Origin of the sequence: Streptomyces sp. NPDC050564 (assembly GCF_044457265.1) — a bacterium.
Lineage (GTDB): Bacteria > Actinomycetota > Actinomycetes > Streptomycetales > Streptomycetaceae > Streptomyces.
This window is the reverse complement of record NZ_JBITGS010000025.1, coordinates 56092-171434: the sequence shown is the minus strand read 5'-3', so window position 1 is coordinate 171434 and position 115343 is coordinate 56092. Positions and strand designations below refer to the sequence as shown.

General features: G+C 70.4%; 88 protein-coding genes and 1 pseudogene (2 of these 89 only partly in view). 52 read left to right on the top strand and 37 right to left on the bottom strand.

Going from position 1 to position 115343, the window contains the following annotated elements:
* Positions 1-733, top strand: the final stretch of a protein-coding gene (locus ACIBK0_RS34075; protein ID WP_399088362.1) for a BTAD domain-containing putative transcriptional regulator. The gene continues 1118 nt to the left of window position 1, outside the view; the window shows 733 of its 1851 coding nt (coding positions 1119-1851); the start codon falls outside the window, past its left edge; the stop codon is at positions 731-733.
* Positions 734-833: 100 nt separating this feature from the next.
* Here ACIBK0_RS34075 and ACIBK0_RS34070 read toward each other — a convergent pair whose 3' ends face one another.
* The 3 genes from ACIBK0_RS34070 to ACIBK0_RS34060 all read right to left on the bottom strand — a co-directional run bounded on the left by ACIBK0_RS34070 (position 834) and on the right by ACIBK0_RS34060 (position 4879).
* Complete coding sequence (locus ACIBK0_RS34070; protein WP_399088360.1) at positions 834-992, bottom strand: hypothetical protein; 159 nt, start codon at positions 990-992, stop codon at positions 834-836.
* A 162-nt stretch (positions 993-1154) separates the two neighbouring features.
* A complete protein-coding gene (locus ACIBK0_RS34065; RefSeq protein ID WP_399088384.1) occupies positions 1155-4163 on the bottom strand; it encodes a BTAD domain-containing putative transcriptional regulator in 3009 nt (1002 codons plus the stop codon).
* A gap of 329 nt (positions 4164-4492) precedes the next feature.
* On the bottom strand, positions 4493-4879 hold the full coding sequence (locus ACIBK0_RS34060; protein ID WP_399088358.1) for a VOC family protein: 387 nt from the start codon (positions 4877-4879) through the stop codon (positions 4493-4495).
* 70 nt (positions 4880-4949) lie between these two features.
* Here ACIBK0_RS34060 and ACIBK0_RS34055 point away from each other — a divergent pair, with 70 nt between their 5' ends.
* Positions 4950-5492 carry a GNAT family N-acetyltransferase gene (locus ACIBK0_RS34055; RefSeq protein WP_399088356.1) on the top strand — a complete coding sequence of 181 codons (543 nt, stop codon included), beginning with the start codon at positions 4950-4952 and terminating at the stop codon, positions 5490-5492.
* A gap of 3 nt (positions 5493-5495) precedes the next feature.
* Here the strand turns inward: ACIBK0_RS34055 and ACIBK0_RS34050 are convergent, their stop codons facing one another.
* A complete protein-coding gene (locus tag ACIBK0_RS34050; protein ID WP_399088354.1) occupies positions 5496-6179 on the bottom strand; it encodes a glycerophosphodiester phosphodiesterase in 684 nt (227 codons plus the stop codon).
* Between the two features lie 297 nt (positions 6180-6476).
* Between ACIBK0_RS34050 and ACIBK0_RS34045 the strand changes: the two genes are divergently transcribed.
* The 6 genes from ACIBK0_RS34045 to ACIBK0_RS34020 all read left to right on the top strand — a co-directional run bounded on the left by ACIBK0_RS34045 (position 6477) and on the right by ACIBK0_RS34020 (position 12264).
* The gene (locus ACIBK0_RS34045) at positions 6477-7544 is read left to right on the top strand and encodes an alpha/beta hydrolase (RefSeq protein ID WP_399088352.1); all 1068 of its coding nucleotides are present in this window, start codon (positions 6477-6479) and stop codon (positions 7542-7544) included.
* An 81-nt stretch (positions 7545-7625) separates the two neighbouring features.
* The gene (locus ACIBK0_RS34040; protein ID WP_399088350.1) at positions 7626-9023 is read left to right on the top strand and encodes a DUF6421 family protein; all 1398 of its coding nucleotides are present in this window, start codon (positions 7626-7628) and stop codon (positions 9021-9023) included.
* 35 nt (positions 9024-9058) lie between these two features.
* Entirely contained in the window at positions 9059-9805 is a 747-nt protein-coding gene (locus tag ACIBK0_RS34035; protein WP_189184614.1) for an SDR family NAD(P)-dependent oxidoreductase, read from the top strand.
* Entirely contained in the window at positions 9802-10875 is a 1074-nt protein-coding gene (locus tag ACIBK0_RS34030) for a threonine aldolase family protein (protein WP_399088347.1), read from the top strand. The genes ACIBK0_RS34035 and ACIBK0_RS34030 overlap by 4 nt, the downstream gene beginning before the upstream one ends.
* Before the next feature lie 80 nt (positions 10876-10955).
* Positions 10956-11549 carry a transglutaminase domain-containing protein gene (locus ACIBK0_RS34025; protein ID WP_399088345.1) on the top strand — a complete coding sequence of 198 codons (594 nt, stop codon included), beginning with the start codon at positions 10956-10958 and terminating at the stop codon, positions 11547-11549.
* 22 nt (positions 11550-11571) lie between these two features.
* Positions 11572-12264: a B3/4 domain-containing protein gene (locus tag ACIBK0_RS34020; protein WP_399088343.1), complete on the top strand. Its 693-nt coding sequence runs from the start codon at positions 11572-11574 to the stop codon at positions 12262-12264.
* Between the two features lie 198 nt (positions 12265-12462).
* Here ACIBK0_RS34020 and ACIBK0_RS34015 read toward each other — a convergent pair whose 3' ends face one another.
* The gene (locus ACIBK0_RS34015; RefSeq protein ID WP_399088341.1) at positions 12463-13191 is read right to left on the bottom strand and encodes a lysophospholipid acyltransferase family protein; all 729 of its coding nucleotides are present in this window, start codon (positions 13189-13191) and stop codon (positions 12463-12465) included.
* A gap of 186 nt (positions 13192-13377) precedes the next feature.
* Positions 13378-13794 (bottom strand): DUF4395 domain-containing protein, encoded by a 417-nt coding sequence (locus tag ACIBK0_RS34010; RefSeq protein WP_399088339.1) that lies wholly within the window; start codon positions 13792-13794, stop codon positions 13378-13380.
* A 75-nt stretch (positions 13795-13869) separates the two neighbouring features.
* Between ACIBK0_RS34010 and ACIBK0_RS34005 the strand changes: the two genes are divergently transcribed.
* The 4 genes from ACIBK0_RS34005 to ACIBK0_RS33990 all read left to right on the top strand — a co-directional run bounded on the left by ACIBK0_RS34005 (position 13870) and on the right by ACIBK0_RS33990 (position 17198).
* A complete protein-coding gene (locus ACIBK0_RS34005) occupies positions 13870-14283 on the top strand; it encodes a TlpA family protein disulfide reductase (protein ID WP_399088382.1) in 414 nt (137 codons plus the stop codon).
* A gap of 207 nt (positions 14284-14490) precedes the next feature.
* Positions 14491-15000 carry a flavin reductase family protein gene (locus ACIBK0_RS34000; RefSeq protein WP_399088337.1) on the top strand — a complete coding sequence of 170 codons (510 nt, stop codon included), beginning with the start codon at positions 14491-14493 and terminating at the stop codon, positions 14998-15000.
* Between the two features lie 219 nt (positions 15001-15219).
* Positions 15220-16005: an electron transfer flavoprotein subunit beta/FixA family protein gene (locus ACIBK0_RS33995; RefSeq protein ID WP_189184091.1), complete on the top strand. Its 786-nt coding sequence runs from the start codon at positions 15220-15222 to the stop codon at positions 16003-16005.
* A 230-nt stretch (positions 16006-16235) separates the two neighbouring features.
* The gene (locus ACIBK0_RS33990; protein WP_189184090.1) at positions 16236-17198 is read left to right on the top strand and encodes an electron transfer flavoprotein subunit alpha/FixB family protein; all 963 of its coding nucleotides are present in this window, start codon (positions 16236-16238) and stop codon (positions 17196-17198) included.
* A gap of 53 nt (positions 17199-17251) precedes the next feature.
* Here the strand turns inward: ACIBK0_RS33990 and ACIBK0_RS33985 are convergent, their stop codons facing one another.
* Positions 17252-18145 (bottom strand): endonuclease/exonuclease/phosphatase family protein, encoded by an 894-nt coding sequence (locus ACIBK0_RS33985; protein ID WP_399088334.1) that lies wholly within the window; start codon positions 18143-18145, stop codon positions 17252-17254.
* A 195-nt stretch (positions 18146-18340) separates the two neighbouring features.
* On the opposite strand from ACIBK0_RS33985, the gene ACIBK0_RS33980 reads away from it, so the two are divergent.
* On the top strand, positions 18341-19645 hold the full coding sequence (locus tag ACIBK0_RS33980) for a DUF6986 family protein (protein WP_399088332.1): 1305 nt from the start codon (positions 18341-18343) through the stop codon (positions 19643-19645).
* 289 nt (positions 19646-19934) lie between these two features.
* On the opposite strand, the gene ACIBK0_RS33975 is transcribed toward ACIBK0_RS33980, so the two are convergent.
* On the bottom strand, positions 19935-20681 hold the full coding sequence (locus tag ACIBK0_RS33975; RefSeq protein ID WP_399088330.1) for a hypothetical protein: 747 nt from the start codon (positions 20679-20681) through the stop codon (positions 19935-19937).
* A gap of 3 nt (positions 20682-20684) precedes the next feature.
* Entirely contained in the window at positions 20685-21767 is a 1083-nt protein-coding gene (locus tag ACIBK0_RS33970) for a LacI family DNA-binding transcriptional regulator (RefSeq protein WP_399088328.1), read from the bottom strand.
* Between the two features lie 148 nt (positions 21768-21915).
* Between ACIBK0_RS33970 and ACIBK0_RS33965 the strand changes: the two genes are divergently transcribed.
* Positions 21916-22869 carry an ROK family protein gene (locus ACIBK0_RS33965; protein ID WP_399088326.1) on the top strand — a complete coding sequence of 318 codons (954 nt, stop codon included), beginning with the start codon at positions 21916-21918 and terminating at the stop codon, positions 22867-22869.
* Positions 22870-23381: 512 nt separating this feature from the next.
* Here ACIBK0_RS33965 and ACIBK0_RS33960 read toward each other — a convergent pair.
* Positions 23382-25403, bottom strand: coding sequence for an NPCBM/NEW2 domain-containing protein (locus ACIBK0_RS33960; protein ID WP_399088324.1), 2022 nt, complete (start codon positions 25401-25403; stop codon positions 23382-23384).
* A gap of 266 nt (positions 25404-25669) precedes the next feature.
* On the opposite strand from ACIBK0_RS33960, the gene ACIBK0_RS33955 reads away from it, so the two are divergent.
* From ACIBK0_RS33955 to ACIBK0_RS33945, 3 genes are read left to right on the top strand one after another with little or no spacing between them, the layout of a single operon-like run.
* Complete coding sequence (locus ACIBK0_RS33955) at positions 25670-26938, top strand: ABC transporter substrate-binding protein (protein WP_399088380.1); 1269 nt, start codon at positions 25670-25672, stop codon at positions 26936-26938.
* Positions 26939-26957: 19 nt separating this feature from the next.
* On the top strand, positions 26958-27872 hold the full coding sequence (locus tag ACIBK0_RS33950; RefSeq protein ID WP_399088322.1) for a carbohydrate ABC transporter permease: 915 nt from the start codon (positions 26958-26960) through the stop codon (positions 27870-27872).
* Entirely contained in the window at positions 27869-28801 is a 933-nt protein-coding gene (locus tag ACIBK0_RS33945) for a carbohydrate ABC transporter permease (RefSeq protein ID WP_399088320.1), read from the top strand. The genes ACIBK0_RS33950 and ACIBK0_RS33945 overlap by 4 nt, the downstream gene beginning before the upstream one ends.
* 972 nt (positions 28802-29773) lie before the next feature.
* Here ACIBK0_RS33945 and ACIBK0_RS33940 read toward each other — a convergent pair.
* Positions 29774-30172 carry an NUDIX hydrolase gene (locus ACIBK0_RS33940; protein WP_399088318.1) on the bottom strand — a complete coding sequence of 133 codons (399 nt, stop codon included), beginning with the start codon at positions 30170-30172 and terminating at the stop codon, positions 29774-29776.
* 273 nt (positions 30173-30445) lie between these two features.
* Between ACIBK0_RS33940 and ACIBK0_RS33935 the strand changes: the two genes are divergently transcribed.
* From ACIBK0_RS33935 to ACIBK0_RS33895, 9 genes are all read left to right on the top strand, one after another.
* Positions 30446-30640, top strand: a complete 195-nt coding sequence (locus ACIBK0_RS33935; protein ID WP_399088316.1) for a hypothetical protein — start codon at positions 30446-30448, stop codon at positions 30638-30640.
* Positions 30641-30774: 134 nt separating this feature from the next.
* The gene (locus ACIBK0_RS33930; RefSeq protein WP_399088314.1) at positions 30775-31815 is read left to right on the top strand and encodes an NUDIX domain-containing protein; all 1041 of its coding nucleotides are present in this window, start codon (positions 30775-30777) and stop codon (positions 31813-31815) included.
* A gap of 205 nt (positions 31816-32020) precedes the next feature.
* On the top strand, positions 32021-33685 hold the full coding sequence (locus tag ACIBK0_RS33925; RefSeq protein ID WP_399088312.1) for an ABC transporter family substrate-binding protein: 1665 nt from the start codon (positions 32021-32023) through the stop codon (positions 33683-33685).
* Entirely contained in the window at positions 33685-33825 is a 141-nt protein-coding gene (locus tag ACIBK0_RS33920) for a hypothetical protein (RefSeq protein ID WP_399088310.1), read from the top strand. Before ACIBK0_RS33925 ends, ACIBK0_RS33920 begins: the two co-directional genes overlap by 1 nt.
* Before the next feature lie 100 nt (positions 33826-33925).
* Positions 33926-34912, top strand: a complete 987-nt coding sequence (locus tag ACIBK0_RS33915; RefSeq protein WP_399088308.1) for an ABC transporter permease — start codon at positions 33926-33928, stop codon at positions 34910-34912.
* A complete protein-coding gene (locus ACIBK0_RS33910; RefSeq protein WP_399088306.1) occupies positions 34905-35825 on the top strand; it encodes an ABC transporter permease in 921 nt (306 codons plus the stop codon). Before ACIBK0_RS33915 ends, ACIBK0_RS33910 begins: the two co-directional genes overlap by 8 nt.
* Positions 35825-36802 carry an ABC transporter ATP-binding protein gene (locus ACIBK0_RS33905; RefSeq protein WP_399088304.1) on the top strand — a complete coding sequence of 326 codons (978 nt, stop codon included), beginning with the start codon at positions 35825-35827 and terminating at the stop codon, positions 36800-36802. Before ACIBK0_RS33910 ends, ACIBK0_RS33905 begins: the two co-directional genes overlap by 1 nt.
* Positions 36751-36924, top strand: coding sequence for a hypothetical protein (locus ACIBK0_RS33900; protein WP_399088302.1), 174 nt, complete (start codon positions 36751-36753; stop codon positions 36922-36924). Before ACIBK0_RS33905 ends, ACIBK0_RS33900 begins: the two co-directional genes overlap by 52 nt.
* Positions 36921-37979, top strand: a complete 1059-nt coding sequence (locus ACIBK0_RS33895; RefSeq protein ID WP_399088300.1) for an ABC transporter ATP-binding protein — start codon at positions 36921-36923, stop codon at positions 37977-37979. Before ACIBK0_RS33900 ends, ACIBK0_RS33895 begins: the two co-directional genes overlap by 4 nt.
* Here ACIBK0_RS33895 and ACIBK0_RS33890 read toward each other — a convergent pair.
* Together ACIBK0_RS33890 and ACIBK0_RS33885 are read right to left on the bottom strand one after the other, a co-directional pair.
* Complete coding sequence (locus tag ACIBK0_RS33890; RefSeq protein ID WP_399088298.1) at positions 37952-38998, bottom strand: protein kinase family protein; 1047 nt, start codon at positions 38996-38998, stop codon at positions 37952-37954. The genes ACIBK0_RS33895 and ACIBK0_RS33890 overlap by 28 nt on opposite strands.
* A gap of 31 nt (positions 38999-39029) precedes the next feature.
* The gene (locus ACIBK0_RS33885; protein WP_399088296.1) at positions 39030-40385 is read right to left on the bottom strand and encodes a dipeptidase; all 1356 of its coding nucleotides are present in this window, start codon (positions 40383-40385) and stop codon (positions 39030-39032) included.
* 184 nt (positions 40386-40569) lie between these two features.
* Here ACIBK0_RS33885 and ACIBK0_RS33880 point away from each other — a divergent pair, with 184 nt between their 5' ends.
* Positions 40570-41775: a geranylgeranyl reductase family protein gene (locus tag ACIBK0_RS33880; RefSeq protein WP_399088294.1), complete on the top strand. Its 1206-nt coding sequence runs from the start codon at positions 40570-40572 to the stop codon at positions 41773-41775.
* A gap of 25 nt (positions 41776-41800) precedes the next feature.
* On the opposite strand, the gene ACIBK0_RS33875 is transcribed toward ACIBK0_RS33880, so the two are convergent.
* The gene (locus ACIBK0_RS33875) at positions 41801-42250 is read right to left on the bottom strand and encodes a nitroreductase family deazaflavin-dependent oxidoreductase (protein WP_399088292.1); all 450 of its coding nucleotides are present in this window, start codon (positions 42248-42250) and stop codon (positions 41801-41803) included.
* Between the two features lie 166 nt (positions 42251-42416).
* Here ACIBK0_RS33875 and ACIBK0_RS33870 point away from each other — a divergent pair, with 166 nt between their 5' ends.
* The 3 genes from ACIBK0_RS33870 to ACIBK0_RS33860 all read left to right on the top strand — a co-directional run bounded on the left by ACIBK0_RS33870 (position 42417) and on the right by ACIBK0_RS33860 (position 45209).
* Entirely contained in the window at positions 42417-43181 is a 765-nt protein-coding gene (locus ACIBK0_RS33870) for a TetR/AcrR family transcriptional regulator (RefSeq protein ID WP_399088290.1), read from the top strand.
* Between the two features lie 127 nt (positions 43182-43308).
* The gene (locus ACIBK0_RS33865; RefSeq protein WP_399088288.1) at positions 43309-44547 is read left to right on the top strand and encodes a sensor histidine kinase; all 1239 of its coding nucleotides are present in this window, start codon (positions 43309-43311) and stop codon (positions 44545-44547) included.
* Entirely contained in the window at positions 44544-45209 is a 666-nt protein-coding gene (locus tag ACIBK0_RS33860; RefSeq protein ID WP_399088286.1) for a response regulator, read from the top strand. The genes ACIBK0_RS33865 and ACIBK0_RS33860 overlap by 4 nt, the downstream gene beginning before the upstream one ends.
* Here ACIBK0_RS33860 and ACIBK0_RS33855 read toward each other — a convergent pair.
* Both ACIBK0_RS33855 and ACIBK0_RS33850 read right to left on the bottom strand, forming a co-directional pair.
* Positions 45170-45460 carry a DUF6332 family protein gene (locus tag ACIBK0_RS33855; protein ID WP_399088284.1) on the bottom strand — a complete coding sequence of 97 codons (291 nt, stop codon included), beginning with the start codon at positions 45458-45460 and terminating at the stop codon, positions 45170-45172. The genes ACIBK0_RS33860 and ACIBK0_RS33855 overlap by 40 nt on opposite strands.
* Positions 45461-45558: 98 nt before the next feature.
* Positions 45559-47040, bottom strand: a complete 1482-nt coding sequence (locus ACIBK0_RS33850) for an MFS transporter (protein ID WP_399088282.1) — start codon at positions 47038-47040, stop codon at positions 45559-45561.
* Positions 47041-47124: 84 nt separating this feature from the next.
* Between ACIBK0_RS33850 and ACIBK0_RS33845 the strand changes: the two genes are divergently transcribed.
* Entirely contained in the window at positions 47125-47541 is a 417-nt protein-coding gene (locus tag ACIBK0_RS33845; protein WP_399088280.1) for a MarR family winged helix-turn-helix transcriptional regulator, read from the top strand.
* 76 nt (positions 47542-47617) lie between these two features.
* On the opposite strand, the gene ACIBK0_RS33840 is transcribed toward ACIBK0_RS33845, so the two are convergent.
* Both ACIBK0_RS33840 and ACIBK0_RS33835 read right to left on the bottom strand, forming a co-directional pair.
* Entirely contained in the window at positions 47618-48355 is a 738-nt protein-coding gene (locus ACIBK0_RS33840; RefSeq protein ID WP_399088278.1) for a maleylpyruvate isomerase family mycothiol-dependent enzyme, read from the bottom strand.
* Between the two features lie 99 nt (positions 48356-48454).
* Positions 48455-50584, bottom strand: coding sequence for an NPCBM/NEW2 domain-containing protein (locus tag ACIBK0_RS33835; protein WP_399088276.1), 2130 nt, complete (start codon positions 50582-50584; stop codon positions 48455-48457).
* 229 nt (positions 50585-50813) lie between these two features.
* On the opposite strand from ACIBK0_RS33835, the gene ACIBK0_RS33830 reads away from it, so the two are divergent.
* Positions 50814-52382: a cellulose binding domain-containing protein gene (locus ACIBK0_RS33830; RefSeq protein ID WP_399088274.1), complete on the top strand. Its 1569-nt coding sequence runs from the start codon at positions 50814-50816 to the stop codon at positions 52380-52382.
* Positions 52383-52482: 100 nt separating this feature from the next.
* Here ACIBK0_RS33830 and ACIBK0_RS33825 read toward each other — a convergent pair whose 3' ends face one another.
* From ACIBK0_RS33825 to ACIBK0_RS33805, 5 genes are all read right to left on the bottom strand, one after another.
* Entirely contained in the window at positions 52483-54543 is a 2061-nt protein-coding gene (locus ACIBK0_RS33825) for a ricin-type beta-trefoil lectin domain protein (protein ID WP_399088272.1), read from the bottom strand.
* The gene (locus ACIBK0_RS33820; protein WP_399088270.1) at positions 54540-56984 is read right to left on the bottom strand and encodes an RICIN domain-containing protein; all 2445 of its coding nucleotides are present in this window, start codon (positions 56982-56984) and stop codon (positions 54540-54542) included. Before ACIBK0_RS33820 ends, ACIBK0_RS33825 begins: the two co-directional genes overlap by 4 nt.
* Positions 56985-56989: 5 nt before the next feature.
* Positions 56990-58873, bottom strand: a complete 1884-nt coding sequence (locus tag ACIBK0_RS33815; RefSeq protein ID WP_399088268.1) for a glycoside hydrolase family 47 protein — start codon at positions 58871-58873, stop codon at positions 56990-56992.
* Between the two features lie 886 nt (positions 58874-59759).
* On the bottom strand, positions 59760-60923 hold the full coding sequence (locus ACIBK0_RS33810) for an MFS transporter (protein ID WP_399088266.1): 1164 nt from the start codon (positions 60921-60923) through the stop codon (positions 59760-59762).
* 528 nt (positions 60924-61451) lie between these two features.
* Entirely contained in the window at positions 61452-62414 is a 963-nt protein-coding gene (locus tag ACIBK0_RS33805; RefSeq protein WP_399088264.1) for a lipoprotein, read from the bottom strand.
* Positions 62415-62819: 405 nt separating this feature from the next.
* Here ACIBK0_RS33805 and ACIBK0_RS33800 point away from each other — a divergent pair, with 405 nt between their 5' ends.
* The 4 genes from ACIBK0_RS33800 to ACIBK0_RS33785 all read left to right on the top strand — a co-directional run bounded on the left by ACIBK0_RS33800 (position 62820) and on the right by ACIBK0_RS33785 (position 66622).
* Positions 62820-63293 (top strand): carboxymuconolactone decarboxylase family protein, encoded by a 474-nt coding sequence (locus ACIBK0_RS33800; protein WP_399088262.1) that lies wholly within the window; start codon positions 62820-62822, stop codon positions 63291-63293.
* 183 nt (positions 63294-63476) lie between these two features.
* On the top strand, positions 63477-63755 hold the full coding sequence (locus ACIBK0_RS33795) for an amidohydrolase family protein (RefSeq protein ID WP_399088260.1): 279 nt from the start codon (positions 63477-63479) through the stop codon (positions 63753-63755).
* Between the two features lie 138 nt (positions 63756-63893).
* Complete coding sequence (locus ACIBK0_RS33790; RefSeq protein WP_399088378.1) at positions 63894-65951, top strand: discoidin domain-containing protein; 2058 nt, start codon at positions 63894-63896, stop codon at positions 65949-65951.
* Positions 65952-65980: 29 nt separating this feature from the next.
* On the top strand, positions 65981-66622 hold the full coding sequence (locus ACIBK0_RS33785; protein WP_399088258.1) for a TetR/AcrR family transcriptional regulator: 642 nt from the start codon (positions 65981-65983) through the stop codon (positions 66620-66622).
* On the opposite strand, the gene ACIBK0_RS33780 is transcribed toward ACIBK0_RS33785, so the two are convergent.
* Both ACIBK0_RS33780 and ACIBK0_RS33775 read right to left on the bottom strand, forming a co-directional pair.
* A complete protein-coding gene (locus ACIBK0_RS33780; protein WP_399088256.1) occupies positions 66603-67079 on the bottom strand; it encodes an iron chaperone in 477 nt (158 codons plus the stop codon). The two genes, ACIBK0_RS33785 and ACIBK0_RS33780, sit on opposite strands and share 20 nt — an antisense overlap.
* A 154-nt stretch (positions 67080-67233) precedes the next feature.
* Complete coding sequence (locus ACIBK0_RS33775) at positions 67234-68094, bottom strand: aldo/keto reductase (protein ID WP_399088254.1); 861 nt, start codon at positions 68092-68094, stop codon at positions 67234-67236.
* Between the two features lie 401 nt (positions 68095-68495).
* On the opposite strand from ACIBK0_RS33775, the gene ACIBK0_RS33770 reads away from it, so the two are divergent.
* Entirely contained in the window at positions 68496-70499 is a 2004-nt protein-coding gene (locus ACIBK0_RS33770) for a DUF1996 domain-containing protein (RefSeq protein ID WP_399088251.1), read from the top strand.
* 117 nt (positions 70500-70616) lie between these two features.
* Here the strand turns inward: ACIBK0_RS33770 and ACIBK0_RS33765 are convergent, their stop codons facing one another.
* The 3 genes from ACIBK0_RS33765 to ACIBK0_RS33755 form a co-directional block, all read right to left on the bottom strand.
* On the bottom strand, positions 70617-71402 hold the full coding sequence (locus tag ACIBK0_RS33765) for a calcium-binding protein (RefSeq protein WP_399088249.1): 786 nt from the start codon (positions 71400-71402) through the stop codon (positions 70617-70619).
* Between the two features lie 154 nt (positions 71403-71556).
* Positions 71557-73029 carry a dihydrolipoyl dehydrogenase family protein gene (locus tag ACIBK0_RS33760; protein WP_399088247.1) on the bottom strand — a complete coding sequence of 491 codons (1473 nt, stop codon included), beginning with the start codon at positions 73027-73029 and terminating at the stop codon, positions 71557-71559.
* A 457-nt stretch (positions 73030-73486) separates the two neighbouring features.
* Positions 73487-73930, bottom strand: coding sequence for a VOC family protein (locus ACIBK0_RS33755; RefSeq protein ID WP_399088376.1), 444 nt, complete (start codon positions 73928-73930; stop codon positions 73487-73489).
* Between the two features lie 283 nt (positions 73931-74213).
* On the opposite strand from ACIBK0_RS33755, the gene ACIBK0_RS33750 reads away from it, so the two are divergent.
* Positions 74214-74666, top strand: a complete 453-nt coding sequence (locus tag ACIBK0_RS33750) for a phospholipase (RefSeq protein ID WP_399088245.1) — start codon at positions 74214-74216, stop codon at positions 74664-74666.
* A gap of 146 nt (positions 74667-74812) precedes the next feature.
* Here the strand turns inward: ACIBK0_RS33750 and ACIBK0_RS33745 are convergent, their stop codons facing one another.
* Complete coding sequence (locus ACIBK0_RS33745; protein WP_399088243.1) at positions 74813-76351, bottom strand: metallophosphoesterase; 1539 nt, start codon at positions 76349-76351, stop codon at positions 74813-74815.
* A gap of 332 nt (positions 76352-76683) precedes the next feature.
* Here ACIBK0_RS33745 and ACIBK0_RS33740 point away from each other — a divergent pair, with 332 nt between their 5' ends.
* Complete coding sequence (locus tag ACIBK0_RS33740) at positions 76684-77328, top strand: phosphoribosyltransferase (protein WP_399088241.1); 645 nt, start codon at positions 76684-76686, stop codon at positions 77326-77328.
* Between the two features lie 67 nt (positions 77329-77395).
* On the opposite strand, the gene ACIBK0_RS33735 is transcribed toward ACIBK0_RS33740, so the two are convergent.
* Complete coding sequence (locus ACIBK0_RS33735) at positions 77396-78532, bottom strand: CapA family protein (RefSeq protein WP_399088239.1); 1137 nt, start codon at positions 78530-78532, stop codon at positions 77396-77398.
* A gap of 146 nt (positions 78533-78678) precedes the next feature.
* Here ACIBK0_RS33735 and ACIBK0_RS33730 point away from each other — a divergent pair, with 146 nt between their 5' ends.
* The gene (locus tag ACIBK0_RS33730; RefSeq protein WP_399088237.1) at positions 78679-80091 is read left to right on the top strand and encodes an RtcB family protein; all 1413 of its coding nucleotides are present in this window, start codon (positions 78679-78681) and stop codon (positions 80089-80091) included.
* Between the two features lie 156 nt (positions 80092-80247).
* On the opposite strand, the gene ACIBK0_RS33725 is transcribed toward ACIBK0_RS33730, so the two are convergent.
* A complete protein-coding gene (locus tag ACIBK0_RS33725) occupies positions 80248-80703 on the bottom strand; it encodes an archease (protein WP_399088235.1) in 456 nt (151 codons plus the stop codon).
* Positions 80704-80904: 201 nt separating this feature from the next.
* Here ACIBK0_RS33725 and ACIBK0_RS33720 point away from each other — a divergent pair, with 201 nt between their 5' ends.
* Positions 80905-81549: a dienelactone hydrolase family protein gene (locus tag ACIBK0_RS33720; RefSeq protein WP_399088233.1), complete on the top strand. Its 645-nt coding sequence runs from the start codon at positions 80905-80907 to the stop codon at positions 81547-81549.
* 20 nt (positions 81550-81569) lie between these two features.
* Entirely contained in the window at positions 81570-83330 is a 1761-nt protein-coding gene (gene polX, locus ACIBK0_RS33715; protein ID WP_399088231.1) for a DNA polymerase/3'-5' exonuclease PolX, read from the top strand.
* 191 nt (positions 83331-83521) lie between these two features.
* Here the strand turns inward: polX and ACIBK0_RS33710 are convergent, their stop codons facing one another.
* The gene (locus ACIBK0_RS33710; RefSeq protein WP_399088229.1) at positions 83522-84061 is read right to left on the bottom strand and encodes a hypothetical protein; all 540 of its coding nucleotides are present in this window, start codon (positions 84059-84061) and stop codon (positions 83522-83524) included.
* Between the two features lie 687 nt (positions 84062-84748).
* Between ACIBK0_RS33710 and ACIBK0_RS33705 the strand changes: the two genes are divergently transcribed.
* From ACIBK0_RS33705 to ACIBK0_RS33685, 5 genes are all read left to right on the top strand, one after another.
* On the top strand, positions 84749-86473 hold the full coding sequence (locus ACIBK0_RS33705; protein ID WP_399088227.1) for a fatty acyl-AMP ligase: 1725 nt from the start codon (positions 84749-84751) through the stop codon (positions 86471-86473).
* A 225-nt stretch (positions 86474-86698) separates the two neighbouring features.
* On the top strand, positions 86699-101494 hold the full coding sequence (locus ACIBK0_RS33700; RefSeq protein WP_399088225.1) for an SDR family NAD(P)-dependent oxidoreductase: 14796 nt from the start codon (positions 86699-86701) through the stop codon (positions 101492-101494).
* A 63-nt stretch (positions 101495-101557) separates the two neighbouring features.
* Positions 101558-104437 (top strand): thioester reductase domain-containing protein, encoded by a 2880-nt coding sequence (locus tag ACIBK0_RS33695; protein WP_399088223.1) that lies wholly within the window; start codon positions 101558-101560, stop codon positions 104435-104437.
* Positions 104434-105573: an alpha/beta hydrolase gene (locus ACIBK0_RS33690; protein ID WP_399088221.1), complete on the top strand. Its 1140-nt coding sequence runs from the start codon at positions 104434-104436 to the stop codon at positions 105571-105573. Before ACIBK0_RS33695 ends, ACIBK0_RS33690 begins: the two co-directional genes overlap by 4 nt.
* A gap of 64 nt (positions 105574-105637) precedes the next feature.
* Entirely contained in the window at positions 105638-106417 is a 780-nt protein-coding gene (locus tag ACIBK0_RS33685) for an alpha/beta fold hydrolase (protein ID WP_399088219.1), read from the top strand.
* Positions 106418-106453: 36 nt separating this feature from the next.
* Here ACIBK0_RS33685 and ACIBK0_RS33680 read toward each other — a convergent pair whose 3' ends face one another.
* Together ACIBK0_RS33680 and ACIBK0_RS33675 are read right to left on the bottom strand one after the other, a co-directional pair.
* Entirely contained in the window at positions 106454-107683 is a 1230-nt protein-coding gene (locus tag ACIBK0_RS33680) for a PP2C family protein-serine/threonine phosphatase (RefSeq protein WP_399088216.1), read from the bottom strand.
* A gap of 324 nt (positions 107684-108007) precedes the next feature.
* Complete coding sequence (locus tag ACIBK0_RS33675; RefSeq protein ID WP_399088214.1) at positions 108008-108787, bottom strand: DeoR/GlpR family DNA-binding transcription regulator; 780 nt, start codon at positions 108785-108787, stop codon at positions 108008-108010.
* 122 nt (positions 108788-108909) lie between these two features.
* Here ACIBK0_RS33675 and ACIBK0_RS33670 point away from each other — a divergent pair, with 122 nt between their 5' ends.
* Entirely contained in the window at positions 108910-109800 is an 891-nt protein-coding gene (locus tag ACIBK0_RS33670; protein ID WP_399088212.1) for an SIS domain-containing protein, read from the top strand.
* Positions 109801-109833: 33 nt separating this feature from the next.
* Entirely contained in the window at positions 109834-110685 is an 852-nt protein-coding gene (locus ACIBK0_RS33665; RefSeq protein ID WP_399088210.1) for a ketose-bisphosphate aldolase, read from the top strand.
* 2 nt (positions 110686-110687) lie between these two features.
* Here the strand turns inward: ACIBK0_RS33665 and ACIBK0_RS33660 are convergent, their stop codons facing one another.
* Together ACIBK0_RS33660 and ACIBK0_RS33655 are read right to left on the bottom strand one after the other, a co-directional pair.
* Positions 110688-110969: a hypothetical protein gene (locus ACIBK0_RS33660; RefSeq protein WP_399088208.1), complete on the bottom strand. Its 282-nt coding sequence runs from the start codon at positions 110967-110969 to the stop codon at positions 110688-110690.
* Positions 110966-111499 (bottom strand): annotated as a pseudogene (locus ACIBK0_RS33655) (phytanoyl-CoA dioxygenase family protein); the annotation flags it as partial. The gene ACIBK0_RS33660 and the pseudogene ACIBK0_RS33655, both read right to left, overlap by 4 nt.
* Positions 111500-111522: 23 nt before the next feature.
* Between ACIBK0_RS33655 and ACIBK0_RS33650 the strand changes: the two are divergent.
* Complete coding sequence (locus ACIBK0_RS33650) at positions 111523-112296, top strand: helix-turn-helix domain-containing protein (RefSeq protein ID WP_399088206.1); 774 nt, start codon at positions 111523-111525, stop codon at positions 112294-112296.
* On the opposite strand, the gene ACIBK0_RS33645 is transcribed toward ACIBK0_RS33650, so the two are convergent.
* On the bottom strand, positions 112286-113416 hold the full coding sequence (locus tag ACIBK0_RS33645) for a methyltransferase (RefSeq protein ID WP_399088204.1): 1131 nt from the start codon (positions 113414-113416) through the stop codon (positions 112286-112288). The two genes, ACIBK0_RS33650 and ACIBK0_RS33645, sit on opposite strands and share 11 nt — an antisense overlap.
* A gap of 124 nt (positions 113417-113540) precedes the next feature.
* Between ACIBK0_RS33645 and ACIBK0_RS33640 the strand changes: the two genes are divergently transcribed.
* Both ACIBK0_RS33640 and ACIBK0_RS33635 read left to right on the top strand, forming a co-directional pair.
* Entirely contained in the window at positions 113541-114194 is a 654-nt protein-coding gene (locus tag ACIBK0_RS33640; protein WP_399088202.1) for an alpha-ketoglutarate-dependent dioxygenase AlkB family protein, read from the top strand.
* 74 nt (positions 114195-114268) lie between these two features.
* Positions 114269-115343, top strand: partial view of an ROK family protein gene (locus ACIBK0_RS33635; protein WP_399088200.1) — the 5' portion only. Its footprint extends 167 nt past the window's final position; the window shows 1075 of its 1242 coding nt (coding positions 1-1075); its start codon is at positions 114269-114271; the stop codon falls past the right edge of the window.

The following is a 115343-nucleotide window of genomic DNA, read 5'->3' as shown; positions in this document are numbered from 1 at the left end:
CGCCGACCTCGACGAACTGATCCGCCGCTACCGCACCCGCACGGCGGGCAGGCGGCTGCTCGTGGTCCTCGACGGCGCCGTCGACAGCCGCGAGCTGGACCTGCTGCTGCCGGGATCCGCCGCGGCCGCCGTCCTCATCACCGGACGGGCGAGGCTGACCCGGGTGGCCCAGGCGCGGACCACCGTTCTCACCCCGTTCGAGCGGGAGAACTCGTACGAGTTGCTGGCGGCCGGAGTCGGGCGCCGGCGGCTGCTCGCCGAGCCCGACGCCACGAACGAGGTGCTCGCCCACTGCGGAGGGCTGCCGCTCGCGGTGCGCATCGCGGGCAGCCGACTGGCCGCGCGCTCGCACTGGCCGGTCTCCTGGCTGGCGTCCCGGCTCGCCGACCCCGAGCAGCGGTTGCGCGAACTCTCCTACGGAGGGCTGGAGTTGCGTCGGGCGCTGCTCCCGTCGCTGCGGCAGCTGCCCAGACAGGCCGGGCGTACGCTCGTCCGCCTGGCGGGGATCGGCACGGAGCCGTTCCCCGCTCAGCGGGCTGCCCGGCATCTTGCCGAGCCCGAGTCCGCGGCGGAGGAGAGCCTGGAGCACCTGGTGGACGCGGCACTGCTCGACATCTGTGGCGTCGACCGCCTCGGCCGGCCGCTGTACCGCTTCCACGAACTGGTGCTTCTCTTCGCGGAATCCCTCGCGAGTGCACATCGCGAACGGGAGCGGTCCACCGCCGCGCACTGATGACAGCGTTGCCAACGGTTCGATATCCGGCCTGAATCGGGCCGACGCAGGTCCGGCTCCGCAGCTGCGGAGCCGGACCGGTCAGCCGACGGCGGGTATCTCAGTGCCAGTCCTCTTCGTCGGGGCCGACGACCGTCGTGCTGGCCGGGCCGGCTCCGGTGGAGGCGGTGGCCAGGGAACCTGCCGCGCCGAGCGCGCAGAGCGCGATGATCCAGACCATGACTATCTGCCTGGCCGTCGTGCTCCAGATGTTCTGCATTGCGACTCCCGAGTCTCTTGCCGTAGCGGGTGCGGGTGAGGGGAAAGCGCCCGGCGCCGCCCCCTTCGTTCGCAATCGAAACTAGAGACATGCGGCTTCGGGCCACTATCGATCCGCCTTCGTCCCGCACTCCGCCGTCGGCCGGACCTACCGCCGGTCCCCTCAGCGGCGTCGCCCCGAGGTCGCGGCCGCGGCCCGAGCCGTGCTCGCACGATCCGGTGACCCGCCCGCGGTGGACGTCTGCGCCGTCGGAAGCGCCGGAGCCCTGTCGGAGCCCAGCGCGTCGAGGGCACGGTCGACCCGCTCCAGCCAGTGCTTCACATCGATACGGGCGAAGCAGTCCCGCGCCTCGGTCAGATACCCCAGCGCGTGGGCACGGTGACCGCACTTCCCACAGGCCTCGCCCAGCACCAGCTTGATCTTCCCCTCCACCAGCGGATTGCTGACCTGGTTCGCCGCGTCGAGGGCCTGCGTCAACGTCACCCGGGCCTGCTCCGGGCGGCCCGCGCCGAGCCGTACCTCCCCGAGCGCCAGCAGTCCGTGCGCGAGACCCAGCATGTCGGCGTTGTCCTGCACGATCCGCACCATGCGCAGCAAGGCCTCCTCGGCCTGCGCGAAACGGCCCTGAGCCAACAGCACCCGACCCAGCCGATGGGTGGCGAGCGCGACACTGCGCGAGCCGCCGTCACCGATGGCCTCGGCGACCCGGACGGACTCCCGGCCCAGCTCGGCCGCGCGGTCGACATCACCGCGGTCCAGCTCGATCTGCGCCATGTTGTTGAGCACATGGGCCTCCGAGGAGAGGTCACCCACCTCGCGGAAGACCTCGAGTGCCTCGGTACTGCGGCGCATCGCTCTCGTCAGCTCGCCGCGCATCTCGTCGATCATCGCCATACTGCGCAGCACCAGCGCCCGCCCGTGCCGTTCCCCGGCCCGCGTGTGCAGCGCCAGCGCGGCGGCGAAGCACTCCTCGGCCTCCGGGAAGCGGCGCAGCCGCATCTCCAGCGCGCCCAGGATGTGCAGCATCGCGCCTTGCCCCCGGACGTTCCCGGCGGCCCGCGTCGCGGCGAGGGCGCGCTCCGCGCAGGCACGCCAGTCGTCGGTGTGGTCACGGGTCTCGAAGAGCACCACCGTGGACATGGTGAGATCCCAGGCCAGTTCGTCCAGGCCGAGCTCCGCCGCCTGCTCCACCACCGCGGACAGGGTGAGCCGCTCCGACTCCAGCCACTTGAGCGGCCGGGCCGCGAGATCGACGGCCACGTCGTCGGGCAGCGGGCGGCGCGCGGTGGTGCCGTGCAGGACGCTGAAGTCACCTCCGTAGAAACGCCGGTGGGCCAGTTCCGCCAGGGACAGCGCGCTGCGGAAGACCCGCTCGCGGGCGGTCCGCCGCTCCTGTTCGGGCTCCTCGTCGTGGGCGCGCTCGTGGGCGTACAGCCGCAACAGGTTCTGGAAGCGGTAGCGCGGCCGGCCCAGGGCGTCGGCGCCGGTCACGTCCAGGAACTGGGCGTCGACCAGCTGTTCCAGGAGCCGCTCCGCCGTCGCGGGATCCGCGTCGACGAGCGCGGCGCCCAGCCACGGCGCGAAGTCCGGTACCTCCAGGAGTCCGAGGAGCCGGTAGAGCCGGGCCGCCTCGTCGCTCAGGCACCGATAGCTCAGTGCGAAGCCCGCTCTGACCTGTGATTCGCCCTCGCTCAGCTCGTCCAGCCGACGGCGCTCGTCGCTGAGCAGCGAGACGAGCCGCGCCACCGTCCAGTGCGGCTTGGCGGCGAGTCGCGCTCCGGCGATCCTGAGGGCCAGCGGCAGCCGGTCGCACAGTTCCGCGACCCGGGCGACGGACGCGGGATCGTCGGCGACGCGCTGCTCACCGACGATGCGGCCGAGCAGCTCCACCGCCTCGGGCCCGGTCAGCCGGCCCAGCTGCACCCGGCACTGCGGCGGCCAGGCGACCAGCTCGGTGAGCTGCTCCCGGCTGGTGATCAGCACACCGCAACCCGGGCTGCTGGGCAACAGCGGCACGATGTGCGGGTACGAATGCACGTTGTCGAGCACCACGAGCACCCGCCGCTCGGCGAGGATGCTGCGATACAGCGAGGCCCGCTCCTCGAGACCGACCGGGATCCGGTCACCCGGTACGCCGAGCGAGCGCAGGAACCGGCCGAGGACTTCACCGACCGGGGCCGGTTCGTGATTCTCGTCGTAACCACGAAGGTCGGCGAAGAGGTGTCCGTCGGGGAAGTGCTCGGCGACGCGGTGCGCCCAGTGCACGGCCAGGCAGGTCTTGCCGAGTCCGCCGACCCCGGTGATGAGCCCGGCCGTCGGCCCGCGCACCTCGTCGGTGCGCTCCAACAGGGCGTCCAACAGTGCCATTTCCCGTACGCGGCCGGTGAACCCCGGTACGTCCGGCGGCAGTTCGAAGGGCCTGCTCACCAGATCCCGCGACTGTTCGTGCTCCGCGGCGGACGGCCCCCGCTCGCCCGCTGCCAAGGACACGTCGTCGTGCAGGATCGCGTCGTGCAATTCGCGTAGAGCCGGGCCCGGTTCGAGGCCGAGCTCATTGATGAACAGGCGGCGCCCGAGGCGGAACGTTTCCATGGCCTCGGCACGGCGGCCGGAACGGTACTGCGCGGTGATCAGATGGTGCCGGGTGCGCTCACGCATGGGGTGTGCGCGCACCGTGGCGTCGAGTTCCGGAATGATTCTCTGGTGATGGCCGAGTTCCAGCTCGACGGCGATCGCGTCGTCATACGTGTTGAGACGTAACTCCTCCAGACGCCGCGCCTCGTCCTCGACCGCCGCCCCGGTCACCCCCGCCAGCGCGGGACCGTGCCAGAGCCGCAGCGCCTCGGAGTAGTGCTGGGCGGCATCGGGCAGCCGCTTCTCCTGCACGGCACGCTCGGCGCTGGAGACGAGCACCGAGAATTCGAGGCTGTCCAGCAGATGTCCACTGGCGCGCAGCAGATATCCCGGATGGGCCGTGACGATGACTTCCTCGGCGATTCCAGCTTTCCTGAATGATTTGCGCAACGCGGCTATGCAAATCGATACCTGTGTACGTGCCGTGGCGGGCGGTTGGTCTCCCCAGACCGCGTCGACCAGCTTGTCGACCGATACGGTCCTCTCCGGATTCAGCAACAAGAGTGCCAAAATGGTCCGGTGGCGCGGCCCGCCCACCTTCACCTGTCCATCGTCCGCGAGCACGCTCAGCGGACCAAGAATCTTGAAGCGCAACGGCTTCTCCACTTGCCCTCCCCTGCTCCGAAGTCCCTGCCGGAGCTCGCGGGTGCCCCGTGACGGGCCATGGTTGATCCATTCTATGCACCACTGGATGTGGAATTGTTAATTCCAGCGGAAGGGCTGGATTTGGTTGTTTCTGAATACGCGTCAGTAAGGTTGATGTTGAGTTAAGGATTTTGTTTGCGGATCAATAATCCCGGCGAATGCCGATTCCTGAACAAGGCTCAGCTTTTCCTGAACAGAGTTCAATACTTTTGGCGGCGCCCTCAGGGGCGGTAGCGCAGGGGATGTTCCCGGGGGATCTCCACGATCACGATCTCGGTCCCGTCCGGGTCCGCGATCCACATCTCGATCAGCCCCCACGGCTCCTGCACCGGCGGTCGCAGTACCTCGACGCCGGCGGCCGTCAGCTCCTCGTGCGCCGCCGTCACGTCCACGACCTGGAGCCACAGCTTGAGCGCGGGGGAGGGCGGCGCCTCGGAGCGGCCCGCGACCTCCAGGAAGCCGCCGCCGAGGAAGTACACGGTCCCGCGCTCGGGGCCCGTGCCGAACTCGCGGTAGACGGCGAGGCCCAGCTGCTCGCCGTAGAAGGTCCGGGACCGCTCCGGGTCGGTGGGGCGCAGGAGGGTCCGGCTGCTCAGTACATGCACCATGCAGCCGGAGCCTAGGGGAGGGTTACGCTCTTCGGTGCCCGAGCCGCGCCACCGAACGGAGAAACGCTCCATGGACACCGCCGCTTCCACCGGACTGGCCTTCCGCGACGCCACCGACGCCGATGTGGACGCTCTGGTCGCGTTGATCGAGTCGGCGTACCGCGGAGACTCCAGCCGGACCGGCTGGACCACGGAGGCGGACATCCTCCAAGGGCAGCGGACCGACCCCGAAGGCGTACTGGCCGTCATCAAGTCGCCCGACAGCCGGCTGCTGACGGTGGAGCGGGACGGCGCGGTCGTCGCCTGCTGCCAGCTCGAGCACCGCGGCGACCACGCCTACTTCGGCATGTTCGCGGTCAGCCCGGCGCTGCAGGGTGAGGGTCTCGGCAAGGTGATCCTCGCGGAGGCGGAGCGGCATGCGCGGGATGCCTGGGGTGTCGTGGAGATGCACATGACCGTGATCTCCGTACGCGAGGACCTCATCGCCTGGTACGAGCGGCGCGGCTACCGCCGTACGGGAAAGATGACGCCCTTCCCGTACGGCGACGAGCGCTTCGGCATTCCGCAGCGCGACGACCTGCAGTTCGAGCTGCTGGTCAAGCCGCTGGCGTGACGTTCACGCGGTGAAGCGGCCGGTGCGCTTGATCTCGGGATAGTCGGTGGTCGCGCCGTCCAGCTCCAGGGCGCGCACCAGCCGCAGCTGGTCCTGGGTGTTCACCACCCAGCCGATGATCCGCAGGTCGGCCTTGCGGGCGGCCTCGACGATCTCCAGGGTCAGCCGGCGGATGTTGAGGCAGACGGTCTCGGCGCCGGCCTCCGTGGCGCGCTCCACGACATCGATGCCATAGCGGCTCGCGATGAGCGCGGTGCGGACGCCCGGCACGAGGCGGGCGATCTCCGCGATCGCCTCGTCGTGGAACGACGACACCTCGACCCGCCCGACCAGGTCCCGCCGGTGCATGACCTCGGACAGCGCCCTGGCCGCCGCAAGGTCCTTGATCTCGGCCTGCAGCGGCGTCCTGACGGCGTCCAGGACCTCCTCGAAGACGGGCACGCGCTCACCGTGTCCCGCGTCCAGCGCGCGCAGCTCGGCGAGCGTCTTCTCCGCGATCGGCCCCGAGCCGTCGGTCGTGCGGTCCACTTCGGCGTCGTGCATGACGACGAGAGCGCCGTCCTTGCTCAGATGCAGATCGAGTTCGATCAGGTCGAGGCCCGCATGCTGGGCGGCGATGAAGGAACGGAGGGTGTTTTCGGGTTCGACACCCATCACTCCGCGATGACCGATGGTGAGGAAGTTCAAGATTCGACTCGCTTCCGTCGACGGCGGCTCGGCTCGCGCGTGGAACCGACGGCGGCGCCCACGCGGCAAGGCCGCAGCCTAATGGCCCCGCTGTGTGATGTACCCGTTCGTACGCGGGGCAATGGCGGCGCCTGGCAGGGAAGATCCACGTCGGGCCGCCGGGACGGGTCACTCCGGGGTGGGCGAGTCCCGTGGCGGTTGACCGGCGGCCGCCGCCCTTGCCACTTGCGGGACTGACGGTTAGTCATGTCTCTGCCCCGGCAAGTGAGTTCCGACCACTGTGGAGAGGTGCCAAAGATGCCCAGCGAACCGGCGCCCGACGTCCTCGCCCTCATCGACGCCATCCGGGTCCACTTCCCGGATCTGGGGGGCACCGTCACCGACGCGGCCGAGGCCCGCCGCATCCTCGCCGCAGCGCCCGCGTGGCCCTTCGAGCCCCCGACCGTGGGCTCGGTCGAGAACCGGGAGATACCAGGGCCGAAGGGGGCGCCGGAGATCCCCGTGCGGATCTATCGGCCGCAGCCGCGGCCGCAGGCGATGCAGGAGGCGAATCCGCGGTGGACGTCGGAGCCGCAGCCGACGCCGGAGCGGCATTTGGATCCGGTCCGGCTACCCGCGCCGCGCCCCGCGGTCGTCTTCTTCCACGGCGGCGGATGGGTCATCGGCGGCCTGGACACCCACGACCCCATCGCGCGCGCCCTGTGCCGGGACGCCGGTGCGGTCGTCGTCTCGGTCGACTACCGGCTCGCGCCACAGGCCCGCTTCCCCGCGGCCGTCGACGACGCGTACGCCGCGCTGTGCTGGGCCGCGGAGCACGTCGGGGAACTGGGCGGGGCTCCGGGCGCGTTGGTGGTCGCGGGCGACAGCGCGGGCGGGAACCTGGCGGCCGTCGCCGCACTGATCGCCCGCGACCGGGGCGGACCGGAGCTCGCCCTCCAGGTGCTCATCTATCCCGCGACCGACGTACGGCCACGGGACGACACCTCCCGGTCGGACGGTGCGGGGTACTTCCTCACCCCGGCCCACGGCCGCTGGTTCGTCGAGCAGTACTTCGGGCCCGACGGCGACCGGTCGCACCCGCACGCCTCCCCTCTGCTGGCCGATCCGCACGGCCTGCCGCCGGCCCACATCGTCACCGCGGGCTTCGATCTCCTCCGCGCCGAAGGTCTTGCGTACGCGGCAAAACTGCGTAAGTCGGGCATATCGGTCACCGAAGATCATTATCCGGGCATGTTCCACGGATTCTTCGGCTTCCCCGAGCTTCTCGCGGATGCCCGCGCCGCCCAGCGACGCGTAGCGGAAGTAATCGCCTTCGCGGTGTCCGACAGGAAAAAGAGCGGTGAAGGCGGGGGGTGCACAGGATAATCTCCAGAGTCTCCACTTGCGGGAAGGAACCTCGGCTACATACGGTGTCCATACGCGAGGTTCTCCTGTGGAGGATGGGACATGACGGAAATTCTTGTGCAGATGGGTACGGAGGAGCGGGTTCCTCCCGTGGCCAGGGTGGTGGAGCACCCGGCATGGCCCGTGCTCAAGGATGCCGTGGAGGAGATCCGGCCCTGGCAGTCCAAGGACGGCTCCATCGACTTCCAGGCCGAAGGTGCCCCTGACGCGTCCGACGCCGATCTGGCCGTACGCCGTGCCATAGGCGCCATCGAGCAGCTCGCCGCGCTGCTGCCGCACGACGCGGACTATCACGAGGCGGTCGTGAAGGATCTGCGGCGCTGGGCCGACGGCGGCTTCCAGGTGCCCGACTTCCTCGACTCGCTGCTGGCCTTCCAGCCCGCCGCGCACCGCGAGGACGGTCTCCAGCACCTGGTCGTCTTCCCGATGTACACACAGAACGGCAACCTGAACCGCAACTTCGAAGCGGTCGTCCTGCGCATGGTGTGGCCGGACTGGCTGGCCGAACTGGAGCGCACGCGCTACGACAATCCGCTTTTCTGCGGCATCAGTTTCGAGGACTTCACCGCCGGCTACGACACGAATTCGGCCGTTCTCTTCCCCGAGACCATCGCCGTGCGCGAGGCACCCGAGCGCTTCTCCTGGGGCGGCATCTTCTGCGACCGCGAGGCCGCCCGGTTCCGCGCCGTCACCGACGCGGCCGTGGGCATCCTGGGCCTGGAGCTGCCCGAGGACATCGCCGCCATGGTCCACGACCAGGAGCGCTGCGAGCAGGCCTTCGTGCTGTGGGACATGGTCCACGACCGCACCCACAGCCGCGGCGACCTGCCGTTCGACCCGTTCATGATCAAGCAGCGCCAGCCCTTCTGGATGTACGGCCTGGAGGAGCTGCGCTGCGACCTCACCGCCTTCAAGGAGGCCGTGAAGCTGGAGGCCGACGGCTTCCCGCAGGGCCGTGACGTGCAGTACGCGGTGCTCTTCGACCGGATGTTCCGCTTTCCCGTCACCGGCGAGCGCGTCCGCAACTACGACGGCCTCGGCGGTCAGCTGCTCTTCGCGTACCTGCACAAGCACGACGTCGTCCGTTGGACCGACAACAAACTGCACATCGACTGGCAGCGCGCCCCGCAGGTCACCAACCAGCTCTGCGCCGAGATCGAGGACCTCTACCGGGCCGGCATCGACCGCCCCAAGCTCGTCCACTGGTTCAAGGCGTACGAGCTGGTCTCCACCTACCTCGCCCCGCACCCCGGCTCCCGCTGGGCCAAGGGTCCGGACGCTCTCGACCTGACCCAACCGCCGCGTAAGCTCGTGGACGACGTGCTTCCGGACGAGTTTCCGCTGAGCATGTTCTATGAGGCGCTCTCCAAGAAGCTGAAGAACGTGATCGCCTCCACCAAGGGCATCACCGCGGCGAGCGCCGAGCGGGCCGCCGCGTGAGCGCCCGCGTCCAGGACGCTCAGGAGGCGAAGAAGATGGGGAACGGAGCTCTCAGCGGTGCGGTGATCGCGGTGGCCGGCGCGGGTGGACCCGCCGGGCGCGCGACGCTGGCCCGGCTTGCCGACGCGGGTGCGATCGTCGTCGGCTCGGACAATGACCCCGAGCGGCTCGCGGAGGCCGTGGACGCGGCCCGCTACGGGCACGGCGGCGCCACCGTCGTCGGGGACACGGTCGACCTGCTCGACCTGGACTCGACCCGCGACTGGGCCACCCGCATCGAGAAGGACTTCGGCCGGGTCGACGGCCTGGTCCACCTCGTCGGTGGCTGGCGCGGCAGTGAGACGTTCACCAAGACCAGCCTCGACGACTGGGACTTCCTGGAGCTGCTGCTCATCCGCACGGTGCAGCACACCTCCCTCGCGTTCCACGAAGCGCTCCAGCGCAGCGACCGCGGCCGGTACCTCCTGATCAGCGCGGCGGGCGCGAGCAAGCCCACCGCGGGTAACGCCGCCTACGCCGCCGCCAAGGCCGCCGCCGAGGCGTGGACGCTGGCCATGGCCGACTTCTTCCGCAAGGCCGGGGGTGCCGAGGGGCCGACATCGGCGGCTGCGATCCTGGTGGTCAAGGCACTGGTGCACGACGCGATGCGCGCCGAGCGCCCGAACGCGAAGTTCGCGGGCTTCACGGACGTCAAGGATCTGGCCGAGGCCATCGCCGGCGTCTGGGAGAAGTCCGCCGCAGAAGTGAACGGAAACCGTCTGTGGCTCACCGAGACGCCGTGAACCCTCCCAAGACCGACGCCCGACGTCACCACGACCCGGCCGTCCGCGGTTTCGCCAGCGACAACTACGCGGGGGCCCACCCGGAGGTGCTGGCGGCCCTCGCGCTGGCCAACGGCGGCCATCAGGTCGCGTACGGCGAGGACGATTACACGGAGAACCTGCAGGGGATCATCCGCAGTCACTTCGGTGCCACCGCGGAGGCCTTCCCGGTCTTCAACGGCACCGGCGCGAACGTGGTCGCGCTCCAGGCGGTCACCGACCGCTGGGGCGCGGTGATCTGTGCGGAGAGCGCGCACATCAACGTCGACGAGGGCGGCGCCCCCGAGCGCATGGGCGGCCTCAAGCTGCTGACGGTGCCCACGCCCGACGGAAAGCTCACCCCCGAGCTGATCGACCGGCAGGCGTACGGCTGGGACGACGAGCACCGGGCGATGCCGCAGGTCGTCTCGATCACCCAGAGCACCGAGCTGGGCACCCTCTACACGCCCGACGAGATCCGCGCGATCTGCGACCGTGCCCACGCGCACGGCATGAAGGTGCACCTGGACGGGTCCCGGATATCCAACGCGGCCGCCTCTCTTGACGTCCCGATGCGGACGTTCACCAACGCGGTCGGCGTCGACATCCTGTCGCTGGGCGGGACGAAGAACGGCGCGCTGTTCGGCGAGGCCGTCGTCGTGCTCAACCAGGACGCCGTCAGCCATATGAAGCATCTGCGCAAGCTGTCGATGCAGCTCGCCTCCAAGATGCGCTTCGTCTCCGTACAGCTGGAGGCGCTGCTCTCCAAGGACCTGTGGCTGCGCAACGCCCGGCACTCGAACGAGATGGCCCAGCGGCTGGCCGAGGGCGTGCGCGCGGTGCACGGGGTGGAGATCCTCTACCCGGTCCAGGCCAACGCGGTCTTCGCGCGGCTGCCGCACGACGTGAGTGAGCGCCTGCAGAAGCGCTACCGCTTCTACTTCTGGGACGAGTCCGCGGGCGACGTCCGCTGGATGTGCTCCTTCGACACGACCGAGGACGATGTCGACGGGTTCGTGGCGGCTCTCAAGGAGGAGATGGCCCACCACTAGCCCGGGCAGGGATGCATAGATATACGGTCGGTCGAAAAGTCATTGACTGTCGGTCGGCCGTATTCCTATGCTCTGCGGGCATGGAGCTCATCCAGGAAACCTCTGACCTGTCCGCCTACTTGGCTGCCGACGAGGTCATTGACCATCACCATCCGGTCGTCCGTGAGGTGGCCGCACGCCTCGCCAAGGGTGTCGCCGACTCGTATGCCTATGCGCAGGCCGCGTACGAGTTCGCGCGTGACACCATTCCGCACTCACAGGACGTCGGTGACCTGCGCGTCACCTGGCGCGCCTCCGATGTCCTGGAGCGGCGTACCGGCATCTGTCACGCCAAGGCGCACGCCCTGGCCGCGCTGCTGCGGGCGGAGGACATCCCGACCGCCCTGTGCTACCAGTCGCTGCTGCACGACGACGGGAGCGGGCATGCCGTGCACGGCCTGGTGGCTGTCCGGTTCAACGGGGCCTGGCATCGGCAGGACTGCCGGGGGAACAAGCCCGGCGTCGACGCGCAGTTCTCGCTCGACGGCGAGCGGCTGGCCTGGATTCCCGACCGGGAGTCCAGTGAGGTGGACTACCCGGTACTGTACGCTGAACCTCATCCGGCCGTTCTGCGCGCCCTCAAGGAGGCCCCGGACCGGCCTTCCCTGGGGCGGACGCTTCCCACCGCACTCTGAGCCAAGGCAGACAAGGCAGACGATGAATCTCACGCTCACCGTGTCCGACGAGGTGCGGGCCCTGGCGCCCGGCTTCACCCACGTCGCCATCGAGGCGTACGGACTGGTCAACGGGCCCAGCACCGAGGGGACTTCGGCGCTGCTCGACGACGCGGCGCGCCGACTGGCCGTACGCCTGGAGGGTCGAGCTCCGCACGAGGACCCGCACATGGCGGCCTGGCGGGAGGTGTACACGGCGTTCGGCTCCAAGCCGTCGCGTACCCGCAACTCGGCGGAGGCGCTGGCCAAGCGCGCCCTCTCGGACGCCGGACTGCCTCGGATCAATGTCCTCGTGGACCTCTACAACGCGATCAGCGTCGCCCACCTGATCCCGGTCGGCGGTGAGGACACCGGCCACATCCAGGGCACGATGCGGCTCGTGCGCGCCACCGGAGACGAGGGCTTCGTGACCGTCGCGGGCGGCGAGGAGGCCGTCGAGCACCCCGACGCGGGCGAGGTGGTGTGGCGCGACGACGCGGGCGTGACCTGCCGACGCTGGAACTGGCGCCAGGGGCCGCGCACCCGGCTCACGGAGGAGTCCGTCTCGGCGATCTTCCTCCTGGAGAGCCTGGCGCCGATGCCGGTGGCCGACGTCGAGGCCGCCGGCGCCGAACTCGCCGAGCTGCTGGAGAAGTTCAGCCCCGGGGCGCAGATCACCGTGCACGCTCCCCAGTAGGCAGCCCGGGGATGCCTCGAGGACCCACGCGCCCACAGGGCGCGTGAACGAGGTCCACGCCCCGGAGCCGGCTCAGTGGCCTCCCGTCGCCCGGGAGCGACGATTCAGTGCGCGCCGCGCGCCATGGTCACCATGCCGGGCACTCGGCCGCCCAGGAGTGACGATTCAGCGCGCCCCGGCCGCGCCGGAGGTGACGATTCAGCGGGCCTCGGCCGCCTTCACCTCTTCGGGAGTCGGCGCCGTGCCGCCGAGGTGGGCGGGCATCCACCAGGTGTCGTCCGGACCCTTGGGCCGTACCGGATAGGCGCGCTGCGCGGCCTCCAGGAGCTCCTGGACGCGCTCGCGCAGACGCCGCGTGATGGCGCCCGCGTACTGGTCCTGCGGCGCTTCCACCGGCTCGCCGACCCGGATGGTGATCGGGGTGTGGCTGCGCTTGAAGTTGCGCGGGTGGCCCTTGGTCCACAGTCGCTGAGTGCCCCACAGGGCCATCGGGATCAGCGGGACGCCGGCCTCCTGGGCCATGCGCGCGGCACCCGACTTGAAGCTCTTCAGGGTGAAGGACTGCGAGATGGTCGCCTCGGGGAAGACGCCGACGATCTCGCCGGAGCGCAGCGAATCCAGTGCGTGCTGGTACGCCGTCTCACCCTGCTTGCGGTCCACGGGGATGTGCTTCATGCCCCGCATCAGCGGACCGGAGATCTTGTGCCGGAACACCGACTCCTTCGCCATGAAGCGCACCAGACGCTTCTGCGGCAGGGCGGCCAGACCATCGAAGATGAAGTCCAGATAGCTGATGTGATTGCTCACCAGCACGGCGCCGCCCGAGCGCGGAATGTTCTCCGATCCCTGGCAGTCGATCTTGAGGTCCCAGGCCTTGAACAACGTTTGGGCGAGACCGACGACGGGACGGTAGACAAGCTCTGCCATGGACGGGGTGGACCCTTCTCTCTGCCTGGGAAGGGGTCTCCCGGCGGGAAAGTTACGCAGCCGTAGGTTTACGGCATTGCGCAGATCGTGCCCGAAGAACGGACGAGGGGCCAGTCCTGGTGCCGCACAACGGCGAGATCCTCGTCACGTCCTTCACTTGATCCACCTCGGACTTTTAAGCCACCTTTACTCCGTACGTACCGTCAGGCGGCGTACGACCAGGTACAACTCGCATCCCAAGCAATACCCGAACGCCGCATTGAGGAAGGCCGCGGCGAGCGCGCAACCGGTCGCCGCGAGCGCCAGCCACTGCGGTCCCGCCGTGTAGCCGATGAGTCCCACCACCGCGAAGACGAGTCCGACCGCCTGCGCGAACTGCGGCGGTTCGGGCGCCTCGAACTCGGTCGGCGTCCCGAGGCCAGGGCGTACGACCTTGCGGAACAGCCAGCCGTACGGAGAGCGCGCCACCCCGCCCGCCGCGCCCAGCGCGAACGCCAGCACCTGCCAGGCCAGCAGCCAGGCGCTGCCGGTGATCAGCACGACCGCCAGTACGACGGCCGTCACGGCCGCGCCGAATCGCGGGCCCCTCACATCAATGTCCATGAATCAAGCATTCCGCACGGGTCGGGATCCGTGGAGTCGGGAATCTTTGCGGTCTCGTGAATGCTTGTGCAGACGATGACCGGACTTGTGGTGTGTGTGGTGGTACTCGCCTTGGCGAGCGCGTACGGAGTGCTGCATCAGCGGCGGAGCGGGAGGGTGAGAGTGCGCGGGCGCGACGGCGGAAAGCGGCTCGGCGCGGCGGAGTTGGGGGAGGGGCTCGGCGAACGGGCCACGCTCGTCCAGTTCTCCAGCGCCTTCTGTGCCCCCTGCCGGGCGACCCGCAGGGTCCTCGGCGAGGTGGCCGAGATGGTCCCGGGCGTGACCCACATCGAGATCGACGCCGAGGACCGTCTGGAACTCGTCCGCGCACTCGACATCTTGAAGACCCCGACCGTGCTGGTGCTCGACGCGGAGGGCCGGGTCGTACGGCGCGCCACCGGTCAGCCGCGCAAGGCGGATGTGATCGCCGCGTTGGGGGAGGCCGTATGAGGCCGTGGCGATCTTGGTGACGGATCTCCCAGATCCCGGGACGCACTTGACTGCGCCCACCACCTATCGTCAGCCTGACCGTATGCCCCCGGAACTCCTTCTCTTCGAGCGTGTCCACGTGGACCTGGCCCGCACCGCGAGTGCGCGGTGTCCGGGCTGTTGAGCAGCCACGGATCCGCTCGTCATTCCACCCAGAAGGACAACTCCATGACGGCCTCGCCCGACCTCGGCACTCCCCAGCTCGCCTCTCCGGACCTGCTGCGCTCCGTCTTCCGGCGGCACGCCGCCGGTGTCGCCGTGATCACGGCTCCCGGCGGCGGGGGCCCCGTCGGCTTCACCGCCACCTCACTCACCTCGGTCTCCGCCGAGCCCCCCGTCATCTCCTTCGGCATCGGTGTCGGCGCCTCCAGCTGGCCGGCGATCTCCGAGTCCGACCATGTCGGCGTCCACGTGCTCGGCGAACACCAGCAGGAGCTGGCGGCCACTTTCGCCAGGAGCAGGGCCGACCGCTTCGGCGCGCCCACCCGATGGCGTAAGGGGCCCGAGGGAGTTCCCGTCCTCGACGACGTGCTCGCCTGGCTCGTCTGCAGGGTCGTCGCGCGCGTGCCCGCGGGCGATCACCGCATCGTGCTCGCCGAGGTCGTCATGGGCGACCCCTCGGGCGCGGGCCGACCGCTTCTGTACCACCAGGGGCGCTTCAACGGCCTGCGTGACTGAAGCTACTGGGCAGTACTACCCACCGGTTCTACTCGTCGGTTACGCAGCGTTGCCAAGGTCACAGTTCAAAGCGCTTGCTTAGTGGGCGTTCAGTGGGTGTACTGACGAGTAATATTTCGTTCGGAGCGCGGGTCGCCCCGACCGGGATCGGCCGCTTCAGGCGCCTATGCTGCCTGAAAGAAGGCAGCCCAGAAATGACGATGCAGTAGGAGAGCCGGCGTGAGCTTGAGGATCGTTGTCACTGTGAAGTACGTGCCCGACGCCACTGGCGACCGGCACTTCGCCGATGACCTGACCGTCGACCGTGACGACGTGGACGGTCTGCTCTCGGAGCTCGACGAGTACGCGGTGGAGCAGGCGCTGCAGATCGCCGAGGACGCCGACGACGCCGAGATCACCGTGCTGACCGTCGGCCCCGAGGACGCCAAGGACGCGCTGCGCAAGGCGCTTTCCATGGGTGCGGACAAGGCCATCCACGTCGAGGACGACGACCTGCACGGCACGGACGTCATCGGTACGTCGCTGGTGCTGGCGAAGGCGATCGAGAAGGCCGGTTACGACCTGGTCATCTCCGGCATGGCCTCGACCGACGGCACCGCCGGTGTGGTCCCCGCGCTGCTGGCCGAGCGCCTGGGCGTCCCGCAGGTCACGCTGCTCTCCGAGGTCTCCGTCGAGGACGGCGTCGTCAAGGGCCGCCGTGACGGCGACTCCGCCTCGGAGCAGCTGGAGGCTTCCCTCCCGGCCGTCGTGTCGGTCACCGACCAGTCGGGTGAGGCGCGTTACCCCTCTTTCAAGGGCATCATGGCCGCCAAGAAGAAGCCGGTGGAGTCCTGGGACCTGGAGGACCTGGAGATCGAGGCGGACGAGGTCGGTCTCGAGGGCGCCTGGACCAAGGTGGACTCCGCGGCCCAGCGCCCGGCGCGCACCGCCGGCACGATCGTCAAGGACGAGGGCGAGGGCGGCAAGCAGCTCGCTGAGTTCCTCGCGGGCCAGAAGTTCATCTAGGGGAGTGGCGGCGCGGGCCGGTCGCAACGCGACCCGCGCCCCTCGGAGTGTCTCTCGCACTCGCAGGAGAGCATTCCCGTGACTCCTCCCCCGAAGGGGCTTCTCACTCGACTGTCGAGACGGCCTCATGACGGACAAGCCCTGCCCGGCGCCGAAAGGCACGCGCAGGAGCCTAGTAGTCAACAAGTCTTTCCCCGGCTGAAGTTCGGGGTTCTCGCCCAGGAGTAGTAATGGCTGAAGTTCTCGTCTACGTCGACCACGTGGACGGTGCCGTCCGCAAGCCCACCCTCGAGCTGCTGACGCTGGCCCGTCGCATCGGCGAGCCCGTCGCCGTCGCCCTCGGCTCCGGCGCCGAGAACACCGCCGCAGCGCTCGCCGAGCACGGCGCGGTGAAGGTCCTCACGCACGACGCCGCCGAGTACGCCGACTACCTGGTCGTCCCGAAGGTGGACGCCCTGCAGGCCGCGTACGAGGCCGTCTCCCCGGCCGCCGTGCTGGTCCCGTCCTCCGCCGAGGGCAAGGAGATCGCGGCCCGCCTCGCGGTCCGTATCGGCTCCGGCATCATCACCGACGCCGTCGACCTGGAGGCCGGCGACGAGGGCCCGGTGGCCACGCAGTCCGCGTTCGCCGCCTCCTTCACCACCAAGTCCCGTGTCGCCAAGGGCACCCCGGTCATCACGGTCAAGCCGAACTCGGCTCCCGTGGAGGCCGCCCCGGCCGCCGGCGCCGTCGAGGCCCTCGCGGTCTCCTTCTCCGAGAAGGCCACCGGCACCAAGGTGACCGCGCGCACCCCGCGCGAGTCGACCGGTCGCCCCGAGCTGACCGAGGCCGCGATCGTGGTCTCCGGCGGCCGTGGTGTCAACGGCGCCGAGAACTTCTCGATCATCGAGGCGTTGGCCGACTCCCTCGGTGCCGCCGTGGGCGCCTCGCGCGCCGCGGTCGACGCCGGCTGGTACCCGCACTCCAACCAGGTCGGCCAGACCGGTAAGTCCGTCTCGCCGCAGCTGTACATCGCCTCCGGCATCTCCGGGGCGATCCAGCACCGCGCCGGTATGCAGACCTCGAAGACGATCGTGGCGATCAACAAGGACGCCGAGGCCCCGATCTTCGACCTGGTCGACTACGGCGTGGTCGGCGACCTCTTCGAGGTCGTCCCGCAGCTGACCGAGGAGATCAAGTCCCGCAAGGGCTGAGCATCCCCGAGGTACGAGGCCCCTGTGACCGTCGCGGTCGCGGGGGCCTCGGCTCATCCCAGGGCCAGTGAGGCCTGCACGGGCAGATGGTCGCTCGGGAACTGGCCGTTCAGGGAGTACGTGTTGATCGCCGCCCGGTGTGCGGTCACGCCCGGCGTGGCGAGGATCCAGTCGATCCGGTCGCCGTCGGGCACCAGCGGCTTGTAGCCGTGGAAGGTGGCGTAGAGCGGGCCGCGCTCGGCCGCCGCGTCCCAGGTGTCGACGAGACCGGCGCCCAGCATGGTGTCGTAGACCGCATTCCTGTGGGCCGCCACATTGAAGTCGCCGGTCGCGAGCAGCGGCAGGGAACGGTCGAGCCCGGCGATCCGCTCGCCGATCAGAGCGGCGCCCCGCGCTCGTGCGTTCTGGCTCGCGCTGTCCAGGTGGGTGTTGAGGAAGTAGAACTCCCGCTCCCCGTCGCGCAGATCACGGAAGCGGACCCAGGTGACCATACGGATGCAGACGCCGCCCCAGGTGTTCGAACCGATCACCTCGGGGGTGTCGGAGAGCCAGAAGTGGTCGTACTCCACGGGTGCGAGGCGGCGGGTGTCGAAGAAGACGGCCGCGAACTCGTCGCGGCTGCCGCCCCCGCGGCCGGTGCCGATCCAGTCGTAGTGCGGTCCGAGATCGGACCGGACGTCGCGGACCTGCTGGTAGAGACCCTCCTGGGTGCCTAAGACATGCGGACGCTCCCGGCGCAGCAGCTCGCGCACGACGGGGCGGCGTACCTTCCAGCTGTTGGGTTCGGCGCTGCTCGCGAAGCGGAGGTTGAAGGTCATGACGTCCAGGCGGCGGCCGCCGCGCCGGGTGGCGGAGGCCTGCGCCGTACTGAGCAGGGGCATGGCGATCGCGGCTGCCGCCGCGGTCCTGAGCCCCATGCGGCGGGTCACTCTGGTGGAGTTCGACACGCGTGCTCCTTCGGTCGCGAGTCAGGATGAAGGGTGTGCACCGCAGTGTGGAAGAAGGAACAGAGACAAGCGTGAACGGGTCGGGGCATCGGAGTGTCCCGCCATCCAAGAGGGTGTTGACCGGCAGGAAGATCCCCAGATAACTTCATTCTACGGATTGTTGATTCCGTAGTGCGGAAAAGTGGAGGGTGTGGGATGGGTCAGGGTCAGCAGGAGAAGGTGGCGACGAGCCTCGCGGGAGCCGTCAGCGAGGAGATCAGCGCCTCCCTCGCCCCGGTCGACGCCGAACTGGAGCGCCGCTACCCAGGAGACCCCGGTACCCGGCAGCCCGTCCACACCGTGTACGTCCCTGGTGACGTGTTCGCCGCCGACACCATTCGCTCCTGGGGCGACCAGGCCCTGGCCGCCCTAGACGAGCACGCCCCGGACGCCGCTTCCTTCGCCGCCGTCCTCGGCCTCACCGACGAGCTCGCCGAGCCCGTCTACGACCGCGTGCGGGCCAAGCTGGTACGCGAACCCATCGAGGATCTGCGCGTCGACTTCGAGGACGGCTACGGACCGCGTCCGGACGCCGAGGAGGACGAGACGGCAGCGCGCGCGGCCCGGTTGATCGCCGAGGCGTACCAGAACGGCACGGCGGCCCCGTACATGGGCATCCGCATGAAGTGCATGGAGGCGCCGGTACGCGACCGGGGCATCCGCACGCTCGACATCTTCCTCACCGGCCTGATGGAGGCCGGCGGCCTGCCCGACGGGCTCGTGCTGACACTGCCGAAGGTGACGTACGCGGAGCAGGTCACCGCGATGGTCCGGCTCCTTGAGGAGTTCGAGAAGGCACGCGGCCTGGAGCCCGGCCGGATCGGCTTCGAGATCCAGATAGAGACCAGCCAGTCCATCCTCGCCACCGACGGCACCGCGACCGTCGCCCGGATGATCCAGGCCGCCGAGGGCCGGGCAACCGGTCTGCACTACGGCACCTTCGACTACAGCGCCTGCCTCGGCGTCTCCGCCGCCTACCAGGCCAGCGACCACCCCGCCGCCGACCACGCCAAGGCGATCATGCAGGTCGCGGCCGCCGGCACCGGCGTACGTGTCTCCGACGGCTCCACGAACGTCCTGCCGGTCGGCCCGACCGAGAAGGTGCACGACGCCTGGCGGCTGCACTACGGCCTCACCCGCCGTGCCCTGGCCCGCGCCTACTACCAGGGCTGGGACATGCACCCCGGCCACATCCCCACCCGCTACGCCGCCGTCTTCGCCTTCTACCGCGAGGGCTTCGAACAGGCCGCCGCCCGCCTCGCCCGCTACGCCGCCCACGCCGGCGGCGACGTCATGGACGAGCCCGCCACCGCCAAGGCCCTCAGCGGCTACCTCCTGCGCGGCCTGGACTGCGGCGCCCTGGACATCGCGGAGGTCGCGAGGGTCACGAGTCTGACGCGGGCCGACCTGGAGGGCTTCGCGGCACCGAGGCGCGGGGACCTGACAATCTCCGGGAAGTAGAGCGCGCCCTTGGGGGCGCGGCGAACTGCGCGACCAAGCCCCTGCGGCCCGCACTTCGAGAGTGACCCACCTGGGACCTGTCTTTCGGATCCCGCCTGGGCCGCGGGGCTCGGCACGCACATCTGCCGCGTTGTCGTCACTCGCCGAATCTCCCACGCTCGGCTTGGCTCGCGCGGGGCCCCCATTGCGTCGGCTCCCTGCTCCGCCTTGCACCTGCGCGCACCAAGCCCGCTCGCCGGCAGTGGTGAGGCGCCGCAGCCGGAAGTCGGCGTGAGCCGAAAGCCGGGCCCTAGACGTATCTCTCCAGGCCGGAAGTCATGGTGAGCCGCTCCTCGGCGAACATCCGGGTTCCGAGCGAGCAGCGCGCCCTGTCGGAGCGCGCCCGGGCGCAGAACTCCTCGGGCGTGTCCCCGAACAGCTCCCGCAGCCGCGGGAACGCCGCGAGGAGCGAGACGAGCAGCGCCTGCTCGCCGGGGTGCGCCCGGGGCACCCCGGCACCGTCCTGAAGCACCCCGCGCCGGTTGACGTAGACGTGCGCACCGGGCAGCAGTTCACCGGACTCCAGCTCGATCCGGACGTCGGACGACGGAAGCCAGGCCCGGTCGTACGCCCCGGTCGCCGAGAAGACTCCCTCGCTCCTGTCGACTACGGCGAGCTGGTCCGAGTCGAGCCAGGTGACGAACAACTCGCTGACCACACCCGGTGCATGGAACGGCGACGCGGACACGTACCCCATGAGGCTCACATGGGCGGACACGCCGACGCCGATGCCGGCCACCCGCGCCTTCACCATCGGGATCGTGCCGGACACCTCGGACTCCGCCATCTTGTGCCGGAGTTGGCCGGGGCAGGCGTTGGAGCCGACGGCCACGACCGGAACGCGGTCCTCGTACACCAGGCGGGGCAGGGGCAACAGCCGGTCCCCGTCGAGGAGTCCGGACTCCTCGGGCCACGCGCCCGGATAGCTGAGCGGATGGTCGCGCGGCGCCTCGGCGAGGCCGAGGGCGTCGAGCGAACGGGGGTCCGGGGCGCCCATGGCTCAGTGCGCGGGCGGCAGTTCCCCCGAGCCGCGTGTGATCAAGCGCGTCGGGAGTTCGATGCGCTCCGGGGTGACGAGGTTGCCGTCGAGCTGGCGGAAGAGCCGCTCGGCGGCCGTGCGGCCGAGGGCGGCGGCGTCCTGGGCGACGACGGTCACGCCGGGCTGGAGCAGGTCGGCGAGCTCGATGTCGTCGAAGCCGACGAGGGCGACGGGGCGGCCGCGCTCGGCGATGACACGGACGACCGTGACGGTGACGCGGTTGTTGCCCGCGAAGACGGCGCTGACGGGGGAGGGGCCGGACAGCATGTCCTCGGCCGCCTTTCGCACCCGCTGGGGGTCCGTGACGCCGAGGGACATCCAGGCGTCCTCCACCGGTATGCCCGCGTCCTCCATGGCTGCGCGGTAGCCGCGCAGCCGCTCGGCGGCGGTGTGGATGCGGGGCATGTCGCCGATGAAGCCGATCCGGCGGTGGCCGTGGGCGATGAGGTGAGCGACACCGTCCCGGGCGCCGCCGAAGCTGTCCGAGAGCACGACGTCGGCGTCGATCTTGCCGGCCGGCCGGTCCACGAAGACCGTGGCGACGCCAGCCTTTATCTCGGGCTCGAGATAGCGGTGGTCGTCACCGGCCGGAATGACGACGAGGCCGTCCACGCGGCGCGCGCACAGGGCGAGGACGAGTTCCTGCTCGCGGTCCGGGTCCTCGGCGCTGGAGCCGTTGATCAGCAGGGCTCCGTGGGCACGGGCCACCTCCTCGACCGCGCGGCTCAGCGGTCCGTAGAACGGGTCCGCGAGGTCCTCCAGGACGAGGCCGATGCTGGCGGTGCGGCCCTTGCGCAGTACTCGCGCGCTGTCGTTGCGCCGAAAGCCCAGTGCGTCGATGGCCTCCTGGACGCGGCGTTCGGTGTCCGGGGTGACCCCCGGCTCGCCGTTGACTACGCGCGAGACCGTCTTGAGGCCGACTCCCGCACGCGCCGCGACGTCCTTCATCGTCGGACGGTTTCCGTAGCGGTTCTCGGATCGGCGGGCGGTCTCGGCCACGATGTACTGTCCTGTCCTGTCGTCCACGGGGATGCGTCGGTCCATGGGGTTGTATGAGGATGTGGCGTCGAGCATAGAGCCTGGACAACGTTGTCAGATGCGGGAGAGACTGTCCACCGCAATCTCCGGCCTCCGCCCCCACTGCGAGACCGGCCTGCCCTTTTCTCAAGGTTCACCAGGAGACCTGACTCTGATGCACACCGACCTCGTGGCCGCGCTCGACATCGGCGGCACCAAGATCGCCGGAGCGCTGGTGGACGGCCACGGCCGGATCCTCCTGCGCGCGCAGCGTGCGACGCCCGCGCAGGAGGACGGCGACACCGTGATGCGGGCCGTCGAGGACGTGATCGGCGAGCTGACGGTCTCCCCGCTGTGGAGCAGGGCGCGGGCCGTCGGCATCGGCAGCGCGGGCCCGGTGGACGCCTCCGCCGGCACGGTGAGCCCCGTGAATGTCGCGGGCTGGCGGGACTACCCGCTCGTCGAGCGGGTCCGCAAGGCCGCGACGGGGCTGCCCGTCGAGCTGATCGGCGACGGCGTGGCCATCACGGCGGCCGAGCACTGGCAGGGCGCCGCCCGCGGCCACGACAACGCGCTGTGCATGGTGGTGTCCACGGGCGTGGGCGGCGGGCTCGTCCTGAACGGGCAGCTGCACCCCGGTCCCACCGGCAACGCCGGCCACATCGGGCACATCAGCGTCGACCTCGACGGCGATGTCTGCCCGTGCGGCTCCCGCGGCTGCGTCGAGCGCATCGCGAGCGGTCCGAACATCGCCCGCCGCGCGCTGGAGGGCGGCTGGCGGCCCGGCCCCGACGGCGACACCTCGGCTGCCGCGGTGGCCGAGGCCGCCCGTGCGGGCGACCCGGTCGCGGTGGCCTCCTTCGAACGGGCCGCGCAGGCGCTCGCGGCGGGTATCGCGGCCACGGCAACCCTTGTCGAGATCGACATAGCCGTCATCGGCGGGGGAGTGGGCAAGGCGGGCGATGTCCTGTTCGCGCCGCTGCGCGAGGCACTGGCCACCTACGCGACGCTGTCCTTCGTACGGCGGCTGACCGTGACGCCCGCGCTGATGGGCACGGACGCCGGGCTGGTCGGCGCGGCCGCGGCCGCGCTCAGCAGGAATCCGAGCGCGACTGCGGCCGGCGTCTGAGCGGTCGGGGCCCAGCAGGTCGGGGCCCGACCCGCTGAGCGGACCGGAGCACGTGCAACCCGCGGGGCCTGACCGACCCGTGGCCGCTCGTCCGGGGCTGAAGGGTTCAGCCCCGGACGGCTGAAATCCGGCCCCTCCGGCGTTCGAGGAGTGGGGGGGGGGGGGGCCGCCCCGCCCCGCGGCGGGGCCGGGGGGGGGGGGGGGCGCCCCCCCCCCCCCCCCCCCCCGGGGGGCCCCCCCGCCCCCCCCGCCCGGGGGCGCGGGGGGGGGGGGTTTTGGGGCCCCCCCCGCCGGGGGTCACCCCCGCCCCCGCGGGGGTGGGGGGGGGGGGGCGGGGGCCCCCCCCCCCCACAGAGGACGGGCAGGGGCGGAGGGGGCGAACACCGCACCCACCCTCACGGCAGTGGACCCGCCTGTCCCCGACCGACCGATGGCGCCGGCGGATCCCCGGTCCCGACGGCCAGGGTCTGAACCGTCGGGGTCTGGCCGACGGGGGTTCCGCCTTTGCCGCTTCAGCAACTCAGTTTCGCGTCCGCCCAGTCCGCGTGGTCCGAGTCGATCCCGTCGCCGCCGTCGGTGACGAGGAGTCGGACCACCTGGGCCCCGGTCACGTCCGCCGTGATCGGCTCGGCCGGCATCGCGTTGGTGAGGACGCCCGTCGAGGCGACCTTGGTCCCGTCGGCCCAGATCTCGAAGGCTACGGTGCCCTTGGCGGCCTTCTCGTCGTCGACGCCGACGTCCGCGGTGACCGTCGTGCACGCCTTGCCCGTGTAGTACTCGACGGCGCTCTCCGCGTGCACGCCGAGCCCCTTGGCGTATACGGTCCCGCCCAGAGTGATCGGATGACCGTCGCCCGCGGCGCTCTCACCATTGCTGGTGTTGCGCTCAACCGGTCCCCAGCCGTTGGTCGTCGACAGCCACGGAAGGTCACCGAGGTAGGAGACCCCGGAGGGTGGGGCCACGACCACGGATGCCTTCAGCGGCAGCACGCGCTCGGCGCGTACGCCGGTCGGTGAGCGGTAACTGGCCTTCAGCGTCAGGTCGTACGACCCCGTGGCCGCGCCGGCGGGGGCGGTGACCTGCCACTGCGTACGCAGGGCGCGGCCCGTGGGCACCGTGCCCGCGCTCGTCGGCGAGGTCGCCGCGACCGTCCAGCCCTCGGGGCCGCTCAACGTCACGGAGACGCGCTTCGCGGGCGTCCGGCCGAGGTCGGTGACCGACGACGTCAGCGAGACCGGCCTGCCCGCCTCGACCAACGGGCTTCCGTCCAGCCCGAGTTCGACGGCGGGCGGGTTCTTGGCCCACCGGGGGTCGACGGAGACGCGTACCAGTACGGTCCCGTGGGCGGGAACGGTCGCCGAGATGGTGCCCGCGGTGTTGTAGCTCTTGTGCTGCCACAGATCGCGCAGTGTGTAGGCGTCGGTCTCGGGCAGGCCCACGGCCTGCGCGGTCGTGGCGATCCGCTGTGCGCTGCCGGTCTCGTTGAACAGTGCCACCGCCCGGCTGCCGTCCTTCATCTCCTTGGCGACGACCCAGCGTCCGCCCTCGGAGGAGAGCACCGTGCCCTGCTTGCCCAGCGGGTCCTGGTCGACCGCGATGACCTCCTTGTTGTCGAGGATGTCGAAGGTCGCCGCGGACGCCTTGCGCAGATCGGAGCCGATCAGCAGCGGAGCCGCCATGATCGACCACATGGAGAAGTGCGAGCGGTACTCGGTGTCGGTCATGCCGCCGTTGCCGACCTCCAGCATGTCCGGGTCGTTCCAGTGCCCGGGGCCGGCGTACGGGGCGAGGGGCAGGTTCTGCTTGAGGATCGACAGCATCGAGCCCCAACTGTCGCTGATGTCCCCGGTCGTGCGCCACAGATGTCCGACGTCAGACGCCCATTCCCAGGGTTTGTTCTGGCCCCACTCACAGATGCTGTAGACGATCGGGCGCCCGGTCGCCTTCAGGGCGTCACGCATTGTCGTGTACCGCAACCTGGCGTCCACGCCCTGGTTGTTGCAGTTGTCGTACTTGACGTAGTCGACACCCCAGTCGGCGAACTGCTGGGCGTCGCTGTACTCGTGGCCGAGAGCGCCGGGGAATCCCGCGCTGTTGCACGTCTTCGTGCCCGCGCTGGTGTAGATGCCGAGCTTGAGCCCCTTGGCGTGCACGTAGTCGGCGACCGCCTTGATTCCGCCCGGGAATCGCACCGGGTCGGGGACCAGCTTGCCGTTCGCGTCCCGGGTCGGCAGGGCCCAGCAGTCGTCGAGATTGACGTACTGGTACCCGGCTTCCTTGAGGCCCTTGTCGACGAAGATGTCCGCGATGCCCTTGACCATGTCCTCGTTGAACTCGGCGCGGCAGTGCGTGGAGTTCCAGTTGTTGAAGCCCATCGGCGGAGTGAGGGCGAGGCCGTCCGCCAACGTGGGGGAGGCGGGTTCCTGGGCGGGGGCGGCGAAGGCGGGCGTCATGAGCCCGGTCGTACACAACAGTCCAGTGGCCAGCGCTCCGACCACTCTTCGGCGGGTTGTGCGGGTGGGAAGGTGACGCATCGTTACGTTCCTCCGAACTCGCGAAAGGTTGGATGTCTATACGTCTGCGACAATGGTGCGCGTTTACGGTAGGACCTGTCCGACTCTGTTGGAAGAGAAGTGGTAACGGTTGTTCGATATCTCGTCAGAACCCTTGACTGCACCCTCACTTGGGAGTGAGATCCAAGCCTCGCGTTCGGTTGTGTTGAGTGGCACCCCGAGGAGGGGACATGGCACAGTCATCGTTGAAGGGGCTCGTCGTGCCCGGAGGCACGACGGGACATCGGATGTCCCGGCGAAGTCTCTTGCGTGGTGCGGCCGTCGGAGCAGGCGCGCTCACACTCCCCGCCCTGCTGTCCGCGTGCGGTGACGGACCCGGTGGAAACAAGAACCAAGTAACGGTGGGATCCAACGCGTCGGACCCGGTCCCGAAGAAGGCGTATGCGGCGGCCTTCGCGGCGTACGAGAAGAAGTCCGGCAAGAAGGTCAAGGTCAACACCAAGGACCACAACGACTTCCAGGAGAACATCAACCGTTATCTCCAGGGCACGCCCGACGACGTCTTCATGTGGTTCGCCGGATATCGCATGCAGTACTTCGCGGAGAAGGGGCTCCTGCACGAGATCAGCGATGTGTGGAGCGGCTTCAGCGGATTCTCCGACGCACTCAAGGAACAGTCCACGCACGCGGGCAAGCAGTACTTCGTGCCGTATTACTACTACCCGTGGGCCGTCTTCCACCGGAAGAGCCTCTTCCAGAGCAAGGGTTATCAACAGCCGAAGACCTGGGACGAGTTCATCGCGCTCGCCAAGAGGATGTCCAAGGACGGCACTCCGGTCGCCTTCTGCGACAAGGACGGCTGGCCCGCGATGGGCACCTTCGATTACATCAACATGCGTCTGAACGGATACGACTTCCACAAGTCGCTGATGGCGGGCGACGAGTCGTGGACCGACACCAAGGTCAAGAAGGTTTTCGACACCTGGCGCGAACTCATGCCGTACTACCAGAAGGGCGCCCTCGGCCGCACCTGGGAGGAGGCCGGGCAGAGCCTCCAGCAGCGCAAGACCGGCATGGCGGTCTTCGGCATGCCGCACCCCGGCACCCAGTTCCCTGAGAGTGAACGCGACGACATCGACTTCTTCGCCTTCCCCGAGATCGACCCGCAGTACGCGCAGGACGCCGTGGAAGCCCCCATCGACGGCTTCCTCGTCGCCAAGAAGTCGAAGAACCTCGACGGTGCCAACGCCCTGCTGAAATGGCTCGGCACGCCCAAGGCGGAGGACACCTACCTCGCCCTCGACCCCAACAACGTGGCGGTGAACGACGGCGCCGACACCTCCAAGTACAGCGCCCTGCAGAAGAAATCGGCCCAACTCGTCTCGGGCGCCAAGCAGATCTCACAGTTCATGGACCGCGACACCCGGCCCGACTTCGCCTCGACCGTGATGATCAAGGCGATCCAGGACTTCATCGGAAATCCGAAGGACGTCGACGGTCTCTGCAACAGCATCGAACGACAGAAGAAGACCATCTTCTCGTCGCCCGTCGGCTGAACCTGGGGGAAGACGTTCCGTGGCGCTCAACATCCCACGGCGCGCCGGACGGCGGCGGCTGCGGCGGTTCACCCGCCGCGACGTCGTCGTCCTCGGCGTGCTTCTCGGCATACCGATCCTGCTCGACATCGTCATCATCTGGGGCCCGACGCTGGCCTCCATCGGACTGTCCTTCACCTCCTGGGACGGCGTCGGCGACATCCACTGGGTCGGCGGCGACAACTACAAGAACATGGTCGAGAACTACCCGGTCTTCTGGCCGGCCGTCCGCCACAACATCCTGTGGCTGCTCTTCCTCGGCCTGATCGCGACGCCGTTCGGCCTGTTCCTGGCCGTCCTCATCGACCGCGGCGTCCGCTTCAGCCGCTTCTACCAGTCCACGATCTACATGCCGGTCGTGCTCTCGCTCGCCATCGTCGGCTTCATCGCGCAGCTGATCCTGGGCACCGACCAGGGCGTGGTCAACACGATCCTGAACAACCACGACGACCCCATCGACTGGCTCGGCGACTCGCACCTCAACCTCTGGATGATGATGATCGCGGCGAGCTGGCGGCACACCGGCTACGTCATGATCCTCTACCTGGCCGGACTCAAATCCGTGGACCCGCAGTTGAAGGAAGCGGCCGCGATCGACGGCGCGAACGAGCGCCAGACGTTCTTCCGCGTGGTCTTCCCGACGCTCCGCCCCGTCAACGTCATCGTCGGCGTGATCACCGTCATCGAGGCGCTGCGCGCGTTCGACATCGTCTACGCGGTCAACAAGGGCCGAAACGGTCTGGAACTTCTCTCGGTCCTCATCACGGACAACATCATCGGCGAGGCCAGCCGCATCGGATTCGGCTCGGCGATCGCGGTCGTCCTGCTCACCGTCTCCCTGGGGTTCATCGTGACGTTCCTGGTCCAAGAGCTGCGAGGTGCGCGCGACCGATGACAGCCGACATCCGCGCCGGCGCGCCCACCCACCGTCCGGCCCCCGCGGCCGCGGAGCAGCCCACACCCCGCCGCAGGCCGCGCCCCGGCCGCTTCGGGGTGCACATCTTCCTGATGGGCGTCTCGCTGGCCTTTCTCGCGCCCCTCCTGCTCGCCGTCTACGCCTCACTGCGCCCATACGAGGAGACGGCGCAGCACGGCTACTTCTCCTTCCCCAGGCACCTGTCCTTCGAGTACTACCGCCGGGCCTACACCGAGTCGGGCATGGGGAAGTACTTCACCAACACGCTGCTCATCGCCGTGCCCGGCGTTCTGATCACCTTGTTCCTCGCCTCGTTCGTCGCCTTCGCGGTCTCCCGCCTGAAGCTGCGCGGCGGCCTGGTGCTGCTGATGTTCTTCACAGCGGGCAACCTGCTGCCCCAGCAGGTGATCGTGACCCCCCTGTACGTCCTTTTCAACAAGGTCCCGCTGCCCTGGTGGATGTCCGACTCACTCACGATGTACGACTCCTACTGGGCCGTCATCATCGTCAACATCGGCTTCCAACTGGGCTTCTGCGTCTTCGTGCTGGCCAACTTCATGCGGACGCTGCCACAGGAGATCCTGGAGGCCGCCATCGTCGACGGCGCGGGCGTCTGGACCCAGTTCTGGCGCATCACGCTGCCTCTGTGCCGCCCCGCCCTCGCAGCCCTCGGCACCCTCGAATTCACCTGGATCTACAACGACTTCCTCTGGGCCCTGATCTTCATCTCCAACCCCGACAAGCTCCCCGTCACGTCATCCCTGAACAACCTCAGGGGCCAATTCTTCACGGACTACAACTTGTTGGCCGCCGGCTCGGTCCTCGTCGCCCTCCCGACGATCCTGGTGTTCCTGGTGCTGCAGCGGCACTTCATCGCGGGGCTGACGCTGGGGTCGACCAAGGGATAACGGATGACCTGCGAATTCCTGGTCTGCCAGGTCTTGGCCGACGACCCGTTCAGAGGGCGCGCTGAGCCTGCTCGACGACGACCGGTGACGGGAACTTGAGAGTCTTCACCGCGGCTTCCCCCGGACGCGAGTCCTGCCCCCAGGGGGAAGCCAAGGCTCCGGCAGCCTGCCGCCCCGCTGCCACGACTGCGGGCGGTACGCGCCTCTACTGGTCCTGCGACGCGTCGACCCTGGGCGAGCCGCCACGACCCTGGTGCCTCGAGTGCGGCCGCGTCGAACGACAGACGACGACATGATCGCCCGCTGGTGGGGCGGCGAAAAGCAGGGGAGTGATCAGCCCGACCCGGGCCGCGCCGCCTGACGGTTCTCATCAGGCTCCTCACCCACCGGGCGCAGCACCTGCTCGACCGCCTGCCGCCGTGAGGACTTACCGCCCTTCACCGCGACGGCGGCACGAGCCAGCTCGGCAGTCAACTGGTCGAACGCCGGCGCCCCTGACAGATCCCGCAACCTGCGACTTCTGCTCATACACCGCCAACGAGCCCGGGCGCCGACCGTAACCGCAACACCGCCGAACGGAGCAACGACAAAACCTGCGAACCGTCCTCGCGCCGTACTCGAAGTCCGTCCGGCCGCAGGGCGCCCGGACACGGTCAAGGTGCCCATGGGCAGCATCCACGCCTCCGTGTCCCGCTCACGCATACCGGCTAGCTCTCCGGCGCTCCAGGCTCCTGCAACTCTGCCCACGTTCGGGCCGCGATCTGGTCGGCCTCATCCTGCGGCAGGCCGGCCCGCACCAGGATCACACCGTGGCTACCGTCCGGGAACTTCACTCGCCGCGCCTCCGTGCCCAAGCGGCCCGGCATCGGCTCCTCCGGCATTGCGGCCTCCTCTGTTCGGGAAAACCACGCTAAAACGCCCCCGCCGCATTCGACGGAAATGTTCGGCCGGACGGACTACGCGCCGGAACCCTCAGGGCGGCAGAACCTCCTCGAGGTAGGCCTGCACCGGATCGAACAGGCCGCCAGGAATCAACCGACGAAGGTCCGTGCGCGTAGCCCACATGCCCCCCACCTCCCGCGGCGACGCCACATGAGCAGTGCCGGCGACGAGCCGGCACGCCCAGTACGCCATCGACCGGCGCGTATCCGGATGCACCCGCTCACCCAGCAGCCGCACCGCCTCCACGGTGACGCCCGCCTCCTCCAGCACCTCACGCGCGGCAGCAGCGGCCGGGGGCTCGCCCGGGGCCGCCTTGCCCGCGGGGAGCTGCCAGAGCAGGGTGCCCTCGGCGACCCGGCGACGAATGAGGAGCACGCGGCCGTTGTGGGGGATGACCGCGGCGGCGATGGGTGGGTGGTCGTCAGGCATACGGCCAGGCTAGCGAGCAGGGCACCCGCGGCGGGCCCATGCCGAGGGGGCGGACTCCGGTCATGGACGCAGGACTCGCAGGACTCTCAGGCGGCGTCGTCGGAGCGGCCGTAGGGGCGGGGGTGCGATCGACTCGGCCGTCTCCTGCCGGCCTGGTCCCCACTGCCGGCGTGCACGTCATCACCGCCCAGCACCGGCGCCGACGCGTAGAGGGTGAGATGAAGTTGCGTGACCTACCCGTGACTCGTCGGTGGCTCCGTAGTTGAACCGGGCATGAAGAAGCGCAGCATGCTCGCCATCGCCTCCCTCGCCACCGGGTTCGTCGTTGCGGCGATCACCCCGTCCCACGCCGCCGACAGCGACGCCCTCGGCGATCTGAACGTCAAGGACACGCTGAGCACCGTCGATCACACGATCGGCAGCGACAGTCTGGCCGTGGACGACAAGGCACTGGGACAGAACGGCTGACGGGATCGGACCACGGCGCCGGTGCCCGGGGACGGGGCACCGGCGCCGCGCTGTCGGCGCCCTCATCAGGGCCTGGTTTCCGTGGCAGGGTGGAGCGGGCAAGCCACAGGGGGGCCAACAGAAGAGGGGGAACCGTGATCGTCTGGATCAACGGTGCGTTCGGTGCGGGGAAGACCACCACCGCACGGGAACTGATCGAGCTGATCCCGAACAGCACGCTCTTCGACCCCGAGGTCATCGGCGGCACGCTCGCGCACCTGCTGCCGGCCAAGCGCCTCGCCGAGGTCGGTGACTTCCAGGACCTGGCGATCTGGCGACGCCTCGTGGTCGACACCGCGGCCGCCATGCTCGCCGAACTCGGTGGCGTGCTCGTGGTCCCGATGACCCTGCTCCGCCAGGAGTACCGTGACGAGATCTTCGGCGGCCTCGCCGCGCGCCGTATCCCCGTACGACATGTGCTCCTTGCCCCGGCGGAAACGATCCTGCGCGAGCGAATAGCCGGACGTGAGGTGCCCCCGGACCTGCCCGACGGTGAGATGCGTGTGCGCCAGTGGTCCTACGACCACATCGAGCCGTATCGCGCCGCGCTCGCCTCCTGGCTCACCGCCGACGCCCACCCCGTGGACACCGGCGCGCTCACCCCGTACGACACGGCCCTGCGCATCGCCGATGCCGTGCGCACCGGGGACGTACCCGTGTGCGACATCGTGCAGACTCCCGAACCCACCGCGGAGACCGTCGCCGCGGGTGTGCTCCTCTTCGACGAGCAGGACCGGGTGCTGCTCGTCGATCCGACCTACAAGGCCGGCTGGGAATTCCCCGGAGGTGTCGTGGAACCCGGTGAGGCCCCTGCGCGCGCGGGTATGCGCGAGGTCACCGAGGAGACCGGCATCACCCTCGACGAGGTGCCCCGCCTGCTCGTTGTCGACTGGGAGTCACCGGCGCCCCCGGGCTTCGGCGGCCTGCGTCTGCTGTTCGACGGCGGCCGACTCGACACGGCAGCGGCGAGCCGTCTGCTGCTGCCCGGACCCGAACTTCGCGACTGGCGCTTCGCCACCGAGCAGGAGGCGGCCGACCTGCTGCCGCCCGTGCGCTACGAACGGCTGCGCTGGGCCCTGCGGGCGCGCGAGCGCGGAGCGGCGCTCTATCTGGAAGCCGGGGTGCCGGTCGGCTGACGTCGCGACTTTGCGCGGCGTGGGGACTTCCGAGGGGGAAGCGAGAGGGATCCGAGGGGCAAGCGAGGGGGAATCGAAGCCATCCCGATATGGCGCGGGAAGTTACGACGCTATTTGACAGTCCCACCGTGAATGTGCAGCTCACCTCTGTGCGGCCCCGGGCCGCACCAACAGGACCGGATTCACCCCCGGTTGAAGGAGGGACATGCGCGCGCATTCGTCTGCCCTCACAAAGGGCTTCACGCTCGCCGCGGGGCTCACGCTGGTCCTGGCCGCCTGCAGCAGCGGCGGCGGGAGCGGCACCCACAAGCGCAGCTCCGCGGGGTTGTCGTCCTGCAGCGCACAGGGCAGGGCGAACACCTGCAACTCGGCCGCCACCAAGTCCGGAGGCACCTTCACGTACACGCTGGAGAAGAACATCCAGCAGTGGAACCTGCAGGACACCAATGGCAACACCTTCGAGAACGGCGAGGCCCTCGGCGTCGTCCTGCCCCAAGTCTTCGTCCCCCAGCCCGACTTCAGTATCGCGCTCAACACCGATCTGGTGACCTCGGCCACCCAGACGAGCACCAGCCCGCAGACGCTCGTCTACAAGATCAACCCGAAGGCGTCGTGGAACGACGGAACGGCCATCACCGCCGACGACTTCGTCTACTACTGGCGCACCAACAACGGCAAGGACTGCCCGCCGCCACCCGCCAGTGACTCCACCCAGACCAAGGGCTGTCTGCCGCAGAGCACCGCTGGCTACGACCGGATCAAGTCGGTCACCGGCTCCGACGGCGGAAAGACCGTCACCGTCGTGATGGCGAAGCCGTACTCGGACTGGAAGCAACTCTTCGGCGCGGGCTATCCCCTCTATCCGGCGCACGTCGCGGAGCAGCTCTCGGGTGCCAAGGCCGGCGACGCCGCCCATATGACGGGCGCTCAGATGACCAAGGGCTGGCAGTACTTCCAGAAGACTCCGCCCACCAAGTACACGACGGCGGGCCCGTACAAGATGCAGGACTGGACGGACAACGACCACGCCACCTTCGTGCCCGACCCCAAGTGGTGGGGCAAGCACAAGCCCTCCCTGCAGCGGCTGATTTTCACGGTCATCACGGACGCCACCCAGGAGCCGATCGCGCAACGAGGTGCAGGGCATCTATCCGCAGCCCGAGGTGGACCGGTCAAGCAGATCAAGGACATCTCGAACGTCACGTACACCATTGGCAGCGGGCTCAACTGGGAGCACTTCGACCTCAACCTGCACAACGCGGTGCTGGGCACGTACAAGCCGCTGTGTCAGGCGATGTTCACCGCTCTCAGCATCAAGGACATCATGGCCAAGACGGTCGGCCAGTTCGACCCGAACGTGAAGCAGCTCGGCAGCCACAACTTCGTGCCGGGACAGGCCGGTTACCAGGACCTGGTCACCTCGACCGGGCAGGGCTCCGGGGATCTGGCCAAGGCCGAGAAGTACCTCACCGACGCCAAGTTCACCGGTGTCGGTACGTCCCTGAAGACGCCGGACGGCAAGGCGGTCGGCCCGTTCAACTGCCGCTACACCACCGGTAACCAGATCCGCCAGAGCGAGTGCCAGATCCTGCAGAGCGACCTGGCGAACCTCGGCATCAAGATCACCATCAAGTCGATCGGCGCCGCCGACCTCGGTACGGTGCTCGCCGGACACCAGTACGACATCATCGTCTTCGCCTGGGTCGCCTCACCGTTCCCGAGCAGCAACGCCCAGCAGAACTGGGTGACCGGGGGTGGCGGCAACTACGGCGGCTACAGCAACAAGAAGGTCGACGCCCTGGTGTCCCAGGCCGTCGGCGAGACCGACGCGGCGAAGGCGGCCACGCTCCTCACCAGGCGGACTCGCTGATGGTGAAGGACGCCTACGTACTGCCGCTCTACCAGAAGCCGACGGTCCTGGCGGTGCAGACACGGTTCGTGAACATGCGGGACAACGCCACGAACGTGGGCCCTCCGTACAACACCGCCGAGTGGGGCCTGAAGAAGTAGTCCCCGCACGTGTAGGGGATTCCGGCCCTGGCAACCCCGGGGCCGGATCCCCGCCAACGGACGTCCATCCCACACCGGTCGGCCTCCGAGAGAAGACCGCATGCTCGCCTACACCGTGCGCCGCATCCTCGTCTCCATCCCCGTACTGACCGCCTCGACGTTCATCGTGTTCCTGGTCGTCGTCAACTCCGGCAACCCGGTGGCCAACTTCGCCACCTCTCGGCAGCCCGCCCCGAGCAAGGCCGCCGTCGACGCGTTCGCCCGGCACATCCACGCCGACCAGCCCGCCGTGGAGCGCTACTGGAACTGGATCACCGGAGTGCTGCACGGCGACTTCGGACCGTCCGTCCAGTCGAACCTGGACATCGGCCACTACCTGTTCACCCGGTTCCGGGTGACCGTCACGCTGGTCGCCGCCGCGATGCTCATCGCCCTCATCCTGGCCGTGATCTTCGGCGTGTTCAGTGCCATCCGGCAGTGCTCGGCGGCCGACTACTTCATCACCTTCATCGGCTTCCTGTTCCTCGCCATGCCGGTGTTCTGGTTCGCCGTGCTGCTCAAGCAGGCCGGCATCTGGCTCAACGAGCAGACCGGAAGCACCTTCCTCGGCACCATCGGCGAGAAGTCCCCGTACCTCGACGTCGACACCTGGTGGAACGAATTCACCGACCACGTAGGCCACTTGATCCTGCCGACCATCACCGTGGCCCTGGTGTCGTTCGCGTCCTGGACCCGCTACACCCGCGCCGCCATGCTGGAGGTGCTGGGCAGCGACTACGTACGACTGGCCCGTGCCAAGGGAATCCGCCGGGGCAGGGTGATGACCCGCCACGCACTGCGCACCGCCCTCATCCCGCTCACCACCGTCACCGCGCTCGACATCGCGAGCATCCTCGGCGGGGCGGTCGTCACGGAGACCATCTTCCAGTGGCACGGCATGGGCGAAATGCTCGTCACCGCGGCGACCACCATCGACGTCTACCGGCTCATGGCGTGGCTGCTGCTCTCCGCGGTCGTCGTCATCGCGTTCAACCTCATCGCCGATCTGCTCTACGCCGTACTCGACCCGAGGATCCGCTATGACTGACACCGAGGCGACCGGTGCGGCCGGTACCGAAGTCCCGCGCGTCGACCACGAGTTCACCGTCAGGCAGCGCACCCAGACCCAGCTGATCCTGCGCCGCTTCGTCCGTCACCGCGCCGCCATGATCAGCCTGGTGGTGTTCCTGCTGATCGTTCTGTGGGCGTTCATCGGCCCGCACCTGTGGCACTACTCGTACGGGAAGTTCACCCCCGACAACTCCCAAGCACCCTCCTGGAAGCACCCGTTCGGCACGAACGCCTCCGGATACGACGCCTACGCCCAGGTCATGCGGGGCACCCAGACCTCCCTGAAGATCGCCATCCTGATCGCGCTCGGCTCGACCCTGGTCGGCGCGGTGTGGGGCGCCATCGCCGGTTTCTACCGGGGGATCGTCGACGCGATCATGATGCGGATCGCCGACCTCGTCCTGACGCTGCCGCTGCTCGCCATCGCCCTGGTCATCTCCTCCCGCAGCGGCGGCTCCTGGTACTGGATCGCCGTCGTCATCGCCGGGCTGACCTGGGCGTACGTGTCCCGGGTCGTCCGGTCCACGGTGCTGTCGCTGCGCGAGAAGGAGTTCGTGGAGGCGGCCCGAGCGCTGGGCGCGTCCGACGCCCGGATCATCTTCCGGCATCTGCTGCCCAACGCGCTCGGCCCGATCATCGTCAACGCGGCCGTCCTGGTCGCCACCGGCATCCTCACCGAGACAGCCCTGTCCTTTCTCAGCTTCGGCGTCCAGCCGCCCGACACCTCGCTCGGCCTGCTCGTCGCCCAGGCCCAGACGGCTGTCGACACCCGGCCCTGGCTCTTCTACATCCCCGGCGCCTTCATCATCGCGATCGCCCTGACCATCAACTTCATCGGCGACGGTCTGCGCGACGCCTTCGACCCCCGACAGCAAAGGGTGCGGCAGTGATGACGACCAGTCAGGGAGTACAGGCCGGCTCCGGCTCGGACGCGGTCCTCGAAGTCACGGACCTGACCGTGGAGTTCCCCACGGAGGACGGCGTCGTACGGGCCGTACGCGGCGTCGGTTACCGACTGGATCGCGGTGATTCCCTCGGCATCGTCGGCGAGTCCGGATCCGGGAAGTCCGTGACCGCCCTCGCCGTCATGGGCCTGCTGCCGGCCACCGCCCGGGTACGCGGCTCGGTCCGCTTCGAGGGCACGGAGCTGCTGGGCCTGTCCGACGCCCGGCTCTCCGACCTGCGCGGCAGCGGCATCGCCATGATCTTCCAGGACCCGATGACCTCCCTCAACCCGGTCTACACCGTGGGCTACCAGATCGCCGAAACGCTGCTGCGGCACAACCCGGGTCTGGGCGGGCGGGCGGCCCGCGAACGCTCGGTCGACCTGCTCGGGACGGTCGGCATCCCCAGTCCCCAGCGCCGGGTGGACAGTTACCCGCACGAGCTGTCCGGAGGCATGCGCCAGCGGGTCGTCATCGCCGTCGCGATGGCCAACGACCCGGACGTGATCATCGCCGACGAGCCGACCACCGCCCTCGACGTCACCGTGCAGGCCCAGATCCTCGACGCTCTGGAGACCGCACGCTCCGAGACCGGCGCCGCCCTCGTCCTCATCACCCACGACCTCGGAGTGGTCGCCGGTCACACCGACCGAGTCGCCGTCATGTACGCGGGACGGATCGTGGAGATCGGCTCCGTGGAGGACATCTTCTACACCCCGCGCATGCCGTACACCCTCGGCCTGCTCGGTTCCCTGCCCCGGATGGACCGCGAAGAGGAGAGGCTCACCCCGATCACCGGCTCACCGCCCTCACTGCTCCACCTGCCACCCGGGTGTCCCTTCGCGCCCCGCTGCCCGATGCGCCAGGACGTGTGCGTCCACGACGAACCCCGCTGCGTACGACGGCGCATGACGGCCATCTGAGCGCCTGCCACTTCGCCGAGCGGCTCGTCGACACGGGCGCCGGGGAGATCTTCGACGCGGTCGGCGCGGATGCCGAGGCGTTGGCCCGCTTCGCCGACACCGAGAGCGAGGACTCCGTATGAGCGTGCCCCAGCCGCTGCCTGCGCTCCCCGGCCACGGCGGCACCGGTACGCCGGTGCTCCAGGTCCGCGATCTGGTCAAGCACTTCCCGGTCATGTCGCGCGGAGTCGTACGCCGCCGCGTGGGCGACGTACACGCCGTCTGCGGCGTCTCCTTCGACCTGCACGAGAACGAAACCCTCGGCCTGGTGGGCGAGTCGGGCTCCGGCAAGACCACGATCGCCCGCACGCTCCTCAACCTGGAGAGCGCCACATCCGGGCAGGTGCGTTATCAGGGAAGAGAACTGACGGAGCTGAGCCGACGTCGGATGCGGCCGCTGCGGCGCGAGTTGCAGATCGTCTTCCAGGACCCGTACGCCTCCCTCGACCCGAGGATCTCCGTGCACGAGATCGTCGCCGAGCCGTTGCGCATTCACGGCCGGTACGGCTCCGGGGCGGGCGACGAGGTGCGCGAGCTGCTTCGCCTGGTCGGCCTCAACCCCGAGCACGGCAACCGTTTCGCCCACGAGTTCTCCGGCGGGCAGCGCCAACGCATAGGGATCGCCCGGGCGCCGGCCCTGCGCCCCAAGGTCATCGTTCTGGACGAACCGGTGTCCGCGCTGGACGTGTCCATCCAGGCCGGAGTCCTCAACCTCCTGTTGGACCTGCAGAGTGAACTCGGCCTGTCCTTCCTGTTCGTGGCCCATGACCTCTCGGTGATGCGGCATGTCGCCGGACGCGTGGCGGTCATGTACCTGGGCCGCCTGGTCGAGATCGCCCCGGCCCGCACGCTCTTCGCGCGCCCCGCCCACCCGTACACACAGGCCCTCGTGTCGGCCATCCCGCTGCCCGACCCGCGCAAGGAGCGGGCTCGTCGACGCGTCACCGTGCAGGGCGACGTGCCCAGTCCCGTTCGCCCGCCGAGCGGCTGTCGATTCCGCACCCGGTGCCCCAAGTTCGCGGGCGAGCTGACGAAGAGCGAGCGCGTCTCCTGTGTCGAGCAGGTGCCGGAACTGATCGACCGGGGCGGCGGGAACCCCGTGGCCTGCCACTACGCGGAGAGTGTCGAGCTGCTCTGACCGAGCCGAGCGAGCTCCCTCCACGGGTACGCGGTCTGTCGACTCTCGCGCTGGATCCTGCGGTTGAAGTCCGCCATCACGGCAGCGAGGGGAGCGTGGCGAGTGAGGATCGAGGCGACCTCCGACGGGATTCCGTCGGGCCGCTCGCCCCCGGCGTACCCGCGCACCAGCGCCTCACGCTCCTCCCGCCCCGACCCGCAGGAGGCGGTGACCAGCCAGTTCACCAGGTACGTCCGCGTATAGGAACGGTCGTACGTCCGGTGCCGTTCGAAGAAGTCGGCTTCCTCTCGGGACAGTCGGAAACGGGAGGAGAGGGCGAGGCCGTAGTCGGCGAAGTAGAGCTGTCGCCCGTCGGTGAGGATGTTCTCGAAGTGCGCGTCGAAGTGCAGCAGCCCGCGTGCGTTCATGAAGGAGACGCCTGCCTCCAGACCCCGCTCCACCCGGGAGCAGACCCCCTCGCTCTCGAACCGCGAGCCCAGCCAGTCGTGGAGGTTGTGTGGGATGTACTCCAGGAACAGCGCGACACTCGCCGAAGCGGTGCGCAGGGCCTCGATCCGCTGGCGCACCTGCGGGGAACCGCCCCAGTAGGCGACCGCCCGCTCGACGTCGGCCAGTTCCTCGGGCAAGGGCTGCACGGTGTCGGGCAGCACCCGCCAGTGATACATCAGCGGGAAGCCCCCGAACTGCCCGGCCACCACCCAGTTCGTCGTCATGATGTGTACGGCGAGTTCGCGCCAGGCTCCGAACCCCGGCCCGCCGATGCCGTACTGGCAGAAGGGCGGCAGCTGGAACAGATTGGCCGTGTACCGGACGTTCTCCCGCAGTCTCTCTGCGTCCGTGAGCGGGACGCGCTTGACGAAGACCGGGGTGTCCGCGACGTCCAACAGCACGGATCTGCCCCCGATGCCGGAGCCGAGGGGCCGGCCCGCAGCGACCAGTTCTGCCAGTTCGTGGTCGCTGCACAGGGCCAGGGACGTGGCGACGTCGCTGTGCGCGGCGAGGCGCACAGCGCGCGACATGTCGAGGGGCTTCACGTCCCTCGAGAACGCCTCAGCTTCCCGCGTAGTTCCGCAGGAACAGCGCCTCCGCGACCGACAGGCGCTCCAGCTCGTCCGGCGAGACGCTCTCGTTCACCGCGTGGATCTGCGCCTCCGGTTCGCTCAGGCCGATGAGCAGGATCTCCGTCTGCGGGTACAGCGAAGCGAGCGTGTTGCACAGCGGGATGGAGCCGCCCATGCCCGCGTACTGCATCTCCTGGCCCGGGTAGGCGACGGCCATCGCCTCGGCCATCGAGGCGTACGCGGGGCTGGAGGTGTCGGCGCGGAACGCCTGTCCCTGGCCGATCTGCTCGGTGCTGACGCGCGCGCCCCACGGCGTGTGCGCCTCCACGTGGGCCTGGAGCAGCTTGGTCGCCTCCGCCGCGTCCATGCCCGGCGGCACGCGCAGGCTGATCAGCGCACGGGCGGCCGCCTGCACGGACGGGGTCGCGCCGACGACCGGCGGGCAGTCGATGCCGAGCACGGTGACGGCCGGACGTGCCCAGACCCGGTCGGCGACCGTGCCGGAGCCGATCAGCTCCACGCCGTCGAGCACCTTGGCGTCCTCACGGAACGCGTCCTCCTCGTACTGCAGGCCGTCCCACCGCGCGTCGCCGATCAGCCCGTCGACCGTCGTCGAACCGTCCTCGGCCCGCAGCGAGTCCAGCACGCGGATCAGCGCGGCCAGCGCGTCGGGGGCGGCACCGCCGAACTGCCCCGAGTGCAGGTTGCCTTCCAGGGTGTCCACCTGGACACGAACGAGGGTCATGCCGCGCAGGGTCGTGGTGACCGTCGGCAGGCCGCACCGGAAGTTGCCGGCGTCCCCGATGACGATGGTGTCGGCGGTCAGCAGCTCCGGGTGTTCCTCGGCGTACCGCTCCAGGCCGCCCGTGCCCTGCTCCTCCGAACCCTCGGCGATCACCTTGATGTGCACCGGCACGCCGCCGTTCGCCTTCAGCGCACGCAGGGCGAGCAGATGCATGATGAGGCCGCCCTTGCAGTCGGCGCTGCCGCGTCCGTACCAGCGGCCGTCGCGCTCGGTCAGCTCGAACGGAGGCGTCACCCAGGCCGCCTCGTCCAGCGGCGGCTGCACGTCGTAGTGCGCGTACAGCAGGACCGTCTTCGCGCCCTCGGGCCCGGGCAGGAAGCCGTACACCGACTGCGTGCCGTCCGGGGTGTCGAGCAGTGCCACGTCCTGGAAGCCCTCGGCGCGCAGCGCGTCGGCCACCCAGTTCGCGGCGCCCTCGCTCTCGCTCCGGGGATATTGGTCGAAGTCCGCCACCGACTTGAAGGCCACCAGCTCGGTGAGCTCCGCCTTCGCCCGGGGCATGAGCGAGGCGACGGTCTCGGCGACCGGATTCGACGACATGGGCACGCTCCTTGTGGGTGCGACGTTGTACTTCTGTGTACAGGTGATCGTGTGGCGCGTACGCGCGTACTGGTGTGCAGAGCGCATACGCTGCCGATCCTCCCACAGTGGCCTGCGGCGATGCCCGCCGTAGGATGCGGGAGACACGTGCGGAAGACGGCTGGACTGGGAGCAGTAGACCATCGTGAGCAGCGAGAACTCTTCGGCGGACGACGGGCAGCGGGTGTGGGACGTGGTCGTGGTGGGGGCGGGGCCCGCGGGGGCCTCGGCCGCCTATGCGGCAGCGGTCGCGGGACGTAGCGTCCTGTTGCTGGAGAAGGCGGAGCTGCCCCGCTACAAGACGTGCGGCGGCGGCATCATCGGCCCCTCGCGCGACGCGCTGCCGCCCGGTTTCGAGCTGCCGCTCCAGGACCGGGTGCACGCGGTCACGTTCTCGCTCGACGGCCGGTTCGTGCGCACCCGCCGCTCCAAGCAGATGCTGTTCGGGCTGATCAACCGGCCCGAGTTCGACCAGCAGCTGGTCGAGCACGCCCAGAAGGCGGGCGCCGAGCTGCGCACGGGCGTCACGGTCTCGCGCGTCGAGCAGCACGGGTCGGCCGTACCGGACCGGCGCACCGTCGCGGTGGTGTTGCAGGGCGGTGAGACCGTGCTGGCGCGGGCGGTCGTCGGCGCCGACGGCAGCGCCAGCCGGATAGGGGCGCACGTCGGCGTGAAGCTCGACCAGGTCGATCTCGGCCTGGAGGTGGAGATCCCGGTGCCGGAGACGGTCGCCGAGGACTGGCAGGGACGGGTGCTCATCGACTGGGGTCCCATGCCCGGTAGTTACGGGTGGGTGTTCCCGAAGGGGGACACGCTCACCGTCGGTGTGATCTCCGCGCGCGGCGAAGGCGCGGCCACCAAGCGTTACTTGGAGGACTTCATCGCCCGCCTCGGGCTCGCCGGCTTCGAACCGGCCATCTCCTCAGGCCACTTGACGCGCTGCCGCGCTGACGACTCGCCCTTGTCGCGCGGTCGGGTGCTGGTGTGCGGCGACGCCGCGGGACTGCTCGAACCCTGGACCCGCGAGGGCATCTCCTTCGCACTGCGCTCCGGGCGGCTCGCGGGGGAGTGGGCGGTTCGGATCGCCGAGGCGCACGACGCCGTGGACACTCGACGCCAGGCCCTGAACTACGCTTTCGCGATCAAGGCGGGGCTCGGCGTCGAGATGAGCGTCGGCAAGCGCCTGCTGACCGCCTTCGAGCGTAGGCCGGGCATGTTCCACGCGGCGATCACCAGCTTCCGGCCGGCCTGGAAGGCCTTCGCGGGGATCACGCGCGGTTCGACCTCGCTCGGCGAGCTCGTGCGCACCCACCCGATGGCAGGGCGCGCCCTGACCGCGCTCGACCGGTAGGGCGGGACGGGCCCGCCCTCCGGGGTCACCGCTCGACCGTGATCCGGAACACCGGGTGGTCGGGGGCGATGCGGCGCAGCTCGTCGTTCGACGAGTCGGGGCCGACGCCGTTGAAGAAGACGCCGACCTCGGCCTTCCAGCGCTTGAGGTAGGCGCGCAGCAGCGGGACCTTGTCGTCGTCGGCGATCTCGGTCGCGGTGAACGTGTCCACGTTCTTGCCGAGGCGCAGCTCGCCGCCCCCCGCCGCCCGCATGTTGTGCGTCCACTGGACATGGCCGCGGGGGGCGACCAGGTACTGCTGTCCGTCCACGGTGAGCAGATTGACCGGGGTCGTGCGCCACTCGCCACTCTTGCGACCGCGCACGGCGAGGACCCTGGAACCCCAGATGCTGATGCCGCGGCGGGTTATCCAGGCGACCGCACGGTTGAAGACGTTCACGGTGAACCAGCCCGGCTTCTGGACGTGCGTGGACATGGTGACCCCCATCGTTTGTGAGAGCGCTGCTCCCTTTTGTGTGCACTGCTCTCGCTCGAGAGCAGTCTGCAGCAGATCGGTGATCCAGAGCAAGAGAGGTGCTCTCTAATTTGTTCGGTGCTCTCTTTTGTGTGCACTGCTCTGAAAACGTGGCACACTGCCCGGCATGAGTACCGCACGAGGGGCACGGGCCCGAGCCAGGATCGAGGTCACCGCGGCCATCAAGGACGAGGCGCGCAGACAGCTCGCGGCGGAGGGCGCCGCCAAGCTCTCGCTGCGGGCCGTGGCCCGTGAGCTCGGCATGGTCTCCTCCGCGCTGTATCGCTACTTCCCCAGCCGTGACGACCTGCTGACCGCGCTCATCATCGACGCGTACGACTCCCTCGGCGAGACCGGGGAGTCGGCGCACGCCGAAGTCGCCGACGCCGGTCCCCGGGACCGCTGGATCGCCGTGTGCGTGGCGGTGCGCCGGTGGGCGCTGGAGCATCCGCACGAGTACGCGCTCATCTACGGTTCGCCCGTGCCCGGGTACAAGGCGCCGGAGACGACCATCCCGGCCGCCGCTCGTGTGGGCCTGCTCCTGATCGGCATCGTCCGCGACGCGCATCAGGGGCAGGGGGTGGCCCGTCCGCCGTTGCCTGCCGGCCTGAAGGCCGAGGCGCAGCGGATGACCGCCGAGCTCGCGCCCGACCTTCCGCCCGAGGTGGTCACGGCGCTCGTGGCCGCCTGGGCGCAGCTCTACGGACTGATCGGCTTCGAGTTGTTCGGGCAGTTCAACCGGGTCGTGGAGGACCGCGAGACCTTCTTCCGGCACGCGGCGGATCAACTCGCCCACGGTGTGGGACTGGTCTTCCCCCGGCCGACCGGCACGTCCGCGACCAACAGCGTCGGCGGCAGGGGGACGGGTTCCGGCGGGGCGAACGGCGCCTGAAGGCCGGGACGGACCTCGCCGCCGACCGGCGTGCGGCGGCAAGCCCGGCGGTACTCCGCGGGGAGTACGCCTGATCACCTCGCCCGGCGGACGCCCAGGACGACCTGTCCCGTCTAGCGTGGCGGTCATGGAAGAGCAGCGCACTCCCCGGTCCCCGGCGTGGGGCGGTCCACCCCCGTGGTGGCGGCACGGGCCGTCCGGGTGGAGCCGCTGGGACGGCGAGGAGCGCGGTGCCCACTGGCCGTGGCGGTCCACGCTGCTGCTGACCGTCTTCGTGCTCGTCGGGTCCCATTTCGCGGCCCACTCGCAGGCGGGCGACCGAGCTCACCTGGACTCCTTCGCGAGGGCGCTGCTGCTGGTGGGGTCGGGCATGCTGCTGTGGCGGCAGCGACAGCCGGTGCTCGTGGCTTTCGGCACGGCCGCCGTCGCCATGATCTATCTGGGCGCCGGATATCCGTACGGGCCCGTCTTCCTCGTGGTCGCCCTGGGCTGCTTCAGCGCGGTCGTCGCCGGACACCGCAGAGCCGCCTGGACAGCGGTCGGGATGTTCTGGGTCGGGCATGTGCTGGTGGGGCACTGGCTCTACCGATGGCTGCCGCCTCCGGGGGACCAGCCTGCCTCCTGGGGGCAGGAGGGCATCATCGCCACCTGGATCGTGGCGATCGTGGCGCTGTCGGAACTGGTCCGCGTACGCCGTGAACAGTGGGCCCGCGAGCGTGCCGAGCGTGCGCGGTCCGCCGAGCGGCGCGCCGACGAGGAGCGACTGCGGATCGCCCGTGAACTGCACGACGTGCTGGCGCACAGCATCTCGGTCATCAACGTGCAGGCGGGTGTCGGCCTCGCGCTTCTCGACTCGGACCCCGAGCAGGCGCGCACGGCGCTCACCACCATCAAGGCGGCCAGCAAGGAGGCGCTGGGCGAGGTCCGCCAGGTGCTCGACACACTGCGTGCGCCGGGAGAGGCGCCGCGCGCGCCCGCGCCCGGACTCGACCGGCTCCCCGAACTCGTCGAACAGGCCGCGGGCGCGGGACTGACGGTCGAGACCGCGGGTGAGGTCCCGACGCTGCCGCCCGGCACCGATCTGGCCGCCTTCCGCATCGTCCAGGAGGCGCTCACCAATGTCGTACGGCACTCGGGATCGCGGCACGCGCGCGTGCGCCTCGAATCCGCGGAGGGAGCGCTGCGGCTGCGGATCGACGACGACGGCCCCGCGACCGGCGCGGACGCGGGCGGCAGCGGCAACGGGCTCGCCGGAATGCGGGAGCGGGCCGCGGCCCTGGGTGGCACGATCGAGGCGGGCCCGCGCGACGACGGAGGCTTCCGTGTGCTGGCCGTACTGCCGCTGAGGGCGAAGGAGGACCGGTGATCCGCGTACTGCTCGCCGACGACCAGTCATTGGTCAGGGCAGGCTTCAAGGCGCTGCTCGACGCGCAGCCGGACATCGAGGTGGCCGGCGAGGCGGCCGACGGCGAGGAGGCCTTGCGCAAGGTGCGCGAACTGCGCCCCGACGTCGTTCTGATGGACATCCGGATGCCCCTGCTCGACGGCCTCGCCGCGACCCGCCGCGTCACCGACGACGCCGACCTGAAGGACGTCAAGGTGGTCATGCTCACCACCTTCGAACTGGACGAGTACGTCTTCGAGGCGATCCGCTCCGGAGCCTCCGGGTTCCTGGTCAAGGACACCGAGCCGGAGGAACTCCTTCGCGCGGTACGGGCGGTGGTCGAGGGTGACGCCCTGCTCTCCCCGGGGGTGACGCGCCGGCTGATCGCCGAGTTCGCGGCCCGCTCCAAGGAGCCCGCGGCCGCCGCCTCCCTCGCCGAACTCACCGAGCGGGAACGGGAGGTGATGGCCCTGGTCGGCATCGGCCTCTCGAACGACGAGATCGCCCGCCGCCTGGTCGTCAGCCCGCTCACGGCGAAGACCCATGTCAGCCGCACGATGGTCAAGCTGGGCGCCCGCGACCGGGCTCAACTGGTCGTTCTCGCCTACGAGTCGGGGTTGGTGCGGCCGGGCTGGCTGGGCTGAGCCGCACCCGCTCGTCCGAAGCGAATCAGCACGGTGGCGACGCGCAGGACGAAGAGGACGGCGGCGAGAGTTGCGCCAAAAGCGACCAGTGTCCGCACCGCGGCGCCCGACAGATCGAGGAACAGCGCCGGTCCGGTCACCACCCCGAACCCGATCGCCGCCACGAACGCCGCGCTGAACAGGGCGTATCCGATCTCGACGGTGACCGCGTCCCGTTGGGCCTGAGTGCGCCGTCCCCTGGTGCCGTTCATCCGTACAGGTCCCCCGTCGTTCTCCATCCGTCGAGTCAAACAGGCGTGCGCCCGGCGGGGCAAGGTCCCCCGCCGGGCACACTCTGGAGGCGTTCCCCCTAGTCGCGGACCGCGACGCGTTCCGCTTCCGCCTCCTCCTGGACGGACTTGGCGACGACGATGGACTGCTGCGGATGCCGTGTCCGCAGGCCCGGCAGGGTGATCAGCAGGCCCGCGAGGGCGATGCCGGTCACCACGATCAGGCCGGGCCGGTAGCTGTCGAGGACGGCCTGCGGCGAGGAGCCCTCGGAGGAGTTCGCGGTCACGACCGCCGTCACCACGGCCAGGAAGATGGCGCCGCCCACCTGGACCGAGGTGTTGAGCAGGCCCGACACCATGCCCTGCTCGTGGTCGTCCACGCCGTTGGTGGCCTGGATGTTGAGCGAGGGGAAGACCAGCGCGCAGGCCGCGCCGATCAGCAGCATGGTCGGCAGGATGACCGCCGCGTACACGGGGTCGAGGTCGACGCGCAGGAAGAGCGCGTACCCGACGACCATCAGGGCGAAGCCCACCGCGATGAGCCGCGGGGTCCCGAACCGGTCGACCACGGCCCCCACCTTCGTGGAGGACAGCGCCACCAACGCCCCGGCCGGTAGGAAGGCGAGCGCGGTGTGCAGGGCCGACCAGCCCAGCAGCGACTGCATGTACAGGGTCACCAGGAACTGGAATCCGACGTACGAGCCGAAGAACGCCATCGCGCCGAGCTGGGCCCGGATCTGGCTGCCGGAGCGCAGCACTCCGAGCCGGATCAGCGGGCTGGGGCTGCGCCGCTCGACGGTCACGAAGACGGTGAGCAGCACGGCGACAGCGAGGAAGGAGAGCAGAGTGCGGGCCGAGCCCCAGCCGACCTCGGGTGCCTGGACGACGGTGAAGACGAGCAGCAGCATCGAGGCGGTACCGATGATGGCGCCGGGGATGTCGTAACCGCGGTGGTCCTTCTCGCGCTCGCTGCGCGGGATGAGCTTCAGACCCGCGAGCAGCGCGATGACCGCGATGGGCGCGGGCAGCAGCATGGTCAGCCGCCAGCTCGCCTCGGTGAGCAGGCCGGACAGGACGAGGCCCATCGAGAAGCCGGTGGCCGCGCAGGTGGTGTAGATCGAGAGCGCGCGGTTGCGCAGCGGGCCCTCGGCGAAGGTGGTGGTGATGATCGACAGGCCCGCGGGGGCGGTGAACGCCGCGCTCAGGCCCTTGATGAAGCGGCTGGCGATCAGCAGTGGACCGGAGTCGACGAGTCCGCCGAGCAGCGAGGCGAGCGCGAAGACGCCCAGGGCCACCAGGAAGACCTGGCGGCGGCCCAGCAGGTCGGCGGTGCGTCCGCCGAGGAGGAGCAGTCCGCCGTATCCCAGGATGTAGCCGCTGACGATCCATTGGAGCGTCGAGGTGGAGAGATCGAGTTCGGAGCCGATGGACGGCAGGGCGACGCCGACCATCGACACGTCCAGCGCGTCCAGGAACATCGCGGCGCAGAGCACCAGCAGGGTGCCCCACAGTCGAGGGGTCCAGCGTCCCTGGGGCGCGGGGTGGGTGAGCGGAGAGGTCATGCCCCGACACTACATGCATATGCATTCAATGCAAACGCATTTAATTCCGATGCAACAAAGCCGATTCTTTGCTACGGTGCGCCCATGGCGGCGGCGAAGAAGGCCGAGCAAGGGCTCGTGAACCAGTGGCGCGACATCCTCGCGGTGCATGCCCGCACCCTCTGCGAGCTCGACCGCGCACTGCATCGACACGGCCTCGGCGCCAGCGACTTCGAGGTGCTCGACGTACTGGCCGAGGGCACCGCGTCGGACGGCGGTGCTTCGTACCGCGTCCAGGAGATCTCCGAGCGTGTCCATCTGAGCCAGAGCGCACTGTCGCGGCTGATCGGCCGGCTGGAGAAGGACGGTCTGGTGACGCGCGGCATGTGCGCGGAGGACCGCCGGGGGGTGCGGGTGTGCCTCACCCCGAAGGGGCGTGAACTGCACAGCGAGGTGCTGCCGCTGCAGCGTGCGGTCCTGACGCGGATGCTGGCGGGCGGCCCGGCCACCGCCTGTGAATGACCGGACCCGGCTCACTCACCTCCGGGTCGGCGGACCTGCTTCGCCCCGCTTCGAGTGACCTCGGGGTTCGCCCTCGTCAGCTCCAGGTGATCCCCGATTTCTCGCGCCACAGCGCGGCGAGCGAGGCGTCACCCGTCACGCCGGGGAACGGCGCTCGGTTCCAGAGCGCCAGGTAGATCCGCGCGGCCGGTCCGGCCAGCTCGCAGTCCGCGTCCCCCTGCTCGTCCCGGCCACTGACCGGCGGATGCGCCGACAGCCGTACGGTCCACACCGCCTCCGCGTCCGCGGCCCGTACCCGCAGGGCGCGCGGCTCCTGCGTCCGTACCCTGCTCCTCGAGCGCGCGTGGAACCCGCGCAGCAACTCCTCGATCCCGTCCACCGCGAAATCCGTCGCCACGGCGCTCGGCTCCCCGCCGAGCGCCGACTCGGCGTCGACCCGATGCACGGTCGTCTCGTGGGCCTGCCGCCGTGCCCAGAAGGCGAGCGGCGAGGCGGCCGGCAGAAAGCTCCAGCACCGTACGTCGGGCGAGGCGCCGGCCAGCGTGTCGACGAGCCGCCGGTGGCCTTCCCGGAACCAGGCGAGGAGTTCGTGACCGTCAAGATCCGGCAGGCCGCCGTCGGGATGGTACGAGGTGTACTCCTCGGCGACGAACGCGGCGGCCCACCGATGCACCATGCCCGTGTGCCGCACGAGATCCCGCACCTGCCAGCCGGGGCAGGTCGCGACCTTGGCGTCGGTTCCCGACCCCTCGGCTGCCGCGGCCAGCAACCGGCCCTCTCTGTCCAGGGTTTCCAGGAAGTACTCAATTTCCATACCCGGAGTCTGCCGGACGGAGCGGGGGCGGGGGAGTACCTCGCCGTCAGCCGATCGTCACGTAGTGCCGACCGGCGGCCTTGAGCCGTGCCCTCCCCCTCAGGCGCAGGTCAGCCGCGGCCCACCCCAGTCCGCGTGGTCGTAGTTGATGCCGTCCCCGGAGTCGGTGACGACGAGCCGGAGTTCGAGGCCGCCGGTGAGGTCCGCGGTGAGCGGCTTCGCCGCGTCGGCGCCCGTCATACGGCCGCTGTCCGCGACGAGTGTGTCGTCCCGGTAGAGGCGGAAGACAACGGATCCGTTGCTGCCCCCGGCCTCGTCGTCGACGCCGACGCTCACGGTGAGCCCCGAACAACTGCCGCCCAGGTAGTAGGCGATCGTGCTTGCGGCATGGGTGCCGAGGCCCTTCGCGTACGCCGTGCCGTTGATCGTGAGGGTGCGGCCGTCCCCGGCGGGCTGCTCGCCGTTGCTTGTGTCGCGCTCCACCGGGCCCCAGCCGCCGGTGGCCGAGGCCCAGGTCAGGTCGCTGAGCGCGTGCGTACCTGCCGTGGGGCCGCTGCCGCACGCGAGTCGGGCGTCGGCCCAGTCGGCGTGGTCGTAGGCGATCCCGTCGCCGCCGTCCGTGACGACGAGCCGGAGCTTCGTGCCGCCGGTGAGATCCGCTGTGAGTCGCAGCGGTGGATCACTGGCCGTCCGCACACCGCTGTCGGCGACCTTGGTCGTGTCCCGGTAGAGCTGGAAGCCGACGGACCCGCCTGCCGTCGACTCGTCGTCGACCCCGACGTCCACGCGCAGGGACGTGCAGGCACCGCCCAGGTAGTACGTGATGTCACCGGCGGCATGGGTGCCGAGGCCCTTGGCGTACGTCGTGCCGTTGATGGTGAGTGTGCGGCCGTCGCCCGCCGCCTGCTCGCCGTTGCTCAGGTTGCGCTCGACCGGGCCCCAGCCGTTGGCCGCCGAGGTCCACGGCAGGTCGCCGAGCTGGTTGACTCCGGTCGGCGGCGGGACCGGCGTGCCGGGGGTGACGCGGTACATCACCGTGCCGTGCGCCGGCACCGACGCACTGATCGCGCCGGTCGTGGTGCTGGTCTGCTTCGACCAGAGGTCCTTGAGGGAGTACGAGGTCGCCCCGCCCAGACCGACGGCCTCCGCGGTTGTCGACACCGTCCTCGTCGTCGTGTTCTCGTTCGTCAGCGTTACCGAACGGCCGCCGTCGGCCAACGGCTTGGACATCACGACGAGACCGCCGGAAGAGGACACCACCGTGCCCTGCCGCCCCAGTGTGTCCTGGTCGATGGTGATGACGTCGGTGTTCTTGAGGATGCCCAGCGTCGCCGAGGACACATTGCGCAGATCGCTCCCGATCAGCAGCGGTGCGGCCATCTGCGCCCAGAGGCTGAAGTGGGTGCGGTACTCGGTGTCGGTCATGCCGCCGTTGCCGACCTCCAGCATGTCGGGGTCGTTCCAGGCACCGGGTCCGGCGTACGGGGCCAACGGCTGGTTCTGATGGGCGATGCCGATCATGCTGGACCAGGAGTCGGAGATGTCCCCCGTGGTGCGCCACGAATTGCCGTACTGGGCCGCCCAGTTCCAGGGCTGGTTCTCACCCCACTCGCAGATGCTGTAGAGGATCGGCCGGCCGGTGGCCTTGAGCGCGTCGCCCATCGCCTTGTACCGCTGCTTGGCGTCGACGCCGTTGTTGTTGCAGTTGTCGTACTTGAGGTAGTCCACGCCCCAGGACGCCCACAGGTTGGCGTCCTGCTGCTCGTGTCCGAGGCCACCGGGGAATCCCTGGGCGTCACAGGTCCTGGTGCCGGCGCTGGAGTAGAGCCCGAACTTGAGCCCCTTGGAGTGGACGTAGTCCGCAACTGCCTTGATCCCGTTGGGGAAGCGGGCCGGATCGGGCACGAGGTTGCCGCTCGCGTCACGGTTCGGCAGCGCCCAGCAGTCGTCGATGTTGACGTACGTGTAGCCCGCGTCCTTGAGGCCCTGGGAGACGAAGGTGTCGGCGATGCCCTTGACCATGGCCTCATTGAACTCGGCGCGGCAGTGCGTCGAGTTCCAGTTGTTGAAGCCCATGGGCGGGGTGCGGGCGAGGCCGTTGTCCACGGTGGGCGCGGCGGCAGGCGCGGCTGACGCGGGCTGCGCCGCCAGGACTGTCGAGGCGGCAAGGCAGAGCGCGGTCACGGCCACGGCCAACTGCTTTCTGCGGGGGCGTCGTTCGGCAGACACGTGCGGCTCCGAGGGGGGTGACTGTTGCACACGACCAAACGCGGGCGAACGAAAGCCACCACATTTCAGCTGGATGTCCGGAGCATGTCAATACTCGCGCGGATCCTTGGTCCAGTCCATCCGCACCCCTTGACGCCCGGTCGTGAAATCGGTACGTACTGACAGGGATTTGGTATGGACCAATCCATAGCGGCCCCTCGCGCCGACCCACCCCCCACTGGAGGCAGCAATGCGAAGACCGTTGGCCCTGCTCGCCATGTTCGTCGGAGCGTTCCTTCTGTTCCTGGCGCCCCCCGCTGCCGCGGCTTCCCCGACCGCGGCCTTCTCGAAGGCCTCGACCTGGGACGGCGGATACCAGGGCGCGTACACCATCACCAATGCCGGCAGCACCACGCTGTCCGGCTGGACCGTCGAGTTCGACCTGCCCTCCGGCACCACCGTGGGCTCGTACTGGGACGCGCTGCTCACGCAGAGCGGCGGCCACTACACCTTCAAGAACCGTGAGTACAACGGCTCGTTGGCGCCCGGCGCGACCGCCACCTTCGGGTGGGTCTCCAGCGGCACCGGTACGCCGACGAACTGCAAACTCAACGGCACGTCGTGCGCGGGCGGTTCCAACGGCGGCGACACCACGCCTCCCGGCGTGCCGTCCGGGGTGACCGTCGGCTCCGCGACCGGTTCATCGCTGACCGTACGCTGGAGCGCCTCCACCGACGACTCCGGCGCGGTCGCGGGCTATGAGGTCTCCCGCGACGGAGGGGCCCCCGCCGCCGTCACCGGCACTTCGTACACCGCCACCGGGCTTCAGGCGAGCACGAGTTACTCGTTCCGCGTCCGGGCGAAGGATGCCGCGGGCAACACCTCCGCCTACAGCACGGCGGTCAGCGGTACGACTTCCTCCGGTGGCGGCTCCCAGCCGGGCGGCGGTGTGCACACCGCGCCCTACGTCGACATGGGTGCCTGGCCCACGCCGAGCATGCCCCAGATGGCCTCGGCGAGCGGGCTCAAGAGTTACACGATGGCGTTCATCACCGCCTCTGGCTGCAAGGCTATGTGGTTCAACGCCTATGACCCGCGGGACGGTTGGGCCAAGGACCAGATCGACGCGATCCGGGCCGGCGGGGGAGACGTCAAGGTCTCCTTCGGGGGCGCCACCGGCATCGAACTGGCCCAGGCCTGCGGATCGGTGGACGCGCTGTACACGGAGTACAACGCGGTCGTCACCGCCTACGACCTGAAGTACGTCGACTTCGACATCGAGGGCGCCGCCACCGCCGACCCGGCCTCGGTCACCCGCCGATCCCAGGCACTGGCGCGCCTGCAACAGTCTCATCCGGGGTTGCGGGTCTCGCTCACGCTCCCCGTGCTTCCGGAAGGCCTGACCACCGACGGACTGAACGTGGTCAAGTCGGCGCGCGACGCCGGTGTGGACCTCGACGTCGTGAACGTCATGGCGATGGACTACTACCGCAGCGTCGACTACGGCGACGCGGCGGTGCAGGCCGCGCAGAGCACCTTCACCCAACTGAAGTCGCTCTACCCGGGCAGGACGGACGCCCAGGTATGGGCCATGGTCGGAGTGACGCCGATGCTCGGCCAGAACGACGACGGCCACATCTACGACCAGGCGGACGCCCGCTGGCTGGTGGCCTTCGCGCAGGGCAAGCACCTCGGGGAACTCGCCTTCTGGGAGTCGACCCGCGACCGCAACGCCTGCTCGGGCGCCCTGTACATGTGCACCAACATCCCACAGGCGCCCTACGAGTTCGCCAAGATCTTCGCGGCGTACACCGGCTGACGCGCCGACGCACAGTCGGGCGGTGCCTCCGGGCGGCTTGCGCGCCGACCGGAGGCACCGTGGAGTCGGGGGGTCGGTCCCGCCCGTCACCGTCACCGGCTCAGAACGAAGTCCAGCGCTGGTTGGCACCTCCGTTGCAGTCCCACAGCACCACCTGCGTGCCGTTGGCCGAGTTGAAGCCGGGCACATCCAGGCAGCGGCCCGAGGCCGGGTTCACGAGTGTGCCGCCGGACGCGCGCCACTGCTGGTTGGCACCGCGGTGACAGGTGTAGAGCTGCACCCGCGTCCCGTTGGCCGTACCACCGCCGTAGGCGTCCAGGCACTTGCCGAGGATCTGTACGGTCCCGTCGCCGTTCACGGTCCACAGCTGGGCGAGGCTGCCGTTGCAGTCGTAGATCTGTACGCGGGTGCCGTCGGCGCTGCTCGCGTTGTCGTCGTCGAGGCACTTGCTGTCCAGACCGGAGCGCAGCGGGGCGGTGATGCCCGGCTGGGCGCTCCCGGCCGCCCGCTTGAACAGGCCCAGCGAGGCGATCGCCGGGGCCGACCGGGAGCCGGTGATCCGCAGCCGGACCCGGTCGGTCGTCATCGGTGCGACCAGCCGCACCAACTTCTTGTGCCCGATCGTCGTATCGGTCGCGATCTCGCTCCAACCGCTGCCAGTCCAGCGGTCCACGGCGAACGACTGGGCGCGCATCCCGACATTCAGGTCCTCCTGGACGGAGATCACGTCGAACGTCTTCGACCCGGCCAGGTCGAGCACCACCGCGCCGGTGTCCGCGGTCGGTTGCCAGGAGGTGTCGAGGCTCCCGTCGAGCGCCGCGACGGGCGCGTGTCCTGAGCTGTGGCCGGTCCCGGAGTCGTCGGCGGCACTCGCCCCGGCCGTCAGGTCGGTCGCGAAGGTGCCCGCGATCGTCGAGTGGAAGGCGGAGAGCGCGTCGAGGGTGGCCTGGTCGAGAAGGCCGCGCCGGTCCGGGCCCACGTCGAGCAGGAGCTGGCAATTGCGGCCGACCGAGGTGTAGTACTCGTTCTCCAACTGGGCCGGCGTCTTCATGGCGTCGGTCGGCCAGAACCAGCCGTCCACCATGATCGACGCGTCGCACTCGGCCGGCGTCCAGCGCAGCACGCTCCACTTGCCGGTGCCGTCGGCCTTGCGCTGCCCGAGCACCGCATCGCCCGCCAGGTCCCCGGCCCGCTCGTCCTCGGGCTCCAGGAACCGGTCCGCGGCGGTCGCGGCGTCGCCCGTGAGCGGGGTCGGCGACCACTCGGAGGGGCGGCCGACCCCGTCCTCGTTGCCGACCCAGCGGTTGTCGACGTCCTGGAAGATCACGGCGTTCGGTTGCAGGGTGCGTACCAGGTGAATCCAGTCGGTGTAGTTGTACGGGTTGGACGTGCCGGTCGGGTTCGCCCCGTCCCACCACACCTCGGCGATGTCCCCGTAACGGGTCAGCAGCTCGTAGAGGGTGTTCATGAAGTACGTGTTGTAGTCGTCGGCCGTGACGGAGAACGTCTGTCCGTCGACCACGTCCGCGGGGTCGGAGGGGATCGTCCGGTCCGTGGCCGCGCTGCCGTTGGAGTACCGGCCGCCGGGCTGGGCCTCGTGCAGGTCGGCCGGCGAGGTGTAGATCCCGAAGGCCAGCCCTTGCGCGCGAGCGGAGTCGGCGAGGTCCCGTACGACCTCGCCCTTGCCGCCGCGCCACGAGGTCGCTGTCACGCCGAAGCCGGAGTACCTGGACGGGAACAGCAGGAATCCGTCGTGGTGCTTGACGGTGAGGATCACCTGCTTGAAGCCCGCGTCCCTCAGCGCTCTCGCCCACTGGTCGGTGTCCAGCTCCGTGGGCTGGAAGATGTGGGGATCCTCAGTGCCCGTACCGTGCTCGCGGCTGGTGTACGTGTTGACGCCGAAATGCACGAATGCGGTCAACTCACTTCGCTGCCAGGTCAATTGCCGGGTGGATGGGGTGACGGTGGCCGCCTTGGCGCGGATCTGGGCGGGAGTGTCGGTGGGGGAGATGGCCACGACCGGATTGCCCGCCGCGGCAATGCCGGGGCGCGCGGTCGCGGTGGCGTCCGCGGTCGCGGTCCGGGGCGCGCCCAGCCACGCCGCGAGCGCCAGCACCATGCCGCCGATCAGCGTCCGCCTCCTCGCCGTGGTCCTCATCATGACGCCTCCAACTGCCACTGCTGGTTGGCTCCGCCGTTCGACGGCCACTGGACGACCGGCGCGTCCTGTGCGCCGGAGGCGCCGCTCACGTCCGCCAGGTAGCCGCTGTGCCGGTTGACCAGCGTCTGGTAGCCGTCGTTCGCCGTGCCGAGCGTCCACTGCTGGTTCTCGCCGCCGTTGACGGTCCACTGGACGAGCTGTGTCCCCTGCGTCGTGGAGAAGCCCGGCACGTCCAGGGCACTGTTGCTGCGCGTGTTGACGAGCTGCACGTAGTCGCCGTCCTGCACCACACGCCAGCGCTGGCTCGCCACGCCGGTGTCGGCCTGCTGCACGATCGCCGCGCCGTCGTCGGAGGAACTGCCCGCGACCGCCAGCACCTTGCCGCTGCTGCGATTGACGATCTTGTACGTGGTGGTCGTGCCCGGAATGATGGAGAAGTTGTCGAACTGCACGTTCCGCCAACGGGAGGTGACGCTGTTCTCGCCGACCCCCACCGCGAGTCCGGCCGGGCCGAGCCCGTACGCGGTGTCCTCGGTGCTGCCCAGCGTCACGCCGTCCACGATCGCGGTCAGGGTGGAGCCCTGCAGTCGGAAGGCGAGCTTGTGCCAGGTGTTCGCGTCCAGCGCCGCCCGCGTGCCGGAAGCGAGGACGGTCAGTGCGCCGGCCGTGTCGCCCCGCAGGATCTGCCAGGTGCCCGCCTGCCCGACCTTCAGGTAGTAGGCGTTGATCTGGCCCACCTGCCAGTAGTCCCGGGCGCCGAACCGGCCGAGCAGCGCCACCGAGCCGCCCGTCCGCTCGAACATGACGTCCGACTGCACGGTGTAGTCGGTCAGCGAGTTGTCACCGATCAGCGCGTACGCCGGGCTCTGGTGCGGGTGCCAGGGGATGGGCGCGACGGGCGCCATCTGGCGCAGGCACTGCCCGCCGCGGCCGCCGCCACAGCCGACGGTCTCGAAGGAGCCGTGCTGGTCGGCGAGATAGCGGGCCTCGCGCCCGGTGGCGTACGCGTCGAAGTCGTCGGTGTGCGGCAGTGGGAACGACGCGGACGCCGGGCCGGACGCCGATCCCTTGCCCTGTCCGCCGGCCGTGCTGATCGAGTAGATGCGGCCGGGTTGCAGGGTGAGCGACCAGGTGCCGCCGGACGGGGTGATGTCCGGTCGGCGTACGAACCAGTCCGCCGGGTTGGCGGAGTTGAGGTTGGTGGCCCACACGTGCAGCGTTCCGGTGGGCAGTCCGTCGGTGACACGGGCGGTGAACTGCTCGGTGGCGGTGGCGCGAGTGGTCTCGATGATCGTGGTGTAGTCGGTGTTGCCCGGCGCATTGAGGGTGACGTAACTGCCGATGTTCCGGTCGCCGGAGAGGTAGCCGCTCGCGGAGTCGGCGAACTGCCAGCCCGGCTTGGCGAATTGGTTCCAGTGCGCCTGGACCCAGAGGCCCTTGCCGACGCTGTACTGCCCCGACCAGGGCTGCGGTGCCACCATCAGGCCGGTCGTCTGGAAGGGGAGTCCCGGCGGAAGGGCGGCGATCAGCGGCCAGTTGATGTATGCCGTCATCTTGGCGTCGATATAGCCGCGGCTGAGCTGGCGGGCCATCACCGGGCCGTTGGCGCTGTAGTCCTGCGAGCCGTTCTCGCTCGCCCACAGCGGCTTGCCGAGGTTCTGCGCCGCGGCCGGTGACTCGCAGCGGTCGCCGGTGGACTCCGAGACGCCCTCGCACGGGTAGTGGGCGCCGACGACGGCGATCGCGTCGTTGAACGCCTGGTTGTTCTGCATGTCGGTGACGACGTCCCAGCCGCCGTCGGCGCCGACCAATTGGACGTGGCCGAAGCCGCCTGTGTCGAGGGCCTTGCGCAGGTCGACGAACCAGCCGGAGTCCCAGCCGTTCTCGTTCCAGCCGCCCAGATAGTCGATGGTCAGGCCGTGGACGTCCCGCGCACCGCGCAGGTAGTTGACCAGATACGTGATCATGTTCTTGGTCCACACGTCGGACGTGCCGATCCAGCCCGGCGCGGCCCAGGCGAGCGCGGCCAGCTTGATGCCCGGGTTGCGGGCCTTGGCCTGCTCCATCAGCCACCACTCGTACCCGCGCTGATAGTTCTGGTCGCCGGCGGTGTGCATATGGCTGGGTTCGGCGCCGTCCGTGGAGTTGGCGTCGCCCCCGATCTCCACCTTGAGCAGCGAGATGTTCGCCCCGTAGCCCGGCTTGAACAGATAGTCGAGGATCTGGCCGCGCTGCGGCTCCGGATAGTCGTACAGCAGCTTGGCGTTGCCCCCGCCGCCGCTGACCGCACCGACCCCGTCGAAGACGCGGCCGGCTGCGGCGCCGCTGAGGGTGACGGAGGTCGCGGCCTGCGCCTGCCCGGCCGGCAGGCCGAGGACGGAGGCGAGGAAGGCGAGGACGAGAAGGGCGCGTATGAGCAGGAGTCTCACCGGAGCTCGCATGGCCGTCACACCTTCTCCAGCTGCCACTGCTGGGTGCCGGCGGCGCTGACGGGCTGCTGCACCACCGCCGCGCCGTTGCCGGTTCCGTCGAGGTCGGCCGCCTTGCCGCTGTTGCGGTTGACGAGCCGGTAGTAGCCGTCGCCGGTGGATTGGAGCGTCCACTGCTGCGTGTTGGTGCCGTTGTGCGCCCACTGGTTCAGTCCGGTGCCGTCCGCCGTGGAGGAGCGTGGGACCTCGAGCACTTTGCCGCTGCCCAGGCCGGTCAGCTTGGTGTAGCCGCCGGTGGTGGTGGTGATCCAGCGCTGGTTGGCGCCGCTGTGCGGCGTCCATGCGATCACCGCGCCGCCGTCCGCCGCCGACGCGCCGCTCACGTCCATCGCCCGGCCGGTCGCCCGGTTGAGCAGCCGGTAGGTGCCGCTCACGCCCGGCGCCGCGACCCGGTTGATACCGCGCAGCACATTTCCCTCGGTGGTGAGGTAGTTGGTGGCGTAGTCGAAGCGCGGCGCGCCCGCCCACAGCAGGTAGAAGTACTTCATGTTCTCCGAGTACCAGTAGCCCGGAGTGAGATCGCCCTTGGTGGTGGGCGTGGTCGTCATGTCCGACACGACCGTGTAGCCGTTCGCGACCTTGCAGTGCGCCTTCTGCGCGTTCCACAGCCACTTGGCGCGGTCCCGGTAGACCTCCTTGCCGGTCAGCAGCCACAGGAACAGCGCGGAGTCCGCGTATTCGGGGCGCAGTTGATACTCATTGCTCGTCGCCCCGAACGTCGTGTAGTCGATGCCTTCGGGCGGCAGCTTGTGCGGCGCCAGGGCGTCCGCCCAGGAGGAGTGGTATGACTCGCCCTCGCTCAGGTTGCCTCCCTGGGCGAGCAACCCGGCGTAGAACGCGGTGAGTTCGGACTGCCCGCGGCCTACCAGCGCGCCTGTGTTCATGTTGACGGACTTGAACCAGAGCCGTCCGTTGTACGTCTCCCCGAGACGCTGCAGGATGGCCGCGGTCAGTGTGCGGTACCAGCCACGGATCTCGGTGTCGCCGAGAAACTGGTAGGCGTCCCAGAGGTATTCGAAGTACGAGTCGACGGGCGGGTCGACGCGGGCGGTGGTGTCGGTCCAGGCGCCGGTGTCCACGTTGAGTGTCGAGCCGACGAGGTCGATCGAGGACCGTCGGTCGTACACGGCCTTCAGGGCCTTCTTCGCCGCGTTGAGGTACTTCTGGTCGCCGGTGAGCTGGGAGAGCAGGCCCAGCTCGGTGATGTTGCTGCCGATCTCGGCGAGCGGCACCGCGTTGCCGCTGACCGCGCCGGTGCGCAGATTGACGTAACGGTACGGAGCGCCCGTCTGCGACGACGTGAACGCGGGGAGCAGCCGGTCGCCGAGGTCACGGGCCCTGCCCAGCAGGACGGCGCTGCCGGTGGCCCGGTAGCCGGAGAGCAGTCCACCGACCAGCCGGATGATGGTCTCGAAAACGTGGATGTTCGCATTGCGGTCGAAGTCGAGGTTGCCGTCGATCCAGGCGATCGCCGCGTCCAACTCGCCGTCGAGTTCCATCAGGTAGAGCGTGTCGAGCGACTCGACGAGAGTCAGGCCCAGCGACACGCCGCTGATGAAGAAGTCCGAACCGGTGCCGCTGACCGGCCGCAACTCGTCGCGGCCCCAGGACAGGCGGCGATACGCCGTCCAGGCCGTGAGAAACTCCTGCCGGACGTCGTCGGCGAGCGCGGGGTCGGGCGGGCCGGCCGCGGCGAACGCCGTACCCGGTCCGCCGAGTGCGGCGAAGGCGGCTGCGGCGCCTACACCGGTCCGCAGTAGAGCCCGGCGTGAGAGCCGGGCGGGCAGAGGTGCGGCCGTGGACGGTCCTGCCGTGAACTGCGGGATGGAAGGTGTCGCCATGTGGGGCCTCCTTGGGGGAGGAGCGGGGGTGACAACGTTGTCTTCGGACCTTTGCGGATCGCCGTCGGTTGCGGGGGGAGATGCGGGTGCGTCGAAGGTCGCGAGTGCGTTCGAGGCTTGGTGGGTGAGTGTGCAGCTGTGTCATGAGCGCGTCAAGCATGCCGGGAAAGTTCCGACGTCACAGATGCGGAGCTCGGCGCGTGAACCACTACCTCCGCGTCGCCGGCGTATGTCCACGCCCCCGCGTGCTCATGGCCGAAACACGACCACGGGTGACCCGTATCCCGATCGGCGGCGGAGCCGTATCCCGACCGGCAGTGAACCCGCCGCCGCCTCGACGCGCTGTTGACCGTGCCGCAGTGAGGCCCTCGCCCTGCCGCCGAAGGCCTGCGCCCTTCCCTGGGCGGACGCCCTCACCTCGCGGGGCGCCGAGGCGCCCGCCGACGGAGCGGGCGAAGGGCGACGATCGCCAGGCGGTGATCCTTGCGGCGCTGGAGAAGGCCAGGCCGGGAACCGCTCGGCATTGACGCCGTGGCTGAGGCCGTCGGCGGCCACAAGACTGCCGTGATCGAGGCGCTGAAGATGCCTCGCGTGTGACGCCCTGGTGGTGGCGCCGCCCGGCCCGCGTGACTCGAAGCTCTACAGCCTGCCGGACACCTTGCGTCGACTGGTTCCCGGAACCTTCTGCGGGACTGGCTCCCGGAATCGGTCGGGACTGGTTCCCGCCGCTGGTTGGCGAGCTGGTCCCCGGCGGTTTCCGGCGGTTCTCACTGGTTCCCTAGACGACGGTTCCCGCCGTCCGCCGGTCACTCGGAGAAGGAAACTGACAGCGGCCTCGGGTGGAGCGGTCTCGGGTGCAGGAGGGCCCGCCGAAGGGTGCGCGTCGTCAGCTCGCTGCCGCGCGTCGGGTGCCGAACCCGATGAGCGCGGCCATCGCAGCCAGGGCTGCCACGCTGGTGAGGGCGGCGGGCAGGGAGAACCAGTCCGCCATGAACCCGATGGCGGGCGGTCCCAGGAGCATGCCGCCGTAGCCGAGGGTGGACGCGGTCGCGACCCCACTGGGGCCGGCGAGTGCGCCCGCGCGTTCGACGGCGACCGGGAAGATGTTGGCCAGGCCGAGGCCCGTGATCGCGAAGCCGAGCAGAGCCGCCCACACCGTGGGGGCGAGAGCGCCGAGCAGCATTCCGACGGCGGCCGTGGTGCCGCCCGCGACCACGGTCCGGGTCCGCCCGAGGCGTTCCAGGAGAGTCGTGCCGCTGAGTCGGCCGATGGTCATGGCGAGGGCGAAGCATGAATAGCCGACGGCCGCGATGCCCGGGTGGGCCTTCAGATCCTGCTCCAGGTGCAGCGCGCCCCAGTCGGCCAGGGCTCCTTCGCCGTACGCCGTGCAGAGGGCGATCAGACCGAACACGGTGACCAGTCCGCGGGTGCGGGCGTCCAGGCGACGCGGGACACGCTCCTCCTGCGGCATGCGATCCGGCGGGACCGGGGGTTCGTGCCGCAGCAGGGAACGTCCCGCGACGGCGGTCACCAGCAGGCCCATCAGGCTGAGGCCGAGGAGATGGCGGGTCGGGGACAGGGACCCCGCGACCAGCCCGCCGAGCCCTGCGCCGATCATGCCGCCCAGGCTGAAGGCGCCGTGGAAGCTGGGCATGATCGGCCGCCGCAGCGCGGCCACCAGATCGACGGCAGCGCTGTTGAAGGCAACATTTATCCCCCCGTATGCGGCTCCGAAGATCAGCAGGACGAGTCCCAGAGCGAGTGCCGAGTGGGTCAGCGGGGGCAGGGCGACGCTCAGCGACAGCAGCACCCCGCAGACCACGGTCACCGGATGGCTGCCGAAGCGGCGGCACAGGCGTCCGGTGAGCGTCATCGTGATCACCGCACCGGCGGAGACGCCGAGGAGGGCGAGCCCCAGCGCGCTGGCGGAGGCGCCGGTCTGTTCCTTGATGGCCGGGATCCGGACGACCCAGCCGGCGAAGATGAAGCCGTCGAGGGCGAAGAAGATCGTGAGGGCGATGCGGAGTCGGGTGAGGTCGTTGCCCGGCACGACGCTGTGCGATCGGGTTTTGTTTATTTGCGGCACAAAGTAAGGCTAGATCGGTGAGGGAGGTCGGGGCAAGAGAGAAGACCGGCGGGAGCGGTGAAGAGTGGCGGCAAGATTTTCGTCCGCGCGGGTACGAGAATCGGCGTCACGAGAAGCATCGAGACCGCGCCACGGTACGTGGCGCGGTCTCGATGGATTCGCCGCCCCTGACCGGGTGTAGTTCGCCGACCCGCCCGCACGGTCCACCGGCATGGTGTGCCGCAGCCACGCCCGGTCGCCGATGCGGGCGACGTGCGCGGGTCGCCTCGCCCGCCAGACCACGCCACAGCAAGGCCGGCGGCGGCTGAAAGGGCGGATCAGGGGCGGCGAGCCCTCTCAGTGGATCAGGGGTGGCGAGCCCTCTCAAAGGTCAGTGGGCCGCCGAGTGGCGTCCGGGTCGACCTCGCCGTACCGCCCGACGAGCCGTCGCGCTCCGCTGCGCACATGGTCAGGTCCAGGAGCCGACGAGCGCGGGTGACGGCAGGCCGGTCTTCATGACCGGTCCTCGAGGATGTCGTGGGCTTTACGGGCCGCTTCGCGGTTCCAGCGGCGCTGTTCTCCGAGCTTCGTTCGGTTCTTGGCGATGAGCTGGTTCTGGATGCGCAGGTCGACGGCGTGCACCGTGCGGACGTAGCCGGTCTGCTGCTTGCAGCGGGCGTCGGCGGTCGCGGTCCTCTTCTCCAGGGCGGACGGTTCGGTGGGGTCGTGCTGCCGTCCATTCAGCCGTTCTTCGAGCTCCTGGCGCTCGCGGTCGCTTCCTGTCGCGGCGTCATTGGGTGTGGCGTAGTGGTAGCCCGCCTTCCGCATGCAGGCCGACCACGCCGTGTCCGCCTTGTTCCAGGCGCGTTCCCGCATGCCCTGTCGGAGGCTCCTGGTCTCCAGGTCCAGGACCGGATCCTTCCGGTCCTGAGGGTTCGTCCCGTAGATCGTGCGGTCTGCCTCGCCGAGACAGCCGCGTTCCGGGACGCGGTGGCCGTGGACAGTCTTCGGATCGTCCCCGACGAACTCGCCTGTGAGCGCGAGGTATTGGGGCAGGGACCACTTCTTCTCCGGGTGGCGGCGCCGATACTCGGCCTGCGCCGCGTGATAGCCGTACCGCGCGGCCTGCTCCGGGTCCTGGATGCCGTAGCGGAAGCCGTCCGAGGCGTACAGGACGGCCAACAACACGCCCGTGCCGGCGGGGCGTTGGGGCCAGGCGGGTACGGGGTCGGTGGCGAGGTCCTTCAGGCTGTCGAACCCGAGGCGGGCCATGCACTCCTTGGCGAGCGTCCATCGAGCCCTGCCGACTGTTCGGCCGTCGCTTTCGGGCATGTCGTACGCGGCCAGCGGCAGGAACCTCGGGTCGTCCGAAGAGGTGGGCCGCGCGTCGGACGGGGGCGGGTCGGCCTGGTGCCCGCACGCCGTGAGGGTGAGTGCTGAGGCAAGGACCAGTAAGAGGGGGGCGGCTTTGCGCATCGGGCCAGCTCATCAGGGTCCGGGGAACCCGACTGTGGTGGACGCCATAGTTCCGGGTCACAGCCGCGTAAACGTCCGGCTCCGATCACCGAGGCGCGCGCCGACGGCTCAGGCCCGCCCCCTCCGGTGTGCCTTGTCCGGCTCGATTGGGGGTGAGCAGCGCTGAGGACGGTCTACGGGGAATGCGGCGGCGTACCTTCCCGGCGACTGGGCCGTTTCGTGCGGATCACCGGGCGGACCGAAGGTGTGCGGCGCGGCGTTCCGACAGCGCCTTCGAACCTCGTCGTCGGTGGTCGCTCCCGCAGCGCGGGCAGGGGAGACGCAGGTCACATTCGTTCGAGTTACGTCGTGCCGAGCCGCTCCGTCATATCGGTGCAGGCATCGACAACGACGGAGGAGTTCGCCATGAGTGCCCGTTTGAACATGTTCGGCAGCCCGATCGCAGGCAAGGTGTGGAAGCACATCATCGCGGCGAACAAGGTGCTCGCGGACTCGTCGTTGCCTGCCGCGACGCAGGAGCTGGTGAAGATCCGCGCGAGTCAGATCAACGGGTGCGGTGGCTGCCTCGACATGCACACCAAGGACGCCGCCGCCGCCGGTGAGACCTCGGTGCGCCTCAACCTGGTCGCGGCGTGGCGGGAGGCCACGGTCTTCACCGAGGCCGAGCGCGCGGCCCTGGAACTGACGGAGCAGGGCACCCGTATCGCCGACGCAGCCGGTGGGGTCACTGACGAGGCCTGGGCGAACGCCGCCAAGCACTACGACGAGGAGCAACTCGCCGCCCTGGTGTCCCAGATCGCCCTCATCAACGCCTTCAACCGCGGGAACGTCATCATCCAGCAGCCCGGCGGCGACTACCAGCCCGGCCAGTTCGGATAACGCGGAGTACCTGGTCCGGGAGCCGGAGGCCGTCCCGCGCCGGCAGCAGCCCCGGTCTCCGGGCACCGCCGGCCGGGCCTGAGGGTGTTATCCGGCCCACTGGTGGTCCGGCGACCACAGGAAGGTGCCTGCGATGTGGAGTCCGGTCAGGTAGCTGGTCGCGGTCCTGTCGTATCGGTGGCGATGCCCGCGCCACTGCTCCAAGCGGCTGATGCACCGCTCGATCCACAGGCCCTGCGCACGGTGCCCGTCATGCCCGCCCGCCTCTTCGGCGTCGACCGCGACCTCGGCGCCGTCGAGGAGGGCCGGCCCGCCGACCTGACCGTCGTCGATGGTGATCCGTTGATGCGAAGGGACGGCTGCTGTGACGGCCCAGGGCTCCAGGTTTCCCGACGCGGGGAGGCGCTCCGGCCGAGGGGACGGCGTCACGGGGTCATCAGGTCAAGCGTCCCGGACTCTTGACTCGGAATGTGTCAGCCGTGATCCTCGTCGCATAACTTGCACCGGTCATGACAATCCGACACGGGCTGTCTTCGGAGCCCCGCCGGCCTGCTCGTTGACCGTGTCATCCCCGCCGACCGAGGGATGTGGGTAGTGACGATGGATCGATGTTCGTACCGCAGACGCAAAGACGTCACTCTTGTGTCGCTGCTCCTCCTCGTGCTGGCCATGGCCCTGGGGCCCACGCCGAGTTCGGCGGCCGGCAACGACTGGTGGACTCCGACCGCACGCCCCACCCCGGACTCCCAGATCAATGTCACCGGTGAGCCGTTCACGGGCACCAACGCCGAAGGAGAGGTGGGCGGCTTCGTCGACGCCCACGACCACCTCTTCGCCAACGAGGCCTTCGGCGGGCGACTCATCTGCGGCAAGACGTTCTCCGAGGCCGGGATCGCCGACGCGCTCAAGGACTGTCCCGAGCATTACCCCGACGGTTCGCTCGCGGTCTTCGACTTCATCACCAAGGGCGGTGACGGCCGACACGACCCGGTCGGCTGGCCCACGTTCAAGGACTGGCCCGCGCACGACTCGCTGACCCATCAGCAGAACTACTACGCCTGGGTGGAACGGGCCTGGCGCGGCGGCCAGCGGGTGCTCGTCAACGACCTCGTCACCAACGGTGTGATCTGCTCGGTGTACTTCTTCAAGGACCGCAGCTGCGACGAGATGACGTCGATCCGACTGCAGGCGAAGCTGACGTACGACCTGCAGGCGTACGTCGACAAGATGTACGGCGGTACAGGCAAGGGATGGTTCCGGATCGTCACCGACAGCGCGCAGGCCCGCGAGGTCATCAAGCAGGGCAAGCTGGCGGTCATCCTGGGCGTCGAGACCTCCGAGCCGTTCGGCTGCAAGCAGGTCCTGGACATTGCGCAGTGCAGCAAGGCCGACATCGACGCAGGGCTGGACGAGTTGTACGGGCTCGGCGTGCGCAGCATGTTCCTGTGCCACAAGTTCGACAACGCCCTGTGCGGGGTCCGCTTCGACGAGGGTGCGCTCGGAACGGCCATCAACGTCGGGCAGTTCCTGTCGACCGGCACGTTCTGGAAGACGGAGAAGTGCACGGGCCCGCAGCACGACAACCCCATCAACGGAGCCTCGGCGTCCGAGGCCGAGGGAGAACTCCCGGCGGGCGTGAAGGTCCCCTCGTACGACAGCGGCGCCCAGTGCAACACCCGCGGTCTCACCGACCTCGGAGAGTACGCCGTGCGCGGCATGATGAAACGCAAGATGATGCTGGAGATCGACCATATGAGCGTCAAGGCAGTCGGCCGCGCGCTCGACATCTTCGAGGCCGAGTCGTATCCCGGCGTGATCTCCTCCCACAGCTGGATGGACCTGAACTGGACCGAGCGGGTCTACGGCCTCGGCGGCTTCGTCGCCCAGTACATGCATGGCTCCGAGGGATTCGTGGCCGAGGCGAACCGCACGAAGGCGCTGCGGGACAAGTACGACGTGGGCTACGGCTACGGCACCGACATGAACGGTGTGGGCGGCTGGCCGGGACCCCGGGGCGCGGACGCCGCCAACAAGGTCACGTACCCCTTCCGCAGCGTCGACGGCGGCTCCGTCATCGACAGGCAGACCACCGGCGAGCGCACCTGGGACCTGAACACCGACGGAGCCGCGCACTACGGCCTCGTACCGGACTGGATCGAGGACATCCGGCTCGTCGGCGGACAGGACGTGGTGAACGACCTCTTCCGGGGCGCCGAGTCCTACCTCGACACGTGGGGCGCGGCCGAGAAGCACCAGGCCGGAGTCAACCTCGCCAAGGGCGCGACGGCCACGGCCAGTTCGGCGGAGTGGAACCCGTTCACGAGCTACGCACCCAACCGGGCCGTGGACGGCACACGGGACACCCGCTGGGCCGGCGGCTGGAGCAACGACCAGTGGCTGCGCATCGACCTCGGCTCCACACACCTGGTCGGGCGCGTCACGCTCGACTGGGAGCGTGCGTACGGGAAGTCGTACCGCATCGAACTCTCCGCCGACGGAGCGAACTGGCAGACCGCCTGGTCCACGACATCCGGCGACGGCGGCCTGGACACGGCCCGGTTCACCGGCACACCGGCCCGCTACGTCCGTATCCACGGACTGGAACGCGGCACCGACTGGGGATACTCGCTCTACGAAGTGGGCGTCCACAGCAGCTGAGCTGCGGCACGAGCACGAAGGACACGCGGATGGCACGGATGCCGTTGGCCGAGAGGCGCCGGCAGCTGACGGAAGCGGCGATCAGGGCGATGGCCCGGGACGGCGTCGCCAAGACGACGACCCGGTCCATCGCCGCCGAGGCGAGCGTGTCCCTGAGCGTCTTCCACTACTGCTTCGACTCCAAGCAGGCCCTGATCGAGTCCGTCATCACGACCCTCACCGACCACTCCGTGACAGTGGTGAAGGACGCACTACGACCCAGGGTCACGCTCGAGGAGACGGTCCGGGCCGGCTTCCAGGCGTACTGGGACCACGTCCGCGCCCATCCCGACGAGCACATGCTCACCTACGAACTGACGCAATACGCCCTGCGCCAGCCGGGGTTCGAGCATCTGGCCCGACGGCAGTACGAGCTGTACAGCGACGCGTACGCCGCGCTGATCGACCAGTTGACCCGAAGCATGACACTCCAACTCCGCGTGCCCGTCTCGGTGCTGGCCCGCTATCTGGCGGCCATGACCGACGGCTTGACCCTCAACTACCTCGTGCTCGGTGACGAGTCCGCCTGGACCGAAATCCTCGACACGCTCTTCGCCCACATCGCCGGACTCGTGCACCCGGCTCGACCTGCTTCCGTGGTGAGGACCGGCCTCAGTTCACCGCCTTCTTGATGAGGGCGCCGATCCGTGCCTCGTCGGCGGCGGTCAACTCCGTCAGAGCGAAGGAGGTCGCCCACATGGCTCCCTCATCGAGGTTCGCCTGGTCGCTGAAGCCGAGCGTGGCGTACCTCGCCTTGAACTTCTGCGCGCTCTGGAAGAAGCAGACGACCTTGCCGTTCCTGGCATACGCGGGCATCCCGTACCAGAGCTTCGGCGAGAGGTCCGGTGCGCCAGCCTTGACGATGTCATGGATCCGCTCGGCGAGGACACGGTCCGCTTCCGGCATCTCGGCGATCTTCGCGAGCACTTCGCTCTCAGCGTCCGCCTTGGCCGCGCGCGGGCCGCGACGCGCGGCGGCCTTCAGCTCCTGGGCACGCTCCTTCATCGCGCCGCGTTCCTCGTCGGTGAACCCGTCGTACTTCTCGTCGGTCGCGCTGGCGCTCTTGGCGGATGTCTGCGTGCCCTTCATGGCAGGTTTCCTCTCTGGCGAGCTCGATGGGTGCCATCTCATGCTAGGGATCCGCCACGGCGGCGGCTTCTTTGAAACTGACCGGATACGACCCAGGTGAGACCCGCAGCGGTGATCGTTGCAGGCGGGCTCAGCCCGCCCAGAAAAGATCAAGTCAGGCCGCGTCGAGTTCGGCGAACTCCGCTTCGGTGAGTTTCAGATCGGCCGCTGCGGCCGAGTCACGGACGGTCGTCGGCCGGGACGACCCCGGGATCGGAACGACGACCGGGGACTTGGCCAACTCCCAGGCCAGACACACCTGTTGCGGGCTCACCCCGCGCTCTTCGGCGATCCGGGCGAACGCGGCGTGCGACGAACCCAGGCCGCCCGCACGGGAGATACCGCCCAGCGGGCTGTACGGCAGGAAGGCGATCCCCAGCTCGATGCACAGCCGCAACTGCGGTTCACTGTCGCGGACGGCCGGCGAGAAGTTGTTCTGTACGGACACCAGTCGCTCGCCGAGGATCCCATGGGCCTCGCGCAACTGGTCGGAGTTCACATTCGAGATGCCCACGGCACGGATCTTGCCCGCGTCGTACAGGTCGCGCAGCGCGCCCACCGAGTCGGCGTACGGCACGTTCGGGTCCGGCACATGCAGCTGGTAGAGCCCGAGGGAGTCCACGCCCAACCGCTTGAGCGATCCCTCGCATGCCTCTTGCAGGGTCGCGGGATCCCCGTGGAAGGACCATGCTCCGTCGGCTCCGCGTGCCGCCCCGCCCTTCGTGCCGACCAGCACGTCGGAGGTGTCGCCGCCGTATGCCGCGAGCGCGCGGGCGATCAGCGACTCGTTGTGGCCGGTCTCGGAGGAGTTCAGGCAGTACGACATGGCCGTGTCGATGAACGAGATCCCGGCGTCGATCGCGGCATGGATGGTCGCGACCGCGCGCTCCTCATCCGGCCGCCCCTCGATGGACAGCGGCATCCCACCGAGCCCGATGGCACTGATCGTGGCGCTGCCGATGCGGCGATTGTGCATTTCACTACCCCCTGGAGTGACACAATGCGACGCCCGCGACTTTACGCTTCCAGGCTTGTGTCCACTGCGGTTCCTCGAATACGCCCGGCAGCGCAGTCGGCGCATCGCCGCGCAGCTGCGCACCGGTCGCGGGCGGCGGGCCCGTGCCGAGCACGGGACGCGGCGAAGGAGATGACGACCGTCGCGTGTGCTTCAGCGACCGATCCGCAGTAGGGGCACGCGAGTTACCTCCGCTTGGGTTCGATCCCGGCGTCCCAGTCCTCGCCAGTGATGCCTCGCGACCTCGCGGTCTTTATCGGGTTGCTGTGAATGTGCGAGGCGTTTGAACGCTGCCGGGCCGGTTTCCGTATGGGGGCGGGGGATTTCCATGCCAGTTGACCACGAGGCGCAGGAGTACTTCCTTGAGACGCAGCACGCGCAGACGCCCGACGGGCGCACGGCGCGCGACCTTTGCAGCGGTCGCGCTGATGTTGGGCGGCGGAGGATTGGTGGCGGTCAACGTCTACGCTTCCGCGACCGAGAGCGGCTCGGGCAGTGATTCGGTCCAGCAGCCGAACCAGAGCGGAAGCGGTCAGCTTCCGGCGTCGGGAACGGTCACGATCGACTGCCCGGACGTCGGCCAGAAACTGACCGACGTGCCCGCCGCGGCGAAGTCGCAGGTGGACACGGAGCTGGCGACGCTCGACAAGCAGATAACCGAGGCGTACGCCCGGCTGGCCGCGACGCGGCAGACGCAGGCGAATGACGGGAACTACGTCCAGAACGACATCCTCGGGCCGCTCAAGGACAAGCGAACCGAGGTCATCGGCCGGATCAAGGCCGCCTACCAGCAGGTGGGCGACAGCGCCCCGGACTCGATCGACGGCCTAGCGACCTGTATGGCGATGCCGGCCGACCCGGCGCAGACCCCCTCCGGTGGCGAGAGCGACAACGGGCAGCAGAGCGGCGGCCAGCAGAACAACGGCAATCAGGCCACTGGTGGTCCCGCCGCCGCGGATTTCGTCGACATCACGAAGGTCGCGCCGAACGTCCCGGTCGAACCACGCCCGAACGGCGACGCCTCGACCGGTACGTTCACCACGCTGTGCGGTGCGAACGAGAACGGGAACCACAACACCGACAACGTGATCGTGGCTCCCGGCGTGGCCAACGGCGCGCACCACCTGCACGACTACGTCGGCAACCAGAAGGTCAACGCGTTCTCCAGCAACGACACGTTCCTCCAGGGCGGGACCAGCTGCCAGAACAAGAACGACCTCTCGTCCTACTACTGGCCGGTGGTGCGCGTCCAGGACGGTACGCAGGACTTCGACCAGAACTCCGACGGTGGTGGCAAGGAAGGGAACGTCGGCAAGATCCTCGTGGCGAAGCAGGCGCAGATCGAGTACGTCGGCAGCCCGACCGGCAAGGTCGTCGCGATGCCGCAGTTCCTGCGCATCATCACCGGTGACGCGAAGGCCTTCACCAACGGCCCGGGCAACGCCAACGCGCACTGGAGCTGCACCGGATTCGAGAACAAGGTGCAGCTGACGGACAAGTACCCGATCTGCCCGCAGGGCAGCGATGTGGTGCGGACCTTCGCTTTCCAGAGCTGCTGGGACGGCCAGAACATCGACAGCGCCAACCACCGCACGCACGTCGCGTTCGCCGACGCCGGGGGCAACTGCGCGGGCGGCTTCAAGGCGATTCCTCAGCTGAGGATGCGCCTCGTGTACAGCGTGCCGCAGCCGACGATCCAGAACGACCAGGTGAAGAACGCGTACGCGGTGGACGGCTTCCCGGAGCAGCTGCACAAGCCGATCACCGACCACGACGACTTCATCAGCGTCATGACCGGGAACCTGATGAACCAGGTCGTCGACTGCATCAACTCCGGTCGTGACTGCGGGGCCGGTGCCGGTGAGCAGCCGCAGGAGACGCCGTCACCGTCTCCTGACGCCTCGTCGGGCGGCAGCGCCGGTGACGATCCCGGTGACTCCGGCGGCGAACAGTCGGCTCAGCCCCCCGCCACGTCGCCGGGCACGGCACCTTCGGCAGGTGGCGACGGTGTAGGCGGCGGCGACCACGCGGATGCGACTCCCAAGGCCTCTGTCAGCCCCAAGGCCTCCGTCTCTCCCAAGGCCTCTGCCACACCCAAGACCTACGCGTCCTCCTCGGCCGCCGGGACCGATGCGGCCGCTCAGCCGCAGACCGGCGCGGACGATGAACCCAGCAGCGAGGCGGACGACGGCACTCAGACGCCGGCCGCGGGCGGGGACGCTCCGTCAGCCGGGTCGCAGACGGAGCCTCAGGCGGTCACGGGCGGGCTGGCCGAGACCGGCACGAACCTTTGGCCGGCCGCGGCCGGAACGGTTCTCATGATCCTGGGCCTGCTGTTCCTGCTCCGTACCAGGCGACGCTTCTGACGTAGCTGTTCTCGGCGCCCCGGAAGCAGACAGGCTTTCCCCGGTGACCGGAGCCCGCTCCGTCGACGGAGCGGGCTCCGGTCACCGTAGTGGCGCATCGGATCGGCGCCCGTCAGGTCAGCCCGCGGTGACGTCGACGTAGTCACCCGTGGCGTTGGCCGCTCCCGTCGTGCTGGTCCCGGCGAAGCTCCACCGCCAGTAGCCGTCCACGGAGGCGGTCGCGGTGGCCGTGACAGCGCCGCCGGCATCGCTGGTCACCGTCTTCACGGTGGTGTAGGCAGTGCTGCCGGCCTTGCGGAACTGCAACTTGACCGACTGGCCCGCATAGCCGCCGTAGGTGCCGTTGTTCCAGTTGGCGCGGCTCAGAGCACCCTTGATGGTGATGACCTTGCCCGCGGCCACCGGCTCGGGGGAGGCGTTGGCGGTGAGCTTGGCGGCACGCTTCATCAGGAAGGTGCCCGCGCTGTCCTTCTGGACGAAGTCGAAGTCGTTGGCGTCGACGGAGGTCCAGACGTGCCAGGTACCGGCGTTGGAGTTGATCAGAGTCGCATTGGGGTCGATCTTGATGTCGGCGGTGCAGGTGGAGGCGGTGACGCTTCCGGGAACAGGGGTGCAGGTCAGCGGAGTGTCGGAACCGGGTCCCGCGAAGCCGTCGGGATTGTCGAACGGGCCGTGGTAGAGCCATCCGTAGGCGTCTTTGATTCCCGAGTTGTCACTGGCGGTGATGCTGAGCGTGACCGTCTTCGTCGCGGTGGCGCCGACCACGACCGACTTGCCGTTGTTGACGAGGACCTGGGTGACCTCGGTGTCCCCCTGGCCGGCGTCGGCGTCGGCGGTCGTGACGGCAAGGGCGGACAGGGCCAGTGCGCCCGACAGGACGACGGCTGCAGAACGTATGAACATATGTCCTCGTAGAGAAGAGTTGTCCGCCCGAAAACAGGGCAGGAGTCGAAACTGATCGAATAGTAGTGATCCGACCGTTGTCTCAACTGCCGTTTCCGTCACTTGGGCAGGCACTCGTCCCACTCATGAGTGCGTCTCTCGGACGACCGGCGTGTCACCCACCGGGCGACGTATGGCGCTGTGAGCGCAGCGACTCCAGGAGGCGGAGCCAGATCTCGCTGGCCGTGGGATAGCTGGGCACGACGTGCCACAGGGTCGACAGGGGGACGCGTCCCACGATCGCCGTGGTCGCCGAGTGCACGAGTTCGGCGATGCCGGCACCGACGAACGTCGCCCCCACCACCACATCGTTGGCACGGTCGATCACGAGTTTGGCCCGGCCGCGGTAGTCGGCGCGCATGACGTACGTTCCGGCGAGCGCGCCGAGGTCGTACTCGACGACCTCGACATCGATCCCCGCCTCCCGCGCCTGCTGCTCGGTCGCGCCCGCGCTGCCGACCTCGGGGGCGGTGAAGACGACTTGGGGCAACCCGACGTGTCCCGCCGCGGCGGACGGCAGGTCGGCCGAGCCGTCGGCTCGTGCCGCGATGACGTCTCCGGCGATACGCGCCTGGTACTTGCCCATGTGGGTGAGGAGCGCGCGGCCGCACACATCGCCGATGGCGTACAGCCAGGTGCCTGCCGCCTCCCGCACACACTGGTGGTCATCGACGTCGAGATACCCGCCGGGGGACAGGCCGACGGTTTCCAAGCCGATGTCGTCGGTGTTCGGGGTACGCCCGGTGGCCACGACGACCTCGTCGGCCTCGATGACCGTGCCGTCGTCGAGGGTCACTCGCACCTCACCGCCGTGTACGCGGCCCTGGCCCGTGTCACGGGCGTCGGACCGCTGCACGTGGGACAGGCTGCGCCCGGTCTGCAGCCGCACACCTGCGTCTTTCAGCTCCGCACCGACGAGCGCCCCCGCGAACGATTCGTACCGGGCCAGCAGCCGCTCGCCACGATGGACGATCGTCACCTCGGCTCCCAGGCCACGCAGCCAGGTGGCGGCCTCACAGGCCACTACCCCGCCGCCGAGGACGACGACCCGGCGTGGCACTTCACTCATCGTGGTCACATCGCGTGAGGTCCACGCCAGCGCGTCACGCAATCCCGGAACATCGGGTACGGCCGGACAGGAACCGGTGTCGATGACCACGGCATGCCTGGCCGTCAGCGTCCTGGTCGAACCGTTCGGTCGGCTCACCGCGACCGTGCGTTCCCCGGTCAGTCGCCCATAGCCGCGCACCACGTCGATCGCGTTGTTCAGAGCCCATGTCACCTGGGAGGTGTCGTCCAGCCCGTTGATCACACGGTCGCGCCGGGCGAGTACCTCGGCTGGGTCCAACCGTGTCGACACTCCTGACAGATGGGCGGCCGCGTCCACCACCTCCACCGGCCGGAGCAAGGCCTTGCTCGGCATGCATGCCCAGTACGAGCACTCGCCGCCGAGCAGATGGTTCTCCACGAGCACCGAGGACAGGTCGGAGAACTGGCTCGCGTACTGGGCGGCGTTCTCACCCGCGGCAGCGCCGCCGAGCACGATGACATCCCATTCCGAGCGGTCCGGGTCCACGGCTGCGGTCATGAGATCCTCCCCATTCGCCCGTCTGCCGAGACGGCGGTATGCGGAATATGGTGAAAGCGCGTGCCGCGGGGGACGGCGACGTGCAGTGAGGGGAGCGTCGGCGGATCGCGCGGCGCTGCGACCTGAGGCCAGCCTATGAGCCGCGGAGCCTTGTCGCTCGGCGGTGCGTGTCGGTGTCCTCGGCGGTGAGGTCACCGTCAGTGATCGGGTGGGCCGCCCGTTCCGTCGTAGGGCGGCCGGGGGGGGGCATCCACGGGCCGGAAGCCGTGCGGGGCTGTGCGCTCGGGTCACGATCCGGGCGGACTTCGGGGGTCCGGTCGTGGGGATGGGCGTCCGCCTGGCGTGGGGTGCGGGCAGACACCCATTTGCCACATGGTGCGTTCTGCCAACTACCCTGATCCGTCATGGCATTCCATGGTGCCCAAGGCGACAGGGCGGCGCCCGGCTCTCACCCGGCTCAGCGGCCCGGCAGCCGCGTCGTGATCTCTTGGAGCACCCAGCCGTTGCCGTCAGGGTCGCTGAACGAGGCGAACGAGGCGTAGCTGCGGCGTTCCGGATCCGGGCCGGGCACCCGTCCCTGGGTCCCCGCGCGGTGGAACACTCCGCCCGCGTCGTGGAACACCTCGCTCACCTCGACGCCGCGGTCGACGAGCTCGGCCCGGGCCGCCTCGATGTCGGAGACGATGAGGTACAAACCCTCGACAGAGCCTGGTGCGGCCGACGTGACCCCGGTGCCGAAGATGATCGAGGCGGGCGAGCCGGGCGGGGTGAACTGCACGACCCTGAAGTCCTCACCAGTGGCGAAGTCGGCGTCGAGCCGCCACCCAAGTTCTGAGTAGAAGTCCTTGGCCCGGTCGACGTCGGTGACCGGTACCAGCGCGATCTCGAGTCTCATCTCCACCATTGGTTGCTCCAGTCCCTTGGCGCCGAGCGGGCCTCTGTCCATGGCGTCGGCTTGCTGCTTTTGGCACCACAGCTATACCCGTGAACGGCGCCGACCCACGGTCGGCGCCGACCGGTTTGCCGGGCTGGTGCGGCTCCGCAGACGTCTCAGATGTCCTTGCATATCCAAGAGTTAATGGGCCATTAGGGCGCAAGTGGTGTAAAGGGGTTGTCGAGGTGCCGATCATCTTGTCATGAACCTGCGGTCCGACGGACGGATCGCAGCCTCATGGAGGTGTGGGATGCACCGCAGACTCGCCACCGCTCTTGCCGCCTCGACCCTGGCACTCATCACCGTCGCCGCCACCGCCACGAACGCCGACGCCGTTCCCGCCGACAAGCCCCAGGTCCTCTCGAGCTGGACCCAGACCGGCGCGTCGAGCTACAACGTCTGGGCCGCCGCCCGCGCGAACCAGGCTGCCTGGTCCACATACGCGTTCGACTGGTCCACCGACTACTGCTCCTCCTCACCGGACAACCCGTTCGGCTTCCCCTTCGCCATGTCTTGTGCCCGCCACGACTTCGGCTACCGCAACTACAAGGCCGCGGGCTCCTTCGACGCCAACAAGTCCCGCCTCGACAGCGCCTTCTACGCGGACCTCGAGCGCATCTGCGCCAACTACAGCGGCGGGACGAAGTCCGCCTGCGACAGCACGGCGTGGACGTACTACCAGGCCGTCAAGGTCTTCGGCTGAGAGGACATCGCCCGAGCGGGTGAGCGGGAACGGCGGCCCGGCCGCGTGCTCACCGGCGGGCCGCCCCTCGCCCTCCCGTACCACTCATCGGTATGACAGGCCCCGACCGGGTGTGCGGCGCCACCCCGGTGGCGTCCCACACCCGGTCAGGGCCCAACGGCCGGAGAACACGTGAGGCCCCTCTCGGCCGGGCGGACGATGCCGGACAGATCGTGCGCGCTCACGCTGTTGCGGTCGCCGACCGAGCGGCCGAGGGCGTGGTGCGGCCACAGCCCCGCCGCCACCCCGCGGGTACGCTCGGCCCATTCGCGGGCCGGGACGCTGCTGGACTTGAAGTGGTTCAGGGCGAATCCACCGGAGTGGATCCGGAGCAGGCAGAAGCCGCCGGGGTACTCCTTTGCGGCGCCGACCTCCTGCATCGTGACGTGCGGGGCCTGTGCCAAGACCGTGCGTTTGTTGCGGTGGGTGTGGCCCGCGTGGTGGAGGAAGAGGCCGGGAGCCCCGGCATAGGAGTCGAGGATCGAGCGAGCCTCGCGGCGGTCGAGGCGCTGTCCGCCGGTCACGGGGAAGACGGAGTCGCGCACGGTCAGCGGATGGTGGCCGAACACCAGCGTGGGCTGGCCCTTGTGTTCCTTCAACCGGGCTCGGAACCACGAGAGTTGCTCAGCGCCGAGTCCGCCGGAGTCGCCGCCGTTGCCGTCCTTCCGGTAGGTGTCCAGCCCGATGACGCGCAGCCCGCCGAGATCGCGGGCGAAGTACGCGGGACCTTCGCCACCGAGGAACTCTTCGCGGAAGGCGTCTGCGCAACCGTCCGCGCGGCGACCGTGGCTGTTGTGCCGGGGCCGGTCGTGGTTTCCGCGGACCACGAAATAGTCCCGGCCATGGGCGCCGAAACCGTTCAGGATCCGCTTGGCCTCGGCCAGGTCCCGCGGCGAACCACCGGCCGAGATGTCGCCCGCGGCCAGCAGCAGGTCGGCTCCGCGTCGACGGGCCTCCTCGACCAGGGCCCGGCTCATGACCTCCGGATACGGCGCGCGCCCCGGCTGCTGCGACACCCCGCGCATCAGAGGTGCGCCCGCCATCAGGCCGGCGGTGGTCTCGCCGAGGTGCAGGTCATTGCAGAGCGCGATCGACAGCACATGCCGCCCCGGAGGGGGCGGCGGTGTGGTGAAGGAGTACGGACCTCCACTCGAGCCCAGACCATGGAGGTTGGTGCCGACGGCGTTGCCGCGGACCAGGTGCAGCGGCGTGGGCGTCGCGGCCACGCCCCGCGAAAGGGCCCGGTAGTAGTAGGTCTGCCCTGGCTCCAGGTCCGTGAGTTCCACGTGGTGATGCGCGGTGGGCCGGTCCTGCGCCGCGCTGCGGTTGAGTCGGGCGGGATGAGTGCCGTAGCGGACCTCACCCTCCGTGAGCGCGGGGAGCATGTGGCCCAGGCCGCCCCCGGTGCCGGGCACTCCGGTGTACCAGGTGATGACGGCGTGGTCCTCCGCGAGGGTGACCAGTTCCAGATGGACGGCGGCGAGGGTGTCGGGGTGACGGGGGCCGTTCCGGCGTACCGGGTCGTGCAGGGCATCGGCGGCGGCCCGCAGCAGGGCGGGAGCGAGGAGGGCACCGGAGCGGAGGATTTCGCAAGGAGCGGGCAGGGACGACAGGGCGGCGAGGGGAGCGGAGAAGCAGCAGCGCATGCCTGCCGCATGCCCGCGCGCCGTGAACGGCGGCGGTGGTGTCGACGGCGGCCCCAGGTATGGAACGCGACATCTCCCTGTGGCCGCCGATGTGCCGGATGCGTCCCTGATTCCCGGCGCTCCCGTTCGCGTGGCGAGCGGACCGGGCCGGGCACGTGCGCGAGGGGCCGCCAGGCGAAGCGCAGCCGCAGTGCGGAACCGGCGCGGACCGCGTCGGCACTGACGCGGACGGCACCTCGGCTCGTGGTGTGAACGGTGCCTCGTGGGGTACTCGCGACGGACGAGGAGAACGGTGCCGACCGGCATCCCCGTGATACGAGGGAGCGGAGGCAATGCAGTTCCGTGACCGTGAGCAGGCAGGGCGGGAGCTGGGGGAGCATCTGCGCATCCTGCAGGAGAAGGGCACCCTTCCCGATCCAGTGGTCCTCGCCCTGCCGCGTGGCGGCGTCGCGGTCGCCCGGGAGGTCGCGCGGGCGCTGGAAGCCCCGCTGGACGTGCTCGTCGTACGCAAGATCGGGGCCCCGTTCCAGGAGGAGTACGGCATCGGAGCGATCGCGGGCGACGATCCTCCCCTCTACGACAAGCGGGCCCTGGACCGGCTGGGGCTGAGCGAGGAATCCCTCGCCGAGGTGGTCGAACGGGAACGCACGGAACTGCACCGCCGCGAGGAGCGCTACCGGCAGGGCCGGCCGGCCCCGCAGCTGCGCGGTCGGACCGTGATCCTCGTCGACGACGGACTGGCGACCGGTTCGACGGCACGCGCCGCGCTGCGTGCCGTACGTCGCGAGGCACCCGAGCGCGTGATCCTGGCCGTACCCGTCGCCTCGCCGCGAGGGGCCGACTCGATGCGGGAGGAAGCCGACGAGGTGGTCTGCCTGTACCGGCCGGGTTCTTTCATGGCCGTCGGCGAGTGGTACGAGGACTTCGCGCAGTTGACGGACGACGATGTGCTCGACGCGCTGCACGGCGGTGGGTGAGCGGGGCGGATCGGACCCGGGTGGTGACAGGCCGGGACACCGGGCGGCGTGAACCTCAGCCGCCGGTTCACGGGCTGGTTCCCGTGGCCTGTGCTGTGGTGGAGGGCGCCGCCGAGAGCGTGCCGTCGGGCTCCAAGGTGATGCGCACACTGTCGCTGATGCGGTCGAGAGTGGCGCGCAGCCAGGTGCGGTCCTCGTCGGGCGCCGGCTCCAGCCGCATGCGCCGGGCCTGCAGAGGCATCATGCGCAGGCCGGTCAGGCGGCCCGTGTCCGCCGCCACCGTGACGAGGTAGGCGATCCGGAGGTCGTCGCGGAACTCCTCGTAGCCGGAGATGCCCTCGTAGTCGTCGACGAAGTCGCCGCAGCCATGGAGGATCAGCCGGTCGCGGTACACCTCCAGGGGGCGGGGGTGATGCGAGGAGTGCCCGTGGACGATGTCGACGCCGCCGTCCACCAGGGCATGTGCGAAGCGGATCTGTTCCCGCGGAACACGGTGGCCCCAGTTGGACCCCCAGTGCACGGACACGACCGCGATGTCGCCCGCCCGCTTCACCTGCCGCACGCGCCGGACCACCGCTGCGGCCGAGCCGACCGACAGGTCGGGAACGTAGGCGACGCCGGGCAGGTCGGCGCTCGCCGCCCAGCCGGGCGGGATGCCGCTGGACGGCATCCCGAGGGCGAGGACCAGCACGCGGCCGCCGCTGGGGACGGGGACCGCCACGGGCGCCCACGCCTCGTCGGCATTACGCCCCGCGCCCGCCGACCGCAGGCCCGCGCGGGCCAGCGAGTCCAGCGTCTCCTCCAGGCCCGCGCGGCCGAAGTCCAGGACGTGGTTGTTGGCCAGGACGCAGATGTCGGGCCGGATCGCCGCGAGAGCGGGCAGGTTGGCCGGGTGCATGCGGTAGTGCACTGCCTTGCCGGGCGCGAACGCGTCACAGCGGGTCACTGCCGTCTCCAGATTCACCATCCGGGCGTCCGGGGCGGCCGCCTCCAGCAGCCGCAGCGCGTCACCCCACGGCCAGGACGGATCGACCGGGACCGGAATCGGGCCGTTGACCGACTCCGCCAGGCGCACGTACGACTGGGCGTCCCGGACGTAGTCCTCCCGCAGGGCGGGATCACCGGGCCGCGCCAGGATCTGATCGACACCGCGTCCGAGCATCACATCACCGCAGACGAACAGCGTCACCGCGCCGCCGGTCATGCCTCCACTCTAGGAGCCGTCCCCGCACCGAGATCTCGGGTACCGGTCGACGCATCGTCCGTCGCATCGAGGAAGCGGGTGCCGGGACGATACGGAAGTGTCCTGTGGGGTACCCGGAGCTGGCATGCCGGGCACAGGAGGCTGCCGTGGAACTGGTCGAGGAACGTCCCCACCGCTTCCGCATCGACCCGCGGGGACAGATGCGGGTACCCGGGGTGGTGTTCGCGTCCCGGGCGCTGCTCAGGGACGCCGAGAAATCGTTGGAGCAGGTCGCCCATGTGGCGACGCTGCCGGGCATCGTCGCCGCGTCGTACGCCATGCCGGACATCCACTGGGGCTACGGCTTCCCGATCGGCGGAGTGGCCGCGACCGACGTGGACGACGGCGGTGTCGTCTCCCCCGGCGGGGTCGGCTTCGACATCTCCTGCGGGGTACGGCTGCTGGCCGCCGACCTGGACGGTCGGGCGCTCGAGCCGGCGTTGTGCGCGGTCATGGACGGTCTGGACCGGTCGATTCCGCGTGGCGCCGGACCCGGCGGGGTGTGGCGGTCGATCGGTCCCCGGCAGTTGGAGCGGATCCTCCGGGGCGGCTCCCGGTACGCGGTGGCGGAGGGGTACGGCGAGGAGCGCGACCTGGCGCGGTGCGAGGACGGCGGAGCGGTCGCCGACGCGGATGTGGGCCAGGTGAGCGAGCGGGCGCGGGAGCGGGGGCTGGGGCAGGTGGGCAGCCTGGGCTCGGCCAATCACTTTCTCGAGGTGCAGCGGGTCGACGAGGTGTACGACGAGTCGGCCGCCGCCCTGTTCGGGTTCGCCGTCGGCCAGGTGTGCGTGATGATCCACTGCGGTTCGCGCGGCCTCGGTCATCAGATCTGCACCGATCACGTCCGGTCGATGGACCGCGCCATGTCCCGTTATGGCATCACCGTCCCCGACCGGCAGCTGGCCTGCACCCCGGTCGAATCGCCGGAGGGGCAGGCCTATCTGGGAGCGATGGCCGCCGCGGCCAACTACGGTCGCGCCAACCGCCAGTTGCTGTCGGACGCGGCCCGCCGGGTCTTCCGCCGCGCCACGGGCGCCCGCCTCTCGCTGGTGTACGACGTGTCCCACAACCTCGCCAAGATCGAGACCCATCCGGTGGCCGGAGCGCCGCGCCTGCTGTGCGTCCACCGCAAGGGCGCCACCCGCGCCTTCCCGCCCGGGCATCCCGACCTCCCGGACGACCTGCGTGAGGTGGGCCAGCCGGTGCTGATCCCCGGAACCATGGGCACGGCCTCGTACGTCCTGGCCGGCGTCCCCGGCGGTGACGCGTTCTTCTCCACCTGCCACGGCGCGGGCAGGGTCATGAGCCGGCACCAGGCCGCGCGTGCGACCAGCGGGAAGGAGCTGCGGGCCCGTTTGGAGGGGCAGGGCATCGCGGTGCGCCCGCGGTCGTTGCGCGGCCTGTCGGAGGAGACCCCGGAGGCCTACAAGGACGTCGGCGCGGTGGTGGCGGCGAGCGAGGGCGCCGGGCTGTGCCGAACGGTCGCCCGGCTGGTGCCGCTGGGCGTGGTCAAGGGCTGAGGCCTCGGCGCCGGCCTGGCCTCGCGCCCCGCGCGGGACACCCACCCGCCCGCCGGGCGGCATACCCTCCCAGCCCGGTCGGACGGGCCCAACCCGGTCGCACGCGTCCGCTCGAACGCATGCCGCCATGCCTCACACGTCGCCGGACCGCACGCCTCACACGTCGACGGTCACCGCGCAGGACCAGCCGTACGGGTCGGGGCCTATGCGCAGTTCGTGCCAGGAGACGCCCTTGGGCACGGCACCGATGATCTCCACGTCCGCCAAGTCGGCCAACGCCAGTCGTACGTCGAGACAGCCGTCCACCGTCTCCGCCTCCACGTCGACGGCCACCATGCCGGGGACCTCGAGGCGGAAGATGACCTCGTCGAGCAGCGCGGTGAGCAGGTCGTCGTCGCTGACCTTCGCCAGCCGGAAGTGCTCCACGGCTGTGGGCCGCGCCGTCGTCACGTCGGCGAAGCACTCCACCATCCCGCGCGTCGCTTCGACCAGGCAGCGTTCCCGGCTCGCTCCCCACGCTTCGATCCGCATATCGGCCGTGTGCGGCAGCGCCCGGTGGCCGCTGCCGCCCTGGCGCCGTAGCCGGATGTCGTCGTCCGTGTCACCGACCATGCCCACCACCTCCGGCGGCCCTGAGCCGTGGTGCCTCGTGCGGAGACGGGTACCCGCGACGTGCCGGGCCATACGACGACGGGCGGCGCAGTGTCCGCTCCGCTTATGAGCGATCGATATCCAGCCTAGGGGGTACACGGTGGGAAGGAACCCCGAACATCGGCCACAGGACCGTACGACCCGAGGAAGAAGACGACGGTCATGATCTCCCAGTCGGTCGTGGTGCCCGCCGGCGGCGAGTCGCTCGCGGGCGATGTCATGGTGCCGGCCTCGGCCCGGGCGGTGGTGCTGTTCGCGCACGGCAGCGGCAGCTCCCGGCACAGCCCCCGCAACCGGATGGTCGCCGAACACCTGCGCGTTGCCGGACTCGGCACCGTGCTGATGGACCTGCTCACCGAACGCGAGGACCGCGAGGACGCCTGGACGCGGGAGCACCGCTTCGACATTCCGCTCCTGGGAAGCCGCGTGGCTGCCGTGATCGACTGGCTGGCGGGGCAGTCCGACACCAGAGGACTGCCCGTGGTCCTGTTCGGCGCGAGCACCGGAGCGGCAGCGGCTCTGGTGGCCGCGGCGGAGCGGCCCGAGCGGGTTCTGACCGTGGTGTCGCGGGGCGGCCGGCCGGACCTGGCGGGCGATGCCCTGCCCCGCGTACAGGCCCCGGTCCTGCTCATCGTCGGTGGCCGGGACCAGGAGGTACTCCGGCTGAACGAGGAGGCGGCCAGGCGGTTGCGGGTCCCGCACTCGCTGCGCGTGGTGCCCGGTGCCACCCACCTGTTCGAGGAGCCCGGCGCACTGGAGGAGGTCGCCGACGCGGCCAGGGACTGGTGCGAGGACCACCTCGGGTGAACCGTGCCTACTCTGGAGGTGTGGCTCGGTCCAACGACGAGGTCGCCGCGCTGCTGCACGAATACGCGGACCTGATCTCGATCACCGGAGGAGACGCGTTCAAGGCACGTGTCTACGAGAAGGCTGCCCGGGCGATCGGCGGCCACCACGCCGATGTGTCCACGCTCGACGTCAAAGGCCTCCAGCAGATCCCCGGCGTCGGAAAGTCGATCGCGGAGAAGGTCGTCGAGTACTTCCGCAGCGGCAGCGTGGCCGCGGTCGAGGAACTGCGGGCGAAAATCCCCGCCGGTGTCCGGCGGCTGACGGCCATCTCCACGCTCGGTCCGAAGAAGGCGCTGACGCTGTACGAGGAGCTGGGCATCTCCTCGATAGACGAACTGGTCGATGCCATCCACGAAGAGAAGCTGCGCGATCTGAAGGGTTTCGGACCCAAGACGGAGGAGAACATCCTCCACGGCATCGCGCTGCTGCAAGCTTCCGGAGACCGGGCCCTGCTCGACGTCGCCATGGACCTGGCCGAGGACATCGTCTCCGAACTGTCCCGGGTGACCGGTTGCCGGCGGTGCACGTACGCCGGGTCGCTGCGCCGCGTTCGCGAGACGATCGGCGACATCGACATCCTGGCCGCGGCGCACGAATCGGCGCCCGTCATGCGGGCGTTCACCGAGCTGCCGTACGTCACGGAGGTCATCGCGCGGGGCGAGACCAAGACGTCCATTCGTACCACCAAGGGCCTGGCCGTCGATCTGCGTGTCGTACCGCCGAACTCCTGGGGGGCCGCCCTGCAGTACTTCACCGGATCGAAGGCGCACAACATCCGCACCCGGGAACTGGCCGTGCACCAGGGGCTCAAGCTCTCCGAGTACGGACTGTTCGACGTCGAGAGCGGGGAGAAGATCGTTTCCGAGACGGAGGAGGCGGTGTACGCACGGCTCGGCCTGCCGTGGATTCCGCCACCGTTGCGCGAGGACCGCGGAGAGATCGAGGCCGGGCTGCGCGGCGAGTTGCCCGACCTGGTGGCGGAGGCGGACCTCCGGGGCGACCTGCACACGCACACCGACCTCACCGACGGCCTCGCCCCGCTCGAGGAGATGATCGCCGCGGCTGCCGAGCGCGGCTACGCGTACTACGCGATCACCGACCACGGACCGAACCTGTCCATGCAGCGGATGACCGACGAACGGATGCTGGCCCAGCGTGAACGCGTACAGGAACTCGACGGCACATACGACACGCACGGCAGGCGCGGTGGCATGAGTCTGCTGCACGGCGTGGAGCTGAACATCGATCCCGACGGCCAAGTGGACTGGCCGGGGGAGTTCCTGGCCGGCTTCGACCTGTGCGTGGCCTCGGTGCACTCGCACTTCAACCAGGGCCGCGCGGCGCTGACCCGGCGCATCGTACGTGCCTGCGAGAACCCTTACGTCAACATCATCGGTCACCCCACCACCCGCATCCTCGGCAAGCGGCCGGCCATCGACGTCGACCTCGACGCGGTCTTCGCCGCCTGCGCGCGTACCGGCACGGCCCTGGAGATCAACGCCCATCCGCATCGGCTCGACCTGCGCGACGAGGACATTCTGCGGGCCAGGCGGCACGGGGTGAAGTTCGCCATCGACAGCGATGCCCACTCCGTCCTCGACCTGGCCGCCATGCGGTACGGCGTGGGGACGGCGCAGCGCGGCTGGCTGACCAAGGACGACGTGATCAACACCTGGCCCCGGAATCGGTTGTTGCGCTTCCTGCACAAGGGGCGGGCGAAGCGGCGCGCCGCGGCGTGACCGGGTTCAGGCCGGACGCCGCCCTGTGCCGCGGTGGTCGACGTCGACCTTCTCGTCCCTGGTGATCCGGGTGTCCCGCTCCAGGGTGGACACCCGGATGGTGACTGCTGGAAGAAGCCTTCCGTCCGACCGGCAGCCCGGCGCCAGTGCCTCCTTGTCCGATGTGGTGGCGCCCGGCGAACCGCGGCTTGTCAGCGCGCGCCGGTCCAGTTGTGAGCGACATCCACCACGACACGGTCGTTCAACTGCAGTACACGGAAGGGCAGTCGGGCGCGAACTCCGAGCCCGATCTGCGTCTCGCCCTCGAAGCTGCCCGCGAACCGAGTGTCCCTGAAGGTGCGGTACCCGGTGAGGTCCGTGCCCGGCAGGGGGCGACCGGCCCGCCCGGGGTAGGTGGGTGCGCCGGTCTCGGGGTCGTAGCCGGGCGCGGCGACGCGCACCTCGATGACGGCTCCGCCGCCGACAGGTATGAGGCGACCCGATCCGTCCTGGTAGAGGTGGTCGACATACCCGACCCAGTAGCCGAGGCCGTCGCCGCCGCCGGGGATGTCGAAGACCATCCGGTCGTAGCAGGCGTGGCGGCCGGTCCTGATGTCCGTCAGCGGCGCCGTCGTGGTCGAGGCGACCGTCTTGCCGAGGCTGCCCCAACCGGTGGGGCATGCCGTGGCCTGTGCGGTGGTGAGGGCGGCGGCGTCGGCCGGTACCGCGGCCACTCCCAGGGCAGCGCTCATGAGCACCAGCGTCACCCATGTTTTTCTGATTCGTCTCACTGTGTCCCCCAAGACAGCTATGTGACTGATATCGACTGAGACAAGCGAGTTGGCTCAAAGGTTGCGTTATTCCCGACAAGCCTGAAATTGATGTATGTGAGCGGCGCGGCATGATCGGCTCCGAAGTGAGGAAGGGGCCACGTCCGGCAATCCCGGCCGCCCGCTGAATTCACCTCCGGCGGTGCGCACCCCTCATCCGCCGATCCCGCTCGGCGGCAGCGCAGGGAAGTGGACACCGCGACCGCATCAGTGAGTTGCACCACTGCGGCATAGGTGGCCATACGGCGAAGTCACGGCCTTTCCGGCGGGTGCCGGGAGCACTTCCGCAGGCTGCGTGGGGGGCAGGGTGTCAGCAGGCCTGGCTCGCATTTCCATAACAGGGCGTCAGGTTTCCCAATTCCTCGTTGAATACCCAGGGTTACCGCTGCGTCGCGGAGAAGACTTGCTATCGTGCTACTCGTTGGTAGCAAGCTGAACGGGGGTCGCGAGGAGCCGGCGTACGCATCGCTGCTGCTCCTCGGACGGGTTGGCCGAGATGGACGGTCTGGCAAGGGGGCCAGGTGTCCGCGGCTTCAGCGCGTACGCGTTACCCGGCCTTCGAACTCCAGTTCCCCTCGCCCATTGATCCGAACAGGTGAGACTCCTCATATGGCTCGTTCCCTGGTCGATTTGCTGACCGCGCATGCCTCGCAACAGCCCGACCGGACCGCCTACCGCTATCTCGTCACGGGTGACTGTGACGGAGAGATCCAGGACATCTCGTACGGCCGTCTGGCAAACCGGTCGCGAGCCGTCGCCGCCTGGCTGCAGGAGCGCGGTCTGGCCGGCTCTCGCGCCATGCTGCTGTACCCGCCCGGCCTCGAGTTCATCTGCGGCTACCTGGGCTGCCTTTCGGCCGGGGTCGTCGCCGTGCCGGGCGTGCCCCCACAAGGGCGCTCGCAGAACCATCGCGCCCTGATTCGTATGAAGCGCCTGATAGCCGACGCGGACGCCAAGGTGATCCTGGGCGGCCGTGAAGTGATAGCCGCCCTGGGCGCCATGGCGGAACACCTGCCCGAACTGGACGGCGTCACCTGCGTCGCCACCGAGGACATCCCCGACGCGGCGGCCGACTCCTGGCACGAACCCGACCTCACCGCCGACTCGGTCGCCTTCCTCCAGTACACCTCCGGCTCGACCTCCGCCCCGCGCGGTGTGATGGTGACCCACGGGAACCTGCTGGACAACGAGCGGTTCATCACCGAGCGGATGGGCCACACCCCGGACACGATCGCCGAGTACGACCACGAACTGTTCGTCAGCTGGCTGCCCGTGTACCACGACATGGGTCTCATCGGCCCCGTCCTGAACACGGTCTACCTCGGCGTGACCGCCACGCTCTTCTCGCCGCTGCACTTCCTGCAGCAGCCCCAGCGCTGGCTGACCGCCCTCAGCCGCTACCGACCGCACACCAGCGGCGGCCCCAACTTCGCGTACGAGCTGTGCCTGAAGCACGCCACGCCCGACCTCCTCGACGGGCTCGATCTGAGCCGGTGGAAGGTCGCCTTCAACGGCGCCGAACCGGTACGGGCCGCCACCCTGCGGCGGTTCACGGAGACCTTCGGTGAGGCCGGCTTCCGCCGCGAGGCCCTCTACCCCTGCTACGGCCTCGCCGAGGCCACCCTGATGGTCACCGGCAGCTCGGTGCAGGCCGCGCCCACCCTGATCGAGGCCGCCGAGACCGGGCCGCACGTCGGCGCGACGGACGCGGCGGCGGTCGGTTGCGGGCGGCCCGGCCCCGGTACGACCGTGGTGATCGCCGACCCCGAGCGGCAGGAGGAGCTGCCCGAGGGCGAGGTCGGGGAGATCTGGGTCGGCGGAGCGAGCGTCGCCAAGGGCTACTGGCGCAACGCCCTCGCCACCCGCGAGACCTTTCGGGCCACCCTCGAGGACCGCGAGGGCCGCTTCCTGCGGACCGGCGATCTCGGATTCCTGCGGGACGGCGAGCTGTTCGTCACCGGCCGCCTCAAGGACCTGATGGTCATCGACGGGCGCAACCACTACCCGCAGGACCTGGAGCTGTCCGCCGAGTTGACCCACTGGGCGCTGCGGCCCGGCTGCACCGCGGCATTCTCCGTGGACGGCGGAGTCTGCGGCGAGCAGCCTGTCGTCGTCGCCGAGACGGCCCCCGAGGCGGCGGGCGAGAGCGAGAAGATCATCGACCTGATCCGCAGCGCGATCGGCGAGGCCCACGGCCTGGCGCTGCGCGACGTGGTGCTGGTCCACCCCGGCACCATCCCCAAGACGTCCAGCGGGAAGATCCAGCGCCGTGCCTCCCGGGCGGCATACCTCGACGGCACCCTTTCGGTCGTCGGCGCCCCCGCCACGAGATGACGTCACCCGCTGCCGTCGGCGCGCGTCCGCGCCGACGGCGGTGCGACGGTCGTACGGGTCGTACCAGCCGTACGCCGCTTCCTCGGTCTGCGTCGCCCGAATGCGCTGTGCGCCGCCCGAATCCACCGTACGTCGGCCCCAACAGCCGTACACCCACCAGGCGTACCCGCCGCATCGGCCGTACGGAATCCGCCTGAGCCCGAGTTCACGAGGACACCTGTCTAGATGCCTGCGAACGAGATGCCCGCGAACGAGACCCCGAAGCAGTTTCCCGAGATGTCCGTCACGAGTCCCGAGGGGGCGCGGGACTGGCTGGCGTCGGCCGTCGCCGAGGCGGCCGGGCTCGACCCGTTGGCCGTCGACCCGGAGCGGCCGATCGCCGAATTCGGCCTCGGATCAAGGCAGTTGGTGACGCTGGCGGCAGATCTCTCCAAACGGACCGGACGGCCGCTGGAGCCGTCTCTCGTCTTCGATCACCCCACGATCGCGGCGATCAGCGAGGCGGTCTTCGGCGAGCGGACCGCCGGTGCGGTGGCGGCGGACCCGGCGCCGGCCGACACGCCCGTGCGGGCCGACGACGACATTGCGATCATCTCCCTGGCCTGCCGCTTTCCCGGCGGCGCCGACGACCCCGAGGCGCTGTGGCGGCTGCTGGCCGCGGGCGAGGACGCCATCACCGAGGTGCCCGCGGGCCGTTGGGACACCCAGAGGCTCTACGACCCCGACCCGGAGGCCACCGGCAAGGCGTACACCCTGCGCGGCGGGTTCCTCTCCGACATCGACCGCTTCGACGCGCCCTTCTTCGGGATCTCGCCGCGCGAGGCCGCGGCCATGGACCCGCAGCAGCGGCTCCTGCTGCAGACCAGCTGGGAGACGATCGAGCGCGCCGGGATCGTCCCTCGGGCGCTGAACGGCAGCTCCACGGGCGTCTACATCGGCCTGTACGACAGCGGGTACCTGGCCTCGGCCGGGCTGGGGCAGCTCGACGGGCACGTCGGTACGGGCTCGGCGTCCAGCGTGGCCTCCGGGCGCATCGCCTACACCCTCGGTCTCCAGGGCCCTGCGGTGACGGTCGACACCGCCTGCTCCTCCTCCCTCGTCGCCCTGCACCTGGCGGCGCGGGCGCTGGCGAGCGGCGAGTGCGACCTCGCGCTGGCGGGCGGCGCCACGCTGCTCGTGACGCCGCGCGGGCACGTCGAGTTCAGCCGGCTGCGCGGGCTGTCGCCGTCCGGGAGGTGCAGCCCGTTCTCGACCGACGCGGACGGAGTGGTGTGGGCCGAGGGGTGCGGTCTGGTGCTGCTCAAGCGGCTCGCCGACGCGCGCCGGGACGGCGACCGGGTCCTCGCGGTCGTCAAGGGGTCCGCGATCAACCAGGACGGGCGCAGCCAGGGCCTGAGCGCCCCCAACGGTCCCGCGCAGGAACGGGTGTTGCGTGCCGCTCTCGACGCCGCCGGGCTCCGGCCGCAGGACCTGGACTACGTCGAGGCGCACGGCACGGGCACGCTGCTCGGCGACCCCATCGAGGGGCGGGCGCTGGCCGCCGTCTTCGGGCCGGGACGCCCGGCCGACCGGCCGCTCGGCGTCGGCTCCCTGAAGTCGAACATCGGGCACACACAGGCCGCGGCGGGCATCGGCGGCGTCATCAAGACGGTGCTGGCATTCGGCCACGAACTGCTCCCGGCCTCGCTGCACGCCCAGACCCCGACCGAGCACGTCGACTGGGCGGACCACGGCCTCCGCGTGCACAGCAGCGCGCGGGCGTGGCCGAGGGGCGACCACCGGGTGCGGCGGGCCGGGGTGAGCGCGTTCGGGATCAGCGGCACGAACGCTCACGTGGTGCTGGAGGAGGCGCCGGAGGACCTGGCACGGCCGGTCGTCGAGCGGCGGCCCGCCCCACAGTCGACCGCTGGGGAGACCGGGCAGGGGCGAGCCGGAGAGCAGGCTGCCGGGCCGGGTCGGGTCGACGGGCAGAGTGTTGTGCCTGAGCCGGGCGAACCGTTGCCTGTCGAGTTGGGGCGGGCCGAAGTGCAGGCTGCCGGGCCGGGTCGGGTCGACGGGCAGAGTGCCGAGCCTGAGCCGGCCGAACCGCTGCCCGTCGAGTTGAGCCGACCCGAAGCGCAGGCTGCCGAGCCGGGGCACGCGGAACAGCAGACGGCTGAGGCGCAGCACTGCGAGCAGTTGGCCGCCGAGCCGGCGCGAGCCGAAGAGCGGAGCAGCGAGCCGAAACGCTCGCAAGAGCCGAGGCACTCGCAACAGCCGCGGCCCGAGGAGCTGCGGCCCGAAGAGCCGCGGACGCAAGAGCCGCAGGCCGAACGGCCGCGGTCCGAAGAGCCGCAGCCCGAACGGCCGCGGACCGAAGAGCCCACCGCCGAGCGGCCCGCGAAGACCCTCTTCCCGCTCTCCGCCCGCACTCTCCCCTCCCTTCAGGGGCAGGCGGCCCGACTCGCCGAAGCACTCGCGGCACAGCCGCAGTTGCCACTGTCCGGCGTGGCAGCGACGCTGGCCCACCACCGTACGCACTTCGAGCAGCGAGCCGTCGTCCAGGCCGGGGGCCGCGACGAACTGCTCACCGCGCTCCACGGTCTCGCCGAGGGACAGCCCGACGCCGACCTCATCGTCGGCCCTCAACAGACACTCCTCGCAGGCAAGTTGGCTTTCGTCTTCCCCGGCCAGGGCTCCCAGTGGACCGGCATGGCGCGCGATCTCCTCGACAGCTCCCCGGTCTTCGCGGACGAACTGGACCGCTGCGACGCCGCCCTGCGTCCGTACACCACGTGGTCGGTGACGGCCGTCCTGCGCGGCGACGCGAGCGCCCCCTCCCTGGACCGCGTGGAAGTCGTCCAGCCGGTCCTCTTTGCCGTGATGGTGTCCCTGGCCGCGGTGTGGCGGGCCCGGGGCGTACGCCCGGACGCCGTGATCGGGCACAGCCAGGGAGAGGTCGCCGCAGCCTGTGTCGCCGGGGCGCTCAGCCTCAACGACGCGGCGGCCGTGGTCGCCCTGCGCAGCCTGGCCCTCACCGAGCTGTCCGGCTCCGGCACCATGGCGGTCGTCGCTCTGCCGCACACCGCTCTCGAGGCGCGCCTCGCCGCATACGACGGCCGGGTCTCGGTCGCCGCCGTGAACAGCGGCCGCTCGACGGTGCTCGCCGGTGACGTGGAGCCGCTGGAAGCCCTGCTCGCCGATCTCGACCGGCAGCAGGTGTTCGCCCGCCGCCTCGACGTCGACTACGCCTCCCACAGTGCCCGGGTCGAGCCGGTCCGCGCGACGATCCTCGACGAACTCGACGGCGTCATCACGTACCCGACCTCCGTCGCCTGGTACTCGACCGTCACCGGCCAGCCGGTCACCGAGGAGCTGGAAGCCGACTACTGGTACGCCAACCTCCGCGAACCCGTCCGCTTCGCGTCCGCCGTGGAGCGCATGACGGCCGACGGATACCGCCACTTCGTCGAACTCGGCCCCCACCCGTCACTGCTCACCGCACTCCGCACCGTTGCCGAGGACGCCGGCCACGACGACCTGGTAGCCGTCGGATCGCTCCGTCGCGACGAGGACGGGCCCGCCTGCCTGGACCGCGCCGCCGCCGAACTCCACATGCATGGACGGCAGATCGACTGGCCCCGCCTGGTCGCCGACGCCGAACCGGCGGATCTGCCGACGTACGCCTGGGACCCGCAGCGCTACTGGACCGAGCCCGAGCCCGAGTCCGCGGCCGGCGCCTCCGGTCTCTTCGACCGTTCCGCACACCCGCTGCTCGGTGTCCAGTTGCAGTCCGCGGACGACACTCGCTGGACCTTCCGCAACGAGTGGTCCGCGGCCACCGCCGACTGGCTGGCCGACCACACCGTCTTCGGACGGACCGTGGTCTCGGGCACCACTTTGATGGAGCTGTGCCGCGCCGCGCTGGCCGTGGCCCACCCGGACGATCAGGGTGACGTCACCGACCTGCTGCTCCTCGCGCCACTCACCCTGCCCGAGTCCGGCACGGCCGAGGTGTCCGTCGAGGTGGTGACTGCCGGTCCCGTACCGGAGATCACCGTGCACAGCCGTCCGCGCGGAGCCGAGGCCGCGGGCTGGACCCTGCACGCCACCGCGTCGGCGGCCGAGCCCACCCCGGCGACGGCCGGGCAGCCGCCGCTGTGGCCGGAGGCCGCCGAACCGGCCTGGAGCGAGGAGACGTACGAGCGGCTCACCGGGCTCGGCCTCGGCTACGGCCCGGCCTTCCAGGGCGTACGGTCGGCGGTCACGACCGCCGACGGCGAGCTGGTGGCCCGGCTCTCGTTGCCGGCCGTGGCCCGCGACGCGGCGGACCCGTACCCGGTCCACCCGGCGCTGCTGGACGCCGCGCTGCACGTGAGCGCCGCGTTCGACGCGTCCGACGGCAGGGTGCTGCTGCCGGTCTCGGTGGGCCGCTGCGTCCTGCCGCCCGGCGGCGCGACCGAACTCACCGCGCTCGTTCGGCGATCGCGCGGCTCCGGAACGGACCTCACCCTGGACGTGACGCTGTGGGACGCGGACGGTCTCCTGGCGGGTCGGCTGGAGGGCGTACGGCTGCGGGCCGCGGATCCGGCGGACCTGAACGGCGTCTCGGAGAACGGCAGGCACCTGTACGAGGTGGTCTGGACGGCCGCGCCCGAGACGCCCACCGGGACGCCGGGTACCGAGTGGGCCGTCGTCGGCGACCGCTCGGACGCCGAGGTCATTGCAGCCCTGCGAGGCCTTGAGGCGGCGGGGGTCCAGGTGCACGAGACGGGCACCGACGTCCTCGTCAGGTTCTGGCCGCGTCCGGCATTGGATGCCGAACCAGGCACCGCGGCCAAGGAGTTGGCGGCCACGGCACTGGCCGAGCTGCAAGCCCTGATCGCGCTCCCGGAGGGCGGGACGCCGGGGCGGACCGTTTGGGTGACCCGCGGCGCGGTCGCGGCCGGCGACCGGGACACGGTGCCCGGTCTGGCCCAGTCGGTGCTGTGGGGCCTGGCCCGCAGCGCGCGCACCGAACACCCGGACCTCGGCCTCACCCTGCTCGACCTCGACGGCACCGAGCCTGCGGGCGCTCTGCCGACCGCCCTCGCTTACACCGACGAGCCCGAACTCGCGTGCCGGGAAGGTGCGTTGCTCGTTCCGCGGCTGGTGCGCGCCCAGGCCGCGGACGCTCTGCGGATCCCGGCAGGGGACCACTACGAGCTGGCCGGCCTCCCGGCGGAGCCGACACTTCGCGCGGTGGCGGCCCAGGCCTCCGTCGCACCTGGCCAGGTGAGGATCCAGGTGCACGCGTTCGCTGTGCACCCCGCCTGGGCCGGTGTCCCTGGTGGCGGGACACTGTGCGCCGGTGTGCTCACCGAGGTGGGTGCCGACGTCGAGGGATTCGCCCCCGGTCTGCGGGTCGTCGCCCTCGCCGAGAGCGCGCCCGGCTCCGAGGCGGTCGCCGACGCGCTGCTGGTCGCGGTACTCCGGGACGACGTTCCGTTCACCGCCGCGGCTGCCCTGCCCCTCGCCCTCACTGCCACGGCGGACCGTGGACAGCTCGGGGCGGCCCTGCGCGAGGCCGTCGGTGCCGGGCAGCCGCGTCCCGCGCACACCCCATGCCTTCCCGTCACGGCTGCCCGCGAGGCGATGCGCCGGGCTGTCGCGTCCGGCAACCCCGTCGTCCTCGATCTGGTGAGCCGCCCCGCCCCGGTGCCCACCGACGGCACGGTGCTGATCACCGGAGGCCTGGGCGCGGTGGGCCGTCACATCGCCCGGCAGCTCGCCGAACACGGTGTCCCGCGCCTGCTGCTGACCTCACGTCAGGGGCTGGGCGACCCGCGTGCCGCGGACGTCACCGCGGAACTGACCGCGCTCGGCGCCGAGGCCGAGGTGGTGGCGTGCGACATCGCGGACGCAGCGGCCGTGGCCGGCGTACTGGGTGGTATCGGCGACGAGTTGCCGCTGCGCGGCGTCGTGCACTGTGCCGGCATCCTGGCCGACGGGGTGGTCGCCGAGCTGACGCCCGAACGCCTCGCAGAGGTGTTGCGGCCCAAGGTCGACGGCGCCGCCCACTTGCACCGGCTCACTGCCGACACGCCGCTCGACCTCTTCCTACTGATCTCCTCGGCCGCAGGCGTCGTCGGCAACCCGGGCCAGAGCAACTACGCCGCGGCCAACGTCTTCCTCGACCAACTGGCCCACCACCGACGCTCCTTGGGATTGCCCGGAGTCTCGGTCTCCTTCGGTGCCTGGGCGGGCGAGGGCCTCGCCGCCGAACACGCCGACCTGGAGCGGATGGCCCGCCTCGGCCACCGCGCGCTCACCCCCGACCAGGGTCGCGACCTCGTCGCACTCTCCTTGCGGCGGGGCGCACCGCACCTGGTCGCCTGGGCTCTGGACCTGCCCCGACTGCGCGACAACCCGGCCACCACGGGAGGTACTTCCGCGGCCCTGTGGCGCTCGCTGCTGCCCGCGCCCCGCACCGGCCGGGACAGCGGCGACGGCCTGGCCGAGCGCCTGGCCCGGCTGCCGGAGGCCGAACGCGCCGAACGCGTCCTGGCCCTCGTCCGAGACGAGGCCTCCCGCGCCCTCGGCCTGCCCTCGCCGGAATCCGTCCGCCCCGACCAGCCGCTGCGCGAACTCGGCATGGACTCGGTGACGGCGGTCGAACTCCGCAACCGCATCGGCACCCGCATCGGCGCCAAGCTCCCCGCCACCCTGCTGTTCGACCACCCCACCTCGACCAGGCTCGCCGCGTACCTGCTGACCACCGCGCTCTCGACGGACGGCCGTACGACCGGTCGGACCGCTCCCGACACGCAGTCGACCCGTACGACGGTGTCGGCGTCCGACGAGCCGGTGGCCCTGGTGGCCATGGCATGCCGGCTGCCCGGCGGCGTGAGCGATCCCGACGGCCTGTGGCGCCTGGTGGCGCAGGGCCGTGACGCGGTCGGCCCGTTCCCGGCGGGACGCTGGGACGTGGAGTCGCTGTACGACCCCGACCCGGAAGCCCTGGGCAAGTCGTACGCGCGGGAGGGCGGCTTCCTGGAGGACCTGGAGTCCTTCGACGCCGGCTTCTTCGGGATCACTCCGAAGGAAGCGGCAGCCATGGACCCGCAGCAGCGCCTGCTGCTGGAGACGGCGTGGGAGGCGCTGGAAAGGGCCGGGATCGTGCCCGCCGAGCTGGCGGGGAGCACCACCGGTGTGTACATCGGTATGTTCGGCAGCGACTACCTGTCGGGCTCCCGGCTCGACCAACTGGACGGATACGTCGGTACGGGGTCTGCGCTGAGCGTGGCCTCCGGCCGGCTGGCCTACGTCCTGGGGCTGGGCGGCCCGGCGTTGACAGTGGACACGGCGTGCTCGTCGTCGCTGGTGGCGCTGCACCTGGCGGCGCAGGCGCTGCGGTTGGGCGAGTGCGACCTGGCGCTCGCCGGTGGCGTGACGCTGATGGTCACACCGCAGACCTTCGTGGAGTTCAGCCGTCTGCGCGGGTTGTCCCCGACCGGCCGCTGCCGCTCCTTCTCCGACGGCGCCGACGGTGCCATCTGGGCCGAGGGCGCGGGCATGGTCGTACTGAAGCGGCTGAGCGACGCACGGCGTGACGGTGACGAGGTGCTGGCCGTGCTGCGCGGCACGGCCGTCAACCAGGACGGCCGCAGCCAGGGGCTGTCCGCGCCGAACGGACCGGCTCAGGAGCAGGTGATCCGGCGGGCGCTGGAGCTGTCCGGCCTTCGGCCGGCCGACATCGACTACGTCGAGGCACACGGGACGGGCACGACCCTGGGCGACCCGATCGAGGCGAACGCCCTCTCGGAGGTCTTCGGCGACTCTCGACCGCCCGGTCTCCCGCTGTATCTGGGATCGCTGAAGTCCAACATCGGGCACGCGCAGGCCGCTTCGGGTGTGCTCGGGGTGATGAAGGTGGTGCAGTCGCTGCGCCGGGAGGCCCTGCCGCGCACCCTGCACGCCGAGACGCCCAGTCGCCACGTCGACTGGGCGGACAGCGGGCTCCAGCTGCTGCAGGAGCCGGTCGCCTGGCCGTCGTCGCGGGAGCGCGTACGGCGGGCCGGCGTGAGCGCCTTCGGGATCAGCGGAACCAACGCACATCTGATCGTCGAGGAGGCGCCGCCGCCGGTCGAGGCGGAGCACGAGGGCGAACTCCCGCCCGGGAAGCGGCTCTTCGTCCTGTCCGGGCGGAGTGAGACCGCGGTCCGGGGGCAGGCTGCCCGGCTGGCCGAGCAGCTGAGCGACGACGTCGCCGCCCTGCCGGACATCGCCCACTCCCTCGCGCGGCACCGCAGCCACTTCGAGCGGCGCGCCGCGGTCGTGGCGGGCGACCCCGACGAACTGCGCGCCGTGCTGGACGCGTTGGCGACCGGACGGAAACCGGTGGCGCCGCCGCGCGAGGAGCAGACCGGCAAGGTGGCCTTCGTCTTCGCCGGCCACGGCGGGCAATGGCCGGGCATGGGCCTGGAGTTGCTGGCCGACTCCGAGCCCTTCCGGGAGGAGCTGGCCCGCGTCGACGAGGCGGTGCGCCGACACGTCGGCTGGTCGGTGCTCAATGTGCTGCGGGCACCGGAGGAGTTCTCCCCGCTCGACCGGACCGAGTACCTGCAGCCGGTGCTGTTCGCGGTCAATGCGGCGCTCGCCGCCGCCTGGCGTGCCCTCGGCATCGCCCCGGACGCCGTGGTGGGGCACAGTCTGGGCGAGATCGCCGCCGCGTACAGCGTGGGCGCCCTCACCCTGGACGAGGCCGTGACGGTGGTGACCGGGCGCGCCCAGGCGGTCGTACCGCTGGTCGGACACGGCGGAATGCTGGCCGTGGAACTGCCGCGCACGGAGGTCGAGGAGCTGCTCGCTCCTTACCCGGACCGGCTGTTCGTCGCCGCGGTCAACAGCGCGAATTCCACGGCCGTTTCCGGCGAGGCCGATGCGCTGGCCGAGCTGCGGCAGTACCTGGAGGAGCGGGCGATCCCCGTCCGACGGCTCTCGACGGCGTTCGCTTCGCACACTCCGTTGATGGAGCCGCTCCGCGAAGAACTCCTCGACCGTTTCTCCGGCGTCCGGGGCACGCGGACGCACACCCCGCTGTACTCGGCGGTGCTGGCCGAACCGGTGTCAGGCGACCGGCTGGATGGCGCGTACTGGTTCGCCAACCTCGGGCGACCCGTCCGTTTCGCGGACGCGATCCGACGGATGCTGGACGACGGCTACCGCTACTTCGTGGAATTGAGCCCGCACCCCTCGCTCATCCCGTCGATCGAGGCGGTCGCCGCCGAGGCCGGGATCGACGCGGTCGGCGTCGGCTCGCTGCGCCGGCAGCAGGACGGGCGCGACGTTCTGCTGCACAGGCTGGGGGAGTTGTACGAGGCCGGACACACGCCCGACTGGTCGGCGGTCTTCCCCGAGGGGCGCCGGGTCGACCTGCCCACGTACGCCTTCGCCCGCGAACGCCACTGGCTCGCGCCCGCCCCGGCCACCGCGTCGGGCACGTCGCCGCTCCTCGGCACGCACATCGAGGCCAGCGACGAGCCCGAACGGCACACCTTCCAGAGCGACATCGACCTGCACGACAGCCGTTTCGCCTATCTCATGGACCACCGAGTCACCGGCGAGGTCTGGCTGCCCGGCGCCGCCTTCCTCGGTATGGCGCTGGAGGGCGCGTCCACGCTTCACGACGGCGGCGAAGTGCGGCTGGCCGACGTCAGGTTCCTCCAGCCGCTGCGGTTGGACGCGGACCGGCCCGTACGTCTACAACTCGTCCTGCGGCCCGCCGAGGACGGCTTCAGGGACTTCACGATCGCTTCGGCCGCCGTGGGGGAGCGGGGTACGCGGTGGCAGCGGCACGCCGTCGGACGGGTCGCCGTCGGCCCCGTGGAACCCGTGGTCGATGCGCGGTTCGCAGCGCTGCGCGAACAGTGCACGGAAGAAGTCGACCTCTCGGGTGTCTACGGCCGACTCGCCGCCCTCGGCATCGACTACGGCCCCGCCTTCCGCGGCCTCGAAGCGGGACACCGCGCGGCCTCCGCGGCGCTCGGCCGGCTGGCCGACAGGCCGGCCGCCGGCCACCTGCTGCACCCCGCGGTCCTCGACGCCGCCTTCCACACGGCGGCCCTGCCGGACGACGCGCCCGAGGGCCGTGCGTTCGTGCCGGCCGGGGTCGGCCGGCTCAGGTTCACCGGACTGCGCACCACCCCCGCGTGGGTGACCTGCGCACTGCGGTCCGTGGACGGCGACACGGCGATTTTGGACCTGCGGCTCTGGGACGCGAACGAACAACTGGTCCTGGAGGCCGAGGAGTTCGAATTGGCTGCGCTCTCCCCGTTGGACGGCGCGCTCTTCGAGACCGGCTGGCAGCCGCGCCCGGACGCGCACGCGCGGCCCGCGGAGGGCCGTTGGCTGATCCTGGCCGACGAGACGGGGGTGGCCGCCGAACTCGCCGAGCGGCTGGGCTCGTCGGTGCCGCACGTGATCGCCCGCAGGGGCGAGGAATTCGGCCTGGAGGGCCCCGGCCGGTACGTCCTCGACCCGACCGATCCCCGGCACCTGGCCCGGCTCTTCGACGAGGCGTTCACGGACGGGCTGCCCGAGCGAGTGGTCCAGCTGTCCGCCCTCGACGCCCCGCCGATCGCGGATGCCCGTACGGCCGAGGAGGCGGCACGACTGGGCTGCCTCACCACCCTGCACCTGGTGCAGACGCTCGCCGACCGCCCCCAAGGCCGGGCTCCCCGCCTGTTCGTGGTCGCCCGCGGCAGCCAGGCCGCCGGTGACAGCACGCAGGTGACGCACCCGCAGCAAGCGCTCGCCTGGGGCTTCGGTCTCGCGGTGGCCCAGGAGTACCCGGAGCTGTCGACCACACTGATCGACCTTCCGGCCACCGACGGCGGCGACGCGCTGTGGACCCAGCTGCGACACGCCGACGACGAACGGCTGGTCGCGCTGCGGGAGTCGGGCCGCCTGGTGCCGCGTCTGGTCCGCACCCGCGCGGACGACGGCGGTCACGACCGGATCGCCCCGGACGGCGTTCACCTGATCACCGGCGGTCTGGGCGGCCTCGGCCGCGTTGTCGCCGAACGGCTGGTGCGTCGCGGCGCCCGCCGACTGGCCCTGATGAGCCGGGGTACGCCCGACGCGGACACCGCCGACTGGATCAAGGGCCTCCAAGAGCGCGGCGTGAGCGTGCACTTGGCGCGCGCCGACGTCGCCGACCGGGACAGTCTGACGGCTGCCCTGGACGCCGTACGACGTGAAGCCGGCCCCATCGCCGGAATCGTCCACGCGGCCGGCGTCCTCGACGACGCCACCGTGGCGAACCTGACGGACGAACGCGTCCTGCGTGTCCTCGCCCCGAAGGTCCTCGGCACCGCGCTGCTCACGGAGCTGATCCCGGAAGCCGGAAGCCTGGTCCTCTTCGCCTCGGCGGCCGGCCTTCTCGGCTCGGCCGGGCAGAGCCCGTACTCGGCGGCGAACGCCTTCCTCGACGCCTGGGCACACCACCTCGCCCGCGCCGACCGCCGGGCGCTGAGCCTGGACTGGGGCGCCTGGGAGGGCGTCGGCATGGTCGCCGAGTCCGGCACCCGGGCCGCCGAGACCAGCCGGTCGGGGCTGGTCGCGTTCTCCCCGCAGGACGGTGGCGAACTGTTCGATCGGGTGCTGACCACCTCCCGCCGCCAGCTCGCGCCCATCTCCCTGGACTGGGAGATGCTGGCGCTCGATCCGGACGCGGCGCGCACCCGCCCGATCCTGGGCGACCTCGTCGCCGTCCCGGTGGGCGCCGCGGACTCCGACGGCCTCGTCAAGAAGGTGTTCGCCGCGACGACGGACCAGGACCGCGCCGAGTGGCTCGAAGCGTACGTACGGGCCAGGGTCGGCGAGGTTTCCGGAGGAGTCGTGGACGTCTTCGCGACCTCGGCCCTGAAGGAACTGGGCCTGGACTCCCTCATGCTCGTGCGCCTGCGCAACGCCTTCGCCCGCGAGCTGGGCGTCGAGCTCCCCGCCGCCACCGTGTTCTCGGCGTCCGACATCCGCGGCCTCGCACGGTCCCTGGGCGAGGCGCTCCCCGAGCGGAACACCGGGACGGTGGGGGAGGAGTGGCCCCGAGCCGCCGTCGAGGTGCCGCAGAGCGAACTGCGGCCCGCCACCCGCGATGTCGTACGGCTGCTGCGCAGCGCCCAGCCCGGCATGCCGGACGCGGCGCACGGCGTCGGCCTGGCCGTACGGCTCGTCACGCCGACCACCCGAGAGGCGCTCACCGACATCCTCACCCGGCTCTCAGGACGGCACGCGGCCCTGCGCACGGCGATCGTCGACGGTGCTGAAGGCGGGCGGCAGTTGCGGGTGGAACGGGAGCCGGCGCGGCCGGTCCTGAGCTGGACGACCGCCGAGGGCGAACTCGACGCCGCCGAGGGGCTGTGTCAGCTGCTGGAGCCGCCGTTCGATCTGGCGAACCCGTCGCTGTGGCGGTTCGAGCTGCTCGACGGCGGTGCGCAGGGCCAGATCCTGGTGTTCGGCGCGCACCACGCGGTGAGCGATCTGCAGTCGCTGCTGCTGGTGGCGGGGGAGATCGACGCCGAGCTGTCCGGTACCTCGCTCGGCGACGCCGTGACGAACCGCGACATCCATCTGTTGATCGAGGCCCAGCAGACGGGCGATGCCCCCGGCCCGGGAGCCGGCGCGGCCGAGTGGCGCGAGGCCTTCCACGGCAGCGCGCGTCTCGACCTGACACTCGCCCGGCCGCGCCCGGCGGCGCGTTCCTATCGGGCCGGCAGTGTGACCGTGGCGATTCCCGACGGGCTCATGGAGCGGGTCTCGGCGGCCGCGAGCGGGCTCGCCATCACGCCCGCCGCCTTCTGTCTCGGCACCCTGACCGTACTGCTGGCGCGGAAGCGCGAGCGGGAGCGGTTCGTGCTCGCCGTGCCCGTGGACACCCGCATCCACGCCGACGCGTACGACGCGGTGGGCTTCTTCGGAGTGCCGGTGCCGTTCCCGGCCGAGGCCCGGCCCGGCGAGCGGATCGAGGAGGTGCTGCGCCGCACCGACGGCCGACTCGACCGGGTTCTCGCCAAGGGCGCCATGTTCTCGGACGTGCTGTCGACGCTGGCCCAGCAGGGGCTGTTCCGCGCCAACGCACCGCTGGTGGAGGTGTACTTCAACTACGTACGCTCCTCGGCCGGCCGCCTCACCCACCTCGAGGTGCTGCCGGCCGGGACGGGCTACACCGACCTGGACCTGATGATCACCATGACCCCGGACGCGGGCCGGATCCGCCTCGACCACAATCTCGACATCCTGAACGAGGAGACCTCCACCGAACTGGGGGAGGAGTTCCTGCGGCTGCTCGCGGAGGCGGTCGACGATCCGAGGGCGGCGGTCCGTACCACGGTCGAAGCCGCCCCGGTCGAGGCCGCCCCGGTCGTGGCTGAAGCCCGGGCCGAAGCCCCGGCCGTCGAGCCCGCTGCCGCCGCGCGCCCCTCGCTCGCCCTCGCCGCCACCTTCGCCCTCGGCAACCTCCCACCGCTCTGCGAGGCGGCGGCCAACGAGGGGGCGCAGGACGGTGGTCTGACGGTCGCGGAAGCCCCGTATCACCAAGTGCTCGCCGGCCTGCGCGACCCCTCCGGCGTCTTCGCCGACCCCACCACGGTGGTGAGCGCGGTGCTGTTGCGGGCGGTGGACCTGGAACGGTTCGGCCCGGTGGACGACGCGCTGCTCGCCGAGTTGCGCACCGAGTACCCGGCAGCACTGAGGGCCCTGTCCGAACGGACCGGCAAGCCGCTGGTCGTCGGCTTCCTGCCGTCCCGACGGCAGGAGGGGCGGCTCGTGCGCTGGGAGCGCGAGATCGCCGCCGAACTGGTCGAGTCGCCCGGCATCGCGGTGCTCCGCCCCGAAGACTGGACCCGCCATCACGGCGTCGAGAATCCCTTCGACGAGCGGACCGAGCGGCTGGCGCACCTCCCCTTCACCCCCCGCTTCCAGGCGGCGGTGGCGCTGCGACTGGCCGAAGCCGTACGAGCAGTCCGGCGGCCCGCGCCGAAGGTGATCGCGGTGGACGGCGACCAGACTCTGTGGGGCGGGGTCGCCGGGGAGATCGGCCCGGAGGCGGTGGACCTTTCCGGTCCGCGGGCCCTGCTGGCGCGGAGGCTGCTGCAGTGGCGTGCCGCGGGCGCGCTGCTGGCGCTGGTCAGCAACAACGACGAGGACACGGTCCGAGCCGTTCTGGAGCGCCCCGACAGCCTCCTGAAGGCGGAGCACTTCAGCGTGCTCTCCGCCACCTGGGGTCCCAAATCCGGCCGCCTGGTCGAGGCGGCGCACACGCTCAACCTCGGGCTGGACAGCTTCCTGTTCCTGGACGACAACCCGGTCGAGATCGGTGCAGTGCGGTCGGCGTTGCCACAGGTGCTGTCGGTGACCTGCCCGCCGACGGCCGAACTGGCCGAGTTCCTGGGCCGGTTGTGGCCGCTGGTCCCGGCGGCGGCGACGGCCGAGGACGCGCTGCGGGCGGGGTTCTACGCGCAGGAGCGGGAACGGGACGCCGCACGCGAACAGGCCGGTTTCGAGGAGTTCCTCGCCCAGTTGGAGCTGGAGGTCGACATCCGGGCCCTGTCCGGGGCCGATGCCCAGCGGGCGGATCAACTCGTCCGCCGTACGAACCAGTTCACCCTCCGCGCCAGGTCGGCCGACGGCGGCGACCTCGCCCGGTGGCGGGAGCGCGGTGAGGTGTGGACGGCCGCGGCCCGGGACCGCTTCGGCGACTACGGCCAGATCGGTCTGCTCGCCGTCCGCCCCGACGGCGACCAACTCGACGTACTGGCCTGGCTGATGAGCTGCCGGGCGCTCGGCCGAGGCGTCGAGGAACGCCTGTTGCAGTGGCTGGCCGACCGCGCGGACGAGCTGGGCTGCGCCAAGGTCCGGCTGACGGCGGAGCGTACCCCGCGCAACGTACCGGCTCGTCGTCTTCTCGTCGCGCTCGGCGGGGGAGACCAGGACGACGAGCGCCTGGAGAGCGTGGTCACACCCGAACACCTGCGGACATTCCGTTCCTGGCAGCACCAGTGACCGGCCGGCTTCGACCGCCGGCAGCAATGAGCGAGAGGACGAGGCACAACGTGAAGGGCTCTCATGCGTGATGTGAACGAGGACGCGTCGGCGTACGCCGACGGACAGCGGGCGACCGGCGAGTCCATCGAGCGGGGCGGCGGCGGACTCAGCGTGGACGCCCTGCTGGCAAGGGTCAGGTTGGCGGCCTCGCCCGGGTCGACGGGCAGCGGGGCGGACACCGCCGCGTCGCGGTCCGCTGATGGCGTCGCGGACTGCGCTTCGCCCGTGTCGGCCGGCCTCGCAACGGATGTTGCCGTGCCCGGGTCGACGGGCAGCGGGGCGGACTCCGCCATGATCATGCGGGCCCCGGCCGGTACGCACTCCGCCCTGCTTGGGTCGGCCGGTGACGTCGGGGACTCCGCCTTGGCGGAGCCGACGGGCGTCGTCACGGACAATGCCTCGCTCGGGGCGACCGGCATCGCCACGGATTCGCCCTCGCCCGTGTCGACCGCCATCGCCACTGACCCCTCTCCCTCCCAACCGACCGGCAGTCGCGCGGACTTCACCCCGCCCGGGTCGACCGGCAGCGCGCCGTATTCGGTTGTCGGCTCAGCCGTGCCCCAGGACGTGGACGGTCTCGCCGCAGCCATCGCCGCCGCGGCGGGCCCCTTTCTGCCCGAGGGACACTTGTCGCCCGACACCGACTTCTTCGACGCCGGGGGCTCCTCCGTGGGTGCCGTGGAACTGGTCGCGGAGCTGGAACGCGCGCTGGGCATGGAGATCGGCCTGGACGACGTGTTCGCCGATGCCCGGCCACGCAGCCTCGCCCAGCGTTGGCTGTCGACCGGTGGAGGCACGGTCACCTCGTCGGACCCGGGTACATCAACAACCCCCGTGCCCGCAGCGACCTGGGCCACGGCCGAGTCGGGTGCACCGGTGCCGTACGGCGTCTCGGAATCCCCGACGATCAGGCCCACGTCGGTCCGCGCGGCCACCGACACCGGCACTTCGCCGGCTCCGGGCACCCTCCCCCTGTCCGCCCCGGGCACTCTCCCGATATCGTCCCCCCGAACGCCATCCGCGGTGGGGACCACTCTCCAGCCCGGCAGCGGCGACACCCCGTACGGCACAGCCCGCCGCGAGGACCTCGACCAGATCCTGGCCGACCTCGCTCTCGCCGACCGACTGCCCTGGACCGCCTCGGCCGAGCCGCTGCCGCCCCGCCGGATCCTGCTGACCGGCGCCACCGGCTTCCTCGGCAGCCACATGCTCCTCGATCTGCTGCGGCACAGCGACGCCCATGTCTACTGCCTGGTCCGCGCGGCCGATGAGGAGGCGGCCCTCGCCCGGCTCGGTGAGGCGCTGAAGAGCTACCAGCTGCCCTGGTCGTCGGAGATCCGGCGCCGGGTGACCGTGCTCCCCGGCGACATCAGGCGCCCGCGCCTAGGCCTGTCCGACGTCCTGTGGAACACGCTCGCCCACGAGCTGGACAGCGTCGTCGGCGTGGCGGCGGCCGTGGACTTCCTGCGTGGCTACCAGTCGCTGCGGCAGAGCAACGTCATCGGCTCGCTGACCCTCGCCGAACTCGCCGCGACCGGCCGGCCCAAGCCGCTGCACCACATCTCCTCCATCGCGGTCTTCAACGAGGTCGGCATCGGCTCGATGGGAGAGGACGACCCGCTCGCGCACGTCGATCGCCTCATAGCCGGGTACGACCAGACGAAGTGGGCCGCCGAAGTCGCACTCCGCCGGGTCCGCGACCACGGTCTGATCGTCACGGCGATGCGCCCGGGCGGCATCGGCGGTCACACCAGGACCGGCGCCTACAACCCGCAGGACCTCAGCAGCGGCCTCATCTCGGCCTTCGGCCGCTTCCGCACCGTGCCCGCCTTCCGCTACCTGAACTCGGCCCCGGTGGACTGGGTGAGCCGGGTCGCGGTCGGCGTCATCTGCGAACCCGACGCCTGGGGCTACGACTACAACCTCACCGGTGTGCCCAACACCCTCGACGACGTCGTACGCGACATGGCGTTCGGCGGCATGCACGTACGCGTACAGGACTGGGACGAGTGGCGCACCGACACCCTGGCCCGCCTCGAGGCCGAGCCGGTGCCCGAACTCGACTTCCTGACACGGGTGTTGCAGAGCCCCACCGCCCTCAAGCTGTGCGAGGCGACACTCAAGGGCCCGGCGGCCGACGACGACCGCACGGCCGCGCTCGTCGAAGCCCTCGGGCTCCGGCCGGCGGCCCGCTACGACGCCCAGGCCCAGCTGAAGACGTTCGAGCGGCTCGCCCAGGACGGCCTGGCCCGGCTGCCGCACAAGGACGACCAGCCCTACCTGTGGTTCTCGGAGACGACCGAGGGAGGTGTCGGCCCGGTCGGGGCCCCCGCCGACACACCCTGCTCGATGGCGCTCACCCTCTCCATCGCGAGCATGTACCAGTTGGTGAAGGAGCGCCGGGTGGACGTCAGCGGCGAGCTGATGTGCACGGCGGTGCACCCCGAACCCCTGGTCGTGGAGCGCGGCGACGTCTGGATCCGCCCCGAGGAGGGCATCCCGCAGCAGCACGGTCTGCGGCATCAACTCCTGTGCTACCGGCTGCGGTTGTGCGATGCCGACGGCGGGTTCTGGTGGTTGGCGGGCCGCAAGTACGCTCGGGCCCGCCGCGATGTGTGGCGGCAGACCCGCACGCTGACCGTCGAGATCGGCCGCGAGGGCGAACCGGCAGCCCTGGCGGGCGAGGTCGTCGTGCCCGCCGACAGCTACGTACGCGACCAGATCGACGGCATCAAGGTCGACCCGCGCCTGACCGGCCAGGAGAAGCGGGCCGCCAAGCTCGCCTGGCTCGCCTGGTTCGGCCTGGAGATGGGCCGCGGCCTGCTCGGCCCGTTCACCCGGGCCGCCGCGGACCTCCTCGACCTGCGCCGCACCCCCACCCTCACGGAGCACAATCGATGATCTTCAGGACGACCACCACCTCCCGGACGAGGCCGGCGCTCCGCAGGGTCAGGACCACTACCGCCCTGCGCCCGCTCCACCACCGCCTCGACCCGGCGGCCGTCGAGGAGATCCCCTTCCGGGCGGGCGACGGCGTCCGGCTCGGCCTCACCCGGGTCGACAGCGGCGAGAGCGACCGGCCCGCCGTGCTGCTCCTGCACGGGCACACCGCGTCCGCCGACATGTTCCTGCTGCCGGAGACCCGCAACCTGGTCGACGTCCTGCTCGACGACGGCTACGAGCCGTGGCTGCTCGACTGGCGGGGCAGCTGCCGGCTCCCGTACAACGAAACCGGCCAGAAGTACACGTACGACGACGTCGCGCTGTACGACATTCCCGAGGCCGTCGCCCACATCCGCGGGCGCATCGGAGACCGGCCGCTGTTCGTCGTCGCCCACTGCATCGGATCCCTCGCCCTCTCGCTGAGCATGACGGCGGGGCTGGTGCCGGGCCTCGCGGGGGTGGTGTCCCAGGGCGTGTTCCTGACGCCGAAGCTCGCCGGCCGCACGTCGCTGCGGATGTCGGTGGCCGGGGAGCTGCTGAAGACCCGGATCGACCACATCCCGGTGGACTTCCGCAAGGTGGGCCTCTGGTCCAAGTACACGCCGCTGTTCGCGCTCGCCTCCCGGAAGGCGGGCTGCCCCGATCCGACCTGCCAAATCCTGCACAACTCGGCGTGGGGCACGGGCGCCTCCCTGTTCGTGCACGAGCACCTGTCCGCGACGACCCACAACCGCCTCGCGGAGCTGCTGGGCCCCGCGCCGCTGTGGATCCTGCCGCATCTGCGTCGGATCGAGCTGGCCCGCAGCGTGGTCCGCTGGCACGACACCGACCACCGTTACCGGGCATTGCCGCCCAACGCACTGGACGCGGCCGCCCGCATCGACGCTCCCGTCCTGCTGCTCTCGGGCAGCGAGAACGGCCTGTGGCTGGACTCCCAGAAGCTCTGCCACGAGGTCCTCGCCCACCGGCAGCCCCAATTGGACGTCGCGTACACAGAGATTCCCGGGTACGGCCACCTCGACACGTTCCTCGGCCGGGGCGCGGCCCTCGACGTATTCGGGCACATCCTCGAATTCCTCGGCAAACGACGGTGACGGCAGCCCGGGCGGGCGGCTACCGTACCCGTCAGTAACTGGACCGCACCGCAGGAGGCGACCCATGCCGCAGCTCGAAGTCGACGGCGCAGCACTGACGTACGACGACGAGGGCCCCCGCGACGGCGACGGTGTGCCCTTGGTGTTCATCCACGGCTGGACGGCCAACCGGCACCGCTGGGACCACCAGCTGGCGCACTTCTCCCCGAAGCGCCGGGTGATACGCCTCGACCTGCGCGGACACGGCGAGAGCAGTGGGGCGGGGGTGCGCACGATCGAGGAGCTGGCGAGGGACGTCCTCGCCCTCCTCGACCACCTGAAGGTCGAGCGCTTCGTCCTGGTCGGCCACTCGATGGGCGGGATGATCTCGCAGACCATCGCCCTCTCCCACCCCGAGCGGGTGGAGCGCATGGCGCTGGTGAACTCGATCAGCCGCATGACCTACAGCCGGGGGCGGGGTCTGCTGATGGGGGTCTCCACGCTGGTGCCGTTCAAGCTGTTCGTCGCCACCAACATCCAGCGGGCCTTCGCCCCCGGATACCCGCGCGAGGAGATCCGGGAGTACGTGCGCGCCTCCGCGGACACACCGCGGGAGGTGGTCATGACGCTCTACGGCGCCATGCGGGCCTTCGACGTCCTCGACCGGGTCGGCGAGATCCGCACGCCCACCCTGCTGGTGCACGGCTACCACGACATCCAGCTGCCCGTCTCGCAGATGCTGCGCATGGCGAAGGCCTACCCGGACGCGGTGGTGCGGATCGTGGACGCCGGCCACGAACTGCCGGTGGAGAAGCCGGCGGAACTGACCTCGGCACTCGACGGGTTCCTGACCGCCCGGGCCTGAGGCGGGCGGCCGCTGTCGAAGCGCGACCCCGCTCGGTCACAACCGCACGACGATCAGCGCGGTGTCGTCGGTGGCGCCCCCCGGCGGAAGCAGCTCGTGGAGGACGGCGTCCGCGAGGGTCTCGGGGTCGGCATCCTTGTGGCGGACCAGGGACGTGGCGAGGCGGTCGAGTCCGGTGTCGATGTCCTCGCCGCGCCGTTCGATCAGGCCGTCGGTGTACAGCACGACGGTGGCGCCGTCGGTGAACGCGGTGGCGGCCTGCGGCCTTGGGATCGGGTCGGGGCGGGCGTCGAGCGGCGGATCGGTGGCCTGGTCGAGGAACTCCACTCGACCTTCGGCGTGGACCAGCGCGGGCGGGGGGTGGCCGGCACTGCTGTAGGTGATCGTGTGGTGGTCGAAGTCGATGAAGGTCGTGACCGCGGTGGCCGATTCGGCGCCGTCGACCACGTGGGCGTAGCGTCCCAGGACGTCCAGGGCCTGAGCGGGGCCCTTTGCGACTCGGGAGGCGGCGGTGAGCGCGCTGCGCAGCTGGCCCATCACGCCGGCTGCCTCCAGACCGTGGCCGACCACGTCGCCCACGGCCACGCCGATGCGGTTGCCGTCCACCAGGTCGACCAGGTCGTACCAGTCCCCGCAGACGTTCAGTGAGCCGACCGCGGGTCGGTAGCGCACGGCAGCCCGGCGGTGTCCCAGCTGACCGGGCGCCGGCAGCATGGACTCCTGCAGGGCCAGCGCCACCTCGCGCTCGCGGGCGTGGGACTGTCGCAGACGTTCGTTGAGCTCCTGCAGTTCACGGGCGCGTGTGTACAGCTCTGCCTCCAGCACACGGGACCGGCTCCCGCTGGGGGCGCCACGGGCCCGGACCAGTTCGGTGACCTCTTCGACCCGGTGCACCAGCAGCACCACTCTCCCATCGGGGCCGTGCACGGGCGCGTTGACGGGGCTCCAGAAACGTTGCTCCCACTGCCCGGGCTGCTCGGTGGATTCGACGTCGTACCGCTGCAGGGCCATCGCGTCGCGTTCGCCGGTGGCCACCACCCGGCGCAGCGAGGCCGCCAAGTCGCGCATGCCCGTCGCGGTGGGGTCGTTCGGGTTGTCCGGGAAGACGTCGAACAGATAGCGGCCGATCAGCTGCTCCCGTGTGCGCCCGGACAAGCGCAGGAATTCCTCGTTGGCGTCCGCGTAGATGAGCTGGGGCGTCAGCAGCGCCACCATGCCGGGCAGGGCCCGGAACACCGCCGCGTAGTCGATCTCCGCGTCCGTCATGGTGCCGCCACCTCGTAGCCGATTTCGCACATTTTCTCATGGTTCCCACACGGTGAGAGGTGGTCTTCGCCGGGGCGTCGTGGCCCGGCAGCCGTCCGCTGGGCGCGGTCAGGCAGCAGGCCGGCGGCGCCCGAGCGGGCCGCAGGCCCACGGTCCTGGCGGGCGCTCAGGCAGGCGCAGGCCCACGATCGGGGCGGGCGCCCAGCCGCGTAAGAGCCGCTGTCGGCCCAGGGGCAGGCCATCCCGGAATGTGAACCGAGCCGACGCTCTTCAAGTCGTGATCGCGGTCTCCGACAGGTCGGCTGTGAACCGGGCTGTCAGCCGTCACACGGCGACAACACTTACCCCCGCCTCCTCGAACCGCCGCGTCGTCTCCGGCCCCACCCCCGCGTCCGTGACCAGCGTGTCCACCGACTCCGCCGCGCAGATCCGGGCGAAGGCGCGCTGTCCGAGCTTGCTGGAGTCGGCGGCGACGATCACGCGCTCCGCGCGCTCGCACAGGAGGCGGTTGATCGCGGCCTCGGCCTCGTCGTGGGCGGCCGCGCCATGCGTGGCGTCGAAGGCGACCACGCCGAGCACGGCGACGTCGAGGGTGATCTGGCCGAGCACGCCGTCCGCGAGCGGGCCGATGAGCTCGTACGACTGCGGACGTGCGACGCCGCCCGTCACCACGATCTTGAACTGGGGGCGCACGGCGAGCTCGTTGGCGATGTTCAGCGCGTTCGTGACTACGGTCAGCGCGGGCGAGCCGGATGCCAGATCGGGACGTACGGCCAGGGCGCGGGCCACCTCGGTGGTCGTGGTGCCGCCCGTCAGGCCCACTGCCTCGCCCGGGGCGATGAGGTCGGCCACCGCCTTCGCGATGCGCTGTTTCTCGGAGGCGTGGCGGGCGGTCTTGTAACGAAGGGGCAGTTCGTACGAGACGCCGTGGACGACGGCGCCACCCCGGGTGCGCACGAGCATCTGCTGCTCGGCGAGCTGGTCGAAGTCACGCCGGATCGTCGCGGCCGACACCTCGAGCCGGGCCGCGGCCTCCTCGACATCCAACCGGCCCTGTTCCACCAGCAGTTCCAGCAGCGCCTTCCAGCGGGCGTCGCGCGACATCCGCACACTCCATTCCTCGATCTTCCGCGACCTTAGCGCACCCCCACTCCCCCAGAATGCTTGATTGTGTTCGAAAGCTCGCTATATCTTGCAGGAACAAGCATCAGTGGGAGGGGTACGGCATGACTCATGTCGAGAACGAGCTGCACAGTCAGCCCGAGTGCTGGAGCCGCGCCGCCGAGCAGGCCGCCGCGCACGAAGCCGCGCTGCCGCGGACGGGGGAGCGGGTCGCGATCGTGGGGTGCGGCACCTCGTTCTTCATGGCGCAGTCCTTGGCCGCTCTGCGCGAGCAGGCCGGGCAGGGTGAGACGGACGCCTTCGCCGCCTCGGAGTTCCCGCGCGGCCGCTCGTACGACCGCGTCGTCGCCCTCACCCGCTCCGGCACCACCACCGAGGTACTCGAACTCCTCGGGCACCTTCGGGGACGAACGCGTACGACCGCCATCACCGCCGACCCCGAGACTCCCGTGATGCAGTGCGCGGACGACATCGTCGTGCTCGACTTCGCCGACGAGCGGTCCGTGGTGCAGACGCGGTTCGCGACCACCGCACTCACGCTGCTCCGGGCGCACCTGGGTCTGCACACCGACGCCGTCGTCGCCGACGCGCGCACCGCGCTGGAGACTCCGCTGCCCGATGGACTGGTCGACTGCACGCAGTTCACCTTCCTCGGCCGCGGCTGGACCGTCGGGCTCGCCCATGAGGCCGGGCTCAAGATGCGTGAGGCCTCGCTCGCCTGGACCGAGGCCTACCCGGCGATGGAGTACCGGCACGGCCCCATCAGCATCACCACCCGGGGCACCGCCACCTGGATGTTCGGCCAGGCGCCGGAAGGGCTGGCCGAACAGGTGCGGGAGACCGGCGGGTTGTGGGTGGCCGGCGTCCTCGACCCGCTCGCCGAACTCGTCCGCGCCCAGCGACTGGCGGTCGCGGTCGCCGCGGCCCGCGGGCTCAACCCCGACCAGCCGCGCCACCTCACCCGCTCGGTGATTCTCAGCCCGGCTGCCCGCTGAACCGGCTCGACCACCCGCCGAGAAGGAGGAGTTGTGCCCCTTGCAGCAACCGGTGACCTGGTCGTCGCGGCCGCCGAGGCGCGGACCGCCGTCGCCGCCTTCAACATCATCACCCTCGAACACGTCGAGGCCGTCATCGCGGGAGCCGAGTCCGTCGACGCTCCCGTGGTGCTCCAAGTCAGCGAGAACGCGGTGAAGTTCCGCTACGGACGGCTGCTTCCGCTGGCCCGCGCCGCGACCGCTGCGGCCGCACGCGCCTCGGTGCCCGTCGCGTTGCACCTCGACCACGTCCAGAGCGACGACCTGCTCAGACAGGCGCCCGGAGCCGGATTCAGCTCCGTGATGTACGACGCGGCACGGCTGCCGTACGAGCAGAACCTCGTCGCCACCCGCGCCGCCGCCGACTGGGCCCACGCCCAAGGTCTCTGGATCGAGGCCGAGTTGGGGGAGGTCGGCGGCAAGCAGGGTGAGCCGCCGCTCGACGCGCACGCCCCCGGCGCCCGCACCGACCCCGCCGAGGCCCGCGCCTTCGTGGCCGACTCCGGCGTGGACGCCCTGGCGGTCGCGATCGGCAGCTCGCACGCGATGACCACACGTACCGCCACCCTCGACCACGACCTCCTCAAGCGACTGACGGCGAAGCTCGGCGTGCCGCTCGTGCTGCACGGCTCGTCCGGAGTGCCGGACGACGAGCTGGCGGCGGCCGTCACGGGCGGCATCGCCAAGGTCAACGTCGGCACCGCGCTGAACATCGCGATGACCGGCGCCATCCGGGAGTTCCTCGCCGCCCACCCCGAGGCGGTGGACTCCCGGAAGTACCTCAGCGTGGGTCGGGAGGCGATGGCACGGGCGGTGGCACGGCTCATCGGGGTACTGCAGGGCTGACCTCACGCAGCGTCGAGTTCGACCAGTTTCTCGAAGAAGAACTCGTGGCTGAGGAACGACACGTCGTACTCGCGCCCTGGATACGGCGGGATCAGCTGCGTCGCCTGGAACAGCCGCCAGCCGTCCTCCAGGGCGTGCGCGCCGGACCTGTACGGAGGTTCGTCACTGTCCCCGGTCGTGGGGGACGTACGGCCGGTGCCGCCGTGGACCGACCGGCCCACCACGTCCGAGTCCAGGGCGGAGGTGGCGAGGTAGAGGGCCAGGACCTGCTGACGGGTGCTCATACCGCGTTCTTCCGGAGGAGGTTGGCGACGCCGGTCACCCAGTGGTCCACGTCGAAGGTGTCGTCCCCGGTGAGCGCGCGCCACATCAGGACGCGGTTGTAGATCTCCAGGCGGCCGGTGGCGGGCTCGTACCAGGGAAAGGTGGTGGCCAGTTCCTGGGCGACGCGGGGGTCCTCGAGGTCCGAGGTGTCCCACGGCCGCCGCTGCCGCACCGTCGGATTGAACCGGATCTTGACCATGTAGCGGACCGTGTCGCTGTCGTTGCGCCGACCGCCGTGCCACAGCTCATGGTTCAGAAACACCACCGTGCCGGCCCGGCAGACCAGTCGGCTCTGTCCGCGCAGGCTCTGGTAGCGCCCGGTGTCGGACTCGTTGGTACGTCGCAGATGGCTGCCCGGCACACTCAGGGTGCCGCCCATGTCGAGGGTGACGTCCTGCGGGTAGTACATCAACTGGACGTCGAAGGCGTCGGTGCGCACATCGATGATCGCGTCACCGTGCAGCGGCTGCGCCTGTCCCACGCGGCGCTCACCACTGCTGGTAGTTTTTCATCATGCGGGAGACCGAGCTGCACCTGGGCGAGCCGCCCGCCGTCGTCAACATCGGCGTCGGCGTGCACGGCGTCGCGAGCCCCACGGACGTCTTCCGGCTGCCGGAGCTGTGGCAGCTGCACCTCTACCAGTACGACGCCGAGCTGACCGTCGACGGTACGTCGCACCTGATCCGCCCCGGCCGGGTGAGTCTCGTACCGCCCGGCGCCACGGTCCGCTACCGCTACCAGGGCCGTTCCGAACACCTCTACGCTCACCTGCGCATCGCCCCCGTCGGCCCGCCCCGCACGGTCCCCGTCGTGCAGGACGCGGGACCCGAACTCCGCGCTCTCTCCGACCTGCTGCTCCACGCGATCGCGGCGGCTCCTGGCGCGCCCGAACGCACCCGGGCGGAGATCTGGACCGTGCTGTGGCGCATCGCCGGTCTCACCCCACCCGCCGTCACGAGCCCGGGCCCCCACCCGGCGGTCGGCACGGCGATCGCCCACATCGAGTCACACCTCGCCGCCCCGCTCGCCATCCCCGAGATCGCCCGCGCCGCCGGGGTCTCCCACAACCACCTCACCCGGCTCTTCCGCGCCGAGACAGGCACCACGGTCGTGGCCTACATCCGCCGCCGCAGACTGGAGCGCGCCCACCATCTGCTGCGCGCCTCGACGCTCTCCATCCCGGCGGTGGCCGCCTCCGTCGGCATCCCCGACCTGCAGGCCTTCAACAAGGCGTGCCGCCGCGAACTCGGAGCCTCACCACGCGTACTGCGCGGCGCTACTTCTTGACGGCCCTGAGGATCACGAACTTCGCGTCACCGGCGACGAGTTCACTGTTGCCGAAGAGGCGGCGCAGTTTCAGGTGGTAGCCCAGGTGACGATTGCCGATCACCCACAGCTCGCCGCCCGGCCGCAGCGCGCGCCGTGCCCCCGAGAACATCCGCCAAGCCGTCGTGTCCGTCGTGGCCTGGTGCGAGTGGAACGGCGGGTTGTTGAGGACGAGGTCGACGCTTGTGGCGGAAACGCCCGCCAGCCCGTCACCGACGCGGAACTCCGCGCTCCCTTCGGCATTGGCCCGGTAGGTCGCCTCGGCCGAGGCCACGGCCTGGTACGACTCGTCGACGAACAGCACCTCGGCCTCGGGGTTGGCCAGCGCGATCGCCGTGCCGAGGACCCCGTTTCCGCAGCCGAGGTCCACGACCCGCTCGGCACCGCGGCTGCGTGGAAGGTGCTGGAGGAAGAAGCGGGTGCCGATGTCGAGGCGGTCGGCGCAGAAGACGCCCGCGTGATTGACGACGGTGCGGCCGGAGACCGGTCCGACGCCGTCGGGGAGCCGGTAGCTGTACGGCCACGGGTTGGTGTCCCGCGCGATGCCCGGGTACGGGGTGCAGAAGATGAGCCGGGCCTTCTTCTCGGCCAGCGAGGTGCGGGTCGGACCGAGGATCCGCTCGAAGAGCTGCAGCGTCGAGGTGTGGATCTCCTTGACCATTCCGGTGCCGACGACGACGGTCCCCTCGTGCACACCGGGCGCCACCCGGTGCAGTTGGTCCTCCAGCAGGGCGAGGCTCTTCGGCACCCGGACGAGCAGCACGTCGATGCGGTCCGGCGGGGTGTCCTGCGTGGTGAGGAGCCGTACCGCGGTCTCCTCGGCACCGGCCCGCGCGAGGTTCGCCCGAGTCGCCTCGTGCGCGAGGAAGGAGTCGGTGATCTGCGTCGGCCGGTGCGCCGACAGCGCCGTGGCGAGCGCGCCCCAGCGGTCGCCGACGATCACGACCGATCCGGTCAGGGGGGTCCCGCTCTCCGCGAGGTGCCGCAGCAGATAGGTATCGGCGGCGTCCCAGGCGCGCAGCTGCTCGCGCGGGTCCTCGGGGAAGCGGGCGAGCGCGTACTCGCCCCAGGGTGTGCTCATCCGGTCGTTCATCGTGGGTCAAGGCTAAGCGACCCAGGGGAAGCCCGGGCACGCCCCACTCGCCGGTGCCGCTCGACCGGGCCGTAGCTCAGCCCCGGTCGGGCCGGTGCGCGAGGATGGAACCATGTCGACGGACGCGGAGCTGTTCCCCCGGAGCCGGACGGAGATCGCGCCCGACGCGGTGCACGTCCCGGACTGGCTGGACGCCGACCGCCAGCGGGAGCTCCTGGAGGCCTGCCGCGCCTGGGCCCGCCCGCCGGCCGGCCTACGCACTGTGCGCACCCCCGGCGGTGGCACGATGACCTCGCGGCAGGTCTGCCTGGGCTGGCACTGGTACCCGTACCGGTACGCACGCACGGTCGCCGACGGCGACGGCGCCCCCGTGAAACCCTTCCCGCGGTGGCTGGACGCTCTCGGCCGACGCGCGGTCACGGACGCGTTCGGAGCCCGGGCGGCGACGGCGGCGTACGACATCGCACTGATCAACTTCTACGAGGCCGACGCCCGTATGGGCATGCACCGCGACAGCGACGAGAAGTCGGACGCGCCGGTGGTGTCGCTTAGCCTCGGCGACAGCTGCGTCTTCCGGTTCGGGAACACGCAGACCCGCGCGCGGCCGTACACGGATGTCGAGCTGCGCAGCGGAGACCTCTTCGTGTTCGGCGGGGCGTCGCGGCTCGCGTATCACGGGGTGCCGCGGGTGTACCCGGGAACGGCGCCGCCGGAGTTGGGGCTCACCGGCCGGCTCAACATCACTCTGCGGGTGAGCGGCCTTTAGAGCCTGTGCGGTGAATCAGGCGCCCGGCCACCGGACGGACCACCGGAGGAGCGGATCATGGGAGACTCGCCCTCATGAACGGCAAGGCGGGCCCCCGGACGGCGGGGGAAGGGAACACGCGGACGCGGCTGGACCGGGGGCGCGGGGCGCTCGGGCCGGCGCTGGAACTCGTGCACACCGGGCGTGCGCCGACGCGTGCCGTGCTCACCGCCGAGCTGGGGGTGACCCGGGCGACGGCGGGCGCGGTGGCTGCCGAGCTGGAGGCCCTGGGGTTGATCCGGGTCGACGCGCGGCCCGGTGCGGCGGCCGGATCGCAGGGTAGGCCTTCGCACCGCCTCGAGGTCGCGGAGGACGGGCCCGTCGCGCTCGCCGCGCAGGTGCACGCCGACGGGTTCCGCGCCGCACTGGTCGGCCTCGGCGGCCGGATCGTCGCCACCGCGCCCGGCTGCGAGACCGTCGACGCCGATCCGGCGAAGGTGCTCGGCTCGGTCGTCGAGGCCGGCGCCGAGCTGCTGCGCGAGACGGGGAGGCGCTGCGTGGGCGCCGGACTCGCCGTGCCGTCCGCGGTCGCCGAACCCGACGGGCTCGCCCTCAACCCGCTGCACCTGGCGTGGCCCGCGGGTGCCCCCGTGCGCCAGATCTTCGCCGAGCGGGTGCGCGCAGCCGGCATCCAGGGACCCGCGTTCGCGGCCAACGACGTGAACCTCGCCGCTCTCGCCGAGCACCGCCACGGCGCCGGCCGCGGCTCCCGTGACCTGCTGTGCGTGGCCACAGGGCACCGGGGCGTCGGTGGCGCGCTCGTGCTCGACGGGCGGCTGCACACCGGCAGTTCGGGGCTCGCGCTCGAAGTCGGCCACCTCACCGTCAACCCCGAGGGCCGTCCCTGCTACTGCGGCAGCCGTGGGTGCCTCGACGTCGAGGCGGACCCGCTGGCCTTCCTCGTCGCGGCGGGGCGTGACCCCGGCCCCGAGGTGTCGCTGCTCCAGCAGGCCAACGACCTGATCCGCGGCCAGTACGCCGACCCGGGCGTGCGCACGGCCACCGAGGAGCTGATCGACCGCCTGGGTCTCGGACTCGCCGGCCTCGTCAACATCCTCAACCCGGACCGGATCATCCTCGGCGGGCTGCACCGCACCCTGCTCGACGCCG

Excerpts from the sequence above, each read along its gene's own strand:
- ACIBK0_RS33920 (WP_399088310.1), top strand. The coding sequence starts at position 33,685 with ATGGTGAAGGACGCCTACGTACTGCCGCTCTACCAGAAGCCGACGGTC.
- ACIBK0_RS33845 (WP_399088280.1), top strand. The coding sequence starts at position 47,125 with ATGGCGGCGGCGAAGAAGGCCGAGCAAGGGCTCGTGAACCAGTGGCGC.
- ACIBK0_RS33790 (WP_399088378.1), top strand. The coding sequence starts at position 63,894 with ATGGATCGATGTTCGTACCGCAGACGCAAAGACGTCACTCTTGTGTCG.
- ACIBK0_RS33775 (WP_399088254.1), bottom strand. The coding sequence starts at position 68,094 with ATGCACAATCGCCGCATCGGCAGCGCCACGATCAGTGCCATCGGGCTC.
- ACIBK0_RS33680 (WP_399088216.1), bottom strand. The coding sequence starts at position 107,683 with ATGACGGACGCGGAGATCGACTACGCGGCGGTGTTCCGGGCCCTGCCC.
- ACIBK0_RS33940 (WP_399088318.1), bottom strand. The coding sequence starts at position 30,172 with ATGCCTGACGACCACCCACCCATCGCCGCCGCGGTCATCCCCCACAAC.
- ACIBK0_RS33640 (WP_399088202.1), top strand. The coding sequence starts at position 113,541 with ATGTCGACGGACGCGGAGCTGTTCCCCCGGAGCCGGACGGAGATCGCG.
- ACIBK0_RS34000 (WP_399088337.1), top strand. The coding sequence starts at position 14,491 with ATGACGGCCTCGCCCGACCTCGGCACTCCCCAGCTCGCCTCTCCGGAC.
- ACIBK0_RS34045 (WP_399088352.1), top strand. The coding sequence starts at position 6,477 with ATGCCCAGCGAACCGGCGCCCGACGTCCTCGCCCTCATCGACGCCATC.
- ACIBK0_RS33675 (WP_399088214.1), bottom strand. The coding sequence starts at position 108,787 with ATGTCGCGCGACGCCCGCTGGAAGGCGCTGCTGGAACTGCTGGTGGAA.
- ACIBK0_RS33710 (WP_399088229.1), bottom strand. The coding sequence starts at position 84,061 with ATGAGCGCTGCCCTGGGAGTGGCCGCGGTACCGGCCGACGCCGCCGCC.
- ACIBK0_RS34055 (WP_399088356.1), top strand. The coding sequence starts at position 4,950 with ATGGACACCGCCGCTTCCACCGGACTGGCCTTCCGCGACGCCACCGAC.
- ACIBK0_RS33840 (WP_399088278.1), bottom strand. The coding sequence starts at position 48,355 with ATGGAAATTGAGTACTTCCTGGAAACCCTGGACAGAGAGGGCCGGTTG.
- ACIBK0_RS33975 (WP_399088330.1), bottom strand. The coding sequence starts at position 20,681 with ATGGGCGCCCCGGACCCCCGTTCGCTCGACGCCCTCGGCCTCGCCGAG.
- ACIBK0_RS33830 (WP_399088274.1), top strand. The coding sequence starts at position 50,814 with ATGCGAAGACCGTTGGCCCTGCTCGCCATGTTCGTCGGAGCGTTCCTT.
- ACIBK0_RS34025 (WP_399088345.1), top strand. The coding sequence starts at position 10,956 with ATGGAGCTCATCCAGGAAACCTCTGACCTGTCCGCCTACTTGGCTGCC.
- ACIBK0_RS33990 (WP_189184090.1), top strand. The coding sequence starts at position 16,236 with ATGGCTGAAGTTCTCGTCTACGTCGACCACGTGGACGGTGCCGTCCGC.
- ACIBK0_RS33695 (WP_399088223.1), top strand. The coding sequence starts at position 101,558 with ATGCGTGATGTGAACGAGGACGCGTCGGCGTACGCCGACGGACAGCGG.
- ACIBK0_RS33815 (WP_399088268.1), bottom strand. The coding sequence starts at position 58,873 with ATGGCGACACCTTCCATCCCGCAGTTCACGGCAGGACCGTCCACGGCC.
- ACIBK0_RS33780 (WP_399088256.1), bottom strand. The coding sequence starts at position 67,079 with ATGAAGGGCACGCAGACATCCGCCAAGAGCGCCAGCGCGACCGACGAG.
- ACIBK0_RS34010 (WP_399088339.1), bottom strand. The coding sequence starts at position 13,794 with ATGGACATTGATGTGAGGGGCCCGCGATTCGGCGCGGCCGTGACGGCC.
- ACIBK0_RS33890 (WP_399088298.1), bottom strand. The coding sequence starts at position 38,998 with ATGTCGCGCGCTGTGCGCCTCGCCGCGCACAGCGACGTCGCCACGTCC.
- ACIBK0_RS33885 (WP_399088296.1), bottom strand. The coding sequence starts at position 40,385 with ATGTCGTCGAATCCGGTCGCCGAGACCGTCGCCTCGCTCATGCCCCGG.
- ACIBK0_RS33740 (WP_399088241.1), top strand. The coding sequence starts at position 76,684 with ATGCAGTTCCGTGACCGTGAGCAGGCAGGGCGGGAGCTGGGGGAGCAT.
- ACIBK0_RS33855 (WP_399088284.1), bottom strand. The coding sequence starts at position 45,460 with ATGAACGGCACCAGGGGACGGCGCACTCAGGCCCAACGGGACGCGGTC.
- ACIBK0_RS34020 (WP_399088343.1), top strand. The coding sequence starts at position 11,572 with ATGAATCTCACGCTCACCGTGTCCGACGAGGTGCGGGCCCTGGCGCCC.
- ACIBK0_RS33825 (WP_399088272.1), bottom strand. The coding sequence starts at position 54,543 with ATGATGAGGACCACGGCGAGGAGGCGGACGCTGATCGGCGGCATGGTG.
- ACIBK0_RS33735 (WP_399088239.1), bottom strand. The coding sequence starts at position 78,532 with ATGACCGGCGGCGCGGTGACGCTGTTCGTCTGCGGTGATGTGATGCTC.
- ACIBK0_RS34035 (WP_189184614.1), top strand. The coding sequence starts at position 9,059 with ATGGGGAACGGAGCTCTCAGCGGTGCGGTGATCGCGGTGGCCGGCGCG.
- ACIBK0_RS33955 (WP_399088380.1), top strand. The coding sequence starts at position 25,670 with ATGTCCCGGCGAAGTCTCTTGCGTGGTGCGGCCGTCGGAGCAGGCGCG.
- ACIBK0_RS33965 (WP_399088326.1), top strand. The coding sequence starts at position 21,916 with ATGCACACCGACCTCGTGGCCGCGCTCGACATCGGCGGCACCAAGATC.
- ACIBK0_RS33660 (WP_399088208.1), bottom strand. The coding sequence starts at position 110,969 with ATGAGCACCCGTCAGCAGGTCCTGGCCCTCTACCTCGCCACCTCCGCC.
- ACIBK0_RS33685 (WP_399088219.1), top strand. The coding sequence starts at position 105,638 with ATGCCGCAGCTCGAAGTCGACGGCGCAGCACTGACGTACGACGACGAG.
- ACIBK0_RS33705 (WP_399088227.1), top strand. The coding sequence starts at position 84,749 with ATGGCTCGTTCCCTGGTCGATTTGCTGACCGCGCATGCCTCGCAACAG.
- ACIBK0_RS34015 (WP_399088341.1), bottom strand. The coding sequence starts at position 13,191 with ATGGCAGAGCTTGTCTACCGTCCCGTCGTCGGTCTCGCCCAAACGTTG.
- ACIBK0_RS33785 (WP_399088258.1), top strand. The coding sequence starts at position 65,981 with ATGGCACGGATGCCGTTGGCCGAGAGGCGCCGGCAGCTGACGGAAGCG.
- ACIBK0_RS33645 (WP_399088204.1), bottom strand. The coding sequence starts at position 113,416 with ATGAGCACACCCTGGGGCGAGTACGCGCTCGCCCGCTTCCCCGAGGAC.
- ACIBK0_RS33905 (WP_399088304.1), top strand. The coding sequence starts at position 35,825 with ATGACGACCAGTCAGGGAGTACAGGCCGGCTCCGGCTCGGACGCGGTC.
- ACIBK0_RS33925 (WP_399088312.1), top strand. The coding sequence starts at position 32,021 with ATGCGCGCGCATTCGTCTGCCCTCACAAAGGGCTTCACGCTCGCCGCG.
- ACIBK0_RS33690 (WP_399088221.1), top strand. The coding sequence starts at position 104,434 with ATGATCTTCAGGACGACCACCACCTCCCGGACGAGGCCGGCGCTCCGC.
- ACIBK0_RS33960 (WP_399088324.1), bottom strand. The coding sequence starts at position 25,403 with ATGCGTCACCTTCCCACCCGCACAACCCGCCGAAGAGTGGTCGGAGCG.
- ACIBK0_RS33805 (WP_399088264.1), bottom strand. The coding sequence starts at position 62,414 with ATGCGCAAAGCCGCCCCCCTCTTACTGGTCCTTGCCTCAGCACTCACC.
- ACIBK0_RS33820 (WP_399088270.1), bottom strand. The coding sequence starts at position 56,984 with ATGCGAGCTCCGGTGAGACTCCTGCTCATACGCGCCCTTCTCGTCCTC.
- ACIBK0_RS33850 (WP_399088282.1), bottom strand. The coding sequence starts at position 47,040 with ATGACCTCTCCGCTCACCCACCCCGCGCCCCAGGGACGCTGGACCCCT.
- ACIBK0_RS34070 (WP_399088360.1), bottom strand. The coding sequence starts at position 992 with ATGCAGAACATCTGGAGCACGACGGCCAGGCAGATAGTCATGGTCTGG.
- ACIBK0_RS33895 (WP_399088300.1), top strand. The coding sequence starts at position 36,921 with ATGAGCGTGCCCCAGCCGCTGCCTGCGCTCCCCGGCCACGGCGGCACC.
- ACIBK0_RS33935 (WP_399088316.1), top strand. The coding sequence starts at position 30,446 with ATGAAGAAGCGCAGCATGCTCGCCATCGCCTCCCTCGCCACCGGGTTC.
- ACIBK0_RS33650 (WP_399088206.1), top strand. The coding sequence starts at position 111,523 with ATGCGGGAGACCGAGCTGCACCTGGGCGAGCCGCCCGCCGTCGTCAAC.
- ACIBK0_RS33910 (WP_399088306.1), top strand. The coding sequence starts at position 34,905 with ATGACTGACACCGAGGCGACCGGTGCGGCCGGTACCGAAGTCCCGCGC.
- ACIBK0_RS33945 (WP_399088320.1), top strand. The coding sequence starts at position 27,869 with ATGACAGCCGACATCCGCGCCGGCGCGCCCACCCACCGTCCGGCCCCC.
- ACIBK0_RS33970 (WP_399088328.1), bottom strand. The coding sequence starts at position 21,767 with ATGGACCGACGCATCCCCGTGGACGACAGGACAGGACAGTACATCGTG.
- ACIBK0_RS33980 (WP_399088332.1), top strand. The coding sequence starts at position 18,341 with ATGGGTCAGGGTCAGCAGGAGAAGGTGGCGACGAGCCTCGCGGGAGCC.
- ACIBK0_RS33875 (WP_399088292.1), bottom strand. The coding sequence starts at position 42,250 with ATGTCCACGCACGTCCAGAAGCCGGGCTGGTTCACCGTGAACGTCTTC.
- ACIBK0_RS33670 (WP_399088212.1), top strand. The coding sequence starts at position 108,910 with ATGACTCATGTCGAGAACGAGCTGCACAGTCAGCCCGAGTGCTGGAGC.
- ACIBK0_RS34040 (WP_399088350.1), top strand. The coding sequence starts at position 7,626 with ATGACGGAAATTCTTGTGCAGATGGGTACGGAGGAGCGGGTTCCTCCC.
- ACIBK0_RS33915 (WP_399088308.1), top strand. The coding sequence starts at position 33,926 with ATGCTCGCCTACACCGTGCGCCGCATCCTCGTCTCCATCCCCGTACTG.
- ACIBK0_RS33720 (WP_399088233.1), top strand. The coding sequence starts at position 80,905 with ATGATCTCCCAGTCGGTCGTGGTGCCCGCCGGCGGCGAGTCGCTCGCG.
- ACIBK0_RS33760 (WP_399088247.1), bottom strand. The coding sequence starts at position 73,029 with ATGACCGCAGCCGTGGACCCGGACCGCTCGGAATGGGATGTCATCGTG.
- ACIBK0_RS33800 (WP_399088262.1), top strand. The coding sequence starts at position 62,820 with ATGAGTGCCCGTTTGAACATGTTCGGCAGCCCGATCGCAGGCAAGGTG.
- ACIBK0_RS33750 (WP_399088245.1), top strand. The coding sequence starts at position 74,214 with ATGCACCGCAGACTCGCCACCGCTCTTGCCGCCTCGACCCTGGCACTC.
- ACIBK0_RS33865 (WP_399088288.1), top strand. The coding sequence starts at position 43,309 with ATGGAAGAGCAGCGCACTCCCCGGTCCCCGGCGTGGGGCGGTCCACCC.
- ACIBK0_RS33700 (WP_399088225.1), top strand. The coding sequence starts at position 86,699 with ATGCCTGCGAACGAGATGCCCGCGAACGAGACCCCGAAGCAGTTTCCC.
- ACIBK0_RS33765 (WP_399088249.1), bottom strand. The coding sequence starts at position 71,402 with ATGTTCATACGTTCTGCAGCCGTCGTCCTGTCGGGCGCACTGGCCCTG.
- ACIBK0_RS33795 (WP_399088260.1), top strand. The coding sequence starts at position 63,477 with ATGCCCGCGCCACTGCTCCAAGCGGCTGATGCACCGCTCGATCCACAG.
- ACIBK0_RS34060 (WP_399088358.1), bottom strand. The coding sequence starts at position 4,879 with ATGGTGCATGTACTGAGCAGCCGGACCCTCCTGCGCCCCACCGACCCG.
- ACIBK0_RS33745 (WP_399088243.1), bottom strand. The coding sequence starts at position 76,351 with ATGCGCTGCTGCTTCTCCGCTCCCCTCGCCGCCCTGTCGTCCCTGCCC.
- ACIBK0_RS34005 (WP_399088382.1), top strand. The coding sequence starts at position 13,870 with ATGACCGGACTTGTGGTGTGTGTGGTGGTACTCGCCTTGGCGAGCGCG.
- ACIBK0_RS33725 (WP_399088235.1), bottom strand. The coding sequence starts at position 80,703 with ATGGTCGGTGACACGGACGACGACATCCGGCTACGGCGCCAGGGCGGC.
- ACIBK0_RS33870 (WP_399088290.1), top strand. The coding sequence starts at position 42,417 with ATGAGTACCGCACGAGGGGCACGGGCCCGAGCCAGGATCGAGGTCACC.